General features: G+C 68.7%; 98 protein-coding genes, 2 tRNA genes and 1 riboswitch (2 of these 101 cut by a window edge). Of the genes, 44 read left to right on the top strand and 56 right to left on the bottom strand.

Features of this window, described 5'->3' with window-relative positions; all coding sequences use genetic code 11:
• From ABD156_RS38010 to ABD156_RS37980, 7 genes are all read left to right on the top strand, one after another.
• Positions 1 to 547, top strand: the 3' portion of a protein-coding gene (locus tag ABD156_RS38010) for an MCE family protein (protein WP_377926057.1). Its footprint begins 461 nt before the window's first position; the window shows 547 of its 1,008 coding nt (coding positions 462–1,008); its start codon lies off the left edge, out of view; its stop codon occupies positions 545 to 547.
• Entirely contained in the window at positions 544 to 1,596 is a 1,053-nt protein-coding gene (locus ABD156_RS38005; protein WP_344285792.1) for an MCE family protein, read from the top strand. The genes ABD156_RS38010 and ABD156_RS38005 overlap by 4 nt, the downstream gene beginning before the upstream one ends.
• Positions 1,596 to 2,804, top strand: a complete 1,209-nt coding sequence (locus ABD156_RS38000; RefSeq protein WP_344285789.1) for an MlaD family protein — start codon at positions 1,596 to 1,598, stop codon at positions 2,802 to 2,804. Before ABD156_RS38005 ends, ABD156_RS38000 begins: the two co-directional genes overlap by 1 nt.
• Positions 2,783 to 3,427 (top strand): hypothetical protein, encoded by a 645-nt coding sequence (locus ABD156_RS37995; RefSeq protein WP_344285786.1) that lies wholly within the window; start codon positions 2,783 to 2,785, stop codon positions 3,425 to 3,427. Before ABD156_RS38000 ends, ABD156_RS37995 begins: the two co-directional genes overlap by 22 nt.
• A 905-nt stretch (positions 3,428 to 4,332) precedes the next feature.
• On the top strand, positions 4,333 to 4,800 hold the full coding sequence (locus ABD156_RS37990; protein ID WP_344285784.1) for a hypothetical protein: 468 nt from the start codon (positions 4,333 to 4,335) through the stop codon (positions 4,798 to 4,800).
• Positions 4,801 to 4,834: 34 nt separating this feature from the next.
• Entirely contained in the window at positions 4,835 to 5,470 is a 636-nt protein-coding gene (locus ABD156_RS37985; RefSeq protein WP_344285781.1) for a hypothetical protein, read from the top strand.
• 330 nt (positions 5,471 to 5,800) lie between these two features.
• Positions 5,801 to 6,412 carry a DUF6801 domain-containing protein gene (locus tag ABD156_RS37980; protein WP_344285778.1) on the top strand — a complete coding sequence of 204 codons (612 nt, stop codon included), beginning with the start codon at positions 5,801 to 5,803 and terminating at the stop codon, positions 6,410 to 6,412.
• A gap of 47 nt (positions 6,413 to 6,459) precedes the next feature.
• On the opposite strand, the gene ABD156_RS37975 is transcribed toward ABD156_RS37980, so the two are convergent.
• Positions 6,460 to 7,410 (bottom strand): RCC1 domain-containing protein, encoded by a 951-nt coding sequence (locus ABD156_RS37975; RefSeq protein ID WP_344285775.1) that lies wholly within the window; start codon positions 7,408 to 7,410, stop codon positions 6,460 to 6,462.
• Positions 7,411 to 7,639: 229 nt separating this feature from the next.
• On the opposite strand from ABD156_RS37975, the gene ABD156_RS37970 reads away from it, so the two are divergent.
• A complete protein-coding gene (locus tag ABD156_RS37970; RefSeq protein WP_344285772.1) occupies positions 7,640 to 9,184 on the top strand; it encodes a DUF6801 domain-containing protein in 1,545 nt (514 codons plus the stop codon).
• A 348-nt stretch (positions 9,185 to 9,532) separates the two neighbouring features.
• Here the strand turns inward: ABD156_RS37970 and ABD156_RS37965 are convergent, their stop codons facing one another.
• Positions 9,533 to 10,831: a PucR family transcriptional regulator gene (locus ABD156_RS37965; protein ID WP_344285769.1), complete on the bottom strand. Its 1,299-nt coding sequence runs from the start codon at positions 10,829 to 10,831 to the stop codon at positions 9,533 to 9,535.
• A gap of 350 nt (positions 10,832 to 11,181) precedes the next feature.
• Between ABD156_RS37965 and ABD156_RS37960 the strand changes: the two genes are divergently transcribed.
• Together ABD156_RS37960 and ABD156_RS37955 are read left to right on the top strand one after the other, a co-directional pair.
• On the top strand, positions 11,182 to 11,910 hold the full coding sequence (locus ABD156_RS37960; RefSeq protein ID WP_344285766.1) for a hypothetical protein: 729 nt from the start codon (positions 11,182 to 11,184) through the stop codon (positions 11,908 to 11,910).
• Positions 11,911 to 12,297: a GntR family transcriptional regulator gene (locus ABD156_RS37955; RefSeq protein WP_344285763.1), complete on the top strand. Its 387-nt coding sequence runs from the start codon at positions 11,911 to 11,913 to the stop codon at positions 12,295 to 12,297. It abuts the gene before it with no gap.
• A gap of 144 nt (positions 12,298 to 12,441) precedes the next feature.
• Here ABD156_RS37955 and ABD156_RS37950 read toward each other — a convergent pair whose 3' ends face one another.
• From ABD156_RS37950 to ABD156_RS37935, 4 genes are all read right to left on the bottom strand, one after another.
• Positions 12,442 to 13,239, bottom strand: coding sequence for an arginase family protein (locus ABD156_RS37950; RefSeq protein ID WP_344285760.1), 798 nt, complete (start codon positions 13,237 to 13,239; stop codon positions 12,442 to 12,444).
• Positions 13,240 to 13,358: 119 nt separating this feature from the next.
• Positions 13,359 to 16,736, bottom strand: a complete 3,378-nt coding sequence (locus ABD156_RS37945; protein WP_344285757.1) for a pyruvate carboxylase — start codon at positions 16,734 to 16,736, stop codon at positions 13,359 to 13,361.
• A 142-nt stretch (positions 16,737 to 16,878) separates the two neighbouring features.
• The gene (locus tag ABD156_RS37940; protein WP_344285754.1) at positions 16,879 to 17,811 is read right to left on the bottom strand and encodes a S8 family peptidase; all 933 of its coding nucleotides are present in this window, start codon (positions 17,809 to 17,811) and stop codon (positions 16,879 to 16,881) included.
• Positions 17,812 to 18,413: 602 nt separating this feature from the next.
• Positions 18,414 to 19,631 carry an erythromycin esterase family protein gene (locus ABD156_RS37935; protein WP_344285751.1) on the bottom strand — a complete coding sequence of 406 codons (1,218 nt, stop codon included), beginning with the start codon at positions 19,629 to 19,631 and terminating at the stop codon, positions 18,414 to 18,416.
• Positions 19,632 to 19,662: 31 nt separating this feature from the next.
• Here ABD156_RS37935 and ABD156_RS37930 point away from each other — a divergent pair, with 31 nt between their 5' ends.
• Positions 19,663 to 20,295 (top strand): TetR/AcrR family transcriptional regulator, encoded by a 633-nt coding sequence (locus ABD156_RS37930; RefSeq protein ID WP_344285748.1) that lies wholly within the window; start codon positions 19,663 to 19,665, stop codon positions 20,293 to 20,295.
• A gap of 44 nt (positions 20,296 to 20,339) precedes the next feature.
• Entirely contained in the window at positions 20,340 to 20,678 is a 339-nt protein-coding gene (locus tag ABD156_RS37925) for a hypothetical protein (RefSeq protein WP_344285745.1), read from the top strand.
• Between the two features lie 211 nt (positions 20,679 to 20,889).
• Here ABD156_RS37925 and ABD156_RS37920 read toward each other — a convergent pair whose 3' ends face one another.
• Positions 20,890 to 21,417: a GNAT family N-acetyltransferase gene (locus ABD156_RS37920; RefSeq protein ID WP_344285743.1), complete on the bottom strand. Its 528-nt coding sequence runs from the start codon at positions 21,415 to 21,417 to the stop codon at positions 20,890 to 20,892.
• Positions 21,418 to 21,716: 299 nt separating this feature from the next.
• Here ABD156_RS37920 and ABD156_RS37915 point away from each other — a divergent pair, with 299 nt between their 5' ends.
• A complete protein-coding gene (locus ABD156_RS37915) occupies positions 21,717 to 27,089 on the top strand; it encodes an RHS repeat-associated core domain-containing protein (RefSeq protein ID WP_344285740.1) in 5,373 nt (1,790 codons plus the stop codon).
• 107 nt (positions 27,090 to 27,196) lie between these two features.
• On the opposite strand, the gene recG is transcribed toward ABD156_RS37915, so the two are convergent.
• Both recG and ABD156_RS37905 read right to left on the bottom strand, forming a co-directional pair.
• Positions 27,197 to 29,350 (bottom strand): ATP-dependent DNA helicase RecG, encoded by a 2,154-nt coding sequence (gene recG, locus ABD156_RS37910; protein ID WP_344285738.1) that lies wholly within the window; start codon positions 29,348 to 29,350, stop codon positions 27,197 to 27,199.
• A gap of 2 nt (positions 29,351 to 29,352) precedes the next feature.
• Positions 29,353 to 30,939: a DAK2 domain-containing protein gene (locus ABD156_RS37905; RefSeq protein WP_344285735.1), complete on the bottom strand. Its 1,587-nt coding sequence runs from the start codon at positions 30,937 to 30,939 to the stop codon at positions 29,353 to 29,355.
• A gap of 134 nt (positions 30,940 to 31,073) precedes the next feature.
• On the opposite strand from ABD156_RS37905, the gene rpmB reads away from it, so the two are divergent.
• Positions 31,074 to 31,265 carry a 50S ribosomal protein L28 gene (gene rpmB / locus ABD156_RS37900; RefSeq protein ID WP_009074135.1) on the top strand — a complete coding sequence of 64 codons (192 nt, stop codon included), beginning with the start codon at positions 31,074 to 31,076 and terminating at the stop codon, positions 31,263 to 31,265.
• 52 nt (positions 31,266 to 31,317) lie between these two features.
• Here the strand turns inward: rpmB and ABD156_RS37895 are convergent, their stop codons facing one another.
• The 5 genes from ABD156_RS37895 to ABD156_RS37875 form a co-directional block, all read right to left on the bottom strand.
• Positions 31,318 to 32,106, bottom strand: a complete 789-nt coding sequence (locus tag ABD156_RS37895; RefSeq protein WP_344285732.1) for an alpha/beta fold hydrolase — start codon at positions 32,104 to 32,106, stop codon at positions 31,318 to 31,320.
• 73 nt (positions 32,107 to 32,179) lie between these two features.
• Entirely contained in the window at positions 32,180 to 32,857 is a 678-nt protein-coding gene (locus ABD156_RS37890; RefSeq protein WP_344285729.1) for a uracil-DNA glycosylase, read from the bottom strand.
• Positions 32,858 to 32,888: 31 nt separating this feature from the next.
• Positions 32,889 to 33,419: a gamma carbonic anhydrase family protein gene (locus tag ABD156_RS37885; RefSeq protein WP_344285727.1), complete on the bottom strand. Its 531-nt coding sequence runs from the start codon at positions 33,417 to 33,419 to the stop codon at positions 32,889 to 32,891.
• Positions 33,420 to 33,441: 22 nt separating this feature from the next.
• Positions 33,442 to 33,930: a GNAT family N-acetyltransferase gene (locus tag ABD156_RS37880; protein WP_344285725.1), complete on the bottom strand. Its 489-nt coding sequence runs from the start codon at positions 33,928 to 33,930 to the stop codon at positions 33,442 to 33,444.
• Positions 33,931 to 33,950: 20 nt separating this feature from the next.
• Positions 33,951 to 34,910, bottom strand: coding sequence for a thiamine-phosphate kinase (locus ABD156_RS37875; RefSeq protein ID WP_344285723.1), 960 nt, complete (start codon positions 34,908 to 34,910; stop codon positions 33,951 to 33,953).
• A 146-nt stretch (positions 34,911 to 35,056) separates the two neighbouring features.
• Between ABD156_RS37875 and ABD156_RS37870 the strand changes: the two genes are divergently transcribed.
• Complete coding sequence (locus tag ABD156_RS37870) at positions 35,057 to 35,290, top strand: Lrp/AsnC ligand binding domain-containing protein (protein ID WP_009074118.1); 234 nt, start codon at positions 35,057 to 35,059, stop codon at positions 35,288 to 35,290.
• 19 nt (positions 35,291 to 35,309) lie between these two features.
• Positions 35,310 to 35,849 (top strand): DUF3515 domain-containing protein, encoded by a 540-nt coding sequence (locus tag ABD156_RS37865; protein ID WP_344285715.1) that lies wholly within the window; start codon positions 35,310 to 35,312, stop codon positions 35,847 to 35,849.
• Here ABD156_RS37865 and ABD156_RS37860 read toward each other — a convergent pair.
• Positions 35,830 to 37,170, bottom strand: coding sequence for an MFS transporter (locus tag ABD156_RS37860; RefSeq protein WP_344285712.1), 1,341 nt, complete (start codon positions 37,168 to 37,170; stop codon positions 35,830 to 35,832). The two genes, ABD156_RS37865 and ABD156_RS37860, sit on opposite strands and share 20 nt — an antisense overlap.
• Before the next feature lie 93 nt (positions 37,171 to 37,263).
• On the opposite strand from ABD156_RS37860, the gene ABD156_RS37855 reads away from it, so the two are divergent.
• The 3 genes from ABD156_RS37855 to ABD156_RS37845 are packed head-to-tail and all read left to right on the top strand — an operon-like array spanning position 37,264 to position 39,312.
• On the top strand, positions 37,264 to 38,142 hold the full coding sequence (locus ABD156_RS37855) for an RNA polymerase sigma-70 factor (RefSeq protein ID WP_344285709.1): 879 nt from the start codon (positions 37,264 to 37,266) through the stop codon (positions 38,140 to 38,142).
• A 34-nt stretch (positions 38,143 to 38,176) separates the two neighbouring features.
• Positions 38,177 to 38,917 carry an SDR family oxidoreductase gene (locus ABD156_RS37850; RefSeq protein WP_344285706.1) on the top strand — a complete coding sequence of 247 codons (741 nt, stop codon included), beginning with the start codon at positions 38,177 to 38,179 and terminating at the stop codon, positions 38,915 to 38,917.
• Positions 38,914 to 39,312: a hypothetical protein gene (locus ABD156_RS37845; protein WP_344285703.1), complete on the top strand. Its 399-nt coding sequence runs from the start codon at positions 38,914 to 38,916 to the stop codon at positions 39,310 to 39,312. Before ABD156_RS37850 ends, ABD156_RS37845 begins: the two co-directional genes overlap by 4 nt.
• A 9-nt stretch (positions 39,313 to 39,321) precedes the next feature.
• Here the strand turns inward: ABD156_RS37845 and ABD156_RS37840 are convergent, their stop codons facing one another.
• From ABD156_RS37840 to pdxR, 3 genes are all read right to left on the bottom strand, one after another.
• Entirely contained in the window at positions 39,322 to 40,419 is a 1,098-nt protein-coding gene (locus ABD156_RS37840) for a D-alanine--D-alanine ligase family protein (RefSeq protein ID WP_344285700.1), read from the bottom strand.
• 6 nt (positions 40,420 to 40,425) lie between these two features.
• Positions 40,426 to 41,958 (bottom strand): serine hydrolase domain-containing protein, encoded by a 1,533-nt coding sequence (locus ABD156_RS37835; RefSeq protein WP_344285697.1) that lies wholly within the window; start codon positions 41,956 to 41,958, stop codon positions 40,426 to 40,428.
• A gap of 117 nt (positions 41,959 to 42,075) precedes the next feature.
• Positions 42,076 to 43,446, bottom strand: a complete 1,371-nt coding sequence (gene pdxR / locus ABD156_RS37830) for a MocR-like pyridoxine biosynthesis transcription factor PdxR (RefSeq protein ID WP_344285695.1) — start codon at positions 43,444 to 43,446, stop codon at positions 42,076 to 42,078.
• Between the two features lie 88 nt (positions 43,447 to 43,534).
• Between pdxR and ABD156_RS37825 the strand changes: the two genes are divergently transcribed.
• Positions 43,535 to 44,209, top strand: coding sequence for a pyridoxamine 5'-phosphate oxidase family protein (locus ABD156_RS37825; RefSeq protein WP_344285693.1), 675 nt, complete (start codon positions 43,535 to 43,537; stop codon positions 44,207 to 44,209).
• Here the strand turns inward: ABD156_RS37825 and ABD156_RS37820 are convergent.
• Positions 44,181 to 45,632 carry a sensor histidine kinase gene (locus ABD156_RS37820; protein WP_344285690.1) on the bottom strand — a complete coding sequence of 484 codons (1,452 nt, stop codon included), beginning with the start codon at positions 45,630 to 45,632 and terminating at the stop codon, positions 44,181 to 44,183. The genes ABD156_RS37825 and ABD156_RS37820 overlap by 29 nt on opposite strands.
• Positions 45,629 to 46,330 (bottom strand): response regulator transcription factor, encoded by a 702-nt coding sequence (locus ABD156_RS37815; protein WP_344285687.1) that lies wholly within the window; start codon positions 46,328 to 46,330, stop codon positions 45,629 to 45,631. Before ABD156_RS37815 ends, ABD156_RS37820 begins: the two co-directional genes overlap by 4 nt.
• A gap of 138 nt (positions 46,331 to 46,468) precedes the next feature.
• On the opposite strand from ABD156_RS37815, the gene ABD156_RS37810 reads away from it, so the two are divergent.
• Genes ABD156_RS37810 through ABD156_RS37800 form a run of 3 tightly spaced genes read left to right on the top strand, consistent with a single transcriptional unit; the run spans position 46,469 to position 48,655 of the window.
• The gene (locus ABD156_RS37810; protein WP_344285685.1) at positions 46,469 to 46,840 is read left to right on the top strand and encodes a VOC family protein; all 372 of its coding nucleotides are present in this window, start codon (positions 46,469 to 46,471) and stop codon (positions 46,838 to 46,840) included.
• Complete coding sequence (locus ABD156_RS37805; protein ID WP_344285682.1) at positions 46,837 to 47,658, top strand: class I SAM-dependent methyltransferase; 822 nt, start codon at positions 46,837 to 46,839, stop codon at positions 47,656 to 47,658. Before ABD156_RS37810 ends, ABD156_RS37805 begins: the two co-directional genes overlap by 4 nt.
• A 10-nt stretch (positions 47,659 to 47,668) precedes the next feature.
• The gene (locus tag ABD156_RS37800; protein ID WP_344285679.1) at positions 47,669 to 48,655 is read left to right on the top strand and encodes an asparaginase; all 987 of its coding nucleotides are present in this window, start codon (positions 47,669 to 47,671) and stop codon (positions 48,653 to 48,655) included.
• Here the strand turns inward: ABD156_RS37800 and ABD156_RS37795 are convergent, their stop codons facing one another.
• The 3 genes from ABD156_RS37795 to ABD156_RS37785 form a co-directional block, all read right to left on the bottom strand.
• Entirely contained in the window at positions 48,656 to 49,135 is a 480-nt protein-coding gene (locus tag ABD156_RS37795) for a cysteine dioxygenase (RefSeq protein WP_344285676.1), read from the bottom strand.
• 275 nt (positions 49,136 to 49,410) lie between these two features.
• On the bottom strand, positions 49,411 to 50,436 hold the full coding sequence (locus tag ABD156_RS37790; protein ID WP_344285673.1) for an NAD(P)H-dependent glycerol-3-phosphate dehydrogenase: 1,026 nt from the start codon (positions 50,434 to 50,436) through the stop codon (positions 49,411 to 49,413).
• Entirely contained in the window at positions 50,436 to 51,185 is a 750-nt protein-coding gene (locus ABD156_RS37785; RefSeq protein ID WP_344285670.1) for a lysophospholipid acyltransferase family protein, read from the bottom strand. The genes ABD156_RS37790 and ABD156_RS37785 overlap by 1 nt, the downstream gene beginning before the upstream one ends.
• Positions 51,186 to 51,300: 115 nt before the next feature.
• Here ABD156_RS37785 and cofC point away from each other — a divergent pair, with 115 nt between their 5' ends.
• From cofC to ABD156_RS37770, 3 genes are read left to right on the top strand one after another with little or no spacing between them, the layout of a single operon-like run.
• The gene (gene cofC, locus ABD156_RS37780; protein WP_344285667.1) at positions 51,301 to 51,933 is read left to right on the top strand and encodes a 2-phospho-L-lactate guanylyltransferase; all 633 of its coding nucleotides are present in this window, start codon (positions 51,301 to 51,303) and stop codon (positions 51,931 to 51,933) included.
• 55 nt (positions 51,934 to 51,988) lie between these two features.
• Positions 51,989 to 54,415 carry an RNA degradosome polyphosphate kinase gene (locus ABD156_RS37775; RefSeq protein ID WP_344285665.1) on the top strand — a complete coding sequence of 809 codons (2,427 nt, stop codon included), beginning with the start codon at positions 51,989 to 51,991 and terminating at the stop codon, positions 54,413 to 54,415.
• A complete protein-coding gene (locus ABD156_RS37770) occupies positions 54,412 to 55,359 on the top strand; it encodes an NUDIX hydrolase (protein WP_344285662.1) in 948 nt (315 codons plus the stop codon). The genes ABD156_RS37775 and ABD156_RS37770 overlap by 4 nt, the downstream gene beginning before the upstream one ends.
• A gap of 661 nt (positions 55,360 to 56,020) precedes the next feature.
• On the opposite strand, the gene ABD156_RS37765 is transcribed toward ABD156_RS37770, so the two are convergent.
• The 3 genes from ABD156_RS37765 to leuC form a co-directional block, all read right to left on the bottom strand.
• On the bottom strand, positions 56,021 to 56,659 hold the full coding sequence (locus ABD156_RS37765) for an HU family DNA-binding protein (protein WP_344285659.1): 639 nt from the start codon (positions 56,657 to 56,659) through the stop codon (positions 56,021 to 56,023).
• 241 nt (positions 56,660 to 56,900) lie between these two features.
• Complete coding sequence (leuD, locus tag ABD156_RS37760; protein WP_344285657.1) at positions 56,901 to 57,503, bottom strand: 3-isopropylmalate dehydratase small subunit; 603 nt, start codon at positions 57,501 to 57,503, stop codon at positions 56,901 to 56,903.
• A 23-nt stretch (positions 57,504 to 57,526) separates the two neighbouring features.
• Positions 57,527 to 58,951, bottom strand: a complete 1,425-nt coding sequence (gene leuC / locus ABD156_RS37755) for a 3-isopropylmalate dehydratase large subunit (RefSeq protein ID WP_344285654.1) — start codon at positions 58,949 to 58,951, stop codon at positions 57,527 to 57,529.
• 145 nt (positions 58,952 to 59,096) lie between these two features.
• Here leuC and ABD156_RS37750 point away from each other — a divergent pair, with 145 nt between their 5' ends.
• The 6 genes from ABD156_RS37750 (at position 59,097) to ABD156_RS37725 (ending at position 65,864) form a co-directional block, all read left to right on the top strand.
• The gene (locus ABD156_RS37750) at positions 59,097 to 59,798 is read left to right on the top strand and encodes an IclR family transcriptional regulator (protein WP_009074079.1); all 702 of its coding nucleotides are present in this window, start codon (positions 59,097 to 59,099) and stop codon (positions 59,796 to 59,798) included.
• A gap of 959 nt (positions 59,799 to 60,757) precedes the next feature.
• Entirely contained in the window at positions 60,758 to 61,381 is a 624-nt protein-coding gene (locus tag ABD156_RS37745) for an HU family DNA-binding protein (RefSeq protein ID WP_116206583.1), read from the top strand.
• A 780-nt stretch (positions 61,382 to 62,161) separates the two neighbouring features.
• The gene (locus ABD156_RS37740; RefSeq protein WP_344285649.1) at positions 62,162 to 63,388 is read left to right on the top strand and encodes a quaternary amine ABC transporter ATP-binding protein; all 1,227 of its coding nucleotides are present in this window, start codon (positions 62,162 to 62,164) and stop codon (positions 63,386 to 63,388) included.
• Positions 63,381 to 64,265, top strand: a complete 885-nt coding sequence (locus tag ABD156_RS37735) for an ABC transporter permease (RefSeq protein WP_344285646.1) — start codon at positions 63,381 to 63,383, stop codon at positions 64,263 to 64,265. Before ABD156_RS37740 ends, ABD156_RS37735 begins: the two co-directional genes overlap by 8 nt.
• 33 nt (positions 64,266 to 64,298) lie before the next feature.
• Positions 64,299 to 65,207, top strand: coding sequence for a glycine betaine ABC transporter substrate-binding protein (locus ABD156_RS37730; protein ID WP_344285643.1), 909 nt, complete (start codon positions 64,299 to 64,301; stop codon positions 65,205 to 65,207).
• Positions 65,208 to 65,363: 156 nt separating this feature from the next.
• Positions 65,364 to 65,864, top strand: coding sequence for a MarR family winged helix-turn-helix transcriptional regulator (locus ABD156_RS37725; protein ID WP_344285640.1), 501 nt, complete (start codon positions 65,364 to 65,366; stop codon positions 65,862 to 65,864).
• Here the strand turns inward: ABD156_RS37725 and ABD156_RS37720 are convergent.
• Complete coding sequence (locus tag ABD156_RS37720; RefSeq protein WP_344285637.1) at positions 65,861 to 66,349, bottom strand: TetR family transcriptional regulator; 489 nt, start codon at positions 66,347 to 66,349, stop codon at positions 65,861 to 65,863. The genes ABD156_RS37725 and ABD156_RS37720 overlap by 4 nt on opposite strands.
• A 76-nt stretch (positions 66,350 to 66,425) precedes the next feature.
• On the opposite strand from ABD156_RS37720, the gene ABD156_RS37715 reads away from it, so the two are divergent.
• Complete coding sequence (locus ABD156_RS37715; protein WP_344285635.1) at positions 66,426 to 67,478, top strand: FAD-dependent monooxygenase; 1,053 nt, start codon at positions 66,426 to 66,428, stop codon at positions 67,476 to 67,478.
• Between the two features lie 1,080 nt (positions 67,479 to 68,558).
• On the opposite strand, the gene ABD156_RS37710 is transcribed toward ABD156_RS37715, so the two are convergent.
• The 3 genes from ABD156_RS37710 to ABD156_RS37700 all read right to left on the bottom strand — a co-directional run bounded on the left by ABD156_RS37710 (position 68,559) and on the right by ABD156_RS37700 (position 69,679).
• Positions 68,559 to 68,631: transfer RNA gene (locus ABD156_RS37710), tRNA-Glu, on the bottom strand.
• 90 nt (positions 68,632 to 68,721) lie between these two features.
• A tRNA-Gln gene (locus ABD156_RS37705) sits at positions 68,722 to 68,793 on the bottom strand.
• A gap of 49 nt (positions 68,794 to 68,842) precedes the next feature.
• Positions 68,843 to 69,679, bottom strand: coding sequence for an HAD family hydrolase (locus ABD156_RS37700; protein WP_344285632.1), 837 nt, complete (start codon positions 69,677 to 69,679; stop codon positions 68,843 to 68,845).
• A gap of 866 nt (positions 69,680 to 70,545) precedes the next feature.
• Here ABD156_RS37700 and ABD156_RS37695 point away from each other — a divergent pair.
• Entirely contained in the window at positions 70,546 to 71,784 is a 1,239-nt protein-coding gene (locus ABD156_RS37695) for an FAD-dependent oxidoreductase (protein WP_344285629.1), read from the top strand.
• A 759-nt stretch (positions 71,785 to 72,543) separates the two neighbouring features.
• Here ABD156_RS37695 and ABD156_RS37690 read toward each other — a convergent pair.
• From ABD156_RS37690 to ABD156_RS37650, 9 genes are all read right to left on the bottom strand, one after another.
• The gene (locus ABD156_RS37690) at positions 72,544 to 73,314 is read right to left on the bottom strand and encodes a fumarylacetoacetate hydrolase family protein (RefSeq protein WP_344285626.1); all 771 of its coding nucleotides are present in this window, start codon (positions 73,312 to 73,314) and stop codon (positions 72,544 to 72,546) included.
• A 260-nt stretch (positions 73,315 to 73,574) separates the two neighbouring features.
• Complete coding sequence (gene cimA / locus ABD156_RS37685) at positions 73,575 to 75,245, bottom strand: citramalate synthase (RefSeq protein WP_344285623.1); 1,671 nt, start codon at positions 75,243 to 75,245, stop codon at positions 73,575 to 73,577.
• A gap of 210 nt (positions 75,246 to 75,455) precedes the next feature.
• A complete protein-coding gene (locus ABD156_RS37680) occupies positions 75,456 to 76,460 on the bottom strand; it encodes an ABC transporter substrate-binding protein (protein ID WP_344285620.1) in 1,005 nt (334 codons plus the stop codon).
• Positions 76,453 to 77,241 carry an ABC transporter ATP-binding protein gene (locus ABD156_RS37675; RefSeq protein ID WP_344285617.1) on the bottom strand — a complete coding sequence of 263 codons (789 nt, stop codon included), beginning with the start codon at positions 77,239 to 77,241 and terminating at the stop codon, positions 76,453 to 76,455. Before ABD156_RS37675 ends, ABD156_RS37680 begins: the two co-directional genes overlap by 8 nt.
• On the bottom strand, positions 77,242 to 78,264 hold the full coding sequence (locus tag ABD156_RS37670) for a FecCD family ABC transporter permease (RefSeq protein WP_344285615.1): 1,023 nt from the start codon (positions 78,262 to 78,264) through the stop codon (positions 77,242 to 77,244).
• Positions 78,265 to 79,272: 1,008 nt separating this feature from the next.
• A riboswitch (cobalamin riboswitch) is annotated at positions 79,273 to 79,422 on the bottom strand.
• Positions 79,409 to 80,449, bottom strand: a complete 1,041-nt coding sequence (locus ABD156_RS37665; RefSeq protein WP_037811756.1) for a 3-isopropylmalate dehydrogenase — start codon at positions 80,447 to 80,449, stop codon at positions 79,409 to 79,411. Its footprint overlaps the riboswitch before it by 14 nt.
• Before the next feature lie 262 nt (positions 80,450 to 80,711).
• Complete coding sequence (locus ABD156_RS37660) at positions 80,712 to 84,044, bottom strand: S8 family peptidase (protein ID WP_344285608.1); 3,333 nt, start codon at positions 84,042 to 84,044, stop codon at positions 80,712 to 80,714.
• Between the two features lie 261 nt (positions 84,045 to 84,305).
• On the bottom strand, positions 84,306 to 85,904 hold the full coding sequence (gene serA / locus ABD156_RS37655) for a phosphoglycerate dehydrogenase (protein ID WP_344285605.1): 1,599 nt from the start codon (positions 85,902 to 85,904) through the stop codon (positions 84,306 to 84,308).
• A gap of 80 nt (positions 85,905 to 85,984) precedes the next feature.
• Positions 85,985 to 86,584: a TetR/AcrR family transcriptional regulator gene (locus tag ABD156_RS37650; RefSeq protein ID WP_344285602.1), complete on the bottom strand. Its 600-nt coding sequence runs from the start codon at positions 86,582 to 86,584 to the stop codon at positions 85,985 to 85,987.
• A gap of 203 nt (positions 86,585 to 86,787) precedes the next feature.
• Between ABD156_RS37650 and ABD156_RS37645 the strand changes: the two genes are divergently transcribed.
• From ABD156_RS37645 to ABD156_RS37630, 4 genes are all read left to right on the top strand, one after another.
• Entirely contained in the window at positions 86,788 to 87,633 is an 846-nt protein-coding gene (locus ABD156_RS37645) for a TIGR03620 family F420-dependent LLM class oxidoreductase (protein ID WP_344285599.1), read from the top strand.
• 363 nt (positions 87,634 to 87,996) lie between these two features.
• Positions 87,997 to 88,623 carry a DUF1345 domain-containing protein gene (locus ABD156_RS37640; RefSeq protein ID WP_344285596.1) on the top strand — a complete coding sequence of 209 codons (627 nt, stop codon included), beginning with the start codon at positions 87,997 to 87,999 and terminating at the stop codon, positions 88,621 to 88,623.
• Between the two features lie 158 nt (positions 88,624 to 88,781).
• A complete protein-coding gene (locus ABD156_RS37635; RefSeq protein ID WP_344285593.1) occupies positions 88,782 to 90,128 on the top strand; it encodes an ankyrin repeat domain-containing protein in 1,347 nt (448 codons plus the stop codon).
• A gap of 93 nt (positions 90,129 to 90,221) precedes the next feature.
• Positions 90,222 to 91,118, top strand: coding sequence for a nuclear transport factor 2 family protein (locus tag ABD156_RS37630; protein ID WP_344285590.1), 897 nt, complete (start codon positions 90,222 to 90,224; stop codon positions 91,116 to 91,118).
• Between the two features lie 608 nt (positions 91,119 to 91,726).
• Here ABD156_RS37630 and ABD156_RS37625 read toward each other — a convergent pair.
• From ABD156_RS37625 to ABD156_RS37615, 3 genes are all read right to left on the bottom strand, one after another.
• Entirely contained in the window at positions 91,727 to 92,755 is a 1,029-nt protein-coding gene (locus ABD156_RS37625) for a HEAT repeat domain-containing protein (protein WP_344285588.1), read from the bottom strand.
• Positions 92,749 to 93,429 carry a HEAT repeat domain-containing protein gene (locus tag ABD156_RS37620; RefSeq protein ID WP_344285586.1) on the bottom strand — a complete coding sequence of 227 codons (681 nt, stop codon included), beginning with the start codon at positions 93,427 to 93,429 and terminating at the stop codon, positions 92,749 to 92,751. The genes ABD156_RS37625 and ABD156_RS37620 overlap by 7 nt, the downstream gene beginning before the upstream one ends.
• A 109-nt stretch (positions 93,430 to 93,538) precedes the next feature.
• Entirely contained in the window at positions 93,539 to 94,078 is a 540-nt protein-coding gene (locus ABD156_RS37615; protein ID WP_344285583.1) for a cupin domain-containing protein, read from the bottom strand.
• Between the two features lie 105 nt (positions 94,079 to 94,183).
• Between ABD156_RS37615 and ABD156_RS37610 the strand changes: the two genes are divergently transcribed.
• Entirely contained in the window at positions 94,184 to 94,744 is a 561-nt protein-coding gene (locus ABD156_RS37610) for a TetR/AcrR family transcriptional regulator (RefSeq protein WP_344285580.1), read from the top strand.
• A gap of 240 nt (positions 94,745 to 94,984) precedes the next feature.
• Entirely contained in the window at positions 94,985 to 95,809 is an 825-nt protein-coding gene (locus ABD156_RS37605) for a M55 family metallopeptidase (RefSeq protein ID WP_344285577.1), read from the top strand.
• 169 nt (positions 95,810 to 95,978) lie between these two features.
• On the opposite strand, the gene ABD156_RS37600 is transcribed toward ABD156_RS37605, so the two are convergent.
• The 4 genes from ABD156_RS37600 to ABD156_RS37585 form a co-directional block, all read right to left on the bottom strand.
• Positions 95,979 to 96,245, bottom strand: coding sequence for a DUF397 domain-containing protein (locus ABD156_RS37600; protein WP_009074021.1), 267 nt, complete (start codon positions 96,243 to 96,245; stop codon positions 95,979 to 95,981).
• 100 nt (positions 96,246 to 96,345) lie between these two features.
• Positions 96,346 to 97,359, bottom strand: coding sequence for a ketol-acid reductoisomerase (ilvC, locus tag ABD156_RS37595; RefSeq protein WP_344285574.1), 1,014 nt, complete (start codon positions 97,357 to 97,359; stop codon positions 96,346 to 96,348).
• Between the two features lie 42 nt (positions 97,360 to 97,401).
• Positions 97,402 to 97,908 (bottom strand): acetolactate synthase small subunit, encoded by a 507-nt coding sequence (gene ilvN / locus ABD156_RS37590; protein ID WP_009074017.1) that lies wholly within the window; start codon positions 97,906 to 97,908, stop codon positions 97,402 to 97,404.
• Positions 97,905 to 99,800: an acetolactate synthase large subunit gene (locus ABD156_RS37585; RefSeq protein ID WP_344285570.1), complete on the bottom strand. Its 1,896-nt coding sequence runs from the start codon at positions 99,798 to 99,800 to the stop codon at positions 97,905 to 97,907. The genes ilvN and ABD156_RS37585 overlap by 4 nt, the downstream gene beginning before the upstream one ends.
• Before the next feature lie 324 nt (positions 99,801 to 100,124).
• On the opposite strand from ABD156_RS37585, the gene ABD156_RS37580 reads away from it, so the two are divergent.
• Complete coding sequence (locus ABD156_RS37580; RefSeq protein ID WP_344285567.1) at positions 100,125 to 100,763, top strand: PH domain-containing protein; 639 nt, start codon at positions 100,125 to 100,127, stop codon at positions 100,761 to 100,763.
• 72 nt (positions 100,764 to 100,835) lie between these two features.
• Positions 100,836 to 102,680 (top strand): dihydroxy-acid dehydratase, encoded by a 1,845-nt coding sequence (ilvD, locus tag ABD156_RS37575; RefSeq protein ID WP_344285564.1) that lies wholly within the window; start codon positions 100,836 to 100,838, stop codon positions 102,678 to 102,680.
• Between the two features lie 692 nt (positions 102,681 to 103,372).
• Here ilvD and ABD156_RS37570 read toward each other — a convergent pair.
• Complete coding sequence (locus tag ABD156_RS37570) at positions 103,373 to 103,948, bottom strand: DoxX family protein (protein ID WP_344285563.1); 576 nt, start codon at positions 103,946 to 103,948, stop codon at positions 103,373 to 103,375.
• Between the two features lie 105 nt (positions 103,949 to 104,053).
• Positions 104,054 to 104,962: a 2-hydroxyacid dehydrogenase gene (locus tag ABD156_RS37565; protein WP_344285561.1), complete on the bottom strand. Its 909-nt coding sequence runs from the start codon at positions 104,960 to 104,962 to the stop codon at positions 104,054 to 104,056.
• A gap of 58 nt (positions 104,963 to 105,020) precedes the next feature.
• Here ABD156_RS37565 and ABD156_RS37560 point away from each other — a divergent pair, with 58 nt between their 5' ends.
• Positions 105,021 to 106,229: a PQQ-dependent sugar dehydrogenase gene (locus tag ABD156_RS37560; RefSeq protein ID WP_344286103.1), complete on the top strand. Its 1,209-nt coding sequence runs from the start codon at positions 105,021 to 105,023 to the stop codon at positions 106,227 to 106,229.
• A 766-nt stretch (positions 106,230 to 106,995) separates the two neighbouring features.
• Here the strand turns inward: ABD156_RS37560 and ABD156_RS37555 are convergent.
• The 4 genes from ABD156_RS37555 to gatC are packed head-to-tail and all read right to left on the bottom strand — an operon-like array spanning position 106,996 to position 110,830.
• A complete protein-coding gene (locus ABD156_RS37555) occupies positions 106,996 to 107,514 on the bottom strand; it encodes a hypothetical protein (protein WP_344285559.1) in 519 nt (172 codons plus the stop codon).
• Positions 107,515 to 109,020 carry an Asp-tRNA(Asn)/Glu-tRNA(Gln) amidotransferase subunit GatB gene (gatB, locus tag ABD156_RS37550; protein WP_344285556.1) on the bottom strand — a complete coding sequence of 502 codons (1,506 nt, stop codon included), beginning with the start codon at positions 109,018 to 109,020 and terminating at the stop codon, positions 107,515 to 107,517.
• A complete protein-coding gene (gene gatA / locus ABD156_RS37545) occupies positions 109,017 to 110,534 on the bottom strand; it encodes an Asp-tRNA(Asn)/Glu-tRNA(Gln) amidotransferase subunit GatA (RefSeq protein WP_344285553.1) in 1,518 nt (505 codons plus the stop codon). Before gatA ends, gatB begins: the two co-directional genes overlap by 4 nt.
• Positions 110,531 to 110,830, bottom strand: coding sequence for an Asp-tRNA(Asn)/Glu-tRNA(Gln) amidotransferase subunit GatC (gene gatC, locus ABD156_RS37540; protein ID WP_009073996.1), 300 nt, complete (start codon positions 110,828 to 110,830; stop codon positions 110,531 to 110,533). The genes gatA and gatC overlap by 4 nt, the downstream gene beginning before the upstream one ends.
• A gap of 221 nt (positions 110,831 to 111,051) precedes the next feature.
• On the opposite strand from gatC, the gene ABD156_RS37535 reads away from it, so the two are divergent.
• Entirely contained in the window at positions 111,052 to 111,705 is a 654-nt protein-coding gene (locus ABD156_RS37535; RefSeq protein WP_037716711.1) for an ACT domain-containing protein, read from the top strand.
• Between the two features lie 89 nt (positions 111,706 to 111,794).
• On the opposite strand, the gene ABD156_RS37530 is transcribed toward ABD156_RS37535, so the two are convergent.
• From ABD156_RS37530 to ABD156_RS37515, 4 genes are all read right to left on the bottom strand, one after another.
• A complete protein-coding gene (locus tag ABD156_RS37530; protein WP_344285544.1) occupies positions 111,795 to 112,340 on the bottom strand; it encodes a hypothetical protein in 546 nt (181 codons plus the stop codon).
• A 319-nt stretch (positions 112,341 to 112,659) separates the two neighbouring features.
• Positions 112,660 to 113,154, bottom strand: a complete 495-nt coding sequence (locus ABD156_RS37525) for a GNAT family N-acetyltransferase (RefSeq protein ID WP_344285539.1) — start codon at positions 113,152 to 113,154, stop codon at positions 112,660 to 112,662.
• Complete coding sequence (gene ligA, locus ABD156_RS37520) at positions 113,147 to 115,306, bottom strand: NAD-dependent DNA ligase LigA (RefSeq protein WP_344285536.1); 2,160 nt, start codon at positions 115,304 to 115,306, stop codon at positions 113,147 to 113,149. The genes ABD156_RS37525 and ligA overlap by 8 nt, the downstream gene beginning before the upstream one ends.
• Positions 115,307 to 115,317: 11 nt before the next feature.
• On the bottom strand, positions 115,318 to 115,343 hold the end of the coding sequence (locus ABD156_RS37515) for a hypothetical protein (protein WP_344285533.1). It continues 685 nt past the right edge of the window; the window shows 26 of its 711 coding nt (coding positions 686–711); its start codon lies beyond the right edge, outside the window — the gene reads right to left on this strand; its stop codon occupies positions 115,318 to 115,320.

Raw genomic sequence — 115,343 nt, 5'->3', positions numbered from 1 at the left:
CTCCAACGGCGCGCTGTCGGATCTTCTGCGGACAGGCGCGGCGAACCTGGACGGCAACGGCAAGGCGTTCAACACCTCCGTCCGCGACTTCGCCCGCCTCGCCCGCACGCTGGCGGGCAACTCCTCGGACCTGTTCGGAACGGTCGACGAGCTGCAGAAGTTCACCACCATGCTCGCCACGAACGACCATCAAGTCGCGGACGTCAACCAGCAGCTGGCCAAGGTGTCCGACACTCTCGCCGCGAACCGCTTCGAGCTCTCCGACGCGCTGCGCTCGCTCGCCAGCGCACTCGCCTCTGTCCAGGGTTTCATCCGGGACAACAGGGCTGCGATCAAGTCCAATGTAGACAAGCTGGCCAAGACGACGCAGATCCTGGTCGACCAGCGCGCCTCGCTGGCCGAAGCGCTGGACGTCGCCCCGCTGGCCGCCCAGAACGTGCTGAACGCGGTCGATCCGGCCACCGGACGTCTGCAGGGCCGCTCGAACCTGCTCGAGTACCTGCCGCTGCCGGCAACGGACGTGGCCGTGACGGGAGGCGGCCGATGAAGGCACGACGGCTTTTCCTCGCACTGGCGGTGAGCACGCTCGCCGGCTGCGCCGCACCCGGCGGCTTCCGAGGCGTCTACGACCTCCCGCTGCCCGGCGGCGCGGACCTCGGCGCGCATCCGTACGAGATCACCGTGCAGTTCGCCGATGTCCTGGACCTGGTCCCGCAGGCCGCGGTGAAGGTGGACGACGTCCCCGTCGGCCGCGTCCAGTCGATCCGGCTGGGTTCCGACGGCTGGACCGCCGAAACCGTCCTGGCCGTCAACGGCGACGTCCATCTCCCCGCGAACGCCGTCGCCCGCCTGCGGCAATCGTCGCTGCTGGGCGAAAAGTTCGTCGAACTGGCCGCGCCGGTCGCGTCCCCGTCCGGGCAGTTGGGCGACAAAGCCGTCATTCCGGTGTCGCGAACCAACCGCAACCCTGAGTTCGAGGAGATCTTCGGCGCACTGTCCCTGCTGCTCAACGGCGGCGGAATCGGTCAGCTGCAGACGATCAACCGCGAACTGACGAAGGCGATGGACGGCAATGAAGAGGAGATCCGCAGCTTCCTCGGCGGGGTCAACCAGCTGATGACCAACCTCGACGCCCACCGCCGCGACATCACCGCCGCCCTGGACGGCCTCAACCGCCTGTCCGCAACGCTCGCCGACCGCAACTCGCAGATCGCCGACGCCCTCACCGACCTGACGCCAGGCTTGAAAACCCTCACCGACCAGCGACCGCAGCTGGTGACGATGCTGCAATCGCTAGACCAACTGTCCACAGTGGCCACCGACGTCACGAACAGAAGCCGCGACGACCTGGCTGCCGACCTGCGCGCGCTCGCCCCCATCCTGCGCCGCCTGGCCGATGCCGGGCAAAACCTGCCCAAGGCGTTGGAAATCCTCCCGTCGTTCCCGTTCACCGACCCCGTGCTGGACGCGATCAAGGGCGACTACGTAAACGTCTACGCCTCGATGGTCCCCGGCCCCGGCGTTCCGCTGCCTCCGCCTGGCCAAGGCGTCCCGCCAGGCCTCCCGACTCTGCCGCTCACCTCTGGGGGCCACTGATGCTCACCAGACGGATCCGGATCCAGGTCATCGCCTTCGTGATCGTCGCCTTGGCCGCGACTTCCTTCGTCGGCGCGAAATACGCCGGAATCGCGCGCCTTCTCGGTGCCGGCACCTACACCGTCCGCCTGGAACTTTCCGAAGGCGGCGGCATTTTCACCAACGGCGAGGTCACCTACCGAGGCGTGGCGGTCGGCCGGATCGGCCCCCTGCGCCTGACCGACCGCGGCATGGAAGCGGACCTGCTGCTGGACGCCTCAGCCCCGCCGATCCCCGTGAACTCCCGCGCGATCGTCGCGAACCGTTCGGCGGTGGGCGAGCAATACGTCGACCTGCAACCGTCGACGGACCAGGGACCTTTCCTGGAGGACGGCAGCGTAATCCCCCGCAGCGCGACCGCTCTGCCGCTCCCCGTGCAGACCTTCCTGTCCGATGTGGACTCCCTGACCGCGTCGGTCCCGACAGAAGACCTGCGCACGGTGGTCAACGAACTGGACAACGCGTTGCAAGGCAGCGGCCCAGACCTGCAACTGCTGATGGACACCGCGAGATCCTTCACGAACTCCGCCTCCACCCACCTGCCGCAGACAGTAAACCTCATCAACGACGGCTCGACGGTGCTGAAAACCCAAGCCGCCTCCTCGACAGCGTGGCGAGACTTCAGCCGAAACGCCCGCCTGTTCGCCTCGCAACTGGCCTCCTCGGACGGCGACCTGCGAAAGTTGATCGCGACTGCCCCGCCCGCCGCTTCCCAGGTGACGGGTTTGCTGCGGGACACCAGCCCAGGCCTGCCGATCCTGATGGCCAACCTGCTCACGACGGCCGACGTCTTCAGCGCCCGAACCGACGGCCTGGAGCAGTTGCTGGTGACACTGCCGAAAACCGTGGCCGCGACGTCGTCGGCCATCACCCCCGACGGCGGAAAGTTGTCGCTGGCCTTGACGTTCTTCGACCCACCGCCGTGCCGGAAGGGGTACGAGAGCACGAAGTACCGCAGCAGCAAGGAACTGCCGGTGCTCCCGTTCAACACCTCCGCCGCCTGCACCCTGCCCGCCGGGGATCCGTCTTCCGTGCGCGGTTCGCAGAACGCTCCGCATCCCGGAGTGCCGGAACCGGCCAAGCCCGGGGGCCTTGCCGGAGGTCTTGCCGGGGGTCTTCCGACGTCGACTGATCTGGAGGAGATGCTGTGGCTGCGCCGGGGAAACTGAGCTTGTCGCCGGAAGTCGCTTCTTCCGATGAGGCCGCCCTGCCCTCTGCCGAGGTTGATGTTTCGGCCCCCACCGACGACTCCGCAACCTCGGCCCGACCCGTCGACGCAGACAACTCGGCCGTCTTCACCGCATCCTCGCCCGCCAAATCCCGCCTGACGTGGGCCGCCGGAATCGCCCTGACCGCGGCCGCCGCTTTCGCCGCCTGGTCAGCCTGGTCGTGGCACGCCGCCGCGACCGCCCCCACCTCAACCGCAGGCGCGACGAGAGACGAGGCCGTCGCCGCCGGCCGCGCCTTGATCACCACCGTCACCACCTTCGACCCGCAACACCCGGATCTAGCCCGCTGGCAAGCCGCGACGACCGGCGCACTCCAGACAACCCTGCCCAGCAACGTCCCACCCGAGGGATCCGCGACCACCGGCCACGTCCTAGACGCCGGACTCGCCGACCTGGACGCCGAAGCCGGTACCGCGAAACTCCTGGCGTCAGTGGAAATCACGGTGACCAAGGACGGCACCGCCCAGCCCATCCGCCGGACTCGCCTGGCCGCGACCCTGACCCGGACAGCGTCGGGCTGGAAACTCAGCGCGCTGGAGCAGTTGGGGGTAGCCGGATCATGAGACGCACTCTGCACTGGTCGAAGTCACGCACTCGGCCCGCTGATTCCTCAACGGGTGCGGCTGAATCCGAACGTCCTTCTGTCGCTGCTGCTTCTGCCGCCTCCGCCTCCGCCTCTACCTCTGCCGCTCGACTGCGGGCAGCCAATACCGGCGAGACACCTACCGCAACCAGTGCCGCCCAGCCGAGCGCAGCGGAACTCACCACAACTTCGGCCGCCGAGACACCCGCAGCAACCGGCACCGCCCAGCCGAGCGCCGCGGAACTCACCCCTACCTCCGCCGATGAGCCTGCCCCAGCCGGCGCGTCCCAACAAAGCGCCGCGGATCTCACCGGAACCTCCGCCGCCGAGACACCTGCTCCAACCGGTGCCGCCCAGCCGAGCACCACAGACCTCACCCCAACCTCCGCCGATGAGCCCGCCCCAGCCACCGCCCAGCCGAGCGCCGCAGCTCCCACCCCAACCTCTGCCGAGGAACCTGCCCCAGCCGGTGCGTCCCAACAGAGCGCCGCGGATCTCACCCGAACCTCCGCCGCCAAGACACCCGCCGCAACCGGCACCGCCCAGCCGAGCGCCGCAGACCTCACCCCAATCTCCGCCGCCAGCCAGCAAACCACCGCGGAAGCCAACGCTGCCCACCCAGCCAGCACAGCCGCTCACCCGTCCACCACCTCGGACCCCACCCAGCACCCCACCGACTCAACTCCCCGGCAGTGCGCAACAACCTCCGATCCAGCTCAACCACCCACCGCCGAACCCGTCCAATCCCCCCTCTCCGAACCCAAACCCGCCCAGCCCTCAGCCGCCGACCCGCCCGACGCCGAGCCAACTCCCTCCCCACCTCACGCAAATCCCGCCCTCTCCACCCCGGCCAACACCCGCCGCCTCCCCGCACTCCTCCTGACCTTGACTACTCTCCTCACCGCCGCCGGCGTCTGGTGCACCGTCGAAGCCCGCTCCACCAACGCGTCCGCCGCCGCCTCGAACCACGCGTTGACCGATCAACCGGCCACCGCCGAAGTCACTTCCGCCATCAGCCTCACTCTCAACAAGATCTTCTCCTACACCTACGACAAAACCGACGTCACCGAGAACGCCGCAGCCACCCTGCTCCGCGGCCACGCCCGCGATTCCTACGAAAAGCTCTTCGCCCAAGTCCGCACCATGGCCCCGGGCCAGCGTCTGACCCTCGCCTCTCGCGTCTCCGCCACCTCCGTGCAGCAACTCACGAATGACCACGCACAGTTGCTCGTTTTCCTGGACCAGTCCGCCACGAGAGGGAATGCCACTCCGGAGACAGCCGCCGCACAACTGTCCGTCACCGCGCAGCGCATTGACGGAAACTGGTACGTCACAGATCTCGCGCCCCGATGAAATTCTGTTTCCTCACCGCCGAAAGAGTACCGTCATGCCCATTTCCCGGATCGCCCGAATCGGCGTGCTCGCAGCGGCCGCCGCGACCGCGGTCAGCCTCGCCTCCGCCGTTCCCGCGTCGGCGACCGAAATACCCATTCCGATCTCCTACTCGGTAACGGGCAGCACCGTCGTCAAGAAGACCGGCAGCACCCTCGACCTCGGCCCCGGGACTCTCGCCGGAAATCTCCTGGTCGACGATCAAACCGGAGCAGTCGGCCTCAACGCCAATCTGCAATTGCCGCCGTCCACCGCGCACATTTCGCTGCTCGCGGGCGGTTTCAAGATCAAGGCGACGGTCACCGTCACCCCGACCGCGCCCGCCACCGGCAGCCTCGCGAACGGCACCCTCACCACCCACGAGACCGCGAACATGGAGATCAGCGACATCTGGGCGGGCCCGATCGTGCCGGTCTTCCCGGTGCCGACCGTGCCCGGCAGCTGCACGACCGTCAAGCCGATCGACCTGACCCTGGCCGCGGCGAACGTCGACATCACCAAGCCGATCACCCTCACCGGCAATTACACCATTCCAGACTTCAAGAACTGCTTCATCGCCGATCTTGCTCTGGGCGCACTGGTGTCCGGACCGGACAACACGATCTCCCTGACTTTGACCTCCAAGAACTGATCGACTACGCGGAAACGGAGTGCCGAAAACTGTTCCGGCACTCCGTTTCCGCATACCCGTACTTCTCGAAATTGTCACCGGCGAACGAAACGGCGATACTGTTTACGCTGCCGCTGACAAAAGAATCGGTCCAGTGGCCAACCCGCGAAACAGGCGCGGACCAGGGTTGTTGCCGACTGAACTCACGGGTAACCTTGGGCTCGCGGCCGGGATTCCCTACCGAGCCGATCCCCGTTCCCGGCGAATGTCCCGGAACGGAATCCGCGGAAACCTCCGTCCCCACTGCGCAGGATCGCCGCGAGAACTGCAATCCGATCTAAGGAGAATGGTATGCCCCGGCTCAGCAGACTGTCCACGGGCGTGATGACCGGCGTCGCGGTAGGCGCGATCGCGGTCCTGACCGCCGGCACGGCCTCGGCCGCCACCGCGACCTACCAGGCCGGCCCAGCCACCTACAGCTGCACGTTCCCGGCCATCCCGGCCCAGAACGTGGCGGTCACCGCACAGTTCAACGGCCCGGACACGATCCCCGTCAACGGCACCACCACGCCGACCAACGTGTCCGGTACCGCGACCATCACCGCGCTGGTCCACGCGCTGCTCACCGCCGCCGGATACGACGGAATCCGCGGCACCGCCGACGTCCCGATCACCGTCGACAACGGCTCGCTCTCCCCGTCGGACGCCTCCGGCCTGCAGATCCCGGAACAGATTTACCCGGCGGGCGGCCCGATCACGGTGAACATCGCCCAGACGTCGACGTCGTCGATCCCGACCTACACCGCGCCCGCCAGCCCCGGCACGGTGACGTTCGGCCTCGACACGGCGCTGTCGGCGCAGCTCGAGTTCCACAAGGCGTCCGACGGCAGCTGGACTCCTTGGACCATGCAGTGCACCGCCGCGTCGGGCACCAGCTTCAGCCCGTCGGGCACCATTTCCTGACCCGTTCCGGCGGAGGGGCGGCCGAGTGCCGCCCCTCCGTTGCCGGTTCAGTGGCAGGGAATCGACCGATCCGTCACCACCAGGCTGAACTCGTCGCCCGCGGATCCGCTGACGACCGGCCCGCAGATCGGCGGCCGAGGCACGGTCGCCTGGCCGTAGGTGTTGTTGCCCCAGCCGACGACGGACCCGTCCGCCTTGAACGCGAGATTGTGGTTCCATCCCGCGTCGATCGCGACCACCCCGCTCGTCGCCGCCGGCGGCACGTCAGTCTGGCCGACATTGTCGCGCCCCCACGCGAGCACGCCGCCGTTTTTGAGCGCGAGACTGTGCTCGAACCCGGTCGAAATCGCCGTCACCCCGGATTGCGCCGCCGCCGGAACCGTTGCCTGGCCGTACGTGTTGTTGCCCCACGCGAGCACGCCGCCGTTCTTCAGCACGAGGTTGTGGTCCCCGCCCGCCGAGATCGCGGTGACGCCCGACTGCGCGAAGTCCGGCACGTCCGACCGGCTGCCCCAGCTCACGACTTGGCCGTTCCCCAGCAACGCGAGGCTGTGCACCGAACTGGTGGAAATCGCCGTCACGCCGCTGGACACCGTTGCCGGAAGATCAATCTGGCCGTACCAGTCGTTCCCCCACGCGTACACCTTGCCGCCCTTGAGGCCGAGCCCGTGCGTCCAGCCGGCGGCGATCTGACTCGTCCCGGACGCGAGGTCCGCGGGCACCTCAGTCTCGCCGAAGTTGTTGTCTCCCCAGGCGATCACGGCGCCGTTCTTGAGCGCCAGCGCGACCAGTCCCCCAGCCGACACCGCCGACACGCCGGACGACACTGTCGCCGGCGTCCGGAGAATCGCGTTCGTCACCCCCCACGCGTAGACACCGTTCGCCGCCGTCAACTGCGGCTCACTCGCCGCAGCCACGGTCACCTCGCCCGTCCCGAGCGCGACGACCACGGCAACGATTGCCGCGGCCCTGCCCCACCGTCTGTATCCGGTCGCCATCGCAGCCCCTTTCTCCGCACTTTTCCGGCGATACTCGCAGCCGTCGGCGGGCGCGCGGATTCTTTGTCAGATTCCGATGAAAACACCGCTCCGAACTAGCCCGCGAGCATAAGAAAACCCTTCTCCACCAAGGGAAATCCACCCCGGCGGCCGCTCCTCTTGCTCGCCTGGTAAACCCACCGGTAACTTCGCCCTAGAACGATTCCCGGCGGGCGAGGAGGGCGTCTCAATGCCAGCACTCCGCAGACTGACTGCCCGCCGCACGACCTTCGCCGCGCTCGCGATCCTCGCTGTCCTGTCGATCGGAACCGGCGGCCTCACCGGCATCAGCTCCGCCGCGACCGACGCGACGCCCCCGGCCGCCCCACCCTCGTCCGGCGAACAACAAGCATCCGCGGACGTCGCCCTCGACTGCCCGTTCGCCGCCCCCGCCGGCCCTCAGCGGATAACTCTCAAGACGACCGCCACCCTGCCCGCGACGGCGACAGTCGGCTCCGCGGTCAAATTCCGTTCCCTGACCGCGTCGTTCACGCTTCCCCGGACCGTCGCGACCCAACTGGCACCGGCCCCCGCCACCAGCCTCCGCGGCGGCTTGACCTTGGACCTGACCGCACATCAAGGCGACAAAAGCACCGCGATCCCCGCGCCGTTCACGATCGCCCCCACGCCGTTGCCGGAAAACGGCGACGTCCAGTTCACCGCGACCACGGACTTGCCGGACCAGGCGATCACCGTCCCCGGCGAAGTCACCTTCGACGTCGGTGCCCCGGCCATCGCCCTGAAACCGGTGCCCGAAGCCACCAGCGAGACTACGCCAGTCCGGTGCACCCTGGCCCCGAACCAGAAGACCACGCTGGCCTCGATCCTCGTCGCCCCAGCTCCCGCCAAACCAAGCACAGGCAACCCGGACACTCCGCCGCCCGCCGCGCGGCACGATGAAGCGGCCCCGCAGGACAGCGGCGGGTTCACCATCGTGACGCCGCTGAACCTGGTGCAAATCGTCGCCAATTCGTCGATCTACCGGGTGGGCGCGACCGTCACCAGCAAACCGACCGGCCTGCTCAACGGAGTCTGGACGATTGTGCTGGACGACAACGGCATCCAGCACGATCCGAGCACGATCACGGGGTCCGTCGGCTTCAAGCCGGTCACGGCGACCTTCCTGGGTTTCGGCTTCGTGCCGGTGAGCGCCACAGTCGAATTCCTCCCCGCCGACTACCACAACGCCAAGCTGATCGAGCTCAACGCGCAGCTCAGCGCACCGCCCGGCGACACCATCCTGACCACTCACGTCAAGGTCATAGCCAGAATGAGCAACGCCACGGTCAACGGCGTCCCCCTTGACCTCGGCCCGGACTGCGTCTCCGCCTCGCCGATTTCCCTCAACCTCTTCGGCCCGTACAACGCACTGCAAGGCGGCACCGTCGGTACCGACCCCAACGCGCCGGACCCCGACTACCGCGGTTTCACGTTGCCCCCGTTCGTCCACTGCGGCGTCGCCGAACCGCTCAACGCCCTGCTGACCGGCATGGCCTCCACCACGACGAACATCAACCAGGCCAAGGTCGTCGCCGTGAACTTCGGCGAATGCACCAAGCCGAACCACACCCAATGCCCGCCACCCCCGACCCCGCCAGGGTCGACCCCCAAACCGAGCACCGCGCCAAACACCGGACGGACGCTCAATAGCGGGACAGAAACAACCCCGCCCACCCCCGGCTCCACGACGAGCCATCCCGCCACAGCCGGCTCCCCGTCTCCCCGGCCGAACTGACAAACACCGCCTTCAGCCAACGCCGCCACACACAATGACCTGACCGGCTTTGGCCGCAAAACGGCGAATCCTCGCCGCCAACAAACAACACCTCGCACAACCGCCGGTTCGACCGCTCGCCCATCCGACGCTGGACTGCCAAACCAGCGACAACCTCGCCCGGCCTGGCTACTCGCTACCCACCACACCGTCGGCGAACCAGCGACATAACCAGCTGCCGCCAACTCAGCCGCAGCCAGTCCGCATTCCACCAACCTAGCCGCGGCCGGTCCGAAGCACGTCAACTCGGCTTCGAAATGCCCTCGCCGACGTTTCGCCATTTTTCGGCAACAGCCCGGGATCTGCTGGTCAGCGGCGGCTTTTCGCCTCCTCGTACGAGCTGGGCCGTCGACTGGCCGGCACCACGCTCGCGCTCTTGAGCGGTGTTGGCCAAAGCAGTTCTGCCCGCAGGTTCTCGGGCGCGGCCGCGCGCAAGACCAGCTCCATTTCGAACCTCGCAGCCGGATCGCGCAACAACTCGCCAAATGTCGCCTGCAATTGGCGCATGCGGTACCGCACCGTCTGCGGATGGACTTGCAGACGTTCGGCGATCTCGACCACGTTCCCCTGACTGTCGAGCCACGCGCGCAGCGTTTCGAGCAAGCGATCCTGCTGCTTGTCGGTCATGTCCGTCAAGGGAGCGAACAGCCGAGCCCGAAGGAGCTCCGTCAGCGCACCATCCGAATGCACCAGCAGCGCCGCGAGGTGTTCCTCCGCGCGGAGCACCCGCTCGCCCGGGATTCGCCCCCTATCGGCGAGAACCAATGTGCGGCGTGCCCAGCGCAGAGAATCGGCGAGGCTGGCCAGCGGAACACACGGCCCAACCGACAACCGGCAATTCGGCAGTGCGGCCTGGAGAGTCGCCAGCCGCGCACCGTTAACCACACCAGGGACGACAATGCACGGTTCGGCGGAGTCCAGTTCCGCCAGGACGTCGGAGTCCAACGTCGCGTGCCGGCGAGCCCTGCCGTTCAGTGGCGAATGGACGGCAATCGGCGACGCCTGTTCCGGCACGGCCCAGCCGGTGAGCTGTGCCAGTTCCGCAATCGCCTTCGGCGGAGCGGCCGGCACCTCCAGCAAGACGCCGAGCAGCCGTCGCCGCCAAGTGTCCAACGCGCCAGCAGTACGGGCTTTCGCCTCTAAGTAGCCATCCAGCGCGACAGACGCCAATTCGTCCATAAACGCCAACATGGCATCAGCCAGCTGCGACATCACTGCCGAGGAAAGACCTGCCCTCCGTCCGACGCGCATGATCCGGCGCCACGACACGCGCGCGCCTACGCGATAGGCCGACTGCAGGGTGTCGAGGCTCCGTCCTTCCCGCATCTCGTTCTGCCCGAGCCGATGGTGTACCTCGTGCGACTGCTCCTTCGACGCCCGCGGGTCAGCGATCTGCGCGACGAACAGCGTGATCGCATACTCGACACCCGCGCGGATCGATCTCCCGTACGGCCCGTCGAGCGGGCGCGCGTAGGCGGGAATCGTCGCGCGGATTTCGTCGACGATCTCGGCGGACAGGCTCGCCAGCTCAGGCCGAAGGATCTCGGCGAGTTTGCGCGGCAGCGCAGCCGGCGGCACAGCGTGATCGAGTCCCCGCTCCACCGACATCGCAGCTCCTTCGCTCCGCCCCGGTTCCCCGGCGGTGCCGCAGCGCCGCCGGAAGCCCCCGCATCCATTGAGGGGTGACACCCGGCACATCGAAAAACCAACGCCAAATGTGTCACGAACCGCCGAAGAAACCGATTTCTTGTCACGTTCGTGACAAGTTCACGAGGTCAGAGCGGCACATCGCGACAACACACCGCCAGGCGCGCTACGCCGTGCGTACGAACGGGCGAACCAGAGTGCCTGCCTTCAGCGGCGACCCAGCGGGCAACGAAAACGACCACGGAGCGTCACACGGCAGAGCGGAGCGCCCTCTTGTAGCATGTACTTGATACAAGAGGGAGGGGTCCACGATGCAACTCGACTCGGCGCTCGCCGTCGCGGGCATCACCGGCCTGTTCGGCCTGCTCATCCTCGTCGCGTTGTGGCCAGGCGAGAAGCAGGGCGCTCGGCTGCTCGCGAAATGGGGCGTGCGGAACCCGGCCGCCGACCAGGTGTCGGTGGCCGTGCGCTACCTGCGCCGTCGGCGATTCTGGTATCCGTGGCTGTTCCTCGGCCTCCCGCTCATCCCGGGCGCGACGGATCTCGTCGGCGAACGGAACGCGAACTCGCTGGTGTTCGTGGTGCTGCTCGGCGGCCTGGCCGCCGAAATACTCGCGCAGCGACCCACGAGGGGACCCCGCAGGGAAGCCGTGCTCGCACCGCGCGGCGTGCTCGATTTCGCTCCGTTGTGGACGGTCATCGTCTCCGGGCTGGCCACCGTCGCCGCCGTCGTGCATCTCGCCGTTTTGCGGCAATGGGGCCCGCTCGCGGTGACCGTCGGCGCGGCCGCGGTGTCGTGGATCATCGTGCTCCTCGCAGTGCGGCGTCCGGCCGCCGGCGACCCGGAAGTCGACCTGGCACTGCGCGTTCGCAGCGCCCGTGTCGCTCTCGGGCTCGGCACCGGAACAGCTGCCACACTCGGCTGGACGACGATCGGGAACCTCGCCACGTTGCTCGCGTTCGTGGTCACCGTTGCCGCGTTCCTCGCGATCGTCGGCCCGCCGCCGAAGCAGCGCGCGACAACCACGGCAGCGCGGTAGATGCCGCTGCGAGTAGTCGTCGACGCCGAAAGCGGAGTTCCGCCCTGGCGTCAGGTGCACGACCAAATCGTCCGCGCGATCACGACCGGCTCCCTGGCCAGGGACGCCCGCCTGCCGCCGATCCGTCAGCTCTCGAGGGACCTCGGGCTCGCCTCCGGGACCGTCGCCCGCGTGTACCGCGAGCTTGAGGCCACCGGTTGGGTCACCACCGCACGAGCACGCGGAACCGTCGTGACCGGCCCGGCCGAACGACCGGATCCCGGCACGCTGCTTCGCAACGCGGCCGCCGAATACGCCCGGCACAGCCGGGAACTCGGGGTCGCGCCGGACGAAGCCGTCAACGCCGTGCGCGTGGCTTTGGCGAGCCTGGACGCACCGTCGCAGTGAATCCGGGCATTCGTCCGGCCGGCGCGGTTTTCGCCGTTCTGTGAACCGTCTTCCGCACGGTCTCGGGCACCTCCTTCTTGCCCGTGCGTTCCCGTGGTCCACTCACCGGACGAGGCGCGGATCTCACCGCCTCGATGCGGAGGTTCAGCCCTCCATCAGCACCCTCCCCACCGCGGCCAGCACGGGTTCCAGCGCGGCGACTTCCGTGCCGACGCATTCCGTGATGCCCGCACCGACGACCTCCATTCCGGAAAGTCCGTCGATCGCTTCCGCCAATTCGGCAATCGTGATCCCTCCGGGCTCCGGATAATTCACTCCGGGGAACTCTTCGGGATCGAGAATGTCCAAATCCACATGCAGATAAACGCGCTCGGCTCCTGCGGCGCTCAGCGCCCCGGCGACATCGTCGGAGCGCACTGCGAGGCCGCGGGCAATGGCTTCCTCTTCCGCGGAATCGAGCGAACGGGTGCCGAACAGCACCGCCCGCCCGCGTTCGAGCGCCGGGCTCGCGGCGAAATCCTTGTCGCCCTCGCCGAGCAGCGACCGCAGCACCATGCCGTGGTACGCGCCCGACGGCGAGGACTCCGCCGTGTTCAAGTCCGCGTGCGCGTCGAACCACGCGACGCCAAGCGTTGCGCCGTAACGGAAACGCGCGACGCCGACCGGGACCAGCTCGACCCCGCAGTCGCCGCCGATCGTGAGCACCGGGCCTTCCGGAGCTTCGAGCGCAGCGAGCTGCAGCTGCCGGTTCGTGCCCGTGAGCACGGCCCGGTTGGCTATTCCGGTCACGACGTCGGATGTCGCTGCTTCCTGGCGCACGTGGTGGACCGGTTTGCCGAGCACGTGCCCGGCCAATTCGGAAAGTGCCCGGCAGCCCTCGATCAGCCCCCTTGCCCGGGGACTGGTCGCGCCCTGCCATTGCGGCACCGCGTTGATCAGCATGCATCGACGCTAGCGCGAACACCCCGGAAAAGGCGAGCCACAAATGGTGCGAGGGGTCCCCTCGCTCCGTTTTGGAGCGAGGGGACCCCTCGTGCGGTAAAAAGTGGCGCGAGAGCGGGCTATTCGAGCACGATGAGAAGGTCTCCGCCCTCGACCTGCTGAACGGAGGTGATTGCCAGTCGACCGACTTTGCCCGCCGCCGAAGCGGTGATCGACGCTTCCATCTTCATGGCCTCGATCGTCGCCACGGTCGCTCCCGCCGCCACCTGGTCGCCCTCGGCCACCTGCAGCGTCACCACGCCCGCGAACGGCGCGGCGATCTGCTTCGGGTTGCCCTTCTCGGCCTTTTCGGTGGCCGGGATGTCCGAGGCGATGGAACGGTCCCGGATCTGGATCGGCCGGAGCTGTCCGTTGAGTGTCGACATGACGGTCCGCATGCCGCGTTCGTCGGCCTCGCCGATGGCTTCCAGCTCGATGAGCAGCCGGACGCCGGGTTCGAGGTCGACCGAGTACTCCTCGCCCGGGCGCAGACCGTAGAAGAAGTCCTTGCTCGGGAGCACGCTGGTGTCGCCGTACGCGTCGCGGTGCGAGAGGAATTCCTTGGTGGGCCCGGGGAACAGCAGCCGGTTCAACGCGCCGCGGCGGTTGTCGGCGAGTTCCTTGTGGTCCTCTTCGGACAGTTCGGCGACCGGTTTGGCCGCCGAACGGCCTTCGAGCGCCTTGGTGCGGAACGGTTCCGGCCAGCCGCCGGGCGGGTCGCCCAGTTCGCCGCGCAGGAACCCGATCACCGAGTCGGGGATGTCGAACTTGTTCGGCTCCGCCTCGAAGTCCGCCGGGGAGACGCCGGCGCCGACGAGGTGCAGCGCGAGGTCGCCGACCACTTTGGACGAAGGCGTCACCTTCACGAGGTGGCCGAGGATCTTGTCCGCCGCGGCGTACATGGCCTCGATGTCCTCGAACCGGTCGCCGAGACCCAGCGCGATCGCCTGCGTGCGCAGGTTGGAGAGCTGGCCGCCGGGAATCTCGTGGTCGTAGACGCGACCGGTGGGCGAAGCGAGACCGGCCTCGAACGGGGCGTAAATCTTGCGGACGCTCTCCCAGTACGGCTCCAGGTCACCGATCGCGTGCAGGTCGAGGCCGGTGCTGCGATCCGAGTGGTCGGTCGCCGCGACGATCGACCCGAGCGACGGCTGCGAAGTGGTGCCCGCCATCGAGGACACGGCACCGTCCACGGCGTCGGCGCCGGCCTGGATGGCGGCCAGGTAGGTGGCAAGCTGACCGCCGGCGGTGTCGTGCGTGTGGATGTGCACCGGAAGGTCGAATTCCTTGCGCAGCGCGGTCACCAGCCGAGCCGCGGCCGGTGCGCGGAGCAGGCCGGCCATGTCCTTGATCGCCAGGATGTGCGCCCCGGCTCCGACGATCTGCTCGGCGAGCTTGAGGTAGTAGTCGAGCGTGTAGAGCTTTTCGTTCGGATCGGACAGATCGGAGGTGTAGCAGAGCGCGACCTCGGCGACGGCGGTGCCGGTGGCACGGACGGCTTCGATGGCCGGCCGCATCTGCTCGACGTCGTTGAGCGCGTCGAAAATGCGGAAGATGTCGATGCCGGTGGCGGTGGCCTCTTCAACGAAAGCCGTGGTGACCTCGGTCGGGTAAGGCGTGTAGCCCACGGTGTTGCGGCCTCGCAGGAGCATCTGCAGACAGATGTTCGGCACGGCCTTGCGCAGCCGCTCCAGCCGTTCCCACGGATCCTCGGCGAGGAAGCGCAGGGCGACGTCGTACGTCGCGCCGCCCCAGCACTCCAGGGACAGGAGCTGCGGCACAGTCGCGGCGACGACCGGGGCGACGGCGAGCAGGTCCTTCGTCCGGACACGCGTCGCGAGGAGCGACTGGTGTGCGTCGCGGAAGGTGGTGTCCGTGACGCCGAGCTGCGGCGTTTCCCTCAGCCAGCGCGCGAATCCCTCGGGGCCGAGTTCGGTCAGCCGCTGCTTGGAGCCGTCCGGAGGAGTGAGGTCCGCGGGCAGTTTCGGCAGCTTGGCCGCGGCCTCGGGCGTGCGCGGACGCTCGCCGTTCGGCCGGTTCACCGTCTGGTCGGCGAGGTAGGTGAGCAGGCGCGTGCCGCGGTCGGCGGAGTGGCGCGCGGTCAGCAGATGCGGCCGTTCCTCGATGAACGACGTGGTGACGTTGCCCTCGCGGAAGTCCGGGTCGTCCAGCACCGCCTGGAGGAACGGGATGTTCGTCGCCACTCCGCGGATACGGAATTCGGCGACCGCGCGGCGGGCCCGGCCGACCGCGGTGCGGAAATCGCGGCCGCGGCAGGTGAGCTTCACCAGCAGCGAATCGAAGTGGGCGCTGATCTCGGTGCCGGAGAACGCGGTCCCGCCGTCGAGCCGGATGCCCGAACCGCCCGGCGAGCGGTAGGCGCTGATCATGCCGATGTCCGGGCGGAAACCGTTGGCCGGATCCTCGGTCGTGATGCGGCACTGGAGCGCGGCGCCGCGCAGGTAGATCTTGTCCTGTGACAGGCCGAGGTCGTCGAGAGTTTCCCCGGAGGCGATCCGCAGCTGGGACTGCACGAGGTCGACGTCGGTGACCTCTTCGGTGACCGTGTGCTCGACCTGGATGCGCGGGTTCATCTCGATGAACACGTGCTTGCCCTGGCGGTCCAGCAGGAATTCGACAGTGCCCGCGTTGCGGTAGCCGATCTGCCGGGCGAATTTCACGGCGTCGGCGCAGATGCGGTCGCGCAGGTCGGGGTCGAGGTTCGGCGCGGGGGCCAACTCGACGACCTTCTGGTGGCGACGCTGCACGGAACAGTCGCGCTCGAAGAGGTGGATCACGTTGCCCGCGCCGTCGGCGAGGATCTGGACCTCGATGTGCCGCGGTTCGACCACGGCCTTCTCCAGGAACACGGTCGGGTCGCCGAACGCGGACTCGGCCTCGCGCGCGGCGGCCTCGATCGACTCGCGCAGCAAAGCCGGGTCCTCGACGCGGCGCATGCCTCGACCGCCGCCGCCGGCGACCGCCTTGACGAACACCGGGAAGCCGAGTTCGTCGGCCGCCGCGACCAGTTCGTCGACGTTGCTGGACGGCTGCGACGAACCGAGCACCGGCACGCCGGCCTCGCGCGCCGCCTTGACCGCGCGCGCCTTGTTGCCGGTCAGTTCGAGGATGTCAGCGCTCGGGCCGACGAAGGTGATCCCCGCTTCTTCGCAGGCCCTGGCCAGGTCGGGGTTCTCCGACAGGAAGCCATAGCCCGGATAGACCGCGTCCGCGCCCGCCTTCTTGGCGGCCTTGACGATCTCCTCGACCGAGAGGTAGGCGCGGACCGGATGGCCCGGTTCGCCGATCTCGTAAGCCTCGTCGGCCTTCAGCCGGTGCAGCGAGTTGCGGTCTTCGTGCGGAAACACAGCCACTGTGCCCGCGCCCAGTTCGTAGCCTGCGCGGAACGCCCGGATCGCGATTTCGCCGCGATTGGCCACCAGCACTTTGCGGAACATGCCCGGTCCTTCCCTTTTCGGATCGGTATCGAAGGCACGTTACCCGGTTCGTCCCGCGGTGCGGGAGCCGTAGTCCAGGTGATGGACATCATGCACGCCGACCTGCATGCATGATGCTGGCCGAACCGTCGTCCCGCAACCGTCAGGGTGTTCCCGCAGGCAGTGTGCACAGGAGCCGATTCGCAGTTCCGGAGGGCGCATTCTTGACCACGTTCTGCGTTGCGTCCTGCACAATTGCTTCGCTGACCGCATGGGGCGCGGCATCCGGGTGCGACGATCGGTAGAGGGCCACCGCGCCGGCGGTCACCGCGGCTGCCATCGAGGTGCCGGACAGGGTCCCGACATCGGCGGTTCCGGCGATCGGCGCGGGGATGTCGACGCCCGGTGCGTACAGGTCGAGAGACGTGCCGAAGTTCGAGAAGGGCGCGACCTGGTCCTGGACGTCAGTCGCGCCCACGGTGAGCGCGTCGGGCACTCGGGCAGGCGAGGTCTGGCTGGCATCGGTGCTGCCCTCCCCCGCCGGAACCACGATCGGCATCACCGCGGCGACGCCCTTGACCGCGTTGTCGAGCTGCTCGTTCGGCACTCCGCCGATGCCCAGCACCGCGACCGCCGGCTGGTGCGCGTTCTGGGCGACCCAGTTCAGGCCGGCGATGATCGTGTCGGTCGCGCCGCCGCCGGCCTTGTCGAGCACGCGGACCGGGAAGATCTGCGCGCCTTTGGCGACGCCGTAGCTGTGTCCCGCAACGATTCCCGCGACCCGGGTGCCGTGGCCGTTGGTGTCCGACGTGTCCGTGCCGGTGGTGAGGAAATCCTTGCCAGGCATGACTCGGCCCTGCAGATCCGGGTGTTTGGCGTCGACGCCGCTGTCGATCACATAGACGGTGACACCGGAGCCGTCCGAGTCGTAGCGGTACTTCTGGTCGAGGCCGGTTCGCTGGTCGATCCGGTCGAGCGCCCAGCTCGGCGGGTTGGCCTGAGTCCCGCTCGCCGCCAGCGCCGCCGGTTGCACACCGGCGACCAGCAGGAATGTCAGTGTTGCCGAAAAAAGGCCACGAGCCGCTCGGTTCCGCATGCCTGCGGTCGTATCCCGGCCGCCATCCAGCGGCAACTCGACGTCACACGATGGGCTGGTCCCTGTCCAGTGCCCGCCCGACCGGACGCACTGATAAGCGACCGGTGAGGGGACGATGGACAGGGCTTATCGATGTTTCGCCGATTGGCGGCTAGAGGGTGGCCGACCGGCAGGGTTCGCCGATGCGTGGCCACCCGTTGGCCGGCTGGCAGGTTTCGCCGCTGGGCGGCTAACGGGTGCGCGACCGACAGGGTTCGCCATTGCGCGGCCATCCGTTGAGCGGTTGGCAGGTTTGGCCGCTGGATGGCCAACCGCTGACAGACCGACGGGTTTCACCGCCAGGCGGCCAACTGTTGGCAGAACGACAGGCTTCGCCATTGCGCGGCCAAGCGTTGGCAGACCGACGGATTTCGCCACTGGATGGCTAGTCGCTGACCGAGCAGCGGGTTTCGCCGTTCAGTGGCGAGCCGCTGACCGACCAGCGGGTTTCGCCGCTCAGTGGCGAGCCGCCGATCGACCAGCGAGTTTCGCCACTGGGCGGCGAGCCGCCGATCGACCAGCGAGATTCGCCGCTGGGTGGCGAGCCGCTGACCGACCGGCGGCTACTTCGCGGCTGGGACGTGCGCGCTCACCGACATCGTCGGCAGGTAGACCAGCGCGTCGAAGGCTTGCGCGACGTCAACCTTCGTGAACATGTGCGCGTGCCGCAGGCTCGACGGTCCGGTCAGGCCCTGTGCTCGGTCTTGCCGCAAATCGACCACGCACGGATCCGAACCGGCCAAAGCCGCTTCGACGCTGCCCTCGGCTGGTGGCTCAAGTTTCTGCTCGTAGACACGGAACCCGAGACGCTCGGTCTCGTCCGGTTCGAGGCCGGTGGTCGTGCCGGTGCCTGCGGTCAGGCCGAGAGCGAAGTAGTCGTCACCGAACTCTGCGGCGAGGTGCGTGCCGGCGGAAGGGAACGTCATGGTCGGCAGTGCGGCGAAGGGCACTCGCTGCAGGTGTCCGTTGTGGACCATCACCACGATCTTCTCGCCTTCGCCGTGCAGCTGGCGAAGCAGCTTCACGGTGGCGGCCATGTACGTGTCGCGAGACGACCCCTGGAGCGACGGTGCTGTTCCCGCCATCATCGCGCTGAGTTCGCGCAGGTATGTGTCGACGCGAAGTGCGCCGATCGCGTGATGTTCGGCGATGGCGTAGCGGGTCGGCTCGCTCCGTTGCCGATAAACTGGCGACAGGGAACGAAGGTGCGCTACGAGAGTCGTCAATGCAGCCGTCGCTGCGTCCCGGTCGGCAGGGGTCAGTGCCGCATACTGGCCAGGCGCGGCCGCGCTGCTGACCGCCGAGTACGGCTCGGACGCGGTGATCGCGGCGTCGACCAGCGGGAGCACCTCCGGATCGACTTCCGCCACGAAGGTGCGGACAATCCGCAACGCGGGTTGCGGCGAACCGGCCGAGCTGGGCAGGTCGAGTCCGGAGAAGCGGACGCCGCCGTGGCTGCGCATCCAGGTCAGCATTTCGTGCACTTCGGCCGACTCGCCGAGGGAGAAGGTGAATCCCTCTCGCCCGATATCGGCGACATCGCCGGGACCATCGCTCAGCCACTGCTGCACCAGATCGCCCTCGGCGAATCCCGATTCGAAGCCGAGCACCGTGAACCCGTGGTCCTCGACGAGCCGGCGGAGCAACCGGGCGCGGAGTTCGCCGAACTCGCGGATGTGGTGGTTGTTCTCGCCGATCGCGACGATGCGCGCGTCGCCGATCAGGTCGGTGATCGAGGCGACGTCGCCGTCCAGCGGCGAACGGGTGCTCAGCGGTGTCATACTGAGAACACTAATGCAACAGGGGTAGCGATTGGCAACCGAGTTACCGGGGACCAGCCGGCCGGGCGGGCGTACCGAACGCACGCGCGTCGCCGTTTTGCGGGCAACGCTCGATCTGCTGGCGGAGGTCGGGTTCACCGAGCTGACGGTCGAGGCGGTCGCCGAGCGGTCGGGCGTGCACAAGACGACGGTTTATCGGCGATGGGAATCGCGCGAAGGACTGGTCGCCGCGGCGTTGAGGTTCGGCGCGGACGAACCGTGGAGCCCGGCGGACACCGGTTCGCTTGTCGCCGATTTGCGGCAAATGGCGTTGGAGGTGGTGCGCGCGTTGACCGCTCCGGGGCAACGGGAGCTGCCGACGGCCGCGGTGCTGGCGGCATTCCACTCCGAACAGGCGGCTGGAGCGCTGCGCGAGTTTTACCAGGACCGGCACGCCCGAGCAGCGGTGATCGTGGAGCGGGCGGTCGCGCGCGGGGAGGTGCCGGCTAACACCGATCCGGATGAGGTGACGCGGACGGTGTGCGGGCCGGTGTTCTACCGGTTGTTCGTGTCGCGGGAGCCGGTGTCGGAGGAGACGGCTGGGGTCGCGGCGGAGGCGGGGGCTGCGGCGGCTCGGGCGGGGGTGTTGGGCAGGCGGTTGCCGGGGAGTGGCGACGGGGGTTGATTCACGGCTGGGGCGAGGGGCTTGTTGCCGGAAAATGGCGATGGGTGGAGCGGGGGTGGTCAAGTGAGCTGGCTTGGCCCTCGCCGCGCCACGGCGACGGCGACGGCAACGGCGACGGCAACGGCAACGGCGACGGCGACGGCGACGGCGACGGCGACGGCGACGGCGACGGCGACGGCGACGGCGACGGCGACGAAGCGAGGCTGGCAGATGAGCTGGCCGGGACCTCGCCGCCAAGACGGTGGCAATGGAACAAAACCGCAGACGAGCTGGCCTGGTGTTCGCCATCAAACGGCGACAGCAGTGCAGAACTGGAGGACGAGTCAGCTTGGCCCTCGCCGCAAAACGGCGAATGCCCGGACGGGGCTAGGTTGAGCAGGTAGTCGCCGCTCAGCGGCAAACTGCGGGTCTAAGAGCGCAATGACGGCAGCGGCGGGAACCGGTCCCGGGCCGTCTGCCAGTGGCCGATGCGAGCGATCGGCGGTGGACGGCGCTGACGTGGCAGCAATTTGGTGACGGAGAGAAGCTATCGGGGCGGGCTAGGGCGAGCAGTAGCGAACGAGAGAAAGCAGGGACGAACGGAAGCCACGAAGCCTAACCCTCCAACGGCAACCGGTACCGGACCTCCTCCAAGGTCACCGCGCCGTCGGACATCGTCTCTACCTTGGTCTTTCCGTCCATGACCCACCCGGCTCGTTCATAGAACGTCCGCGCCCGGGTGTTCGTCGACAGCACCCACAGCGTCGCCGTCTCGAATTGGGTCGACAGGCCCCGTACGCACTCCTCGTGCAGCGCTCGTCCCAGCCCCCGGCCCCACTCTGACGGCAGGAGGTAGATCGACGACAGCTCGCCGGTCTGCGGAGTGGCGTCGTCGTCGCGGCTGGGGCCGAAGACCGCGAAACCGGTGATCGACTCGGCGGTGCTGGCCGTCAGGACGGTGTGCCGGCGGGAGGTGTCCGCCAGGTTCGAAGCCCAGAACTGTTCCCGCGGCTCGATCGACAGGCCGGACAGGAACTCGTCCGGCAGCAAGCCCGCGTAGGCCGCTTGCCAGGAGCCTACGTGGACCGCCGCTATGCCGGACGCGTCTTCCGGGGTCGCGGGGCGGATCACGAGTTCGGGCACCATTCCTCCAGCGGCTCGGCGACGAAATCAAACCGCTGGCAGTTCAGCACACCAGCCCGCGGGGGCGCATGCGGTTTACCGAAGTGGCCACAAAGGACAGTCGACGGCGCGGAGACGGGCAAAAGTGCCGAAAGGCGACCCGGAGCAGGCGAGTGTGTTCGGGCAAGGGTTCCGGGACTTCAGGCATCACCGCCGCGGCCCGCCAGCACCGGGGGCGCCCAGCCGATAGCCTCGGCGGATTGGCGGATCAGGCTCCGCTCGTTCGTCATGCCCGTGCGTACCAGGAAATGGGACAACCGATGACCAACCCGTTGATCGCGCCGGTGAAGGACTCCACGACCGCGATGTCCGGGATTCCTCTGCTGGAGGACGCGACCGGCCTCAAGACCGCGATCGAGAGCAAGAACTGGGCGGCTGTCGCGATCGGAGCGGTGGGGACCGCGCTCGATGTGCTCACCGCGGTGATGGATCCGTTCGGCGCGATTTTCGCCGCGGGGGTCGGGTGGCTGATGGAGCATGTCGGGCCGCTCAAGGAGGCCCTCGACGCGCTCACCGGCAAGGCGGACGAGATCCATTCGCAGGCGGAGACCTGGACCAATGTCGCCAAAGAACTCGAGAGCGTTTCGGCCGAGCTGACCGAGCTGGTCAAGAAGGATCTCCAAGACTGGCAAGGCGAAGCGGCCGACACGTACCGCAAAAAGGCCGAGGACACCTCCGCGCTGATCGGCAGTGCGCAGAAGGGCAGCGAGGGCGCGGCGAGCGGGGTCAAGACCGCGGGTGAGATCGTGGCGGCGGTCCGCTCGTTGGTGCGCGACACGATCGCGGACCTGGTCGGGCACCTGATCTCGTGGGCGTTGCAGGTGCTGTTCACGCTCGGGATCGGGATGGCCTGGGTGGTGCCGCAGGTCGTGTCGGCGGTGGCGAAGACCGCTTCGAAGATCACGCAGGTGACGACGAAGCTGGTCAAGGCGCTCAAGGCGCTGATCCCGCTGCTGAAGAAGGCCGGGACGCTGTTCGGCGACGCGGGCAAGGCGTTGAAGGGGCTCAAGAGCGGCAAAGGCGCGCCGACGCACACGCCCAAGGACATCAACGTCAAGTCCGAGAAACCCAAGTCCAGCACCAAAGACGAGAGCACCACGACGTCCGGCGACCACAGCGGGAACACTCACCCGTCCGGCGAGCACGGCGGCGGCCAGCACCAGACGGACAAGCCTGAGCCGGGACCCGACGGGCCGAACGGGGTCAGGGGCGGACTGGACGGCCACACGTCGGCGTCCGGGGCCCGCGGCGGACAGGGCAACACCAGGTCGCTGGACAAACAGGGCGAGAACTCGCGCACTGTCGAAAACATCTGCACCACCGGCGACCCGATCGACGTCGCGAGCGGGCAGATGGTGATGACCGAGACCGACGCGGTGTTCCGCAGCGCGCTGCCGATGGTCTTCGAGCGCGCGCACTTCTCCGCGTTCCGCGCGGGCGGCTGGCTCGGCGGGGCCTGGGTGTCCACTTTGGACGAACGCGTCGAGGTGTACGACGACCAGGTGTGGTTCGCCGGTTCCGACGGGATCGTCCAGGTCTTCCCGCGTCCGCACGGCGACGAGTGGGTGGCCGCCGAGCACGGGCCGGCGCGGTTTCTCGCCCAGGAGCCCGGCGGCGGGTTCGTCCTCGAAGACCGGGAGCGGCAGCGGATCCTCACCTTCGAGCGCGGCAGCCAGCAGATCCGGCCGATCCGCTCGATCGCCGACCGCAACGACGAGCACATCTACTTCGAGCGCGACCCGCGCGGCACGCCGGTCGCGATCCGGCACAGCGGCGGCTACCGGATCAACATCGCCACCGAGGACGGGCTCGTCACCGGGCTCTCGACGGTCACCGGCGACGGCACCGAGGTGCAACTGGTCCGCTACGGCTACGTCGACGGCAATCTCACCGAGGTCACCAACGAATCCGGGCTCCCGTTCCGGTACGGCTACGACCGGTCAGGCCGGATCGAGACGTGGTCCGACCGCAACGGCGAGTGGTACCGCTTCCACTACGACGAAACCGGCCGGGTGGTGCGCACCGAGGGCTCCGGCGACTGTCTCACCGTCACGATGGAGTACGACCTGGTCAACCTGGTCACCCACGTCGTCGATTCGCTCGGCCACCGCACCGCCTTCCACCTCAACGAATCCGGCCAGCTGCTGCGCGAGGTCAACGCGCTCGGCGCCTCGCGCAGCTACGAATGGGACGCCAACGACCGGCTGCTCAGCGAGACCGACGAACTCGGCCGGACCCAGCGCTACCGCTACGACGAGCTGAACAACCTGATCGGCATGCACCGGCCCGACGGCACAGAATGGTCCGTCGAACGCAACGAATTCGGCCAACCAGTGCATCTGGTCGAGGCTCCGGGCGTCGAAACCCGTTGGGAATACGACGAACGCGGCAACGTGACCCGGTTCGTCGAACCCGGCGGCGGCGCCACCGTCTACACCTACGACGAGTGGGGCCACCTCGCGTCGGTCACCGATCCGGCGGGCGTGAAGCTGACCGTGGTGTCCGACGACGCGGGCAACCCGATCACGGTGACCGACCCGCACGGCGCGACGACCGCGTACCGCTACGACTGTTTCGGCAGGCTCTCCTCCACCGTCGACCCGACCGGCGCGGTCGAGGAATTCGGCTACACCGTCAACGGTTCGCTCGCCTGGCACCGCCGCGCGGACGGGTCGACCGACGAATGGCATTACGACGGCGAGGGCAACAACCGCCTGCACGCCGACGCCTCGTCCGCGATCACCCAGCAGGAAGTGACCCACTTCGACCTGATCTCCGCCGAGATCCGGCCCGACGGCACCCGGCTCGAATACTCCTACGACACCGAACTGCGGCTGACCGGCGTCACCAACGAACACGGCCAGGTCTGGCGCTACGAGTACGACCCGGCCGGAAACCTCGTCCGCGAGACCGATTTCGGCGGCGCGTCCTCGACCTACCGCTACAACGCGGCCGGCGAGCTCACCGAGATCCGCAGCCAGTCCGGCGACGTCGTGACCATGAGCCGCGACCTGCGCGGCAACCTCGTGGAGGAGGTCGTCGAAGGGCCGTCCGGGACCGTGCGCACCCGGTTCGAGCACGACGTCCTCGGCCAGCTCGCCGCCGTCGACGACGGCACCACCCGCGTCGAGTACACGCGGGACGCGGCCGGTCGCGTGATCGCCGAGACAGTCAACGGGCGCACTCTCCGTTCCGAATACGACAGCGCGGGCAACCTGGTCCGGCGGCGGACTCCGTCCGGGGCGGAAAGCGTTTGGGAGTACAGCGAAGCAGGCGAACTCGCCGCGATGCACACCTCGGGCCGGACCACGCGCTTCGAGTACGACCCGGCAGGCCGCGAGGTCCGCCGCACGTTCGGCAAGGGCGCGGCGATCCTGCGCTCCTGGGACCCGGCCGGGCAGCTTTCCGGCCAGGCCGTGCAGGGCGCGTCCGGCGAACTGGGCCGCGACCGGCGCTACCACTACCGCCCCGACGGGCTGCCCGCCCGGATCGACGACCAGACGTCCGGCTCGCGCTGGTTCGCCCTCGACGTCCGCGGCCGGGTCACGTCGGTCCGCGCGGAGGGCTGGAGCGAGCAGTACGCCTACGACGCGACCGGGCGGCTCGTCGACGCCGCCTGGCCCGCGCCGGAAGAGGAGGACCGGCTCGGCAGGCGCGCGGGCCCGGCTTCGGTGATCACCGAGGCGGGCGGCGTCCGCTACACCTACGACGACGCCGGCCGGATGCTCACCCGCCAGCACGAGGACGGGCGGACCTGGGAGTACGCCTGGGGTCCGCTGGAGCGGCTGGTCGCGGTCAAGGTCCCGGACGGCACCTCGTGGCGCTACACCTACGACCCGATCGGCCGCCGGACCCGCAAGGAGCACTTCGCCGCGGACGGGAACACTTCGCTCGAACGCGTCGACTTCGTCTGGGACGGCGACACTCTGGTCGAGGAAACCCGTTCCGTCGACGGCGCTTCCGAAACGACGGTGTGGGACTACGAACTCGACAGCTTCCGGCCGCTGCTGCAGCGCCGCCGCCCGGTCTCGAAAGACGCGCAGGACAAAATCGACGCGCAGTTCTTCGCCATCGTCGCCGAACCGTCCGGAACGCCGACCGAACTGCTCGACGACCAGGGCGAGATCGTCTGGCACGCCCGCACCAGCCTGTTCGGCCTGGTGGTCGACGCGGCCGGGGAAATCGGCATCCCGCTGCGCTTTCAAGGCCAGTACTTCGACGCGGAAACCGGCCTGCACTACAACCTGCACCGCTACTACGACCCGGCGCTCGCCCGCTACGTCAGCCCCGACCCGATCGGGCTGGCCGGCGGACCGGACCCGCACGCCTACGTCAGCAACCCGCACGTCCTGGTCGACCCGCTCGGCCTCGCGGGCAGCAACTGCACGAGCCGCAGCCCCAGCCCCGATCCCTACGACCGCGGGCCGAGCCTCACTCCGGATCCGCAGGGCCGTTCCCGGAAGCAGTCGCCGGGCGGGACGGTTTACGTGGAGCACAAGAAATCCGGGAAGAAGAACCGGCGGAAGGACTACGGGTACACCAACCTGTCGCACAGCAGCGGGAAGATGCGGCCGATCTTCCAGCGCAACGCGGTGTCGCCGCCGCCCTCGTTCAAGAAGCGGGGCGAGGACACCAAGTGGTACATGGACTCGAACCGGCGCTATTACACCCGGGACTACCAGGGAAAGCCGACCGGCATCGTCAAGGGCCACAGCAACCTCGTCATGGGGCACAACCCCTCGGCCAGCGCGCACTGGAACAAAACGGGCTACAAGAACACCTACCCGCAGAACAAGGCGCACAACGAAGACCCCAATTCCTTCGGCTGGCTCGAGAAGCGCGCTGATTCCGACAAGAGCGGCGGCAAGGAGCAAAAGTACCGGGACGCGACCCCGAGCAACGGCGCCAACCGGCAATGGTGGGACCCGAAGGCCCCCAACTACCGCGGCAACCCGGTCGCGGAATACCGGCCGGAGGTCAAGAAGGTCCAGCCGAGCAGCGGGAGCGGCGGTTACGGCGGCGGAGGTTATTCCGGCGGCAGCGGGCACACGAGCTACTCCAGCGGGCATGCCGGGCCATCGTCGAGTTCGGCGCCTTATGTCCAAACTGTTCATCCGCCGGGTTATTCAAGCGGAGGCCACTACACCAGCGGTGGCGCCTACGGCAGCAGCGGCCATTACAGCAGCGGCGGGTACGGCGGCAGCAGCAGCCATTATTCCGGCGGCGGCAGCCATTCCGGCGGTTATGGCGGCAGCAGTCATTCCGGCGGATCCAGCGGCGCCTATGGCAGCAGCGGGAGAAACGGCACCCAATACGTCTACGGACCCAGCACCGGCGGCCATTCCAGCAGCGGCGGCTACGGCCATTCCGGAGGCGGCGGTTACCCCAGCGGTGGCCATTCCGGCGGGAGCTACGGCACTTACGGCGGCAGCAGCCACTCCGGCGGATCCAGCGGCGTCTATGGCAGCAGCGGGAGAAACGGCACCCAATACGTCTACGGACCCAGCAGTGGCGGCCATTCCAGTGGCAGTTACGGCGGCGGCGGCAGCTACACCGGCGGCGGTTACAGCGGCGGCCACTCCGGCGGAAACCGGCACGGCTACGACTCGGACGACGACCTCTACGACGCCTGAGCGACCAGCCTGACCAGACACAACCGCCAGCACGGCGAAGGGGCCGGGACAAGAAGTCCCGGCCCCTTCCCCGTCAGCACGCGCCGTCCGAAGCAGACGACAGCGCGTCAGCTCTTCTCCAGGTACTCCGCCCGCTCCAGGTCGACCACGTCGGCCACCATCTGCGCCAACCCCGGCAGCGAAGCCAGCTCCGGATCGGCCGTCACGATCTCCTGAGCCTGCTCCCGCGCCTCGGTGATCACGTCCTCGTCGCGCAGCAGCGACAACAACTTCAGCCCAGACCGCTTGCCCGACTGCGCCGCACCGAGAATGTCGCCTTCGCGGCGCAGCTCCAAGTCCAACCGGGACAGTTCGAAACCGTCCGTTGTGGACTCGACGGCGGCCAGTCGCTCACGAGTGGAAGTCCCGTCCAGGGTTTCCGTTACCAGCAAGCACAATCCGGGCACGCTCCCTCGCCCGACGCGGCCACGCAGCTGGTGCAGCTGGCTCACGCCGAACCGGTCGGCGTCGAGGATGACCATCGCCGTCGCGTTGGGGACGTTCACGCCGACCTCGACCACGGTCGTCGCGACCAGCACCTCGACCTTCCCCGCGCCGAACGCCTGCATGACGGCGTCCTTCTCGTCAGTCGGCATCCGGCCGTGCAGCGCGGCGATCTTCAAGCCCTTCAACGCGCCGTTGGCGAGATCCGGCGCGACGTCCAGCACCGCGAGTGGCGGCCGCTTGTCGCTCTTGTCCGACGGCGGTTCGTCGCCGATCCGCGGGCACACGACGTACGCCTGATGCCCCTTGCCGACTTCCTCGCTGACCCGCTGCCACACCCGGTCGAACCAGGCGGGCTTCTCCGCGACCGGCACGACCGTCGTCTTGATCGGCGACCGGCCGACCGGCATTTCGCGCAGCGCCGAGATTTCCAGGTCGCCGTAGACCGTCATGGCGACCGTGCGCGGGATCGGCGTCGCCGTCATGACCAGCACGTGCGGGCTCGTCGAATCGGCGCCGCGGGACCGCAAAGCATCCCGTTGCTCCACGCCGAACCGGTGCTGCTCGTCCACGACCACGAGCCCGAGATCGGCGAACTGCACGGTGTCCTGGATCAGCGCGTGCGTGCCGACAACGATGCCCGCCTCGCCGCTTACCGTCTCCAGCAACGCTTTCTTGCGTTCCTTCGCGCCCATCGACCCGGTGAGCAGCGTGATCCGGGTGGCGTTCTCGGCCGCGCCAAGCTCACCCGCCATCCCGATGTCGCCGAGCATTTCGCGCAGCGAACGCGCGTGCTGCGCGGCCAAAACCTCGGTCGGCGCGAGCATCGCCGCCTGCCGCCCGGAATCGACGGCCTGCAGCATCGCCCGCAGCGCGACCACGGTCTTGCCGGAACCGACTTCACCTTGCAGCAGCCGGTTCATCGGGTGCTCGGACGACATGTCGGCGGCGATCTCGTCGCCGATCGCGCGCTGGCCCGCGGTGAGATCGAAGGGCAGCCGCTTGTCGAACGCGTCGAGGAGGCCGCCGTCGACATGCGGGCTCGCCTTCGCCGGACGCGACACCGCGGAATGCCGTCGCTGCGCGAAAATCAGCTGTACGGCCATCGCTTCGTCCCACTTGAGCCGGTGCCGCGACGACTCCAGGTGCGCCCAGTCCTCCGGCCGGTGGATGCCGCGCAACGCCCGCTCCAGGCCGGGCAGCCCGTGCCGCTTGAGCAGTTCGTCGGGCATCGGGTCCTCGCCGACCTCCAGCACGTCCAGCACCTGCCGGACGCATTTGGCGATCGACCAGGTCGGCATGCCTTGCGCCGCCGGGTAAACGGGGATGATCTCGGCGAGGAAGTTGTCGACCGCCTCGGCCTCGCGTTCGGCGTCGAGCAGCTCGTACTCCGGGTTGGCCAGCTGCAGCGTGTCCCGGAACGCGGTGACCTTGCCCGCGAACAGCCCGGTCTTGCCCGGTGCCAGATCCTTCTCGCGCCACGCCTGGTTGAAGAACGCGCACGCGAGCCGCCGCTTGCCGTCGGTGATCACCATGTCGAGGATGGTGCCGTTGCGGGATTTCATCCGGCGCTTGCTGATCTTCTCGATCCGCGCCAGCACGGTCGCGTGCTCGCCGAGCTCCAGCCCGGCGATGTCGGTCAGCTCGCCGCGTTCGGCGTAGCGGCGCGGATAGTGGCGCAGCAGATCGGAAACCGTCTCGATGTCGAGCGAGCTCGAGAGCGCTTTCGCCGTTTTCGCGCCCAGCAGCAGCGGGAGTTTGTCGCGAAGACCGGCCATGATTATTCGACCCCCATCAGCAGCACGGCGTCGCTTTGACCGCCGGCGTAACTCGTCAACTCCACCTCGGGGTGCTCCAGCCTCAGTTGCTCGGCGAGCTCCGCGGCCACCCTCGGCGGAGCGTCCGCCCCGCTCAGGACGGTGACCAGCTCGCCGCCGAGCGCCAGCATCCGGTTGAGCACGCTGACCGCGGCCGCGACGAGATTCGTCGCCGACGCCGGGGCGGGTTCGATCAGCACCACCTCGTCGTCGACCAGACCGATCACGTCGCCGGACTGGGCCCGGCCCACCCAGGTTAGCGACTCTTCGCGGGCGATCCGCAGCTCGCCACGCCTGGTCGCGCCCGCGGCCTCGGCCATCGCGACGACGTCGTCGTTGACCCGCCGGTCGCCGTCGTGCACCGCGAGCGCGGCCAGCACCTGCACCGGCGACGAGCAGGGGATCACCACGACGTCGCGTTCGCCCGCCATCGGATGCCCGGCGGCGGTGTCGGCGGCCGCGGTGAGGTCCGGCCCGCCCGGCAGCACGCTCAGATGCTGCCCGGCCGCCTCGTTGAACAGCCCGATCATGTCCTCGACGCTGGGAAGCTCGCCCTCCGGCACCGCCAGCACCGCGACGCCCTCGGCCCGCAGCAGCTCGGCGAGCCCGCCGCCGCGCACCACCGCGACCACCGACCGGTCGATTCCGCCACCCGGTTCGATCGGCGTCGGGGTGAGCAGCGGCTCGACCCTGATCTTTCGCGGCCTGCCCAGCTGCAGACCGGCTTCGATGGCCGCGCCGATGTCCGCGCAATGGACGTGCACCGCGTGGCTGCCCGAGCCGTCGCCGGCCACGGTGACGCTGTCGCCGAACCCGCTCAGTTCCTTCCGCAACGCCGGCAGCCGGGCCTCGTCGACCTCGTCCAGCAAGTACATGACCTCCCACGCGTACGGCACCTGCTCCGGCAGCGAAGCGACGGCCCGCAGGTCGTGCCCGGGTTCCTCGGTTTCGCCGGTGATCACGCCCGCCAGCGCGTCGAGCACCGCGACCAGTCCGCGGCCCCCGGCGTCGACGACCCCGGCCTTGGCCAGCGCGGGCAGCTGCTTGGGCGTCTCCTCCAACGCCGCCGCAGCCACGGTGACGACCTCACGCGCGACCTCGGGCAACGTCCGCGTCGTCCCTCGGACGGCGGCGGCCACGGCGTGCAGGACAGTCAGCATCGTCCCGGCGACCGGCCTGCTGACCGCGCCCGTGGCGGCTTGGTCCGCGTGCCCGAGCGCGGCGGCGAGACCGGCGCCGTCGAGGTCCTCGCCGTTCGCCGCCCACTCGGCCATCCCGCGCACGACCTGGGACAGGATCACGCCCGAATTGCCTCGCGCGTGTGCGACCGCCCCGCGCGCCAGGACAGCCAGCGCTTCAGCGGCGTCGGCCGGTTCCGCGCTGGTGAGCGCCTCGTGCGCGCCGGTCATCGTGTACAGCAGGTTGGAGCCGGTGTCGGAGTCCGCGACCGGGTAGACGTTGATGCCGTCGATGGCCGTGCGCAGCCTGTCCAAGCTGCGCACAGAGGCCGCCGCCCAGCCCGACACCGCCGCCGCGTCCAGCACCCGCACCCCGTAACCTCCTAGCCGGTCCCCGCGAGGGTAACGACCCCGCGGCAAGGCCCCCGAGACCACTCGTTACTATGGTCGAGTTGCCTGGCAAGTTCAGGCGCGCATTCTTTGTCCCATATCCAGAGGAGTTCGACGTGGCTGCCGTGTGCGACGTCTGTGGCAAGGGACCCGGCTTCGGCAAGTCGGTCTCGCACTCCCACCGGCGTACCAACCGCCGGTGGAACCCGAACATCCAGGTTGTGCACGCGAAGGTCGGCGTGTCCCAGCGCAAGCGCCTGAACGCCTGCACCTCGTGCATCAAGGCCGGCAAGGTCGTTCGCGGCTGAGTTCAGCAGCTTTCGAAAAGGGGCGAGTGCTTCGGCACCCGCCCCTTTTTCGTCACCTCAGGAAGCCCGCCAGAACCTCCCGCAGGGACTCCGGCGCGTTCAGCACCCCGTGGTCCTGCCCCGGGACCTCCTCGTAGCGTCCGTGCGCAACGGCGGCAGCGACAGCCTTGGCGGACGACGCCATCCACGCCTCCCCCGCGCCGCCCGACAGCGACAGCACCGGCACCGTGATCGCGGCCAGCCGGTCGGCTGGCAGGTGGTTGCCGCGGCCGCAGACTGCCAGGTCATAGGGCAGCGTGTGCGCCAGGCCGACGAACCAGCCCCACACCGGCGCGGCCTTCATCGAGTCCACCATCGCGGCCGGGGTCCCGGTCCCCTCGACCAGGAACAACTCGACCGCGGTGTCCCGGTCGCCGTCGGCGAGGGCGGCACTCACCCGGTCGACCAGGTCTTCGGCGGGACGCGGGCGGTCGTCGCCGATGAACGGCGGTTCGTACACCGCGACCTTCGTGATCGGCAGGCCGCGCGCCGCCGCTTCCAGTGCCAGGATCGCGCCGGACGAGTGGCCGAACACCGCGGCCGACCCGCCGACGGCCTCGATCAGCACCTCGAGGTCGTCGATCTCGCGCTCGACCGCGTAGACCTGGGCGTCGCCGCTGTCGCCGCGGCCTCTCCGGTCGTAGGCGACCGCGGTGAATCCCGCGTCGGCAAGCACCGCGGCCAGCGCGGCGACGGTCGTCCGGTCGTTCACCGCGCCGCCGACCAGCAGCACCGGCGAACCCGAGCCGTAGGTGTCGAAGGCGATCGGGGTGCCGTCGGCGGACGTGACGGTGGCGGTCATGGCTTTCCTCCAGGGTTTCAGTCGTTCCTTACCCTGGTGGTCGGCGCCGGACGCCGGAACTGGACACGCCGCGTCAGGGAAGTTTCCAGTCGAGCGGTTCCGCGCCCTGCTGGGTCAGCAGCTGGTTCGCCCGGCTGAACGGACGCGACCCGAAGAAGCCGTTGCGCGCCGAGAGCGGGCTCGGGTGCGCCGATTCGATGCACGGGACGTCGCCGAGCATCGGCCGCAGGTTCCGCGCGTTGCGGCCCCACAGAATCGCCACCAGCGGTCCGCCGCGCGCGGCGAGCGCCTTGATCGCCTGCTCGGTGACCTGTTCCCAGCCCTTGCCCTGGTGCGAGTTGGACTTGTGCGGCTGCACGGTGAGCGACCGGTTGAGCAGCAGCACGCCCTGCTCGGCCCACGGAGTCAGGTCGCCGTTGGCGGGCGTCGGATGGCCCAGGTCCTCGCAGTACTCCTGGTAGATGTTGATCAGGCTCTTCGGGATCGGCCGCACGTCCGGAGCCACCGAGAAGCTCAGGCCGACCGCGTGCCCGGGCGTCGGGTACGGGTCCTGGCCCACGATCAGCACGCGGACGTCGTCGAACGGCTGCTTGAACGCGCGCAGCACGTGCTCGCCCGCGGGAAGATAGGTGCGGCCCGCGGCGATCTCGGCGCGGAGGAACTCCCCCATCGCGGCTACCTGCGGGGCCACTGGTTCAAGGGCTTTCGCCCAGCCGGCTTCGACGATTTCGTCCAGCGGTCGTCCAGTCACGGCCCGCGAGCCTAGCGGCACGTGCCCGAGGTCACTGTGGCGGGTCCAGCCTGCGCAACTCGGCGCGGAACCGCGCTCCGCGCCGGACATAGGAATCCACCACCGCGGCGATCTGGTCTTCGGAAAACGACTTGTTCGGCCGCGTTTTCGCCGGAACCCCCAGCGCGATCTCGCCGGTGCCGACCGTCGATTCGTACGACAGCACCGCGCCCGCGCCGACCATCCCGCCGTCCTCGATCACGCTTCCGTTCAGCACCACCGAACCCGACGCGATCAGGCAGCCGGTGCCGATCGTCGCGCCCTCGATGTGCACCGCGTGCCCGACCGCCGACGACGGGCCGATGATCGTCGGATGCCGCGCGGTGCAGTGGACGACGCAGCCGTCCTGCACGTTCGAACGTTCGCCGATCTCGATGTACCCGTGGTCGCCGCGCAGCACCGTCTGCGGCCAGACCGACGCGCGCGGTCCGATCCGGACATCGCCGATCACCGTGGCGTCGGGATGGACGTAGGCGTCCGGGTGGATGGTCGGGACCAGGTCGCCGAGCGCGTAGATGGCCAAAGCCGCCTCCGGGTCAAAGTCGTCAGAGTGGTCGGTCGCGGTCGAGATCCTTGCCGTAGTACCGGCTTTCGGGCATGTCGCCGTAATAGCCGAAAGCCGGGATCTCGACGTAACCCGACGAACGGTAGAGGGCGATCGCCTCCGGTTGCTCGGTGCCCGTCTCCAGCACGACGCGGCGACGTCCGGCGGCCACCGCGGTGCGTTCCAGTTCGGCGAGCATCGCGCGGGCGAAACCGCGTCCTCGTGCCGATTCGACCACGTACATCCGCTTGATCTCGACATCGCCGGGCCGGAACGTCGGCGCGGGACCGTCGTGCGCGCGCCACGCGCCGGACGCCACCGGCGAGTTGTCCAGGTACCCGACCAGAAACAGGCCCCGCGGCGGCGCGAACTCCGCGGGGTCCATCGGGGTCTCGTCCTCGGAGCCGTAGCGGCGCACGTACTCCAGCTGCACCTCGGCCATCAGCTTGGCGGCGTCGGGATGGTCGAAGGCGACGACACGGATGTCCACGCGATCAGCCTAATGAAGGATCACTGCTGCCAGTGCTCCCAGCCGCCTTGCTGGTCGTACTCCTTGCCGTCCACGGTGACCCCGGAGCCGGGCATGGTGACCACGCCGATCTTGCGCCAGCCCTCGGGCAGGTCGTCGAACGGCGGGAACGTCGCGACCAGCGCGTGGTCCTCGCCGCCGGTCAGCACCCACTGCAGCGGGTCCGCGCCCAGCGCGCTGCCGACCTCCTTCAGCCGCGTCGAAACCTCGAGCAACGCGGTCTGCACGTCGAGCCCGACCTCGGAAGCCGCGGCCAGATGCGCGAGATCGGCGAGCAGGCCGTCGGAGACGTCCATCATCGCCGTCGCGCCGGCGAGCGCGGCCTGCGGACCGGCCGCGTACGGCGGTTCCGGGCAGCGCTGCGCGTTCACCACGCCGACCGGCGACCGGAATCCGCGCCGCAGCACCGCGAGCCCAGCCGCGGCCCAGCCGAGCCGTCCGCACACCGCGAGCACGTCGCCGGGGCGCGCGCCGGAGCGGGTCACCGGTTCGCGGTCTTCGAGGTCGCCCAATGCGGTGACGCTGATCACGAGCTGGTCCGCGCTCACGAGATCGCCGCCGGACACCCCGATGCCCGCCGTTTTCGCCTCGGCCCACATCCCGTCCATGATCTCGGTCACGACCTGCGCCGGGGTGTCCGCCGGACACGCGAGCCCGACGACCACCGACGTGGGCTTCGCTCCCATCGCCGCGATGTCGGACAGATTCACCGCGACCGCCTTGCGCCCGGCCTGCTCCGGGCTCGACCAGTCGAGCCGGAAATGCACGCCGTGCACCAGGACGTCGGTCGTCACGACCACGCGGCCGTCCGGCGCGGCGAGAACCGCCGCGTCGTCGCCGGGGCCCAGCAATGTCGACGCGGGCTGCTCGCGTCCTTCGGTGACCCGCCGGATCAGGCCGAACTCGCCTGTCGCGGCCACCGAGTGCTCGTCCGGTGACACCGGTCACCTCCTGTTTCCCTCGCCTGTGTCGGATCGGCCACCGACAATCGGATCCCCTAGGTTTTTCCCAGGGCTGGCGCTACGTTCCCTACACCGTCTACACCGTTCCTACCTCGACTCGACCGCCACCGACGAAAGGGCACGCCGTGGTCCACGCATACATCCTCATCCAGACCGAGGTCGGCAAAGCGGCCGCGGTGGCTGCGGAGATCGCCGGGGTCCCGGGCGTGACCAGCTCCGAGGACGTCACCGGCCCGTACGACGTGATCGTGCGCGCCGCCGCGGACACAGTGGACCAGCTCGGCCAGCTCGTCGTCGCCCGCGTGCAGAACGTGGAAGGGATCACGCGCACGCTGACCTGCCCGGTCGTCCACCTCTGACGCGTGGTCCACTGATGCGGTGGCAGACACCGACACCGGGGCTCCGCCGAAGGTCGTCCTCGTCACCGCGTCGTTGCTCGTGGCCGCTTTGGCGGTCGCGGTCGCGGTCGTCGCGCTGACGAAGAGCTCCTCCGGGCAGCCCGACCCGAACCAGCCCCTCGCGCTCGTTTCCGTTCCCGCGCCGCAGGCCGGGTCGCCGGACTGCGCGAAGCTGATCGCCGGGGTCCCGGCCACGCTCACCTCGAACGGCAAGGAACTGTCGCCGCGCACGCTCGCCGAGCCCGCGCCGAAGGCCACCGTCGCGTGGGGCGAGCCGGATCCGGTCGTGCTGCGCTGCGGCCTCGAACGTCCGCCGGACCTCACCCAGACCTCGCCGCTGCGCGTGGTCAACAAGGTGCAGTGGCTGCAGGTCGAGCAGGGCGATTCGGCCACCTGGTACGCCGTCGACCGGCCGGTCTATCTGGCGCTGACCGTGCCGAAGAGCGCGGGAACGGGTCCGCTGCAGACCATTTCGGACGCGGTCGCGGCGAAGCTGCCGGTCAAGCCCCTGAAGTTCTAGCCGCGATCGTCTCCAGCGATTCGCCGGTGGTGCGCGGCCCGAGCACCGCCACGTCGATCATCAGCAGCACCATCGCGCCCGCGACCACGGCGAACATCGTCGTCGCGCCCGCCGAATGCAGGATCGGCAGCAGCACGAACGGCATCGCGGCCGTCGCCAGCCGGGACAGCGCGTAGGCCGAACCGGCGGCGGTTCCGCGCAGCGACGTCGGGAACAGTTCGCCCTGGTAGGTGTGGAAGGCGTTGGAGAACACGTTGCTGACGGCGGTGTAGCAGAACCCGAACACCGCGATCAGCACGCCAGAGGTGGCGTAGCCGAAGGCCAGCCCGAACACCGCCATCGCCGCCGCGCTCGCGACGATCAGCCATTTGCGTTCCAGCCGTTCGATGATCGGGATGGACAGCGCGGAGCCGATCGGATAGCCGAGGAAGGTGAGCGCGGCGAAGGTCAGCGAGCTGACTAGGCCGAAACCCTTGGCCGCCAGCACAATCGGAACCAGCGAGCCGAAACCGTAGTAGCCGAACGACTGCAGCAACTGGAACACGTACAGCATCGCCGTGCGGCGGAACCACGGCGGACGCAGCAGCGCCGACGCGCGCACCGGTTCGGGCGCGGGCGGTTCCGGCTCCGGTTCGGGCAATGGCTGCGGCGCGCTCGCTTCGAGCTTGCGTACGATCTCGTCCGCTTCGCCGATTCTGCCTTGTGCGGCAAGCCAACGCGGTGATTCCGGCAACGTGAACCGCAGCGCCCACACAACCGCCGCGCCCAAGGCACCGATCACGAACAGCCAGCGCCAGCCGTCGATGCCGAGCGGCGCGTGGCCGACGAGCGCGCGGGCGAGGAATCCGGCGGCCGGGACGCCGCAGAAACCGATCGTGTAAGCCCAGGCTGTCGCGCGACCGCGGGCGCGGGCGGGCAGCAGGTCAGCGAGATAAGCGTCGGCGACCGGCAACTCCGCTCCGATGCCGATCCCGGCGATGAAGCGGCAGATCACCAGCATCCACACGTCGGTGCTGAACGCGCCGAGCAGCGTGAACACCGAGTACAGGCCCAGTGTGAGCAGGAACGCGCGCCGCCTGCCGAAGCGGTCGGCCAGCCTGCCGAGGAACACCGCGCCCACGAACGCGCCGACGAACGCCGACGCCAGGACGTACTTCAGCGTCGTCGGGGTGACGCCGAATTCCTTGGTGAGGACGGTGCTGATGGTGGCGGCGAGGAACAGGTCGTAGAGGTCGAAGAAAGTGGCGATGCCGACCACTGCCACGAAGTACCGGTGCCGCCGGGTGACCGGGAGCCGGTCGAGACGGGAAGCGATCTGCACGCGCTGTTTTCCTTACCGGGCCGGGGGTGTGCGGGGATCATCGTAAATCGCCGCGCCCGAGGTCGCGGCGCGGCTTCTGAGAGGCTGGCGGGCGTGACGGTTGAGGAGTTCGAGCGGCACCGTTCGAAACTGTTCGGGCTGGCGTACCGGATGACGGGTTCCGCCGAGGAGGCCGAAGACGTCGTCCAGGACACCTTCCTGCGCTGGCACCGGGCCGACGCGGTCGCGTCGCCGTGGGCGTGGCTGGCCAAAGTCGCCACCAACCTGTGTGTGAACCGGTTGACGTCGGCGCGGGCGCGGCGGGAGAACTACGTCGGTTTCTGGCTGCCGGAGCCAGTCCTGACCGAGAACGGCGCTCTCGGCCCGCTGGACCGCGTCGAGCAGCGGGAGATCGTCTCGCTGGCCTTCCTGGTGCTGCTGGAAAACCTGAACCCCGTGGAACGCGCGGTGTTCGTCCTGCGCGAAGCTTTCGGCTACAGCCATCGGGAGACGGCCGAGGTCATCAATTCCACCGAGGCGAACTCCCGGCAACTGTACGCCCGAGCGCGCCGGCGCCTGGCCGAGGCCCGCGACGGTTCCGCTCGCCGGACGTCCCCTCGCCGCGACCTGGTGGAGAGGTTCCTGGCCGCGGCGGAACAGGGTGACGTGCCAGGGCTGGAGAAGGTGCTGGCCGAGGACGTGACCGTGTGGGTGGACGGCGGCGGCAAGGTCGGCGCGGCCCGGCGGCCCATCTCCGGCATCGACAAGGTGGCGCGCTACTTGGCGGGATCGTTCCGCCTCGCCGGTCCGGAGACGACCTTGTCGGCCGCGGAAGTGAACGGCTCGCCGGGGCTGCTGGCCCGTGCGGGCGGGACGCTGGTGGGCGTGCTGGTGCCCGAGACGTCGGACAGCCGGGTCACCGGGATTCGCGTCGTCGCCAATCCGGACAAACTCCGGGCGTTGTCACGTTCGGAAGGCCTGTCCGGTTCTTAACGGGGACACTCGCTCTCCCCGGAGGAATCGACTCGTGACGAACTTGATCCTGGTGACGGGCGGCACCGGCCGGCTCGGCCGCGCGCTCGTTCCGCGTCTCGCCGCGGACGGTCACGCCGTCCGCGTCCTGAGCCGCCGCGCTCCCGCGGACAAGCAAACCCGCCGCGGCGACCTGCTCACCGGCGCAGGCCTCGACGACGCGCTCGACGGCGTCAAGGCGATCGTCCACTGCGCGACCGGAAACGGTCGTTCGGACATCGACGGCACCCGCAATCTCGTCCAAGCGGCGGCGCGAACCGAGCGGCCGCATCTGCTGTACGTGTCGATCGTCGGCGCCGACCGGGTGGAATTGTCGTACTACCGCGCGAAACTGGCTTGCGAGCAGCTGGTGGAACGCTCCGGTCTGCCGTGGACGATCCAGCGGACGACGCAGTTCCACGAACTCGTCGCCTGGATGTGCACGAGCCAGCGATGGCTGCCGATGATCGTGATGCCCCGCGGGGTCAGCTTCCAGCCCGTCGACACCGCAGACGTGGCCGCCCGCCTGGCCGCGCTGGTCGGTGCGCCTGCCGGGCGGGCACCCGACCTGGGCGGACCCGAGGTGCGCCCCGCCGCCGATCTGGCCCGCGCTTACGCGCGCTCGCGCGCCCTCCGGCGGCCGGTGCTGTCGGTGCCGATGCCCGGGGCGGCCATCCGCGGCTACCGCGAAGGGGGCCATCTGAGCCCCGGCCACGCCGACGGCCGGATCACCTTCGACCAGTTCCTCGCCGCATGAACGCCCGTGCCTGGCTGCGCGCGGGCTTGGCCTTCCTCGCGGCAGTGCAGTTCGCGGTGGGGAACTGGGCGCTGTGGTCGCCGCGCTCGTTCTTCGACATTCCCTGGGTGGGCATGCGCATGCCCTACAACGCGCATCTGATGATGGACTACGGCGCGATGAGCCTGGCCACCTCGGTGGTGCTGGGCGTGAGCTTCTTCGCCGCACGCCGGAGCCTGGCCCGCACCGCGCTCGCGGTGTACCTGACGTTCGCCGCGCCGCATCTGGTGATCCATCTCCAGCTGCTGCACCATCTCACGCCCGGCGAACGCGTGCCGTTGATGGCCGCGCTCACCGCGGCTGTCGTGCTCCCGCTGGTGTTGCTTCCGCTCACTGGACGGCTGGAGAAAACCTAGCCCCGCACCTCAGCGCAGGCCGGTGCCCCGGGCGAGCGCGGTGTCGATCAGCGTCGACAGCAAGGTCGGGTAGTCCACCCCGGTCACCTCCCACATCTTCGGGTAGGCGGACTTCGTGGTGAAGCCGGGCATCGTGTTGACCTCGTTGATCACCAGGTCGCCCTCCTCGGTCACGAAGAAGTCGACGCGGGCGAGGCCCTGGCAGTCGAGCGCGCGGAAGGCCTCGACGGCCATCGCGCGCAGCCGGTCGGTGAGCGCGTCGTCCAGTTTGGCCGGAATGTCCAGCTCGGCGTCCTCGCCGAGGTACTTGGTTTCGAAGTCGTACCAGGCGTCCTCGCCCTCGGCGAGGACGCGGATCTCGGCCGGGAGCGACGCCTCGACGCGGCCGTCCGGGAATTCCAGCACGCCGCATTCGACCTCGCGCCCGCGCACCGCCGCCTCGACGAGCACCTTCGGGTCGGTGCGCCGGGCCAGGTCGATCGCGGCGTCCAGGTCGGCCCAGTCGGCGACGCGGGAGATGCCGACCGACGAACCGGCGCGCGAGGGCTTCACGAACACCGGCAGGCCAAGGCGTTCGCGGTCCTGTTCGGCCAAAGTGGACTGTCCGCGGCGCAGCGCGGCGTAGGTGCCGACCGGCAGCCCTTCCGCGGCGAGCAGCTTCTTCGCGTATTCCTTGTCCATCGCCGCCGCGCTGGCGAGCACGCCGGGGCCGACGTACGGGAGGTCGGCGAGTTCGAGCAGGCCCTGGATGGTGCCGTCCTCGCCGAAGGCGCCGTGCAGCACCGGGAAGACGACGTCGACGGTGCCGAGCACCTCGGTGGCCTGGCCCGGGTCGACCGTGCGCAGTTCGCGGCTGGTCGGGTCGCCGGCCAGCACGAGCGCGCGGCCGGACTCGACCGTCGGCAGCTCGCGGCCCTGGATGCTGAGCTGCTCCGGGTCGCCGGTGCCGAGCACCCAGCCGCCGGTCGGCGTGACGCCGACCGGGAGCACCTCGAAGCGGTCCGGATCCAGGTTCGAGATCACACTGCCCGCGGACAGGCACGAGATGGTGTGCTCGCTGCTGCGGCCACCGAACACGACCGCGACCCGGATCTTTTCAGCGCTCATAGCCGGTCACCGTACCGGGTGAGCATCGCCAACAGCGCGTGCCGGGGGTGTCTGCGCTGGTCGCGAGGGTCGAGCCGCTGGTCGGCGAGTACGCGAGGAAGCCAGCGCGAACCACACCACTCCGCGGACCGCGAGGAACGCCATCCCGGCCAGCACCAGGACGGTGAAGTCCGGCAGCGTCTGGAACGCCACGTCCACCGGCAGCCAGCCGCCGTAGCTGAGCATGCCGACTCCGACGAACACCGCCGCGTACAGCGCTGCTGCCGCCACCAGATGTCCGATCAGGGGGCGCACTGCTACCCGGCGGAAACCCTTGTCCCGCAAGAGCTCCGGCAGCTTCCGGGCGCGCCGGAGTTGTCGGCGGGTGGCCAAGACCATCGCGATGAGGACCAGGAGGGCGACGCCGTCGATGATGCCGTAGGTCAGCAGGAAACCGTTGCCGATTTCCGGAGCCGGCACGCCCGCGAGCATCGCGAGCGTGTGGTGGAACGGCGCGCCGTTGTCCAGCAGGACCGGATTGCGCGAGGTCAGCACCACCAGGCCGACGTGGCGGTCCGGCAGATATCCCAGGTTGGCGTGGTAGCGGGTCAGGTCGCCGTCGTGCTGGACGACCGGCTGGCCGTTGAGGGTTCCGGTACCCCAGCCGAATCCGTAGTGGTCGATGCCGTCGATCGCGTGGTCTTCACCGGTGGGAACCGCCGCGCTGTGCATCAGCCGCAGGCTTTCGGCGGACAGCGGCCGGGCGCCGCGGTAGGCGCCGGTCATCTGGAAGGTCAGGTAGTGGCTGAGGTCCTCGGCGGTGGAAACCAGGTAGCCGTCCGGCCGGGCACCGGGGAAATCCGGCGTTTCCATGGGCACGTTCAGCCCGAACAGCACCGACGAGCCCTCGATCAGACCTTCTCGGCGGGCGTCGGCGAGATTGGTGAAGGTCCGGTGCATGCCGAGCGGGGCGAGGACGTGCGCCTTGAGGTAGTCGGCGTAGCTCTGGCCGGAGACCTGCTCGACCATCAGGCCCAGCGTCGCGTAGTTCTTGTTGCAGTAGTGGAAAGTCGCGCCGGGGCGGGACACCGGGACGACGTCGGCGAGCGCGCGGACACGCTGCTCCAGCGTGGTTTCCGGCTCGTAGAGGTCGACGGTGCCCGCTTCGGTCGGCAGACCGCTGGTCTGGTTCAGCAACTGCCGCACGGTAATCGGGTTGTTCTCTCCGGCAGTGCGGAACCACGGCAGGTAGGCGGTGATCGGGGTGTCCAGGCCGACTTTGCCCGCTTCGACGAGCTGCATGACGGCCGTGGCGGTGAACGATTTGCTCAGCGAGCCAAGGAGAAACGGCGACTGCGGAGTCACGTCGGAGCCGACCGCGCCGGTCGTCACGGTGCCGTCCGCGGAGACCAACGCGTAGGACGACGGCGGTCCTCCGGCCAGTTCTTCCCGCAGGTGCGCTACTGCCGTGTCTTGTGTTTGTGCCGAGGCTGGTGCGGCGAACACCGCCAACGTCACGGCCGCGATCGCTGCCGCCGCCCACCGAATCCGCCGAGTCATCCCGCGCTCCTCCGTGCTCCGAACTGATCGGCAAAAGCCTCGCCGAGCAGCGGATCCGGCACCATGAAGCTCACCGGCGGACCGGAGGTAGGGCTGGCCCCCGGACTCGGCTCCAGCTCAGCGGAGAAGATCGACCAGCGTCGGCACCGCGGCCATCAACGCCTCCCGCGAGCACCCCGCGTACCCCAGCGCGATGCCGTGCATCGTCGGCGTCCCGGCGAAATGGCGCGCCAATCCGTCGAGCCGGATCGAATGCTTTTCCGCCGCGGCGATCAACTGCGCCTCCGCCTCGGCGCTTTCCGTCGGCACCACCAGGTGCGCACCGGCGTCGTCGCCGACGAACGGGATCCCGGCGTTCGATAGCGCGGCCACCAGCACCGTCCGGCGTTCGGCCATTTCGCGGCGCAGCTTCCGCAGGTGCCGTCCCAAATCGCCGGTGCGCGCCAGCTCGACCAGCACCCGCTGCCCCGCCGGAGACGGACGAGTGCCGGTGAGATCTCGGTACGCCAGCACGGAATCCGCGACCGCGGCGGGCGCGACGAGCCAGCCCGCGCCGAGCGTCGGGGTGAGGATTTTGCTGGTGGTCCCGAGGTGCACGACGACGTCCGGGGCGAGCGCGGCCAGCATCGGCAGCGGGGCGACATCGAAGCGCAACTCGCCGTCGTAGTCGTCCTCGATGACCAGCATGCCTTCCGCACGAGCGCGTTCCACGAGCTGCACGCGCCGGGCCGCGCTCATCCGGCTGCCCATCGGGTACTGATGCGCGGGCGAGCAGTAAACCGCGCGCGCCCCGGCGGGAATCGCGTCCGGGCGCAGGCCTTCCTCGTCCACCGGCACGCCCACGACGGTGAGCCCGGCCTGCCGGAACGCTTGCACCGCACGCTGATAGCCCGGTTCCTCGAAGGCAACGACCGCACCTCGGCGCAACACCGCGGCGGCGAGTTCCACGACCGCCGCGGTGGTACCGCCGGTCGCCAGCACCGAGCCCGCCGCCAGACCGCGGTGGCGCAGCAGGTGTTCCGACACAGTCGCGCGATATTCCGGCAGCCCGGCGCGATGCGCGCGCGTGAGCGGCTCAGGGTCGGCGGCTGCGCGCCACGCCCGCCGCCACGCCGCGCGGTCAAGTCCGCCAGCCCACGGCGCGCCCGGCGTGAGGTCGAGCACCGGGCTCGATTCCGGCTCGGCGAGGAGCGAACCGGGCACCGTGACGGACGCCGCGGCGCGAGTCGGCGGAGTAGTCACGTAGGTGCCGGAGCCGTGCCGTCCGGCGATCCAGCCCTCCGCGTGGAGTTGCTCGTACGCAGCGGAAGTGACCGTGCGCGAGACACCGAGCCGTTCGGCCAGCGCGCGCGTGGACGGCAGCCGGTCTCCGCCGCGGAGGTGTCCGCCGGCCGCGGCTTCGCGCAGCGCGTCGGCCAGCTGCACAGCCAGCGGGGTGGCTGCGTCGCGGTCGAGGCTCACCGGCAGGGCGGTGTCGGCGTAGGACACGGCGGACCTCCGTTACAGCGAAGTGGACTTCTCAAGTGTAGAAGAAGTGGACATTCAACATAGCCACTTGCCGCCGCACACTGGACGCATGAGCAGCCTTTCGCCCACCGAACGCACCACGCTCGGCCGCAAACGCCACCGCGCCGCCAGCGAGCGCGCCGCGCTGCACGCCGTGCTCGACGAGGCGCTGATCTGCCACCTCGGCGTGGTCCGCGACGGCGTCCCGCTGGTGCTGCCCACCGGATACGGCCGCGACGGCGACACCCTGTACTTGCATGGTTCCACGGGCGCGGCCAGTCTGCGAGCCGCCGCCGGGGAAACCGACGTTTGCGTGACGGTGACGCTGCTCGACGGGATCGTCTATTGCCGCTCCGTGAACAACCACTCGGTCAACTACCGAAGCGCGGTAATCCTCGGCAAGGCCCGGCTGGTGACCGACCCCGAGGAGAAGATGCGCGGCCTGCACGTGCTCACCGACCACCTCTCCCCCGGCTCGTGGGAGCACGCGCGCGCGGTGAACAAGAAGGAATTCGCCGCGGTTTCGGTCATCGCGCTCGATCTGGCCGAGGCGTCGGTGAAGCTCCGCGCCGAAGGGCCGGACGACGAGCCTGAGGACGTCACCGCGAACGCCGCCTGGGCCGGGGTGTTGCCGGTACGCACGATCTTCGGCGAACCCGAACCGTCCGCCGACCTGCCAGCAGACTGGACCGTGCCCGACCACGTCGCCGCGCGCGTCACGAAGACAGCGGCAACCGCACGGTAAACACCGTCCGCCCGGGGCGGCTGTCCAGCGAAACCGTCCCGCCGTGCTCCACCACCAGCGAATGCACCACCGACAACCCCAGCCCGGTCCCGCCGGCGGCCCGGGTCCTGGAGTTGTCGACGCGATAGAACCGGTCGAAAATCCGCTGCTGGTCCTCCGGCGAAATCCCCGGCCCGGCATCGGTGACGGTGGCGACAGCCATCCCGTCCGCCGCCGTCACCGCCAGCTCCACCGGAGTTCCCTCGCCCGTGTGCACGGCCGCGTTCGCGAGCAAATTGTCCAAAACTTGCCGCACCCGCGCCGGATCCGCGTGCAGCGCCACGGGTTCCTCCGGAATCGACACCGTCAGCGGATACCCCGGACGACCGGCCCGGAACGCGTCCGCGGCCGCCGCGGCGACCTCGGTGAGATCCATTCGCCGCGGACGCACCGGCGGTTCCGCGTCCCGCGCGTCAAGACGGGCGAGCAGCAGCAAATCGTCCACCAGCACGCTCATCCGCGCGGTCTCGGCCCGGATCTTCTCCAGGTGCGCCTCGCGCTCCTCCGGCTCATTCGCGGCGGCGTAACGGAAAAGATCGGCATAGCCGCGGATCGACGTCAACGGCGTCCGCAGTTCATGCGAAGCATCAGCGACAAACCGGCGCAGCCGATCGTTCGCCTCAGTCCGAGCGGCCAGCGAAGACTCGATGTGGCTCAACATCAAGTTGAACGCCGTCCGCAACTCCTCCACCTCCGCGCCGCCGCCAGTGCCGGACGCGCGCACCGGCAAATCCGCAGTCGCGGTGAGGTCGTGCGAAGCGATGTCGTGCGCGGTACCGGCCATGTCCGACAACGGCCGCAATCCACGCCGCAGCACCACTCGCCCGGCGACAACGAGAATCGCCAGCGCGATCAGGAACGCGATCACTTCGATCAACATCAGCTGCTGCACGGTGTTGTCGAGGTCAGCCTGCGGCGCGGCGCTCAGCAGCACGGTGCCGGTCCCGTTCTGCGAAGTCTCCACCGGACAGGCCCGCACGCGGTAAGAACCCTGGCCCGGCAAGGCGATCGTGCGGAACTGGTCGCCGCCGGTCGCCTCTTCGGCGACCTGCGCCAGCGGCCGGACATCATTCGGCAACGTGCTGCCCGGCTGGGGGACGGCATGCCCCTCCCGGACGTCGAAAACCGCCGAATACCAGGAGTAGACGACTTCCGGATTGTCCTTCGACTCGCGCAGATGCGGCACCTGCGCGACCTGGCTGGTCTTGAGCTGCTCGTCGAGCCGCCGGTTGAGATAGTCGTGCATCAGCTCGACAGTCAGCGCGCCGACGATCGCGAACACCACCAGCGACAGCGCGCCCAGCCCGAACGCCAGCCGCGTGCCCAGCCTCGAGGCGCGCCAAGCCCGGTACCACCGGCGAGCCCAGCGCCCGATCCGGTTCACCGCTCCGCCTGTCGCACGGAATACCCGACGCCGCGCACGGTGTGGATCAGCGGTTCGGCCTCGGCGTCGAGCTTGCGCCGCAGCCGCGAGATCGCGAGTTCGACCACATTGGACCGCCCGCCGAAGTCGTACTCCCACACGTGATCGAGAATCTGCGCCTTCGTGAGCACCGCCGGCGAGCGCCGCATGAGGTAGCGCAACAGTTCGTACTCGGTCGGCGTCAGTTCGGCGAGCTGACCACCACGGCGGACTTCGTGCGTTTCCTCGTCCAGCGTGAGATCGCCCACCTGCAACGCGACCGTGCGGGTGTCCGGCTTCTCGGACGTCCGCCGCAGCACCGCGCGCAGCCGCGCCATCAACTCTTCGACGGAGAACGGCTTGACGAGGTAATCGTCACCCCCGCGGGTGAGGCCGGCGATACGGTCGGCGGTCGCGTCCTTCGCGGTCAGGAAAACCACCGGGACCTCGTTGTGCTTCTCGCGCAGCTTGTCGAGCACGGTGAACCCGTCGAAATCAGGCAGCATGAGGTCGAGCACGACGATGTCGGGAGCGAACTCCGCGGCGCGCGCGAGCGCGTCGGCGCCGCACCCGGCCGTCACGGCCTGCCAGCCCTCGTAACGGGCGACGGTCGCGACCAGGTCGGCGATGTGCGGCTCGTCGTCCACGACGAGCAGCCGCACCGGGTTCGGGTTCTCCACCCTGCCATCCTCCGCGACGTCCGCGCGGGCGCGCGAGCCGAAGCCCCGGCTGACAGCGACTCGACAGGAAACCTGTCGCGCGCATCGGGCATTCCGGGCAGACTCCGGACCGGAATCCACCCCGATCCGAGGAGCTCGATGACTTCCGTAGTGGACAACATCACCGTTGACTGCGCCGACCCGTGGAAGCTGGCCCAGTTCTGGACCCAGGTGACCGGCCGCCCGGTCGGCGAGGACGACAAACCGGGCGAGGAGGAGATCGGCATCACGCTCGACTCCGGCGTCACGCTGTTGTTCATCGCGGTGCCGGAGCCCAAGACGACCAAGAACCGGCTGCACCTGTGCCTGACGCCGGACGTGCCCCGCGAAGAGGAGGTGGACCGGTTGCTCAAGCTGGGCGCGACGCTGCATTCCGATCACCGTCGCGAGGACGGCAGCGGCTGGGCTGTCCTGCGGGATCCAGAGGGCAACGAGTTCTGTGTCCTGCGCAGCGCGGCGGAGAAGGCGTGACCGATTCGTTCGAGATCAACCGCGCCAACTGGGACGACCGGGCGCCGATCCACGCGCGCTCGGCGTACTACGAGTTCGACAAGTTCAAGGCCGATCCCGCGCACCTGAGCCAGATCGTGCTCTTCGACCAGCCGCGCCTCGGCGACGTTTCCGGGCTGCGCGCCATGCACCTGCAGTGCCACATCGGCACGGACACGCTGTCGCTGCACCGGCTCGGAGCCAAGGTTTCTGGTCTGGACCTTTCCCCGGCGTCGCTCGCCGAGGCGCGCAAGCTCGCGGACGCCACCGGCGCGGACATCGACTACCACGAGGCGAACGTCTACGACGCGGTGAAAGTGTTCGGCGAGAACGCGTTCGACCTGGTGTACACCGGAATCGGCGCGCTCTGCTGGCTGCCGAAGATCGCGCCGTGGGCGGAGGTCGTCGCGCGCTTGCTGCGGCCGGGCGGACGGCTTTTCCTGCGCGAAGGTCACCCGATGCTGTGGACGCTCGACGAGGAATCCGAACGCGCGTGGCCGAAGTACGACTACTTCGAGCACGACGAACCGCTCGTGTTCAGCGACGACACCACTTACGTCGACACGGACGAACCGGTGCGCGAAACGACCACGCACAGCTGGAACCATTCGCTCGGCGAGATCGTCACCGCGCTGCTCGACCAGGGCCTGATCCTGACCGGGCTGACCGAGCACGACACCGCGGCGTGGAACGCGCTGCCGAACGAGATGGAAGAGGCCGGGGGCGGCGAATGGCGGCTGCGCGACAACCCGCGCCGGATCGCCGCGAGCTACACCCTGCAGGCGCGGCGTCCCGCATAGAGTGCAAGGCATGACTCGCATCGCCGTCGCCGCGCTCGGCGGCACCATCTCGATGGCTCCCGGACGTTCGATCGAAGACGGCGTCGTGCCGCGGCTGAGCGCCGAGGACCTGCTGGGAGACCTCGGTTCCCGGCTGCCGATGGAAGTCACCGCGGCGACGCTCGCCGGGGTCTCGAGTTCGTCGATGGACTACGCGACGCTCGCCCGGACGCGGCAGTGGGGCATCGAGCAGATCGAGGCGGGCGCGGACGGTCTCGTGGTGGTGCAGGGCACGGACACGCTGGAGGAAACGGCGTACCTGTTCGACCTCACGTGGCCGTCCGACGCGCCGGTGGTGATCACCGGCGCGATGCGGAATCCGAGCCTGCCCAGCCCGGACGGACAGGCCAACATCCTCGCCGCGCTCACCGTCGCCGCCGATCCGCGCAGCCGCGGCCGGGGCGCGCTGGTCGCGTTCAACGACGACGTGCACGCGGCGCGGTGGGTGCGGAAGACGCATTCCAGCCACGTCGAAACGTTCTCGTCGCGGCCCGCGGGCCCGCTCGGCATGGTCGCCGAGGGAGCGGTGCATTACTTCCACCCGTCGCCGCCGCGCCTGCCGGTGCTGCCGGGAGCCGAGCACGTCGATCTCGTTCCGCTGCTGGAATCAGGTCTCGACGATTCGGGCGAACTGCTTTCGCTGGTGCTCAAGGGAGGCGCGCGCGGCGTGGTGGTCGCCGCCAACGGCGTCGGACATGTGTCGACCTCGACGGCGGACGTGATCGCGGCGGCGGAGGTGCCGGTCGTCGTCGCGTCCCGGACCGGCGCGGGCCCGACTTTCCGCAGCACGTACGGGTTTCACGGGTCCGAATCGAGCCTGATCCGGATGGGCGCGACGATGGCAGGCTGGCTGTGCCCGCGGAAATCGCGGATCCTGCTGCAGGTTCTGCTGGCCGCGGGCGTCGGCCGGGAAGAGATCGAACGGCAGTTCAGGCTGCGCGGCGACCTCGACCGCTGATCACGCCCGGGACGGGCCGTCCACAGGATTCGCCTGGTACGACCGCATCTGCCGGCCGCCCTGGCGGTAGACGTGCACGCTGATCGCCGGGTCCGGGCCGTCGTTGCGCACCTCGTGCACGTAGCCCGGCCCGAACACCCGCGACTGCCCGGCGCTCAATCCGTGCACCTCGGTCACCGCGCGCCCGCCCGGGGCGCGCCGCGCGACGGTTTCGGTCAGCCGCCCGGACACGACGGTGAACGCGCCGGTCGCGAAGGCGTGGTCGTGCAGGTCGGTGTACTGGCCGGGAAGCCAGCTGAGCAGCCAGATCTCCTGGTCCTCAGTGCGCTCGACCAGCGCGGAGAACCGCTCGTCGGGGTCGTAGCGCAGCAGGCTGCCCCAGCGCTCCCGGTCGGCGGCCACGTCGACGGCGACGCGGACCGGGTGGCGCAGGGCGGGGTTCTCGGGACGCAGCAGGGTGTTGTCCGGAACGGCGAACATGAAAGAAAGTCCTCACGGGAAGAAAGAGCGGGTGTCGAGCTGGGCCGGGCTGGGTTCACCGACAACAGCGACACGACATGCCCATGACGGGGCGGAGGTCGGCAGACCCCGGCCGCATCGTCATCTGGCACGTCAGCATGCCGCACAGAGAACCAGCCCCGGACCGCCCGGTCAACCCGTCTCACCCCCTGGACCGCGCCTGGTGAGGGCGGGTTCACACCCCGGACCTCGTGAGCGGCGACGCCGGTTCTCACCGGCGCGAGCACTCACGAGGCTCAGCTCCACTCCGGCTTCCGCGACCGCCCGAGCAGCTCCGCGCCCGCCTGCCGCGGGTCGACGCCCTCGTGGCACACCCGGAACATCGCGTCCGTGATCGGCATGTCGACCCCGGCCCGCTGTGCCAGTTCGCGGATCGACGAACACGACGCGACACCCTCCGCGACCTGCCCGCCGGCCGCCGCCTGCGCTTCGGCCAGCGTCTCGCCGCGGCCGAGCCGTTCGCCGAAGGTGCGGTTGCGCGACAACGGCGACGAGCACGTCGCCACCAGGTCGCCGAGCCCGGCGAGACCGGCGAAGGTCAGCGGGTCCGCGCCGAGTTTCGCGCCGAGCCGCGCCATTTCGGCGAGACCGCGCGTGATGAGCGTCGCCGTCGTGTTCGCGCCGAGTCCCATTCCGGCGGCCATCCCGCAGCTGAGCGCGATCACGTTCTTGCACGCGCCGCCCAGCTCGCAGCCCACCACGTCGGTGTTGGTGTAGGGCCGGAAATACGGGTTCGACGTCGCCTGCTGCACCGCTTTCGCCCGCTCGTGATCGACGCACGCGACCACCGCGGCGGCAGGCTGCCCGTCGGCGATCTCGCGAGCCAGGTTCGGCCCGGACACCACCACGATCTCGCCCGGATCGACGCGCGCGAGTTCGGCGATCACCTCGCTCATCCGCTTGAGCGTGCCCAGTTCCACGCCCTTGGCCAGGCTGACCAGGATCGCTTCCGGCGGCAGCAGCGGCTGCCAGCCGGTGAGGTTCGCGCGCAGGCTCTGGCTCGGCACCCCGAGCACCACCGCCTGCGCGCCGTCCAGAGCCGCGGCGGCGTCGGCGGTCGCGGTGATCCGCTCCGGCAACGACGTTCCCGGCAGATACGACTCGTTGGTGTGCCGCTCCCGGATCTCCTCCGCGACGCTTTCCCGGCGCGCCCACATCGTCACGTCCCGGCCCGCGTCGCCGAGCACCTTCGCGAACGCGGTGCCCCACGAACCCGCGCCGAGCACGGTGACCCGTTGCACGTCGGCGGCGAAACCCGCCATCAGGCACCGTCCTCCGGCTTCTCGGTCTCCGCCTTGGTTTCCGAAACCGCGTCCGTTTCCGGCTTCTTCACCGGCGGTTCCTCCTGCCGGATCTCCACCAGCAGGCGGGTCACCTCGTCCATCAGCACCGCGGTGACCTCGCGCAGCATCGAGGCGCTGCGCGGGTTCCCGCCCCGGTACGCGGACAGGTCGATCGGGTCGCCGACCAGGTGCGTCACCGTCTTGCGCGGGAGCGGCGTGAACTTCTTGGTGTAGCCGTTGAAGATCTTGTTCGTGCCCCAGCGCGCGATCGGGATCACCGGCACGTCGTTCTGCAGCGCCAGCCGCGCCGCGCCGCTGTAGGCCTCCTTCGGCCAGCCCAGCGGGTCCTTCGTGATGGTGCCCTCGGGGTAGATCACGATGACCTTGCCCTCCTCGAGCGCCTGGTGCGCGGCCTTGAGGCTGTCGCCGGCCGCGCTCGACCCGCGCGCCACCGGGATCTGCCCGGACCCGGTCACGATCCGGCCGAAGACCGGCACGTCCTTCAGGCTCGCCTTGAGGAAGAACCGCGGCACCCGCTTCTGCCGGTGCACGAACACCGCGTCGACCGCCGGGTCCAGGTGCGAGATGTGGTTCATCACCAGGATCGCGGGCCCTTGCCGGGGGATTTTCTCCGCGCCGAGGTACACCCGCTTGCCGATCGCGGTCAGCGGGTAGAACGCGGCGGCGGCCAGCCCCACCCAGAATCCGCCCTTCTCACGCCGTGCCACAGTCTCCTCCTCGGGTCGCCTCTGCTCCGGGTGATCCTGCCGCCCGCCGGTTCGCGCAGTCCAGGGAGGGTGCGCTCATGCACGCGTCCGGCGGGTTTCGGGTAAAGATGGACAGGTGGACGCAGACCTGGTCATGCCGCTGAAACCGCCGCGCACGGGCAAGTCCCGGCTGCGCGGGGCGGTCGCCGAGCACCGGCACGCGGAGCTGGTGCTGGCGCTGGCCTGCGACACGCTGGCCGCGGTCACCTCGGTCGCCGGGGTCCGGCGCGTGCTCGTCGTCACCGCCGATCCGGCCGCGCTGTCCGAATTGGCCGGTCTCGGCGTCGAACTGGTCGCCGAGCCCGCGGGCGGCGGGCTCAACGAAGCGCTGCGCCATGGTGCGGAGCTGCTGCGCGCGGACGCGCCGGACGGAGTAGTCGGCGCGCTCCAAGCGGATCTTCCGGCGTTGCGCGCGGTGGATCTGGAGCAGGCGCTGACCGAAGCCGCCGGCCGCCGCGCGGTGGTGTTCGACCGGCAGGGCACCGGGACCACGCTGTTGCTGTCCGCTCCGGGGAAACCTCTCGACCCGCGGTTCGGCGCCGGCTCCGCGGAACTGCATCGCGCGTCCGGTGCGATTCCGCTCACCCAAGCGCTGCCTTCGCTGCGCAGCGACGTCGACACCGAAGATGATCTCCGCCACGCCGCGAAACTCGGTCTCGGCAAGCGCACGGCAGCATTGCTCCCGGCCGAACGGGCGCAATTGCGCTGACGTGTTCACTCGACCTTCATCGCGGCCTGCGCAAACCGCGGCTTCGTAGTGAACAATGGGCAGCGTGAGCACAGAAGACGGCAGCACTCCGGCCCGGCGGCGCGTGAAAAGCGGCAGCAGCGCGACCCCCTCGTCCCCGGCCCCGCGCTCCGCGGGCAGGAAGACGACCTCGCGCGGGAACGCCGACTCCGCCGCAGCCCGTCAGGCGAAACCCAAGGCGGCTCCGGCGGAAGACGCCGCCAAACCGGCCAAGCGCAAGACCGCCGCGTCGAGCGCGCTGCGCACCACGGCGAAGAAGCCCTCCGCGCCGCCCGCCGTCTCCAAGGCCGCCGTGCGGCCGCGCCGGACCACGACCGAGAGCGGCGAGGAATTCCGCTCCGTTCCGTCGGCCCCGCCCGCCGTCACGTCCGCGCCCACCGCCGTCGAGTCGCTTCCCGACGACCGTTATTTCAACCGCGAGCTGTCCTGGCTCGACTTCAACGCCCGCGTGCTCGCGCTGGCCGAGGACGAATCGCAGCCGCTGCTCGAACGAGCGAAGTTCCTCGCCATTTTCGCGTCCAATTTGGACGAGTTCTACATGGTCCGGGTCGCCGGGCTGAAACGGCGCGACGGCACCGGCCTGTCGGTGCGCAGCGCGGACGGGCTCACGCCGCGCGAACAGCTGGACTACATCGCCAAGCGCAACCAGGACCTGGTCGAGCGGCACACCGCCGCATTCAAGGAGCATCTGCGCCCGCAGCTGGCCGAGCAGGACATCCGGATCGTCGGCTGGGCCGACCTGTCCGGGGCCGAGCAGCTCCGGCTGTCGAGCTACTTCTCCGAGCAGATCTTCCCGGTGCTCACGCCGCTCGCGGTCGACCCGGCGCACCCGTTCCCGTACATCTCGGGGCTGTCGCTCAACCTCGCGGTCACCGTGCGGGATCCGCAGGGCGGCCTCGAACGGTTCGCGCGCGTGAAGGTGCCGAGCAACGTGCCGCGGCTGATGCGCGTGGAAACCGAACGCGGCAGCCGCACCGCCACGTTCCTGCCGCTCGAGGAACTGATCTCCGCGCACCTGAGCGATCTGTTCACCGGCATGGAGGTGACCGAGCACCACGTCTTCCGCGTCACCCGCAACGCCGACTTCGAGGTCGAGGAAGACCGCGACGAGGACCTGTTGCAGGCGCTGGAACGCGAGCTGGCGCAGCGCCGGTTCGGCCCGCCGGTGCGGCTCGAGGTCGCGCAGGACATGAGCGAGCACATGCTCGAACTGCTGCTGCGCGAGCTGGAAGTCGACCCCGAGGACGTCGTCGAGGTGCCCGGGCTGCTCGACCTCACCTGCCTGTTCCAGCTGTCCGCGGTCGACCGCAAGGAGTTGAAGGACCGGCCGTTCGTGCCCGCGACGCATCCGGCGTTCGGCGAACGCGAGACGCCCAAGAGCGTTTTCGCGACGCTGCGCGAGGGCGACGTCCTGGTGCACCACCCGTACGATTCGTTCTCCACGAGCGTGCAGCGGTTCATCGAACAGGCCGCGGCCGATTCGAAGGTGCTGGCGATCAAGCAGACGCTGTACCGGACGTCCGGCGATTCGCCGATCGTGGACGCGCTGATCGACGCCGCCGAGGCGGGCAAGCAGGTCGTGGCGCTGGTCGAGATCAAGGCGCGGTTCGACGAGCAGGCCAACATCACCTGGGCGCGCACGCTGGAACGCGCGGGCGTGCACGTGGTGTACGGCTTGGTGGGTCTCAAAACGCACTGCAAGGTGTCGATGGTGGTGCGGCAGGAGGGTTCGACCATCCGCCGCTACTGCCACATCGGCACCGGCAACTACAACCCGAAGACCGCGCGGCTGTACGAAGACCTCGGCCTGCTCACCGCGGACCCGAGCATCGGCGCGGACATCACGGACCTGTTCAACGTCCTCACCGGCTACTCGCGCCAGGACACCTACCGCACGATCCTCACGTCGCCGCACGGCATCCGGCGCGGCATCGTGCGCGCGATCGGCGAGGAGATCGAACTCGCGCGCGCCGGGCTCGACGCGGGCATCCGGATCAAGTGCAACTCGCTCGTTGACGAGCAGGTGATCGACGCGCTGTACCACGCGTCGCAGGCCGGGGTTCCGGTCGACGTGGTGGTGCGCGGGATCTGCTCGCTGAAGCCGGGCGTCGAAGGCTTGAGCGAGAACATCCGCGTCCGCTCGATCCTCGGCCGGTTCCTGGAACACTCGCGGGTGTTCAACTTCCGCGCGGGCGGCACGCACTGGATCGGCAGCGCGGACATGATGCACCGCAACCTCGACCGCCGGATCGAGGCGCTGGTGCGGGTCAAGGACCCGCGGCTGACGCGGCAGCTGGACGACGTGTTCGATTCGGCGCTCGACCCGCACACTCGCTGCTGGGTGCTCAGTTCCTCGGGCGAATGGCAGCCGTTCCCGGCCGCCGGTTCGCAGGTGCGCGACCACCAGCTCGAACTCGCGAAGCGGCACGGGGCCGTCGGATGAGCGTGGACGTCCGGGCCGCCGGCGCGGTGCTCTGGCGCCGCGCCGAGGACGGGTTCGAGGTCGCCCTCGTGCACCGGCCCCGCTACGACGATTGGTCGCTGCCGAAGGGAAAGGTCGACCCCGGCGAGACGATCGCGGCCACCGCGGTGCGCGAGATCGCCGAGGAGACCGGATTCCGCGCGGTGCTGGGCCGCTACGTCGCGCAGACGAGGTACGAGGTCCCCGCGAAGAACAACGGACGGCTGCTGCGCAAGAGCGTCGACTACTTCAGCGGCGAAGCCGTTTCCGGGGCCTTCGAGCCCAACGAAGAGGTCGACGAACTGCGCTGGCTGGACCCGGTCACCGCCGAGCAGTTGCTCACGCGACCGGCGGATGTCCGGGTGCTGCGCGAGTTCTGCGCCCTCCCGCCCGCGCCGACGACGGTGTTGCTGGTGCGCCACGCCAAGGCAGGCAAACGCGAGGACTGGACCGGCGACGACGACCTCCGCCCGCTGTCGGAAGCCGGTCAGCGCCAGGCGGCCGCGCTGCGGGAGCTGCTGCCGCTCTTCGGCCCCGACCGGGTGTTCTCCGCGCCGCGGCTGCGGTGCGTGCAGACCGTCGGCGGAGTCGCGGACGCGCTCGGCGTCGAGGTGGCGCACGAGCCGCTGCTGTCGGAGGAGGGCTACTGGCCCGACCCGCTGCTGGGAATCCGCCGCCTGCTGGCGATCGCGGCCGAGGGAGGCACTCCCGTCATCAGCAGCCAGGGCGGCGTGATCCCGGACCTGGTGAGCGCACTGGCGGACCGGGACGGCCTGGAGCTGCCCGCCGCCCGCGACGGAGTGGTGCCGAGCAAGAAGGGCTCGCTGTGGGTCCTGTCGTTCCATCCCGGCGACGACGGACCGGTTCTGGTGGGCGCGGATTATTACCCGAGTCCCCTTCCCGCTCCGGTGCCTTCGGCGAGCTGATCTTTTCGCGGGCCCGGCGTCGCTTCGGCCGCGCCGGGCCCTTCTCGTAAGCGCGACAGCCCGCCATTCGCCGGGCCGCGGATTCTATAGAGACCGTATTGCTGAGCGACGCTCAGGACTTATCCCCGGTCCCGGCATAAGCGACGTCCGAGACAGCCGCCGAGGGGTTTAATTACCCCCGGCGGGGATTTATCTCCGGGCGTCGGATTAGCCAATCCGATTGCCTTCCCGCCGGGTTCGGCAAGCGGCCGGGACCGCGTGGAACTGTTGTCTTATCAGCATCCGGCCGGTTCTTTTCGCGGGCTTCGCAGCTCTCCGACCTCGGGAAACGCTGTCTTCCCGCTGCCGCGCCACCCCCTGCGGTACAGCGAATTCTCAGGTCTCCGCACGCCTGCCCCGCCGGGCAACCCGGCAGCCGCGACAGCTCCGCGCCCCGCTGGCTCCCCCGCCCGCCAACCCCGAGCCGCCGCACCCCAACCGGGTCCTGAAACCCCAGCCCCGCAACACCTCAGTCGCCCCCGCCTCCTCCTCGCAACTCCCCCGCGAAACCCTTCCCGCCACACCGTTTCACCCGATCAAGCCCCGCCAGCCCCCGAAAACGCGGCAGGGCCCCGACCTCACCCGAGGTCGGGGCCCTGCCGCGAAGCAACGAATACCGAGGCTACTTCTTCTTGGCCGCCGAAGTCCGCTTCGCCGGGGCCTTCTTGGCCGCGGCCGTGGTCTTCGCCGCCGCGGTGGTCTTCGCGGCCGGCTTGGCGGCTGCCTTCGCCCGCGTGGTGGTGGCCTTAGGGGCCGCCTTCGCGCGCGTCGTGGTCGACTTCGCGGCCGTCGCGCGCGTCGTCGTCTTGGCGGCGGCGGCCTTGGCGGGAGCCTTGGCCGCGGTGGCGCGGGTGCGCGTGGCAGCGGGCTTCGCCGCCGTGGCACGGGTGCTGCGCGTGGCGGTCGTCGACGCGGCACGGGTGGTGGTGGCGCGCGCGGTGGTGCCGGTGGCGCGCTTCGCCGCCGTGGCCTTCGGCAGCTTCTTCGAACCGGAAATGACGTCCTTGAACGTGGTGCCCGCGCGGAACGCCGGAACGTTCGTCTTCTTCACTCGCACGGTTTCGCCGGTGCGCGGGTTCCGCGCGGTGCGGGCGGCCCGAGCGCGCTTCTCGAACACCCCGAAGCCGGTGATGTTCACCTTTTCGCCCTTGTTGACCGTCCGGATGATGATGTCGACGAGACCGTCGACGGCCTCCGAAGCAACCTTTTTGTCGCCCAGACGCTCCGACAGCGCCTCGATCAGCTGGGCCTTGTTGGCCATTCCAGTCCCTCCAAGAAGAACTCTTCGTCCACGGCCAGGTCGGCCGACTAACGCACACGGTATTACCAAGACAGCACAAATTCCAAACGGCACGCGAAATTTTCCCTTGCGGCGGGAACGGTTCCGCCCTCCCGAAGGACCCGATTCCGGTCTTGGGAGGTGCCGTTTGGCGCGGGCGAAGAGCGGGTCCGCCGGGGCCGGATTCCCTTTCTGAGCAGGGAATCCAGCCCGGCGGAGCGGATCAGGAGGTGGCGGCGGGAAGCGTCGCGGGCTTCCAGGAAGGCCGCTGGGACTCGAAGGCGTCGATGTCCCCCGCGTGGCGCAGAGTCAGGGCGATGTCGTCGAGCCCTTCGAGCAGCCGCCAGCGGACGTAGTCGTCGATCTGGAACGGCGCGGTGAAGTCCTTGGCCCGCACGGTCTTGGCTTCGAGGTCCACCGACACCTCGGTGCCGGGCTCGTTCTCCAGCAGCTTCCAGAGCAGTTCGACATCCGACTGCTCGCACTGCGCGGCGACGAGGCCGCCCTTGCCGGAGTTGCCGCGGAAGATGTCGGCGAAGCGCGACGAGATGACGACCCGGAAGCCGTAGTCCATCAACGCCCACACGGCGTGCTCGCGCGACGAACCGGTGCCGAAGTCCGGTCCCGCGACGAGCACGGACCCGCCGGAGAACGGTTCCTGGTTGAGGATGAAGTCGTCCTGGGCGCGCCAGGCGGCGAACAGCCCGTCCTCGAATCCGGTGCGGGTCACGCGCTTGAGGTAGACGGCCGGGATGATCTGGTCAGTGTCCACGTTGGACCTGCGCAGCGGGACCCCGATCCCGGTGTGCTGGGTGAACGGTTCCATGGTGGGAGCTCCTCTCGGGGAAGTCAGGCGGGCAGGTCGGCGGGCGAGGACAGCGTCCCGCGCACGGCGGTGGCGGCGGCCACGAGCGGCGAGACGAGGTGCGTGCGCCCGCCCTTGCCCTGCCGTCCCTCGAAGTTGCGGTTGGAGGTGGACGCGCTGCGCTCGCCGGGGGCGAGCTGGTCCGGGTTCATCCCGAGACACATGGAGCAGCCCGCCTGCCGCCATTCGGCTCCCGCCTCGGAGAAGATCTTGTCCAGGCCTTCCTCCTCGGCGGTCTTGCGCACCCGCATCGAACCGGGCACCACGAGCATCCGGACCGAATCGGCCACCTTCCGCCCGCGCAGCACCTCCGCCGCGGCGCGCAGGTCCTCGATCCGGCCGTTGGTGCAGGAGCCGAGGAAGACCGTGTCCACCGCGATCTCGCGCAGCGGGGTGCCCGGCTCCAGATCCATATAGGACAGCGCCTTCTCGGCGGCGAAGCGCGCGTTCTCGTCGGCGATCGCGGCCGGGTCCGGCACCGAATCGCCCAGCGGCAGGCCTTGTCCGGGGTTGGTGCCCCACGTCACGAACGGCGTCAGCTGGTCCGCGTCGAGGTGGACCTCGGCGTCGAATTCCGCGCCCTCGTCGGTGCGCAGCTCGCGCCAGTTCGCGACGGCGGCGTCCCAGTCCTCGCCCTTCGGCGCGTGCGGACGGCCCTGCAGGTAGGCGAAGGTCGTTTCGTCCGGCGCGATCATGCCGGCGCGCGCGCCCGCCTCGATCGACATGTTGCAGATGGTCATCCGGGCTTCCATCGACAGCTCTTCGATGGCCTTGCCGCGGTACTCCAGCACGTAGCCCTGACCGCCGCCGGTGCCGATTTTGGCGATCACCGCGAGGATCACGTCCTTCGCGGTGACGCCCGGCTGCAGCGAGCCGTCGACGTTGATCGCCATCGTCTTGAACGGCCGCAGCGGCAGCGTCTGAGTGGCGAGCACGTGCTCGACCTCGGAAGTGCCGATGCCGAACGCCATCGCGCCGAACGCGCCGTGCGTCGAGGTGTGACTGTCGCCGCACACCACCGTGGTGCCGGGCTGGGTCAGCCCGAGCTGCGGCCCGATCACGTGCACGATGCCCTGTTCGGCGTCGCCCATCGGGTGCAGCCGGACACCGAACTCCTTGCAGTTGCGGCGAAGCGTGTCGACCTGGGTGCGGGACACCGGGTCGGCGATCGGGAGGTCGATGTCCACCGTGGGGACGTTGTGGTCCTCGGTGGCGATGGTGAGGTCGGGGCGGCGCACCGGCCGCCCGGCCAGCCGCAGTCCGTCGAACGCCTGCGGGCTGGTCACTTCGTGCACCAGGTGGAGGTCGATGTAGAGCAGATCCGGTTCGGCGCCTTCGCCTCGGCGCACGAGGTGGCTGTCCCACACCTTCTCCGCCAGCGTACGAGCCTTGCCGGTGGGGCTGGTCATCTCCGGCTCCTTCCTCGGGATCGGCCGGGAGCACGGAACCCGGACGGTGCCGGTGAGGAGGGGGCAGCCGCGGCTGTCCGCGGCTCCGGGTTTCGTTTTTCCCAGATTCTGGACTTCCCACAGTGCGGGAAGATAGTATCGCGTCGTGGGACAGCATAGCGGTATCGGAGTACTGGACAAAGCCGTGGCCGTGCTGCAGGCGGTCGCCGAGGACCCGTGCGGGCTGGCGGAACTCTGCACGCGCACCGGGCTTCCTCGCGCGACCGCGCACCGGCTCGCGGTCGGGCTCGAAGTGCATCGCCTGTTGCGGCGAGGGCCGGACGGGCGCTGGCGGCCGGGCACGGCGCTCGCCGAACTCGCGGGCGGGTCGACCGACCCGTTGCTCGACGCGGCGAGTTCGGTGCTGCCGAAGCTTCGCGACATCACCGGCGAAAGCGTTCAGCTTTACCGGCGCGACGGAGTGCAGCGCGTGTGCGTTTCGACCGCGGAACCGCCGAGCGGTTTGCGCGACACGGTTCCGATCGGTTCGCGCCTGCCGATGACGGCCGGCTCGGGCGCGAAGGTCCTTGCCGCGTGGTCGGATCCGCACACGCAGCGGACCATCCTCGCCGACGCGGTTTACGGCGAACGCACTCTGCTCGAAGTGCGCCGCCGCGGCTGGGCGCAAAGCGTCGCCGAACGCGAGCCGGGCGTCGCGAGCGTTTCGGCCCCCGTGCGCGATTCCTCCGGCACCGTCGTGGCGGCGGTGTCGGTCTCCGGGCCGATCGAACGCATAGGGCGCAAGCCCGGCGCCCGGTGGGCGGCCGACCTCCTCGCCGCCGCCGACGCGCTTCAGGAACGCCTCTGACGCCCCGCTCCCACCGCGCCCAACCTCAGGCCGCCTCTCCGCCGTCCCGGCGGGAGGCGGCCTTTTTTCGCACCGCAATCCGCACCCGACGCGGCGAACGCACTCCGCACCGCGACCGTCTCCCACGCGCCGCCGAACGCGGTGTCGCGAACGTTTCCGCTCCCCGTGCGCGATTCCCCCGGCGCACTCCTCGCCGCAATCATGGTCTCCGGCCGATCAAACGCACCGGCCGCAAACCAGGCGCCCGACCTCCTCGCCGCCGACGCGGTCCAGCAACGCCTCCGCCGCCCCGGCCTCACCACAACCCCGGCGGGAGGCGGCCCTTTCGCACAAACGATCCTCACCCGACACGGCGAACCCGCTCCGCCCGAAGCACGCCACCGCCGTCCCCCGCGACGCCGCCGAACCCGGCACCGCGCACGTTTCCGCCCCCGGCACGCGATTCCCCGGCACACCCGCCGCCGCCGTTAGCCGCCAGCCCGATCGAACCCATCCGCCGCAAACCCGGCGCGCGATCGGCGGCCGCCCGCTGCCCGCCGGCCCGCTCCGCGAAGCCCCAACGCCCCGCTCCCGTCACGCCCCGACCCCGGTCCGCGTCTCCGCCACGCCCGTGGGGGGCAGTCTTTTTCGCGCGGTTTTCGATCGTCCTCAGTAGACCGTCCGGCCGCTTCGCGGGTCGTCCGAGCGGCCGCGCGCGACTCCGCCGTCGCAGCTCAAGAAAAGACAAAACCGCAGGACAGCGGGTGTCTACATGCGACTTTGCCGACGCCGCAAGCACTCTCGCGGGTCTTCCGGCCAGTGAAAGAATCCGGACCCGCGAGCCTCGCGAGGGTCGCCAGTAACCCGGACGCGGCAACGAAAAAGGCAGGTCCCGATTGGACTTGCGAAGTCTATGGGTGATAATGACTGCGTTCGGCCTGTATGGCCGTATAAAACAAGTTCTGGTTGGAGGAACTGGAATGGCCAACAAGGCCCAGCTGATCGAAGCTCTGTCGGAGCGCATCGGCGACAAGAAGGCAGCCGCGGAAGCCGTCGACGGTCTCGTCGACATCATCATCCGCACCGTCCACAAGGGCGAAAAGGTCACCATCACCGGCTTCGGTGTCTTCGAGAAGCGCGCGCGTGCCGCCCGCACCGCTCGCAACCCGCGCACCGGCGAAGCCGTGCGGGTCAAGAAGACCAACGTTCCGGCGTTCCGCGCGGGCACCACGTTCAAGGACGTCATCTCCGGCTCGAAGAAGCTGCCGAAGGCGACTGCCGTGAAGCGTGCGACCGCCAGCACCGCGAAGGCGACCGCGACCCGTGCCACGGCGACGACCACCACTCGCGCCAAGGCCGCCGCCGCCAAGCCGGCCGCCACCCGCACCCGCGCCACCGCGGCCAAGGCTCCCGCCAAGGCCACCGCCGCGAAGGCCACCACCACCCGCGCCAAGGCGACCGCCACCAAGGCCACCGCGGCCAAGGCGGCTCCGAAGGCCACCACCACGCGGGCGAAGGCCGCCGCCAAGCCGGCCGCCAAGAAGACCACGGCGACCGCGAAGAAGGCTCCGGCCAAGCGCACCTCGGCCGCGAAGAAGAAGTAACTCCGGCTTTCCGGAAGCAGACGACAAGCCCCGCCCGGCTTCTCCCCGGGCGGGGTTTGTCGCGTCTCTGCCCTTTTTTCCCGCCCTGAAGGCACTCCCGGCAGCCGGGTCGCCGAACCCGGCCGCCCGCACGCGTCACCGCCGCCGGTTTCGAAGCCGCAGAAGAGCGTTGCGACGACCGGTCTCAAGATCCGTTGGCACGCTTGCCCGTCCGGGTCGCGAAGCCGCACTCAGTACCTTGAGCCGGGCCTGAAGCCCCCTCCGCTGTCCCGGCCGCGGGCATTGTCCCCGCCGGACCAGATCCGCGCAGCGCGAAGGAAAACGAGAGAAGCCCGCGGCGTTTTCCCGATCACACCGGCCATCTCGCGCGCGCCTCCAGTCGATCACCTGTTCCCCCAAGCAACTGCGAACGTCCGCTCGGGGCGGCCTCCGGGGTTTCCTTGCTGTGCTTGGTTCGCCACCAAGCGTGGCCGTCGGGTGTCCGCGATCACCCAGGCCACGCAAGGTCCACAACAGACTTTCGGGTTGTTATGCGAACGTGACAACCACACGCTGTGGCAACCCGTAATCCAGTCGGGCGAACGGGCGAATCCGGACTGGTTTCGCCAGCGCACACCGTCTTTTCCCCGCTGCCGCGGCGGTGTCTCGCCGGCGGGCGCGCCGCGCCGGCGAAAGTGGGTGCCGGGCCACGAAAACCGGCCGTCGTCGGTGAACCGGTCGCGCGATCGGCTCCGATCAGTGTTGGTCTATGCAATCATGTCGCCCGGCAAAGGACCCCGAATGCGAGAACATGAGACGACTGTGCCGATAGTTCGTGTGGAGAAGCTGTACAAAGTGTTCGGCCGCCGGGCGGAAGAGGCGGTCGGCAAGCTGGAGAACGGCGCCGATCGCGCCGAATTGGAGCTGCCCGGCGTGACCGCGGCGGTGATCGACGCCTCCTTCACCGTGGAGCGCGGCGAGATTTTCGTGGTGATGGGACTGTCCGGTTCGGGCAAGTCGACCCTGCTGCGCACGCTGAACGGATTGCTCCCGGCCACTTCGGGCCGGGTTCTGGTGGACGACATCGACCTCACCGACAAGTCCGCCTCGGAGGTGCGCGAACTGCGCCAGCGGCGGATGAGCATGGTGTTCCAGCACTTCGCGCTGTTCCCGCACCGCACGGTGGCGGAGAACGTCGCCTACGGGCTGAGCGTGCAGAACGCGCCCCGCGAGCGGCAGCGCGAACGCACCGCCGAAGCGCTCGAGATGGTCGGGCTCACCGGATGGGAGGACCGGTTGCCCGGTCAGCTGTCCGGCGGGATGCGCCAGCGCGTCGGCCTCGCCCGCGCGCTGGCCGCGGACACCGAGATCCTGCTGATGGACGAGGCGTTCAGCGCGCTGGACCCGTTGATCCGCAAGGAGATGCAGGACCAGCTCCTGATCCTGCAGCGGCAGCTGGGCAAGACGATCGTGTTCATCACGCACGACCTCAACGAGGCGATGCGCCTCGGCGACCGGATCGCGATGATGCGCGACGGCCGGATCGTGCAGGTGTCGACCGCGCAGGAAATGCTCACCGAACCGGCCGACGACTACGTCGCGAAGTTCGTGCGCGACGTCGACCGCAGCCGGGTGCTCACCGCGGCCGCGGTGATGCGGCCCGCGGAAATCTCGTTCACCCCGGCGACAACGCCCGCCGAAGCGCTGGAAACGATGCGCCGGAACGAACTCGCCGGCGTGCTGGTGACCGAGGACGGCAAGTTCGCCGGCGCGGTCGACCGGCGCGCGGTGAGCGAAGCCGCGGACCAGGGCACGGAAACGATCGCCGGAATCGTCGACCGTTCCGCCGCGCGCACCGCTCCGGAAACGCAGATGGCCGACCTGTTCGGCCACGCCGCGTCCGCGCCCGCGCCGCTCGCGGTCGTCGACGCCGAGGGCGCGCTGCTCGGCATGGTGACCCGCGAGGCGCTGCTGAACGCGCTGGGCGCAGGAGAAAACGACGACCAGGAGGTGAACGCCCGTGTCTGACAACGTCCTCGTCGGCGACCTGCCGCAGATTCCCGTCGGCACCTGGTTCAAGGCGATCATCGACTGGCTGCAGGGCAACATCGGCCCGTTCTTCGATTTCGTCGACAAAATCGTCAACGGCGCGGTCACCGGGCTCGCCTCGGGGCTGACCTGGCTTCCGTGGCCGGTGCTGGTCGTGGTGTTCGCCGGGCTCGGCTGGTGGCTGCGCGGCTGGAAGTTCGGCCTCGGCTCGGCGATCGGGTTCGCGCTCATCGACAGCCTGCGCGAATTCCCGTCCGCGATGCAGACGCTGTCGCAGGTGCTGATTTCCGGCGTGGTCGCGGTGGCGATCGCGGTGCCGGTCGGGATCGCGGCCGCGCGCAACGAAACGGTGAGCCGGATCGTGAAGCCGATCCTGGACTTCATGCAGACGCTGCCCGCGTTCGTCTACCTGATCCCGGTCATTTTCTTCTTCTCGATCGGCCCGGTGCCGGGCGTGGTGGCGACCGTCGTGTTCTCGCTGCCGCCGGGCGTGCGGCTGACCGAACTCGGCATCCGCCAGGTCGACCCGGAAATGGTCGAGGCGGGCGAGGCGTTCGGCTCGCCGCCGCGGCGGATCCTGCGGGAGATCCAGATCCCGCTCGCGATGCCGTCGATCATGGCGGGCATCAACCAGATCATCATGCTGTCGCTGTCCATGGTCGTGATCTCCGGCATGGTCGGCGCGCCCGGGCTCGGCGCCGAGGTGTACGCGGCGGTCACGAGCCTGAAGCTGGACCTGGGTTTCAACGCCGGTCTCGGCGTCGTCGTGCTGGCCATCTACCTCGACCGGCTCACTTCCTCGCTGGGGGCGCGCTCCGCGGTGGGCCGCGCCCTTCGCCGGGCCGACGCGGCCTGATCCACCTCCACCGCAACGAGAAAGGACGAACGAGTGCGCACTTCGAAACGGCTCAGCCGGATCTTCGCCGTGGGCGCCGCCGTGACGGCCCTGGTCGGCCTCACCGCGGCGTGCGGCGGCCGGGAGTCCCAGTCGGGCAACAGCCAGGAAGCCAAGAGCGTCACCATCGGCTACATCAACTGGGACGAGGACGTCGCCCTCACCAACCTGTACCAGGCGGTGCTGGAGGAAAAGGGCTACAAGGTCAAGACGCAGATGCTCGACGTCGGCCCGATCTACGCGGGCCTCGCGAAGGGCGACGTCGACCTGTTCCTCGACTCGTGGCTGCCCGCGACGCACAAGCAGTACTGGGACCAGTACAAGGACAAGCTCGAAGACCTCGGCGTCTGGTACGACAACGCGACCCTCAACCTCGCGGTGCCGGACTACGTGAACGACGTCAACAGCATCGCCGACCTCAAGGACAAGGCGAGCATGTTCGGCGGCAAGATCACCGGCATCGAGGCGAGCGCGGGCGAGACCGGCATCGTGCAGAAGGACGCGATCCCGCAGTACGGCCTCGACGGCGCGATGACCCTGCAGAACTCGTCGACCACCGCGATGCTGGCCGCGCTCGACAGCTCGATCAAGGCGAAGAAGCCGATCGTCGTGACGCTGTGGCACCCGCACTGGGCGTACTCGCGCTACCAGCTCAAGGATCTCAAGGACCCGAAGGGCGCCATGGGCAAGGGCGAGCAGATCCACGCACTGGGCCGCAAGGGCTTCGACAAGGACTTCCCGGCGCTCGCCGGCGTGGCCAAGAAGCTGAAGATGTCGGACGAGGACCTCGGTTCGCTCGAGGACGCGATCCAGAAGGCCCCGAAGGGCCAGGAAAAGACCGCCGCCAAGCAGTGGGCGGATCAGCACAAGCAGTTCGTGGACCAGGCTTTCGCCGGTCTCTGAGCCGGCTCTGGACGACCCCGCCTCCCGTTCTCCGGGACGGCGGGGTCGTTTCTTTTTCAACCGCGCGGGGCAGTTGATGAGGCCCGATTCCCCCTGATTCGTTGCCCAGCCCCGTTATCGAGCGGAATCCGCCGCGCGATACGGCACACTGGTCGCATGTCTCGCGCGCCGATTCCTGCCCGCACCGACGTACCCGACGACGTCGACGCGGTCACCGAAGCCGTGCTCACCGCTTCCCGCCTGCTCGTCGCCGTGTCCGCGCGGTCCATCGCGTCGGCGGGCGATCTCATCACGGTGCCGCAATTCCGGCTGCTGGTGGTGCTGCATTCCCGCGGCCCGCTGAAACAGGCCGCGCTCGCCGAGCATCTCGGCGTCACGCCTTCCACCGCGAGCCGGATGATCGACCGCCTGGTCGCGGTCGCGCTGGTCGCCAGGCTGGGCAATCCGTCGTCCCGGCGCGAGGTCGTCATCGAACTCACCCAGGAGGGCGACCGGATCGTCCGCGTCGTCACTCATCGACGACGTCGCGAAATCGCCGCCATCGTGGAAAAAATGCCCGACTCGGCCCGCCGCGGCCTGGTCGACGCCCTGACCGCCTTCGCCGAAGCCGGCGGCGAACCCCCGGCCGGAAACCCAGCCGACGCCGTCTGGGTCTAGATTTCCGCCGCCACCGCGCGAATCCCGTCGGCCACCTCTTTCGCCGACGGCGCCTCCTCCGGGTCGAGCAGCCACTGCACCATCAGCCCGATCACCAACGCGCTCTGCACCGCCCCGCCGACTCCTTGGCGAGCCTCCCGCAGCCCCTGCACGAGATGCTCGCGCACCTCCGGCGACCGCTCTGCCTGCACGAGCGCCTCAAGCTGCGCGACCCACAACGCCCGATCCTCGCCGAAGCTACCGATCATCCGCTTCAGCCCCTGCTCGGACAGGTCGAAAGACGAATCCGCGACTTCCCCGCCGAGCTCGTCGACCGCCGCCACAAGCGCCTGCGTCAGCAACGCGTCCCGCGACCCGAAGTGATACCCGATCGCCGCGTGACTGACCCCCGCCGCGGCCGCGATGTCGCGCACCGTCGTGTTGCCCCAGCCCCGCTCGATCAAGCACCGCTTCGCCCCGGCCAGCAGATCCTCGCGATTACCCATGAGAGCACCCTATCTTGCCCACCTGGTTTATCCAAATGGTTTGACCAAATGGATAAGACCGCGCTACGTTTCTGCCATGACCTCCTCGAACGTCCTCATCTCCGGCGCCGGCGTAGCTGGCACGACCCTCGCCGAGTTCCTCACCCGCGCCGGCCACCGAGTGACCCTCGTCGAACGCGCCCCCGCCCTCCGGCACACCGGCTACGCCGTGGATTTCCGCGGCGCCGCCTTCGATGTCCTGTCCGAGCTGGGCATCCTCGATGCAGTCCGCCGCCACGACACCAAAATGACCGGAACCACCATCGTCGACCGCGACGGCGCGCAGGTAGACCAGCTCCCCGCCGAGGCTTTCGCCGGTGAACTTGAGGTCCCGAAACACGTCCTGAACGAGCTGCTGTACGCCTTGACTGTCGATCATGTCGAGTACCGCTTCGGCACCTCGATCACGTCGCTGGCGCAAACTGAGACCGGCGTAACCGCCGAACTGACCGATGGCTCTGTGGAGACCTACGATCTGGTCTTCGGCGCCGACGGCGTGTACTCGAAAGTCCGCCAACTGGCCTTCGCCCCGCACTCCGCGGCCCTGCGACACCTAGGCCTCTCCGGTGCGGGCTTCACCATGCCCAACTTCCTGGGCCTGGACCACAACGGACTCCTCCGTGCGGTAGATGGCATCGCGGTCTACCTGTTCAACTCAGGGGATCCGGATCGCCTGACCGTGAGCCTTTCCTTCGGAACCCCTTCCGGAGCCCTGGACCGCCTCCCCCGAGCCGACCAGGAAGCCGCGACGCGCACCGCTTTCGCCGGTGACACCTGGCACACCCCGTTGTTGCTGGAAGCGATGTCGGAGGCTTCGGACTTCTACTTCAGCTCGAACGCACAGGTGCATTTGGACAACTGGTCAACGGGCCGAATCGCCCTGCTGGGAGACGCCGGATACTGCGCCGCGCCCGCCGCAGGCATGGGCACATCCCAAGCCCTGCTCGGCGCCCGCTCACTGGCCCGCCACTTGACGGCCGCGGATCACCCCGAGGCTTTCGCCCGGTACGAGGCCGAACTCCGCCCCTATGTCACCGAAAACCAGGCCAACGGCCGCTCCACAGCCGCAATGTTCGGCGGCGAGGGCTGACCTTTCCTATGCACGGCCGGTGGTTTCTTTGACCGCTTCCTTTGCGGGTTTCTTTCGCCGCTTCATTTGCGCCCGCCGTCCTCCGGCAGTCGCTGGCCCGCAACTCTCGGCTTTTGCTGGCCCACAGCCCTTTTCGCCCGCAGTTCCCCTCAACGCGCTGGCCGCAGTACGCCGTCTTGCAGCTTCCGCACGGCCCACTCAACGTCCACCCGGCAGTTCCCGATCACCCCGCCCGCCACCGTTCCTCTCCAGTGGCTCCCCTCGCCCCGCTGGCCGCAGTACCCTGCCCGCAGCTCCCGCCCCCTGCACGGGTGCAACATCCTCATCCCCCAGCTCTCCCCCGTGCTGGCACGCAATCCCGACTTCCCCGAGCTCGTCACGCAGTTCCCGCTCATTGCGCTTGCCCTCAGCCCCTCATGGGCAGCGCGCCTTTGCCAGCCCACCGCTGCAAGCACTTTCACCCGCCGACGGCACCGAAGCCCTGTCTGCCCGTCCGCAGCTCCAGCACCGTTGCCCATCCGCGGCGCCCAAGGTCTGTCTGGCCAGCCCACAGCTGCAGGCACCTTCGCCCGCCCGCAGTGCCCAAGCCCTATCTGCCGGCCCGCATTTCCATCACCTTCGCCCACCAACGGCACCCAAGCTCTGCCTGCCAGCCCGCAATTCCAACACCTTCACCCACCCACGGCACCCAAGCCCTGCCTGCCAGCCCGCAATTCCAACACCCTCGCCCACCGGCGGCACCCAAGCCCTATCTGCCAGCCCGCAGTTCCAACACCCTCGCCCACCCGCAGCGCCCAAGCCCTGTCCGCCCGCCCGCAGTTACCAACACCCGCCCACGGCACCCAAGCCTTGCCTGTCAGCCCACAGTTCCCTCAGCCCGCCGACGGCCACCGACCCCACACACCCAGGTCCACTCCCCCGCAGCCTGCACACCACTCGCACCCAACAACCCGCGTCACGCACCGCAACCCGCGCCGCACTCGGCTCAAATCCCCACCAGCCCCGCCCACCCCACGAGCCCCGGGCTTTCCCCTAAACGCAACAAAGCCCGGTTGATCACATGATCAACCGGACTGGTTGTACCCCCGATGGGATTCGAACCCACGCTACCGGCGTGAGAGGCCGGCGTCCTAGGCCGCTAGACGACGGGGGCTTAGGAACTTCCCCGTTTCCGGGGCTTTTCTTGCGAGAGAGAACTTACCAGAAGCGATTTCGCACTTCCGAGAGGGGGTCCTCTCTGCAGCTGGGGTACCAGGACTCGAACCTAGACTAACTGGACCAGAACCAGTCGTGCTGCCAATTACACCATACCCCAGTGAGGTACTTTCCCGGTTGCCCAGGTCAGTGCCGCACGAGAAGAAATACTAGAACATCCCGCCGCTGACCGTCGCAGCGGGGGTCCCCGCCGCGCGCGGAGCGGGGACGCCGACCGTCGCGTACTCCGAAACCAGCAGCTCAGGCAGCTCGTCGAGGCCCGTCACCGTGCGTACTCCCTCCGGCGCGCGCTCGCCAGTGCGACTGGTCCCGTCGCGATCGAGCCAGACCGCGCCGAGCCCGGCGTCGAACGCGCCGATCGCGTCGGTGTCGAGCTTGTCCCCGACGTGCACCGTGCGCTCCGGCGGGCAGTCCAGCGCCAAGCACACCGAGTGGAACATCACCGGATCGGGTTTCGCGACCCCGACCTCCCCCGCAATCGCGACATGGTCGAAAAACGGCGCGAGCCCGAGTTCCGCGATTTTCTGCCGCTGATGAACCCCTGAGGCGTTCGTCACGGCCGCGAGTCGCAGCCCCGCGGCGCGCAACCATTCAAGGCAGGGAACAACATCATCGAATAGCCGCCAGGACCGCGCCAAAATCTCCCGCCGGCGCGCCTCGAACGCGCTCACTTGCGCGGAGTCCCCGAAGATCCCCAACTCGGCGAGGAAACATTCGGTGCGCCGGTGATGCATCACGTCGTAGCCGAGCTTCCCGGCGACAACGAGCGCGACATGCTCCTCGGTGATCAAGTCCCACAACGGCCAGAGGTCGTCGCGCCCCGTGAGCGCGTGCAGCGTACGGCGGATCGCGGCGGTGCAATCGATCAACGTGTCGTCGATGTCGAGGCAAACCAGACTCAGCTCAGGAGGCGCCCACGGTTCGCGACCGGCAGCGGCCGGCGGGGCAGTACGAGCACGCGACAGAGCGGCCGGGGCGAAATCCACCCCGTGAGGCTAGGGCACTCGCCGCGTTCGCAACGCGGCCAAAAAGGTGATTACCCCGGTGCTGTTGCCGCTGACCGGCTCTACTGCCGGTGCACAAAGTGTCCGCCCGGTGACGTTCACCACCACCCCAAGGGGCCGAGCGGGTGAAAGACGCTTACTCCATGCTCCCCGAGAACTGACAAATTCCGAACGATCTCCTCAACCGCTCACACCCGCCCCCGGCCGTGCTCCCGCCCGAAAACCCTGTCACCCCAACCGTTTCCCACCACTGAGCGCACCCTTCTGGACACCGCCACCCCCAAAGCGACGCCAACCACGCATAAGTTCCGCCGCCGAACTAACCGCCCGAAATCTTTTCCCGGAAAATATCGGTACTCCGCTCTTTCCGATCCGGACTCTCCCGAGATCCACATACGCGAACCACACACCATTACGCAAACTCCCCACATTCCGGCCCCTCGCGCGGCAACATCAACTCCTCCGCGAACACCGACCAGTCGCACTTGCCGCCTCCGCGACCCCGCCCCTCGACAGCACCCCTCGACGGCACCACTTCTCCAACTCCCACGGCCCCTTCTCCAACTCGCACTTCACGACTTCGCCGCCCGCACGCCACCAACCGCCCTCGCCCACCGCGCCCGACCGCCGCAACCACCTCCGGCTCCGCACCCGCAGCCGCCACCCTTGGGACACCACGCACCAGCCCGCCCCTTGCCGGCTTCGCCGCCCCGACCACGGCACCCACGCGCATCTCCCAGCCCTCCGCGGCCACGAACACACCCCATCGGCCGACTTGACGCAACGTCCGCCCCGGGTGCATCCTCAAGTTATTCAACAGATGATGAATAAGAGGGGAGCTGGGGAAGATGACCGAACACACGGGGTGCGTCATCGTCGGCGGCGGACCGGCCGGCATGGTCGCGGGCTTGCTCCTGGCCCGAGCGGGCGTCGAAGTCACAGTGCTGGAGAAGCACGCGGATTTCCTCCGCGATTTCCGCGGCGACACCGTCCATCCGTCCTCCCTCGCGCTCCTGGACGAACTGGGCCTCGGCGAAAAGTTCGAAGCTCTGCCCCACACCAAAGTGACCACCGTCGGACTCCCGACCCCCGACGGCGACCCGCTGACCCTCGCCGACATGTCGCTGCTGAAGGTCCCCCGGCCGTACGTCGCGATGGTCCCCCAATGGGATTTCCTCGACCTGCTCGCCGAGACAGCGCAGAAGGAACCGACCTTCACCCTGCGCCTGGAAACCGAAATGACCGGCCTCCTCCGCTCCGGCCGCCGAGTCACCGGCGTCCGCTACCGCACCGCCGACGGCGCCGAAGGCGAACTGACGGCCAACCTGGTAATCGCCGCCGACGGCCGCTGGTCATTGGCCCGCCGCTCAGCCGGCCTCACCCCGCGGGAGTACTTCACCCCGTTCGACGCCTGGTGGTTCCGCCTTTCCCGCAAGGCCGAAGAGCGGGAAGCCACGTTGATGCCGAGGATGAGCAAGCGCCACTTCGCAGTGCCGTTGCCGCGCAAGGGCTACTACCAGGTCGCCTACCTCGCGCCGAAGGGCAAAGACCTGAACGAGGCAGGCATCGAAAGCTTCCGCCGCGACGTCGCCGAGGTCTGCCCGGAATTCGCTGACCGGGTGCACGAGCTGAAGTCCATGGACGACGTCAAGTTCCTCAACGTCCGCCTCGACCGCCTCAACCGCTGGCACGTCGACGGCCTGCTCTGCATCGGCGACGCCGCTCACGCGATGTCACCGATAGGCGGCGTCGGAATCAACCTGGCGGTGCAAGACGCCGTCGCCGCCGCGAGGCTACTGGCCGACCCGCTCCTGCGAGGCAAGCCGACCGAAAAGGATCTCGCCGCTGTCCGGAGCCGTCGCCTCCTCCCGACCGTCGCCGTCCAGGGCATGCAACGCCTTCTCCACCGCCGCGTGATGGGCCCCGTAATGACCGGCCGCGCCGACGGACCCCCGCCGCAATTGATCGCGCTGCTCAAGCGCTTCCCGAAACTCGCCCGAGTCCCGGCATTCCTCATCGGCGTAGGCATCCGCCGGGAATCCGCACCAGCCTTCGCCCGCCGCCCGGCAGAACCGGCACGCCGCTAGCCCAACCACCGATTCGCCACCAAACGGCAACGCCTCTTGCCCGCCGACATGCCACCCGCCACCCACCGGCAAGCACCAGCCGGTGGGCCAGGCCATGGCCAAACAACGGCAACTCGTCTCGCCACCACGCGGCAACAACGACACCGCCTACCCGGCCCAGCCGCCCTCGCCATCAAACGGCAACCGCGGGTCACGCATTCAGCAGCTGACCTCCCTAGCCGCTGAACGGCAAAAGCTCCCACCGCTCGGCAACCAAGCGCCGCACAGATCTGTCGCCACTCAACGGCAACGGCACCCGCTGCTTCGCCGACGCGAGCACCAACTCACCTCACGCCACTCAACGGCAACAGCGCCCGCTGCCTCGCCGACGCGAGCACCAACTCACCTCACGCCACTCAACGGCAACAGCGCCCGCTGCCTCGCCGACGCGAGCACCAACTCACCTCACGCCACTCAACGGCAACAGCGCCCGCTGCCTCGCCAACGCGAGCACCAACTCACCTCACGCCACTCAACGACGACAGCCCCAATCGCTCACCAACCGGAGCGCCACCGCCATTCGCCACTCAGCGGCAACGGCACCGTCTCCCCGCCAACCCCGGCATCAGCCACCCGCCTCGCCGCTGAGAGGCAAGCGCCGGAGCCACCGCCCCGCCCCCCAGCGGCCAGAAAACCAGCCCCGACCAGGGATTCGCCGCTAAACGGCAACACCCGAAACCACCCGTTGAACCCTGTCGCCGAAAAACGGCGACAGCCAGCTCAGAGGTCCTGCACCGGGTTCGTCAGAGTCCCGAGTCCGTCGATCGTGATGGACACCGACTGCCCGTCGACGATCGGGCCGACTCCCTCCGGCGTGCCGGTGAGGATCACGTCGCCGGGCAGGAGCGTCATCACCCGCGACACGAACTCCACCAACTCGGGCACCTTGTGCACGAGATCCGAAGTCCGGCCGTCCTGCTTCAGCTCTCCGTCGACCTCGCTGCGGAGCGCCAGGTCGGACGGGTCGATCGACGTGTCGATCCACGGACCGAGCGGGCAGAAGGTGTCGAACCCCTTCGCGCGGCCCCACTGGCCGTCGGACTTCTGCAGGTCGCGCGCGCTCACGTCGTTCGCGACCGTGTAGCCGAGGATCGCACTGGCCGCGCGGGCCGCGGGCACGTTCTTGACCGGCTGTCCGATGACGACCGCGAGTTCGCCCTCGAAGTCGACGCGGCCGACGTCCGACGGACGCCGGATCGGAGCGTTCGGCCCGACCACCGTCGTGGACGGCTTGATGAACAGCATCGGCGCGGACGGCACCTCGTTGCCAAGCTCCGCCGCGTGCTTCGCGTAGTTCCGGCCGACGGCGATCACCTTCGACGGCAGGATCGGCGCGAGCAGCCGGACGTCGGCGAGCGGCCAGCGCTTGCCGGTGAAGTTCGGCTGGCCGAACGGATGTTCCGCGATCTCCAGGACCTGGGCATCGTCGCCGTCCCCCTCGATCGAAGCGAACGCGACACCACTGGGATGAGCAATACGAGCTAGACGCACCGCACCAGTCTACGTATACCCACCGACTGTCGCGCACCCCGAGCATGCGCGACAGTCCCCTTCGCGTGAGGGGCACCTCTCACCGGCTAACCGGCCGTGACCGCACTGGTGTGAAAGGACCCTTCGCTCCAGCAAGAAACGACCACTCCTCGCGGCACCACCACGAACGGTCGCCAATAGACCCAACTGTGAGCCGCAATACCCACCACACGAAGGACACCAAGTGCGCAAAGGGTCCCAACGAGACCCTCAGGCCGGACTCACCCGCCCACAGCGGCCACCCCCAGCTCAGCCACCGCTTGCTCCCGCCCCGACGCGACCGTCAGGCTCTTGTGCACCAACGCGTCGCACAACGCCAGCCAGCTCGCCTCGACGATGCTGCCGTGCACCCCCACCGTCGTCCATTCGTGTTCGCGGTCACTAGTTTCGAGAAGCACCCGCGTGACAGCGTCCGTACCGGGGTTCGACGGCAGGATCCGCACCTTGTAATCGGCCAGCTCCATGCTGTCCAACCAGGACAGATACGGCGTCAACGCCTGGCGCAGCGCCGCGTCGAGCGCATGCACCGGGCCGTTCCCTTCCGCCGTGGCGATCACCCGCTCCCCCGCGACGTGCACCTTTACCGTCGCCTCGGAAACAACCTCGCCGTCCGGACGGTGGTCCAGCACGACCCGATACGACTCCAGCTCGAACGGCGGCGGATCCGACTTCTCGCCGGAAACCTCCTCGACCTCGCGGCGCAGCAACAACCCCAGCGAGGCGTCGGCCGCCTCGAACGACCAGCCTTCCGATTCGAGCGCCTTCACCTTCCGCACCGCGTTCGTGAGTGCGTCAGGCCGGCCGGCAAGGTCGACCCCGAGTTCACGTCCCTTGAGCTCGAGACTGGCCCTGCCGGCCATCTCCGTGACCAGTACTCGCATGCCGTTGCCGACAGAAGACGGATCGATGTGGTTGTACAACAACGGATCCACCTTGATCGCGCTCGCGTGCAGCCCCGCCTTGTGGGCGAAAGCGGACGACCCGACGTAAGCCTGGTGGGTGTCGGGTGCGAGGTTGGCGATTTCGGCCAAAGCATGGGAGACGCGAGTGAGCTCGGCGGCGCCTCCGGTCGGGAGGACCTCCATTCCGAGCTTGGTCACGAGGTTTCCCGTTACGGCGAACAGGTCGGCGTTGCCTGCCCGTTCGCCGTAGCCGTTCGCGGTGCACTGCACGTGCGTCGCGCCGGCCTGTACCGCGGCGACAGAGTTCGCCACAGCACAGGAAGTGTCATCCTGGCAATGGATTCCGAGCCGGAATCCGGTCTTTTCCTTGATCTTGCCTACAGTTTCAGCAAGCCCTAACGGCAGCTGGCCGCCGTTGGTGTCGCACAGCACGAGAACGTCCGCGCCCGCGTGCGCCGCCGCGTCGAGCACCCGCAGCGAAGTTTCGGGAGAGAAGGCGTAGCCGTCGAAAAAGTGTTCCGCGTCAAGGAAAACTCGACGTCCTTCGCCGACGAGGAACGCGACCGTGTCCCGCACCATCGCGCACGCCTCGTCGACGTCGACTCGCAGCGCCCGCTCGATGTGCCGAAGGTCCGATTTAGCCACCAATGTGATGACCGGAGCCTCCGAATCCAGAAGCGCACGGACCTGCGGGTCTTTGTCGGCCGTCGTTCCCGCCTTGCGCGTGGATCCGAACGCGACGAGCGCAGCGTGCTTGAGCGGCAATTCTCCCTTTGCCGCACGGGAAAAGAACTCCGTGTCCTTCGGCAGCGCACCCGGCCAGCCGCCCTCGATGAACCCGACACCCAGCTCGTCCAACAGCCGCGCAACGGCCAGCTTGTCCGTGACGGAGTAGGTGATTCCCTCGCGCTGAGCACCGTCGCGCAAGGTGGTGTCGTAGAGGTGGAAGGCATCGCCGAGCGGCGTGCCGGCGGGTTCCGTGCGGGTCACGGTGTTCTCCTTGTGGCGGGGCAGAACCTGGTCCAGGCAACAAAAAAACCTCCCGCATGGGTGCGAGAGGTTGCGCGCCGGTAGCTCTTGTGGAGCGTCTATCCGGCGCGCAAGGCAATAATGATGGAGAGGGCGGTCATGTCGGCCATCATGCCACAGCTTCGCCCGGCTTCCAAACGCCGGGCGAAGCTTCCCACCTTCTGAGAGCCGTCAGCCGGGCAGCTTCGCCAGGTAGCGACCGAATTCTTCGACGGCGGCCGCATTTCGCGGCCCCTCCACCAAAGCCGCGTACGGCAGCGCGAAGAAGCGCCCTTCCTTGACCGCCGGGATGTCGCGCAGGCCGGGGCGCGAACGGAGGAAGTTCTCCTTGTCGGCCACGCTGCCGACCTCGCCGCCGTAGTCGTTGATGAGGATGACGTCCGGCGCACGCTGGATCACGGCTTCCCAGCTGACGCTCGTCCAGCTGTCGTTGAGGTCCGCGAAGATGTTGGCACCACCCGATTTGGTGATGATTTCGTCCGGGCCCGCGTTGCGCCCGGAGGTGAATGGCTGGTCACGGCCGTCGTCGTAGAGGAAAACCTTGGGCTTCGGCCGTCCGGCCGGCACCGCGTTCGTGACAGCGGCGACCCGAGCGCGGTACTCTTCGATCAAACGTTCTGCACGATCACTGATTCCGAACATTTTCCCCACATTGCGCACATCTGTGTACAGCGCGTCGAGCGGTCGCATGATGCCTCGCTGCTTGCCATTGCCGTTGCGGCAGGACTCGGTGAGCAAGTAGCTGGAGATGCCCAGCTTCCCCAAGGAATCCGGGGTGAACCCGGTTGCTTCCGAGAAGCCGTAGTTCCAGCCCGCGAACACGAGGTCCGCTCCCGCGCCCTGCACCACCTCGCGGTTGATCTTCTCGGCGAGCTTGGGCACCTTGGCGAAATCGGCTTTCCAGGGCGACGATGCCACCCCGCTGGACTGTCCTTTGTCGACCACGTAGCCGGCCATCCGGTCGCCCAGGCCGAGCGCGAACATCAGCTCGGTGATGCCGATGTCATTCGTCACGACCCGAGAAGGAGGTTTGGACACGGTCAACGACGAACCGCAGTTGGTCACCGTCACGGGAAACCCGGCCGGGGGCGCGCCACCGTCCCCTTCGGACACTTGAGCGCCGCACCCGGTGGCGACGAGGGCGACCGTCACGATCATCGCGACTGTCCTACGCATGACTGTCCTCCTGGGACTCGAGCCGGTCGAACAACAACTGCGGACGCCCCGTAGCGGGATGCGGCACCACATGGCCGCGCACCCCGAACACGTCGGCGAGCAAAGCAGGCGTGAGCACCTCGGCCGGGGTTCCGCTCGCGACGAGGCGGCCGTGGTTCAGCACGTGCACCACGTCGCACATAGCTGCGGCCAGGTTCAAGTCGTGGAGCGCGGCCAGCACGGTCGGCCCGCTGGCACGGGCGAGTGCCAGGACCTCGAGCTGGTGCCGGATGTCGAGATGGTTGGTCGGCTCGTCGAGCACCAGGAGCCGTGGCTGCTGCGCGAGGGCGCGCGCGATCAGCACGCGTTGCCGTTCGCCGCCGGACAAGGTGAGCACGCCGCGGTCGGCCAGGTGCGCCAAGCCGACCTGATCCAGCGCGGCGGCGCACAGCTGATGGTCGGCCGCGCTCATGCGGTCGAGCAGGCCGTGATGCGGCATTCGCCCCATCGCGACCACTTCGGCGACGGTGAAGTCGAACTCCGCGTGCGATTCCTGCGCGACCGCGGCGATCGCGCGTGCCCGCTTTCGGGGTGCCATGCCGTCCACCGGCTGGCCGTCGACAAGGACCGCTCCGGCGGACGGCTTGAGCACTTGGCAGACGGCCCGCAGAGTCGTCGACTTTCCGCTGCCGTTCGGACCGAGCAGTCCGACGAAGTGGCCTTGCCGAGCTTCGAGGGTCACGTCGTCGACCAGCTTGCGACCGGCCGCGGTCACGCTGACGCCATTGAGCGAGAGGTCCATTCACGCACCTCCGAACACGTATGCGCGACGGCGCATCAAGAGCAGAAAGGCCGGTACCCCGACCGCCGCGGTAAGCACCCCGATCGGCAACTCCTCGGGTGCGGCGAGCACCCGCGCCGCGACGTCCACCCACACCAGGAAAACCGCACCGGCGAGCGGCGCGACCGCAAGGACCCGACGATGATCAGCGCCGACGACCAGCCGCACCAGGTGCGGAAGGATCAGCCCGACGAATCCGATCGCTCCGCTCACCGCGACCAAAACCCCAGTCATGGCAGCGCAAACAATGAAGAGGAGGATCCGCAGCTTCCCGACATCGACGCCGAGTGTCGTCGCCGCTTCGTCGCCCATCGCGAGTGCGTTGAGCCGACCCGCCAGTGCCAGCAGCAACAAAACCCCGCCGACCACCACGATCGCGGCGATCGGCAAGGTGCCCCAGTTCGCGCCGGCGAGACTGCCGAGAAGCCAGAACAGCGCCGACCGCGCCGCCTCTCCGTTCGGCGCTTGGAAGACGATCACCGTGGTGATCGCGAAAAACCCGTAGGACAACGTCGTTCCGGTGAGCACCAGACGCAGCGGGGTGAGCCCTTGCCGCGTACGGGCGACGAGATAGACGATCAAAGTCGCGGCGAGCGCTGCCACGAACGCCCCGACCGACAACGCATAGATCCCGAGTGACGCGAAAACTCCGAACAACGTCACCGCTGTCGCCCCGACGGAGGCACCAGAGGAAATCCCCAGCACATACGGCTCGGCGAGCGCGTTGCGCACCATGGCTTGAATCGCGACGCCGACCGTCGACAACCCAGCGCCGACGACCACCGCGAGTAGAACTCGAGGAAGCCGAAGATCCCAGATGATCCGGTACTGCCCGACCTCTTCCGGACTGATCGTCCCGCCGAACAACCCCGCGCGGAGAAAGGCCCACGTGTGCGTGACCGGCACCGCCACCGTCCCGATCCCGACAGCGATGACAATCGACCCGAGCAACACCACGCCGAGCCCGAGAAGCACCGGCGTCAACGGCCGTCGCCGTTGAAGGGCAACTGCCCCGACCTGGGATTCGCCACTCAACGGCGACGCGACCCGCTGGCTGTTGGATTTGCCGGCCCGCGGCGAAACGGTACTTTCACGCGCGGCTTGGTCGTTCAGCGGCGAGATGACGCGAGCGCCGGAACCCGTCGGCCCAGGCCCGACCGAATCGTCGACCCGCGGCTGGTCGATCGACACCTCGCCGCTGCGGTACGCCGCGTTGCCGCGAAATGGCGAATCCTCCCCTGCCGCCGCGCCGTCAGCTCGGCTTAGGTCGGACGCACCGCCATTGCCGCTGGATGGCGAAACGCTTGAACCGCTTTCGCCGTTCAGCGGCGAAACGTCTGCGGCACCGTCACCGCGCGGACCTGAACCGTCCAAGGCACCGTCGCCGCCAGACGGAGAACCATCCGTGCCACCACTGCTTGAACTCGAATCATCCGACGCACCGTCGCCACGAGGCGGCGAAACACTCGACGCACTACCAGCCCGCGAACCGGACCTGGCCGACCAGCCATCACCGCTAGACAGCGAATGGTCCGCGGCATCGCCGTCACGCGAACTCGAACGGGCCGACGCACCGTCGCCGTTCAGCGGCAAAACATCCGGAACGCCGTCGCCGCGAGATGGCGAACGGCCGAAAGCGTCCTCCCCACCACCGGGAGAAGAACCTGAACCATTGGAACCATCCGTCCGAGGACCATCGCCAGACGGAACCGAAACACCCTCGCCGCTCAACGGCGAAAGAGGGTCACCCCCGAAAACCGCCGAAGAATCCCCACCGGCGGCAGGAGGCGAAACCTCACCAGAACCACCGTCGCCACAAACTGGCGAATCCCCAGCCCCTCCAAGCACAGGACCAGGACCAGCTGAACGTTCATCAGACGAAGGCGAAGAAGAAGACACCGGCGACGACCCAATCGAGACATTGGGCCCGCAAAAGACGGCAGCCGCCGGCGGCGGGAGTGTCGTCTCCCGCAGACCACGACGGGAGGGGACGAGGTTCGAGGAACCTCCGCCGGTATCGGGCTCGCCTTCGGCTCCTGAAAAACAGGAGCCGAAGGCCTACCGTTGCGGGTCAGCGCCGGATTTCGACCGGCTTCCGCGGCGGGGTCCGAAAAACTCAGGACGGGGTCTAGCCTGCCTGACGGGCGTTCGACGAGACCAGCGCCGCGAGGCGGTCGCCGATCGCCTGGGTCGCGCCGGGCGACGACTGGTCGCGCGTGGCGAGATCGAAGGCCACCGAAGCCTCGATGCGCCGAGCCGCTTCCTTCTGGCCAAGGTGGTCCAGCAGGAGCGACACCGACAGCACCGCGGCGGTCGGGTCGGCGAGACCCTGGCCGGCGATGTCCGGCGCGCTGCCGTGCACCGGCTCGAACATGCTCGGGTTCCGGCGCGTGATGTCGAGGTTGCCGCTGGCCGCGAGGCCGATGCCACCGGTCACCGCGGCCGCGAGGTCGGTGATGATGTCGCCGAAGAGGTTGTCGGTGACCATCACGTCGAACCGCGACGGGTCGGTGACCAGGTGGATCGTGGCGGCGTCCACGTGCGAGTACGCGACGGTGACGTCCGGGTGCTCCAGCGAAACCTCTTCGACGATCCGCGACCACAATGAACCCGCGTGCTCCAGCACGTTGGTCTTGTGGACGAGCGTGAGGTGCTTGCGCGGACGCTCTTCGGCGCGGTTGAACGCGTCCGCGACCACGCGCCGCACGCCGAAGGCCGTGTTGACGCTGACCTCGGTGGCGATCTCGTGCTCGGTGTCCTTGCGCAGCAGACCGCCGTTGCCCGCGTACGGGCCTTCGGTGCCTTCGCGCACCACGACCATGTCGACGTCCCCGGCGTCGGCCAGCGGGCCGCGCACCCCGGGGTACAGCCGCGCCGGGCGCAGGTTCACGTGGTGGTCGAGTTCGAACCGCAGCCGCAACAGCAGGCCGCGCTCGAGGATTCCGCTGGGCACTGTCGGGTCGCCGACCGCGCCGAGCAGGATCGCGTCGTGCTGGCGCAGTTCGCCCAGCACCGACTCCGGGAGCAGCTCCCCGGTGGCGTGCCACCGCGAGGCGCCGAGGTCGTAGTTCGTGATCTCCGCCGCCGGTGCTACCTCACCGAGCACCTTGAGCGCCTCGGAGACCACCTCGGGCCCGATCCCGTCCCCTGGGATCACCGCGAGCCGCATCCACACACCTCCGTAGCCCAGGCCACCGGGCGCACCGATGGCCCATTCGCACAAAAACGCCAGCAGCGGAAGGTTACCGGCCGTAGACAAGGTGCCGTAGCCGCACCACCCTTATGCCGCATCCTCCCACAGGGTGAGACACCCGTTCGGGCGAACGGAAACGGGGGCTTGCCCAGGCCGGACAGCCTTGGCAAGCCCCCGCGTCCCGCGATGCGGCCGCTTCCGCGCCTCACCTCAAGTTCCCCTCAAAGGGTGAACCAGGTCAGCCGCGCGGCAGCTCCGATTCGATCCGCACGACCGAGGCGCGCTGCCCGGTCGCGTTGTGGTGCTCGATCGCCAGCAGGCCCTTCGCCTTGTCCCCGGCGACGGAGTCCTTGTCGCGGTTGACCACCAGAGCCGTGCCCGGCTTGGCGACGTAGCCCAGCGCCGCGTCGCCGCCGCCCTGGACCGAGTACGCCGGCGCGAGCGCGTCGAACGACAGCGGAGTGCTGACCTGGTCGATCAACCCGTTCGAGGTACCCGGCGCGACGTAGTACCCGGCGGTGCCGACCGTGTAGCTGATCCGGTGCGACGCCTCGTTCGGGTCGATGCCGAGCGCGGCGATGCGGACCGGCAGCACCATCACGTTCGAGTCGAACACGTTGGTGTCGACGTCTCCGAGCTGCCCGTTGATCGCCTGCAGGTCCACCGACGGGTTGCCCGGCTTGGTCAGCGACACCGTGTTGACGAGCAGCACGTCCGACCCCGTCGCCTTCGTCACGAAGGTTTCGAAGTCCGGCTTGCCGTCGCCGTTGGTGTCGATGTCCACGAACGGCACCGTGTTGCTGCCGAGGTTCGCGAAATCGCTCCAGGTCGTGATCCCGAACGCCAGCGTCGCGTTCTCCGGCTCCCCCTGCGCCTTGGCGAGCGGGGCCGTCGACGCCGCGCCGATGTAGCGCAAGTCGCCGCCCTTCGCGGTGCGGTTGAGGGTGCAGTCGGACGTGACGTGCGAGTCGCATTCCGGCAGCTGCGGCGATTCGGCCTGCAGTTCGAGCACGCTGATCAGCGAGCGGTACCGCTGGGAACCGCTGCCCTGGTCGATGCCCTTGCCCGCGAGGTTCAGCACGGCCTGGTCGGCGTTCGCGCCGAAACGAACGCCGCCCGGGGTGGTGATCGCCGAAACCGGCTTCGGCGACGAGTACACGGCCACCCGCAGCGGAACGGTCGCGCCGTTCTTCGGGGTGAACGCGACCCGGCCCGACGCGTCGGCCACGAACTGGCGGGCGAGCCCGGCCTGCGAAGCCGCCATGGTCGGGTCGAGAACCTTGCGCAGCGCCTTCGGGTCGGTGATCTTCAGCGTCACCTTCACCGTCGCGACGCCGCGCGGGTTCAGCTTCACCGAGCTCTTGTCCACTGTGTACTCGACACCGGGCAGGTTGTTGACCGCCTCGTAGCCCACCGAGTACTCAGCGGCCTTGACGCCCTTGTTGACCACCTTGATCGTCTTGCTCAAGGTGACCGGACCAGCCGCCTCGACCGTGCCGAACGTGACGCTGACCGCGCCCGGGTCGTCCTGCACGTACGCGAGAACCTGGTTGTCCAGCGCGGCTTTCGCGTCGATCCGGCCGGCACCGACGCGCTGCGGGCCGTACGTATGGCCGGCTCCGTCAGTGATGTCGTGCACCGCGGTGCCCACGACGTCGGCCTTGACCTCCTCGACGCTCCAGTCCGGATGCGCCTGGCGGACCAGCGCCGTGATGCCCGACGTGTGCGGCGCGGCCATCGACGTGCCCGAGATGACCAGACGCTCGTTGCCGCTGCCGCGGAACGCCGACGTGATCGTGTCGCCAGGCGCGGCGAGGTCCGGCTTCACCGACGGACCGCGTCCGCCGCGCGAGGTGAACGAGCTGGGAGTGTCCACGATGGACTGGTCGTAGGTCTGCAGCGTCGTCCGCCCGGCGCCGTAGAGCCGCACGGTGAGCGTGCCCGCGGTCAAGCCCGCCCGCGCGGCCTGGGTGGCCTTGCCGGTGAGCTGGAACATCGGAACCGCCGCGTTGCCCGCGATACCCGCGCCGAAATGCTCCACAGTGGACGAAAGCAGCACGCCCTTGGCACCGGCGGCCTGCGCGTTGTTGGCCCGCGCCGCGGAACCGCACGGCCGGGTGGCGTCGTTGTCGTCCCACTCCAGCCAGGCGATCTTGCCCGCGACCTTTGCCTTGTCCTCAGCCGAATAGGCGGCGCAGCCGGCGTTGTTGCCCGCCGAAATCGGCACCACCGGCGCGGTGAGGTCGAGCGTGTCGTAGCCGGTGTATTCCTGGCTGTACTGGCCCGGCTGCTGTCCGGCGGTCGGCGTCTTGACCTCGATCGCGTCCCGCAGTTCGCCCGCGTCGCGGCTGCTGGCCACGGTGAGCGCTTCCGGCGTGTTGCCCGGCGAACCGGCGATGTCGTTGATGTCGCCGCCGTTGCCCGCCGAGATCACCGGCAGCACGTTGTTCTGCGCGAGCTTGCGCACGAACAGCGAGTCCGGGTCGTCCGGCGCGCCGAAATCGCTGCCCAGCGACAGGTTCACGACGTCGAGGTGGTCGGTGAAGTCGCCGTCGCCGTCCGGGTCGAGCGCCCAGTCCAGCGCCTGCGACGTGACGTTCGTGGAGCCCTTGCAGCCGAACACCTTGATCGCGTACAGCAACGCCTTCGGCGCGGTGCCCGGCCCGATCCGCATGGCGTCGAGCGTCTTCTTGTTCAGCTTCTTGTAGTCGCCGGTGAACGTGCTGCCGTCGGCGTTCACGCCGAAGCCGCCGATCGTGCCCGCGACGTGCGTGCCGTGCTCGCCGCACGCGATCGGGTTGGGGTCCGGTTTCGGCGTCGGCGATCCGGTCTTGCCCGCCGAGTCGTAGTCGTCGCCGACGAGGTCGGTGCCGCCGACCACCTTGGCACTCGGGAACAACGGCGACGGCTTCGCCCGGTCGACCGCCTTGTACGCCTCAGGCGTGCCGGGGCCGCCGAAGTCGGCGTGGGTGTAGTCGATGCCGTCGTCGATCACGCCGACGCGAATGTTGTCGCCGAACTTGCCGGTTTTCTGCCAGCTGGCAAGCGTGTTGGTGAGCTGTTCGGCGCTGGCGTTGGTGCGGTTCTTCGGCACGACCGTGCGCACCGAGACGACGTCCGGCCGTTCCGCGAGCTCGCGGATCTTGGCCGCGTCCGCGGTGACGACCGCGCCGGGAACCGCGTTGGCCGTCTGCGTGACCAGCTTCGTGCCCGCGTCCGCGGCCCGCAGCTGTCCCACGACGGAGCTGACTGCCGCGGCGACGTCGGCCTTAGCCGCCTTCGCCGCCTGCTTGGCCTTCTCCTTGCCCTTGCCCTGCTCCTCCTTGAACGCGTCCACCGCGGGTTTCTTGGCCAGCTCGACGAACGCGGTGATCTGCCCCTGCGCAGCGCTCAGCCGGGGCGAAAGCTTGCCCTGGACCTTGCTCGCGTCGACCTTCGCTGGAGCGACCGGCTCGGCCAGCGGCGCGCTCTGCGCGGACGCCGCGGGCATGGCGACGGCCGCCGCCAGCACCACCGCGGAACCCACGACCACCGAGCGGGCAGCCCACCCGGGCAACCGGGTTCTGCTCATGTGAGTAACCCCTTCTCGAGGCCCGGATCACGAACCTGCCCGCGCTCCCCATTCGCACCCCCGACGGTGAGCACCGGCGCCGCACCGTGCTCTCACGGCGCGTGGTTCAGCCTCGCGGCAAGAACCTAGCTGTCCGAAACCCCTACTTTCGTGCGGAAAAAGCTCCGTTACCCGAATGTTGCCGGTCCGGCCGAACATACGGAACGGCCCCTCTCCCGGAGTCCGGGAAAGGGGCCGTTGCGCGGAATCGGGACTAGCGGGCTAGCTGAAGTCGACGGCGCGGATGGTGTGCGCGCCGACGGTGGCACCGATCGGCTCGAGCACGTTGGCGTCCACGTGGCGGTCGACGCGCAGCAGCATGATCGAGTCCGAACCGTCGGTGCTCTGGCTGATCTGCGCGGCCTCGATGTTGATGCCCGCCTCGCCGAGCAGCGTGCCGACGCGGCCCATGACGCCGGGACGGTCCGGGTACTCGATGACCAGGACGTCGCCCTCGGCGCGGAGGTCGAAGTGACGGCCCTTGACCTCGACGATCTTCTCGACCTCGTCCTTGCCGGTGACCGAACCGGACACGGTGAGCGTCGCGCCGTCGCCGTGCACCGCGCGAAGGGTGACCAGGCTGCGGAACTTCGGGCTCTCCGACTCGGAAACCAGCTCCGCCTGCACGCCGAGCTCCTCGGCCAGCCGCGGTGCGTTCACGAAGGTGACCTGGTCCTCGACCACGCCCGCGAACAGCCCGCGCAGCGCCGCCAGCTTCAGCACCGCGGTGTCCTCGCTGGAGATCTCGCCCTTGACCTCGACGGTCAGCGACGTCGGGGCCTTCGGGTTCAGCGCGGTCAGCACCTGGCCGAGCTTCTGGGTGAGCGACAGGTACGGCCGCACGTGCTCGCCGACCGCGCCGCCGCCGGACACGTTCACCGCGTCCGGCACGAAGTCGCCGCGCAGCGCCAGCAGCACCGAACGCGCCACGTCCGTGCCCGCGCGGTCCTGCGCCTCGGCGGTGGACGCACCAAGGTGCGGCGTGACGACGACGTTCGGCAGGTTGAACAGCGGGCTCTCGGTGGTCGGCTCGGTGACGAACACGTCGATGCCCGCGCCGCCGACGTGGCCGCTGCGCACCGAATCGGCCAGCGCCTCCTCGACGATGAGACCGCCGCGGGCGGCGTTGACGATGATCACGCCGGGCTTGGTCTTCTTGAGCGCCTCGGCGTCGATGAGGCCCTTGGTCTCCGGCGTCTTCGGCAGGTGGATGGAGATCGCGTCGGCGCGCTCCAGCAGCTCGTCGAGGGTGACCAGTTCGATGCCCAGCTGCGCGGCGCGCGCGGCCGAGACGTAGGGGTCGTACGCGATGAGCTTGGCCCCGAACGCGGCGAGGCGCTGGGCGAACAGCTGGCCGATCTTGCCGAGCCCGACGACGCCGACCGTCTTGCCGTTGATCTCGACGCCGGAGAACGAGCTGCGCTTCCACTCGCCGCCGCGCAGGCTCTGGTCGGCGGCGGGAACGCGGCGGGCGACCGCGAGCAGCAGCGCGACCGCGTGCTCGGCGGCGGAGACGATGTTCGACGTCGGCGCGTTCACCACGAGCACGCCGCGCTCGGTGGCCGCCGGGACCTCGACGTTGTCCAGGCCGACGCCCGCGCGGGCGACGACCTTCAGCTGAGTGGTCGCCCCGAGCACCTCGGCGTCGACCTTGGTGGCGGATCGGACCAAGAGCGCGTCGGCGCTCTTCACCGCCTCGAGCAGAGCGGGACGGTCGGTGCCGTCCACGTGCCGGACCTCTACCTCTTCACCGAACACACTCAGCACGGAGGGCGCGAGCTTCTCCGCGATGAGGACTACGGGTTTGCTGGGCTTGGTCACGATGCGGCTCCCACTATCTGGTCACGAAATCGAGGACGCTCTCTCGCGGCGCACGTCGTTGTGCCCGGACTCGCGGGAGTTTAACGCGGTGCGCTGACAGCCCGCTGCCCCCGCTGTTCACTTGTTTGTAATCCGGTGAAGACAAGCGCCATCAGGCGCTCTGTACCGCCTTCGCCCGGCAGGTGGGATCCGGCCCAGGAAGCGCCGTGCAGCAGCAAAAGCAGCTCTTGGACGGTCACGTCGGTGCGGAAAACGCCGGCCGCCTGCGCCCTGTCCACTAGTTGGGACGCGGCGTCGCGCATCGCGGCACAGGAGGCGTGCAGCCGCGACTCGGGATCGTCGAAGGCGTCGGCCAGCATTTCGGTAAGCCCACGGTAAACGGCGGAGGTTTCGCCGAAGCCGACGAGCCACGCGTACAGAGCTTTGAGCGGATCTTCGGCGAGGAGCAGTTCGCGCGCTTTTTCCGCTTGAGTGTCGAACCGCTCCCGCAGCAGCGTCTCGACCAGGTCTTCCCTGGTCGGGAAGTGGCGGTAGAGAGTGCCGATCCCGACTCCGGCGCTGCGGGCGACGTCCTCCAGCGAGGCGTCGACGCCGCGTTCGGCGAAGGCGCGCCTCGCTTCGGTCAGCAGGCGTTCGTAGTTGCGGCGGGCGTCCGCGCGCATCGGCTTGGCGTCGGTCATCTCGGGTCCGAGCTTATCCCGTGACAAATCGGAGGCTTCCTCCGTATAGTAACCGGAGGCAGCCTCTGGTTGTGGGTGCGTCCTCAGTGGACGACCAGCCGGCTGCGCCGGGATCAACGCCGCGCTGCCGCGGCCAGGAACTTCTTGGAGTCTGTTGTGGATGTGTTCGCAAAGCCGACCACCAGCGTGGAAGGCGGGACGCGATGACCGTGGGGATCTGGACGTTCGCCTTTGACGGCAAGGAAATCGGCGAAGTACGCGCAGCTGCGGGCGAGATCGAGTCGCTGGGTTTCGCCGCGCTGTGGTTCGGCGAGTACCGCGGCCGGGAGGCGTTCACCCAGGCGGCGTTGCTGCTCGAGGCGACGACAACGTTGCCTGTGGCAACCGGAATCGCGCGCTTTTCCGAACGATCGGCAGCTGCCGCGGAAGCTGCTGGACGCACGTTGGCCGAGGCGTATCCGGGTCGGTTCACGCTCGGACTCGGCGGACATCGGCCTGGCGGCGGAGGCAGTGCGATGCAGGACTACCTCGACGCCATGGACGCGGCAGACCTGGACTTCCCCGCCGATGGCACCTCTAATACTCGGCCGCGTCGGCTGCTAGCCGCCCTCGGACCGAAAATGCTGAAACTAGCGGCCACCCAGGCCGACGGCGCCCACACGTATTTCGTCCCTCCGGAGCACACAGCGTCCGCCCGGGAGACGATGGGACCCGACGCCCACCTAGCCGCCGAACAAGCCGTCGTCCTCGACTCGGATCCCGTGCGGGCACGGCAAATCGCCCGCGAACACGTCGCGACCTACGTGCGGCTGGCCCCACACCAACGAGCGAATCTGCGCCGCCTCGGCTACCCCGAGGAAGACCTTGCCGACGGCGGCAGCGACCGCCTCGTCGACGCGATCGTGGCCCACCGCGGCGCGCAGGACGTCGCCGATCGAATCCGCGCGCACCTCGACGCCGGCGCGGACCACGTCTGCGTCCAGGTCCTCGGTGCCGGACCGGAGATTCCGCTCGACGGCTGGCGTCGCCTCGCGTCGCTGGTGCTCTGATTCCCGGTGGGGCTTTCGAGAGGTTTTCACGAAAGCCCCACCCCGACCCCGGCCTGCCCGCCGGCGTCTCGCCGAAATTCGGCAACGGACCGCCCCGCCGTTGCCGACGCCGTCCCGCCAACCGCGGAAAAACCCAGTTCACCACCGATTCGCCACTGAGCGGCGAAACCGCCCACCTCCGCCGTACCGACATCTCCACCTTTACCGGAGCTATCCCCGCCATCTTTACCGGAGACATCCCCCGCGAACACGGAACTTCCCCTGAACAGGCGACCTCGCGAGCACCGTTTCTCCGCCCAGCGGCCACAACCCCGCTGTTATCTTCGCCAGACGCCTCGCCCGCGTTCGCCCCGGGAGCCGCCGGTGTTCACGAAACTCGCCCTCGCCGCGTCCCGGATGGTCGAACTCGTCCTGCTGGCACTGGGGATCGTCACACTCGTCAAGGACGACAACGTCCTCCCTCTTCTCCTCTGGGATTTGCTCGCGCTGATCTACCTCGGCATCCGCATCGCGCGAGTGTCCCGTAGGCGGAAAATCGACCACACCGACGCCCGATGGCTGAAAGGTGTGCTCGGCCGGCGGCTCGGATTGCTGTTCACTCTGTTGACCAGCCTCGTCGGAGTCACCGGCGGACTGTCGATCGTGTTGCCGGAAACGACCGGCATCGACCCGACCGACGCGAAAATCGTCGGCGTCCCGGCAGTCCTGCTGGCCTGGGCGATTCTGCACTTCGGCTACGCGGAACGCTACGCACAGACCTACTACGACAGCCTCCCGACGCAGCACTTCCGCTTCCCCGAAACCGAACGCCCCACACTCGCCGATTTCACCTACTTCGCGTTCACCATCGGAACGAGCTTCGCGGTTTCGGACGTCGAAACGCGGACGACGTCGATCCGTTCCCTGGTGCTCGCGCACAGCGTGCTGTCGTTCATGTACAACACGGCCACACTCGGCATCGCGGTCAGCGTCATCACCGGCGGACATTGACCCTTTTGAGTTACAGTGGTTCTCGCGCGGCAGGGGCCGCGTCCTGTCCGCGGAAAGGGCCGAGCCCACCCCCGTACCACGAGTTGCCGAGCTTTTCCTTACTTCCCTGCCCGGTGCCGGCGGACCACGGGGCGCGCAAGGGAAGGAAGGACTCCCTGATGACGGCCTTGCCCGCCAACCCTGACCTCGGCCAACTCCGCAAACAGGCGAAGGAACTCGCCCGCGCCGACTCGGTCGCACTGTCGGAAGCGCAGTTCCGACTCGCTCGCCGCTACGGATTCCCCAGCTGGCCGCAGCTTCAGGCGTACGTCCGCCGAATCGCCGAGCACGGCCCGGACGTCCAGCACGCGTACCACCAGGACGTCGAGTACTACCGAGGCCGGGCCCTCGGCCTCCTCGCCTCAGCCGAAGACGGCACCCCAGCCGCCCGCGCCGCCTTCGACCGCCACGACCAACCGCTGACCCGCACCGGCGCACTCACCGTCATCGCCCAGGAGCACGGCTTCCCAACCTGGCGGGCGTTAAAGGCCCATGTCGAGGATTTGCCGAAAAACGGCGAACCGTTCGCCCGGGCCTATCAGCTGGTAGAAGCCCGAGACCTGGACGGCTTGTCAACGCTGCTCGCCGAAGCACCGCACCTGGCTCACGCCCGAGGCACCAACGGTAACGATCTCCTCGGCATGGCGTCCGCGACCCACGACGAACGCCTCGTCCGCATCCTTCTCGCTCACGGTGCCGACCCCGCGCGAGCCAACGCACATGGATGGACTGCCCTCCACCAAGCCGCCTACAGCAATTTACCACTGATCGCCGACCTCTTGATCAACGCCGGCGCACCCCTGGCCGTTTCAGGCCGCGGCGACGGCGGAACCCCGCTCATTGTGGCCCTATTTTGGGGAAATCGCGCTGTTGCCGAAAAACTGGCAACGCACGAACGGTCCCCTCACAACCTTCGCGTCGCAGCCGGTCTCGGCGACGACGCACTACTGGATGAACTCGTCAGTCCACAGGGGACTCTTTCCCCAGCCGCCGGCGCGCACCGTGAGTTCTACCGCCCCCACAGCGGTTTTCCCTTCTGGCAGCCAACAAACGACCCGACAGAAATCCTCGATGAGTCGCTGTCCTGGGCCGCCCGCAGCAACCAAGTAGCCGCACTACGCACCCTGACCTCACGCGGCGCGAACCTGGACGCCGACGTCTACCGCGGCACCGCCCTCACATGGGCAGCGGCATGTGGCCACTCAGCGGCAACTGAGACCCTGCTGTCGCTCGGCGCGAACGTCAACCACGTCGCCACCTTCGGCGGCCCACGCCACGGCGTCGGCGTCACGGCGCTGCACCTGGCCGCCCAGAGCAACCGACTGGATGTCATCGAAATCCTCGCGAGCGCCGGCGCCGACCTCACCGCCCGCGACGCCCTCTGGGACAGCACCCCCGAAGGCTGGGCGGAAGCCTGCGACAGCCCCGCCGCCCAAGAACTGCTGCACCGCCTCCGTCGCCACTAATCGGCAACTCCGCCCCGCTGGACAACCGGAGTCTGCAGTCCGTATCGTAACGGACTGCAGACTCCGGTTAACTCACGCCCCGCGGAGGCCCTCATGCGCACCCCACGCGACCTGTTCGACGAGCTCTCCACCGGAATCACCGACGGCCGCTTCGCCGACCTCGCCCAGCTCTACGCCGAAGACACCCTCGTAGAACACCCCACCGCGGTACCCAGGCCCGGTCGACTGGAAGGCCGCGCCGCCCTACACGACCGTTTCGTCAGCGGCCTTGGCCAAACCCTCCGCCTGAAACGCCACGACGTAACCATCCACGAGACCGCCGACCCCGAGGTCATCGTCGCCGAATACCAGTACACCGCCGAGTCGAGGAAAACCGGCCAGACGACCGAAACGGCCAACATCCAAGTCCTCCGCGCCCGCGACGGACTCCTCACCCACACCCGCGACTACCACGACTACCTACGCCTGGCCGCCATCCAAAACGCGACCACCGGCCTGGCCGAGGCGTATGCCCAAGCGCCCGCTTACGCACCTCGCCCCATCGCACCGCGCCCGGCTGAACTTTTCTCCCCGGACAGCCGCGAAGGCGTATTCCAACGAGTCGTCTTCGGAGTCGCCGACGGACGCTGGTCCGAACTCCCCGACCTCTATGCGGCAAAAACCGATATCCGACACCCGTTCCTGCCAGGCGCGCCCACCCTCCGCACCCGAGACGACCTGCGCGCCCACTTCGCCGCCGGCGCCGCGCTAGCCCTTCACATCGAAGTGACTGACTTGGTACTCCACCTGAGCACCGACCCAGAAGTCATCATCGGCGAGTCGACCTACGTAGGCGAAACCAGCGCCAGGGCGGCGTTCGAGGTGAACAACATCTTCGCCATGCGCGTCCGCGACGGCCAGATCGTCGAATCCCGCGACTACGGCGACCACCTCGCCCTGGCCGCAGCAACCGGCCGTCTACCGGAACTGATCGCCCGCGTCGCCGGATAGCGGCAACGCCTCCACGGTGTCGCCGCTGAACGGCAACGCCTCGGCCGACGCCGGCCACCGTCGCCACTAAACGGCAACACTCCACCGATGCCAGACACCCTGGCCCGCTCCAGCACCCCAGTCGCCACTAAACGGCAACATCCTCACCAGCGCTGGGACACCGCCATCGCACAGCAGCGGTTCACAGCCTCGCCCGTAACCGCCGCTCGGCTTCACGTCGCAGGGCAATAGCCAACCGACCGCGGAAACCACCGTCGCCATTCAGCGGCAGCATCCACCACCGGCTCCCGGCTAAGGCGCAGGAAGAACTCAGCCCAACCCTCGCCGCAAAGCGGCAACGCCCGCCATCGCAGCTCTCGCTACCCAGCCGCGTCCCAGCAACTCTCGCCGCTCAACGGCGAATCCCCGCCCCCGTTGCCTGGCAACAACCCATCCCGACGGCTTTCGCCAACCAACGGCAATTCATCCCGCAAGCCACCGCCCAACCCGGCCACGCCCAGTCGCCGCTGAACGACAACGCGCCCGGCAACAGCTTTCGCCATTAAACGGCAAATGCCTCTGACCAGCACCGACACCCGAAACTTCGCAAGCCAACCGCGCGCAAAGGCCTAGTTGCTTCCGGAGGCCTTACCAGCGCCACCACGCTCCTCAACAACCTTCACAAGCGCCGAAGCCACCAACGCCACCGCCGGATCCCCATCCCCCGCCAACAACCGCAACGACCCCAGCGCAAGAGTCCCCGGCATCTCCGCAAGCGCCTGCGTCAACCGGATCCGCACCGCGGAATCCGCAGGATGCTCCGCTGCCGCATCGGCCAACGCGCCGACAATGCCATCCGCACCTCCATCCGCCAGCGCACCCAGCACCTCAGCCGCCTCGACGTCGTTTCGCCCCTCAACGACCATTTCGACAAGCGTCGACACGGCCTCCTCGGCACCACGCGCTCCCAAAGCGAGCGCCGCATGCCGACGGACCACAGCGTCCGAGCCAGCGAGCGCGTCCATCAACACCGCAGTCGCCTCGTCGCCGGGCAACTCGATGAGCGCCAGGATCGCGCGCCGGCGGATCTCGGCGTTCTCCGAGCGAAGACCGGACGCCACATTCGCCACTATGTCGCCACCGGTCCGAGCAAGAGCCCATCGCAAGGCACCGGCGACGTTCGGATCGGATTCGGCGAGAACTGCTCTGGCCAGGACCTCAGCGGGGACCGGCACGTCGTCGGCGGGAGCCAAAACGGTCTGCTGCCGGCGAGCGGCACCAGGTGAATTGAGCCCGCGCAGCAGCTCGACGATGCGCAAGGCACCCTCCCACCCGGAGGGTGCCGAGGCATCGACCGCACGGAGCCGGTCGAGCAGTTCCTGCTCCCGCTTCAGCCGGTCTTCGGTCCGCCGGATCAGGTCGCCGACCAGCTCCGCGGGCACGAAAGCGGGATCCTCCAGCGCCCGGCCGATCTGCCGCAGCGACATCCCGAGCGACCGGAGGCTCTCCACGTGGAAGATCCGGCGAATGTCGTCCGCGGAGTATTCGCGATAGCCGCCCACAGTGCGGCCCGTCGGCCGCACCAGCCCGAGGGCGTCGTAGTGCCGGAGCATCCGGGTACTCACCCCCGAGCGGCGGGCGACCTCTCCGATCAGCACGCGGTTTCCCGAGCCCGCTCCGGACCGAGCGCGACGATCCGTTTCGCCTCGTCCACGGCCTGGTCGAAACCGGCGTCCGGGTCACGAAGCAGCCGCTCAGTGGCGACGGCGTGTGCCCGAACGGCCTGGTCGGTGCTCTTCAACGCGGCCTCCAATGCCGGCTCGATCACGGTGCCGAGCGCGACCAGCGCCCGGCTGAGGCTGAGCTGCAGTGTCCGGTCACCGCGGCCGAGTTGTGTCGTCAGTTCCGCGGCCAGTCCGGCCTTGTCCTCGTCGGACACGAGGACAACAGCCGCCCGCCAGGCGCTTCTCGCGACCTCGTCGTCGGCGTCGCGCAGCAACGATCGGGTGATCGCTGGCCACACGTTCCGGTCGCCGATCTTGGACAACGTGTGCAGCGACTGGCTCCTGGCCTGCGCGACCGGGGACCGCAGTTCCTCGAGAAGCCGCGGCACCGTGTCCTCCGCCGGGAACCGGGTCAACGCCCAGGTGAGCATGTCGCGCACGAAAAAGTCCGGCTCGATCGAGCACCGCGCGACGAGTGCCTCGACGAGACCAGGGCCGTCCGGGTGCGTTCCGATCTTCAGCGCGACTTGCAGCCGCGTCGACGAGCCCCCGGCGCCCAACGCCTCGATCAGCCGCGTGAACTGGGAATTCATCTGTGTCGAGTTCATCGGGATCACCTCCGTCGACCAGTGAAGACCTTGTCACGATGTCAATGTCAAACCCGGCGGGCAAAAGATCGGCAAAGTGGGCCGTCGCCGCTCAGCGGCGAAACCCGGTCTAAGCCCGATCCGCGCCGACCGCGACGCCGACGATCGTGCACGGTTCGGCACCGTGGTTTCGCCAGGCGTGCCGCGTGCCGTTCTGAACGAGGACATCGCCTGCCCGCAAAACCGTCTGGTCTCCGTCGTCCAGTTCCACCGTGACCTCGCCCGAGACGATCAGGACGTAATCGAGGCTGTCGGTGGTGTGCATGCCCGGCGCCTCGGGTTCCATCGCGGCGGCCGCGCCCGGTGCTTGGCGCTCCAGCTTTTCCCAGGCGGCAGTCAGGTCGGCATCCGGCGACGGTGTCAGCTCGCTGGGCGCGATGGTGTTGATCATGAACCGCGAACCGTCTCGCGGCGGGTAGTACGCCTCGGCGCGACGCGGCGAGCCGTCGTCCGGAAACACCGGCCGTTCGTCCCGGCCCCATAGCCGGTAGACCGCGCAGCCGGGCATCAGATCGGAAGTGATCGGTTCGACGGAACCGTCGGCGACCACCCGGGACTTGCCGTCGGAGTCGTGTCCGGTGACTACCCGGCGAACCTTCGGGTGTGCCATTTCGATCGCCCCTCAGTACGGCAGCGTATGGATACGGATGCGTATTGATACTCCACCGTATCCAGCACGACGCGGGCCGTCAATACGGTGGCGTATCCTCCGCGCATGGTGAACGACTCGCCCCGGCTGTCCGCCCAGGACTGGACGCGGGCCGCGCTGAAGGCGATCGCGGACGGCGGGCTGGCCGCGGTCGGAGTCGAACCGCTCGCGCGGACGCTCGGCGTGACCAAGGGCAGCTTTTACGCGCACTTCCGCAACCGGGATGAGCTCATCACCGCGGCTCTCGCCGATTGGTGGCGAAACCACGGCGAAGCGGGACTCGCCGAATACGCCGCGATCGCCGATCCGGGGCAACGGCTGCGCGAACTGCTCACTGCGGTCGTGCGCTCCGTCCAGCCGTTAGCGCCGTCGGTGCACCTGAGCCTGCTCGGCGACCGCAACGACCCTCGGGTCAAGGAAGCGGTCAGCCGCGTCAACCAAGCTCGGCTGAACTTTCTGACCAGCACTTACCGCGAGCTTGGCCTCCCGCCGGACCAGGCGGCGAACCGGGCGAGAGTCGCTTATGCGGCCATTCTCGGGCTACAGCATCTGGCTCAAACCGAGTCGGATTCGCCGAGCCCTGAAGCACTCGCGGACGCAGCGGCGGCGATCTTCCTGCCGTCCTGACAGCCGACCCGGCCAGCCCGGTCTGCCCGGATGACAGGCCGGCAGCGGCCGCATTGCCTCCTGGTGGCGAATCCGCCGGGACACGCTCTGGACCGGCAGAGGCAGATTCGCCGCGAATCGGCTAATCCCTGGTCAACCCCGGATTCACGGGCGCGAGAACCCACCCCGGCGAGACAAACTGATCACTCCAATCGCTCGATAAGGTGGCATCTCTGGCCGGGTGGCACCGAGGAAGGTGTGATGGAGATGCGGGTGCTCGTCTCGGTCGACATGGAGGGAATCGCCGGAGTCGTCCACGGCGAAGAGGTCATTCCCGGGCAAAGCGAATACGAGCGCAACCGCAAGCTGCTCACCGCGGAGACCAATGCCGCAGTCCGTGGGATCTACGCCTTCGACGCTGCCGCACAGGTACAGGTCACCGAGGCGCACGCGAGCTTCCGGAACCTCCTGCCCGGACTGCTGGACCGACGTGTCGAGTTGCTCCGCGGCACGCCCAAGCCCGGCGGGATGATGGCGGGATTGGCCGAAGAGACGGACGCTGTGCTGTTCATCGGCTATCACGGCAAAGCCGGCACGCCCCGTTCGGTCATGGCGCACGCGATCTCCGGCGGGACCATCGCGGACGTGCGTTGCAATGGCCGTTCCTTGGGCGAACTCGGCCTGAATACCGCGCTCGCAGCGCACTACGGCGCACCGCCCGTGCTGGTAAGCGGCGATGACACCGTCGCGGCTGAGGCGGCTGAGGTAGCGCTGGGCATCCGCTCAGTAGTGGTCAAACGCGCGCTGGGTGCTCTCTCGGCGGCGATGCTGCATCCCGACGAGGCATGCGACCGTATCGAGCACGCCGTGCCCGAGGCGCTGGCCAGTCGCGAGGACGTCCGGCCGCTGCGCTTCGACGGTCTGGTCCAGCTGGAAGTCCAGGTACATCGGCCCCGCATGACCGAACACGCGCTGCTGGTGCCGGGAATGGAACTCGCCGACGGCTGCACTCTGCGCTACCAGGCACCGGATTTCCCCACGGCCTACCAGGTCATCGAACTCATCGCGACGCTCGGAGCCGTCTGATCCTGGCCGGCCGGACCCGTCCACGCTCGCCCGCGAAGATGCGTTCAAACCAAGCCCTTGACCTGGGCAATCGCACCGCGGACTTCGGATTCGCCACTAAACGGCAACAGCCGTCCACCAGCAAATCAGGCCGATACGCCAGTCAGAAAGCCCCGGCAAAAGCGAAGACCTACGACTCCCCCGGCAACTCGAACTCGCCGTCCCGAACCCCGCGCGTGAACGCGTCCCATTCCGACGGCGTGAACACCAGCACCGCCCCGTCCGGATCCGTCGGCTGCCGGATGGCCACGTAGGTCACCCCGTCCGAATGCGGGACGAACGCGTACTCCGCGCAATGCTCCAGGGTCACGCCCGCCGGTTCGGCGCGGATCCAGGTGGCACCGGTCAGGTCGAGTTCGTGCCTGATGTGCGCCTTGTCGTCGGTCGGGCGGCTCATCGGCACAGCGTATCCGCCGTTCGGCGGCACCGCCTCGGAACGAAAAAGAGGCCCCGCCGTCCGGCGAACGGACGACGGGGCCTCCTCCTGAGATACCGGGTCAGGCGGTCTCGGTGATCGGCCGGTCCACCCACGACATCAGGTCGCGCAGCTTCTTGCCGGTCGTCTCGATCGGGTGCTGGTTGCCCTGTTCCTCGAGCTTCGTGAAGTTCGGCCGGCCGGCCTCGTCCTCGGCGACCCATTCGCGGGCGAAGGTGCCGTCCTGGATCTCGCCCAGGATCTTCTTCATCTCCTCCTTGACGGCCGGCGAGATGACGCGCGGACCGCGGGTGAGGTCGCCGTACTCGGCGGTGTCGGAGATGGAGTAGCGCTGGCGCGCGATGCCGCCCTCGTACATGAGGTCGACGATCAGCTTCAGCTCGTGCAGCACCTCGAAGTAGGCGATCTCCGGGGCGTAGCCGGCCTCGGTGAGCACCTCGAAACCGGTCTGCACCAGCGCGGACGCGCCGCCGCACAGCACGGCCTGCTCGCCGAAGAGGTCGGTCTCGGTCTCCTCGGTGAAGGTCGTCTTGATGACTCCGGCCCGCGCGCCGCCGATCGCCGCGGCGTAGGACAGCGCGAGCGCCTGAGCGTTGCCCGAAGCGTCCTGCTCGACCGCGATCAGGCAGGGCACGCCCTTGCCGTCCACGAACTGGCGGCGGACCAGGTGACCAGGGCCCTTCGGGGCGACCATCGCGACGTCGACGCCTCCCGGCGGCTTGATCAGGTCGTACCGGATGTTGAAGCCGTGGCCGAAGAAGAGCGCGTCGCCGTCCTTGAGGTTCGGCGCGATGTGCTCGTCGTAGATGAAGCGCTGCTTCGTGTCCGGCGCGAGGATCATGATCACGTCGGCCTCGGCGGCCGCCTCGGCGACCGACAGCACGCGCAGGCCCTGCTCCTCGGCCTTCGCCCGGGACTTGGACCCCTCCTGCAGGCCGATGCGGACGTCGACGCCCGAGTCGCGCAGGCTGAGCGAGTGCGCGTGGCCCTGGCTGCCGTAGCCGATCACGGCGACCTTGCGACCCTGGATGATCGACAGGTCGGCGTCGTCGTCGTAGAAGATTTCCACTGCCATGGGGGGTACTACTTCCTTCCGTACTTACACGAAATCTTTGGTTCAGCGGGGAGAAGCGGCGGTGATCGAGCGGGCCCCGCGGCCCACCGCGACCATGCCGGACTGGACGAGTTCGCGGATGCCGTACGGCTCCAGCATCCGCAGCAGCGCGCCGATCTTGTCCGACGTCCCGGTCGCCTCGACGGTGAGCGCCTCGGGCGAGACGTCCACCACCTTGGCGCGGAAAAGCTGGACGGTCTCGAGGACCTGGCTGCGCACGGTGGCGTCGGCCCTGACCTTGACGAGGAGCAGTTCGCGCTGCACCGCGCTGCCTGCTTCCAGCTCGACGATCTTGATCACGTTCACCAGCTTGTTGAGCTGTTTGGTCACCTGTTCGAGCGGTAGCTCTTCAACGGCGACCACGATCGTCATCCGGGACACCTCGGGGTTCTCCGTGGGCCCGACAGCAAGGGACTCGATGTTGAAGCCGCGGCGGGAGAACAGTCCGGAGACCCGGGCGAGCACACCGGGCTTGTTCTCGACCAGCACGCTCAGCGTGTGGACAGTCATGCTTGCTCTCCCTCCGCGGCAGCGGCCTCAGCGGCCTCGGCGGCTTCCTGCGAAACCTCGTCGTCGTCGAACAGCGGCCGGATGCCGCGCACGGCCATGATCTCGTCGTTCCCGGTGCCCGCGGCGACCATCGGCCACACCTGGGCATCCTTCCCCACGACGAAATCGATCACGACGGGGCGGTCGTTGATCTCCATCGCGCGCCGGATCGTCGCGTCGACGTCCTCCTTGGCCTCGCAGCGCAGGCCCGCGCAGCCGAGCGCCTCGGCCAGCAGCGTGAAGTCCGGGATGCGGTGCTTGTGCGTGCCGAGGTCGGTGTTCGAGTACCGCTCGGAGTAGAACAGGTTCTGCCACTGGCGGACCATGCCCAGGTTGCCGTTGTTGATCACGGCGACCTTGATCGGCGCGCCCTCGATGGCGCACGTGGCGAGCTCCTGGTTGGTCATCTGGAAGCAGCCGTCGCCGTCGATCGCCCACACCTGCGTGTCCGGCAGGCCGAACTGCGCGCCCATCGCGGCCGGGACGGCGAAGCCCATGGTGCCGAGGCCGCCGGAGTTGATCCAGGTGCGCGGCTTCTCGTACTTCACGAACTGCGCGGCCCACATCTGGTGCTGCCCGACGCCCGCGGCGTACACCGCGTCCGGGCCGACCAGCTCGCCGATCCGCTCGATGACGTACTGCGGCGACAGCGAACCGTCGTCGGGCCATTCGTAGCCCGACGGGTAGTCGTCGCGCCACGAATCGACCTGGGTCCACCAGTCGCTCAGGTCGGGACGGTCGCGCTCGAACTCGGTCTTCACCGCGTCGATCAGCTCGCCGATGATCTCCTTGCAGTCGCCGACGATCGGCACGTCCGCCTTGCGGTTCTTGGAGATCTCGGCCGGGTCGATGTCCGCGTGGACGATCTTCGCGTCCGGCGCGAACGACGACAGCTGGCCGGTGACCCGGTCGTCGAAGCGGGCGCCGAGCGCGACCAGCAGGTCGGCGCGCTGCATCGAAGCGACCGCGGCGACGGACCCGTGCATGCCGGGCATGCCGACGTGCTGGCGGTGCGAGTCGGGGAACGCGCCGCGCGCCATCAGCGTGGTCGCGACCGGGATGCCGGTCAGCTCGGCCAGCTCGAGCAACTGCTCGGACGCCTCGGCCTTGATCACGCCGCCGCCGACGTACAGCACCGGCCGCTGCGCCTGCGCGATCAGCTTCGCGGCTTCGCGGACCTGCTTGCCGTGCGGCCGCAGCGTCGGGCGGTAGCCGGGCAGCCGGAGTTCGGGCGGCCAGGAGAACGAGGTCATCTCCTGCAGCACGTCCTTGGGGATGTCCACCAGGACCGGGCCGGGTCGTCCGGTCGAGGCCAGGTGGAACGCCTCGGCGATCGCCCGCGGGATCTCCGCCGGGTCGGTGACGAGGAAGTTGTGCTTGGTGATCGGCATGGTGATGCCGCAGATGTCGGCTTCCTGGAAAGCGTCGGTGCCGATCAGGCCGCGCGACTGCTGCCCGGTGATGGCGACGACCGGGACCGAGTCCATGTTGGCGTCGGCCAGCGGGGTGACGAGGTTCGTGGCGCCGGGACCCGAGGTCGCCATGCACACGCCGACCTTGCCGGTCGCCTGCGCGTAGCCGGTGGCGGCGTGCCCGGCGCCCTGCTCGTGGCGGACGAGGACGTGCCGGACCTTCGTCGAGTCGAGCAACGGGTCGTAGGCGGGAAGGATGGTGCCACCCGGAATGCCGAACACGACCTCCGCGCCGACCGCCTCGAGAGAGCGGACGAGCGACTGCGCGCCGGTGACGCGCACCGGCGTACCCGCCGGCGGGGCGGGCTTCGGACGTGCTCCTGGGACACCGGGCGCGGTCGGCCCGGGCTTCGCGTCGCTGCGCGACGTGGCACTGGTCATCGGTTCTGCCTCGTGGGTTCTCGGTGTCACTCGTTCGGGTTGTCTGGGCCGTACTTCCGGTCGGGGAACCGGTTTCACGCAACAAAAAACCCCCGCCGACCGTAAGGTCGCACGAGGGTCGCGCGTCGACGCAGAGGACTCTTCCTAAGCGTCGGCGCGCTGAGGAAGTACGAGACCGGTCTGCGTAATCACGGCCCCGACGTTAGTCGCGCGCCCGGGCGAGTGTCAACTCTGCGGGACGGCGATTCCGCATCGTGGACGGCCAGTACTGCTCGCGCGCGACCCGGACGCAGGTCACTCCCGGCACCGGTGCACCATTCCTGCGTGGCCAAGAAACAGCAGGACCAGCGTGCGGACGAGGGCCGGAAGGCCGTGTTCCGGATCCCGACCACGGCGTATCTCGCGATCGGTCTGCTGACCGTCTGTGTGACACCCATCGCACTGGGCGAGATCGGCGGATTCCAGTGGCTGTACGTCTTCCCGCTCGCGCTGCTCGTGTTCGTCGCGCGCACGCGCACCGTTGCGACGCGCGAAGGCCTGCAGATCCGGACGGTTTTCGGACAGCGCGACCTGCCGTGGTCGTCGCTGAAGGGCCTGGCGATCACGAACAAGGCCCGTGTGCGCGCGGTTCTCGGCGACGACACCCAGGTCGGCCTTCCCACGGTGCGGACGCGGCATCTTCCGGTACTGGCACTGGTCAGCGAGGGCAAGATCAAGGACCCGTCGGGTGTGCTGAGCGACGAGGAGCTCACCGGGCGGAAACCGGCCGCTGAGACGTCGTCGGAGGCCGCTCCCGCACCCGCCCCGGAGCCCGCTCCGGAGCCCGCTCCCGAATCTGCTCCGGAGCCCGCTCCCGAATCTGTTCCGGAATCTGTTCCGGAAGCCGCTCCGGAGCCCGTCGAACCGGAGCCCGCCGCCGACGCGGAACGGACCGGCGGAGGCAACGGCAAACCAGCCGAGTAGAATTGGTAGGACCAGTTTGCGGAGCCGTAGTTCCCCTCCGCCTGGTTCAGCCTTCTGACCTGGGAGAATGCCGTGCCGCACCTCCGTTCCCGGACCACCACTCACGGTCGCAACGCGGCGGGCGCACGCTCGCTCTGGCGTGCGACCGGAATGACCGACAGCGATTTCGGCAAGCCGATCGTCGCGATCGCCAACTCCTACACCCAGTTCGTGCCCGGCCACGTGCACCTCAAGGACCTCGGCGAGATCGTCGCCGAGGCGGTCGCCGAAGCCGGCGGCATCGCGCGCGAGTTCCACACGATCGCGGTCGACGACGGCATCGCGATGGGCCACTCGGGCATGCTCTACTCGCTGCCCTCGCGCGAGATCATCGCGGACTCGGTGGAGTACATGGTCAACGCGCATCAGGCCGACGCGCTGGTGTGCATCTCCAACTGCGACAAGATCACGCCGGGCATGCTCAACGCCGCGATGCGGCTCAACATCCCGACCGTGTTCGTCTCCGGCGGTCCGATGGAGGCAGGCAAGGCGGTGGTCGTCGAAGGCGTCGCGCACGCCCCGACCGACCTGATCACCACCATCGCGGCGTCCGCGAACTCGGCGATCGACGAGGCCGGACTGTCCGAGGTCGAACGCTCCGCCTGCCCGACCTGCGGTTCGTGCTCCGGCATGTTCACCGCCAACTCGATGAACTGCCTCACCGAAGCGCTGGGTTTGTCGTTGCCGGGCAACGGTTCCACGCTCGCGACGCACGCCGCCCGGCGAGACCTGTTCTCCAACGCCGGACGCACGGTGGTCGAGCTGTGCAAGCGCTGGTACGGCGATGACGACGAGTCGGCGTTGCCGCGTTCGATCGCCACGAAGGAGGCGTTCGAGAACGCGATGGCGCTTGACATGGCCATGGGCGGGTCGACGAACACCGTGCTGCACATCCTCGCCGCCGCGCAGGAGGGCGAGGTCGACTTCACGATCAGCGACATCGACGCCATCGGGCGGCGGGTGCCGTGCCTGTCGAAGGTCGCGCCGAACTCCGATTACCACATGGAAGACGTCCACCGGGCCGGCGGAATCCCCGCCATCCTGGGCGAGCTTTACCGCGGCGGGCTGCTGAACACCGGCGTGCACGCGGTCCACGCGCCGGACATCGCCACGTGGCTGAACGAGTGGGACGTCCGCGCCGAGTCTCCTTCGGAGAAGGCACTGGAGCTGTTCCACGCCGCGCCGGGCGGGGTCCGGACCACGAAGGCGTTCTCGACGGAAAACCGCTGGTCGTCCCTGGACACCGACGCTGCGGGCGGCTGCATCCGCGACGTCGAACACGCCTACACGAAGGACGGCGGCCTCGCGATCCTGCGCGGCAACCTGGCCGAGAACGGTGCCGTGATCAAGTCCGCGGGAATCGACGAGGACCTGTGGCACTTCCAGGGCCCGGCGCGAGTGTTGGAAAGCCAGGAGGAGGCCGTCTCGGCGATCCTCAAGAAGGAGATCCAGCCGGGCGAGGTACTGGTCATCCGCTACGAGGGCCCGGCAGGCGGTCCCGGCATGCAGGAAATGCTGCACCCGACGGCGTTCCTCAAGGGCTCCGGCCTCGGCAAGAAATGCGCCCTGATCACCGACGGCCGGTTCTCCGGCGGCTCCTCGGGCATCTCGGTCGGCCACATCTCCCCGGAAGCCGCCGCGGGCGGACTGATCGGCCTGGTGGAGAACGGCGACCAGATCGTCCTGGACGTCCACGAGCGCCGGCTTGAGCTGCTGGTCGAACCCGAGGTCCTGGCCGAACGACGGGCGAAGATGGACGCTTCGGAAAGTCCGTGGCAGCCGAAGGACCGACAGCGCCCGATCACCGCGGCGCTGCGGGCCTACGCCCGGATGGCCACGTCAGCCGACACCGGCGCGGTCCGGGACCCGAACCGCTGATCCTGCTGTTCCGGTTTGCTTTCGACGGAAGGGGCTCGCGCGTGGTGCGCGGGCCCCTTTCCTCGTCTCTGCTAGACGGCCTCAACCCATGAAATCTCGGGTCCGCTGCCGTTTGAGCCCTGGTCAACGCGATTCGCCGCTAAACGGCTAACGGTGCCTCGGCTGTGCCAGGACCCGGGCACGAGGCTCCGACCACCGTCTCACGCGCGCCTCGAGGCAAGGCCACCGCCTTATCTGGAGAACCTTTCCACCAGCGACGAGCCCTCCGCACGCTCCGCGTGCAAGAGCCGCCTGTCGAGCCGGCCCCGCCCGCACGCACGGTTCCCGCGCCACCCGAGCCCACTGCCATCGAGCCCCGCCGAACCCTCACCAGTACGCCGCTCGACCTCTTCACCCCAGACTGTCGTGGCCGCGGCTTAGCCTCCAGCCGCCAACGCCCTCGCCGCCCACGAGCCAATCCTGTCGGCGACGACCAACCTGCCACCGTCTGAATTCTGCCCCTGACCAGGCATTCGCCACTAAGCGGCAACACACCCACGGCCCGGCAAGCGGCGAAACGACCCACCAACCTGGCGCTGCCTCCGGACGTCGCCGACGTGTCAGCGACGTCCGTCCGGCCAGTCAGCAACCTCGGCACCGGACGCGTAAGCAACATCGGTGCCGGGGCGTCAGCAACGCTGCCGCCGCACCTGTCAGCGAGTCAAAACGATGACCACCACAGACGCAGCCGCTGCCAACAACAGCGAAATAAGCCCCAGAGGCAACGGGCGCTTCCGCCACGGCGTGTTCCGCTCCAGCGAGATGGTCCCCGCGCCGGTGAAGATCAGCGTCAGCGCACAGAGACCCAGCAGCAGCTCGTACTCCCAGCCCTGACCGTTGCCCTCGAAGAAGCCGCCGTGGAACTTCGCGTAGACGATGTTCGCGGCCACGCCCAGCAGCCCCGCCGCGGCGAGCGGCGTGAACAGGCCGACGATCAGCAGCGCACTGCCCGCGACCTCGGTGATGCCGGTGATCCAGGACAGCAGCGTCGTCTGTTTGTGGTACCCGAACATCTCGAGCACGTGCGCGAACCCGCCGACGCCCGGGCCGCCGAAAGCGCCGAACAAATGCTGCAGGCCATGCGCACCCATGATCACGCCGAGCCCCAGGCGCAAGACGAGCAGGCCGAAGCCGAGACCGCCCTGCCGCGGTTCGTCGTAGTCGTTGCCGGCAGAGTCCTCGACACCGGACAGCACGCTGGTCTGGTAGTCGTCCCCTTGAGTGGTCACGCGGCGAAGATTAGGGGATTCAGCCGTGACCCGCGAGCGAGCACGCCGAGGTCAGGGGCTCTTTCAGGGTTCACCCTGAGTGCCGGGCCGACATCCGGGAAATGATCAGTATTCGCCTCGCACGAGATTGCCAGGTAGCTCGCCGCCAGCGTACCGGGCGATTTCCGCCGCGGCCACCAAATAAGCGCGCCGCCGGACGCCCCGCACCGCGCCCGCCACGTGCGGCGTCAGCACGAAACCGGGTGCTGTCCACAGCGGATGGTCCGCCGGCAACGGCTCCGGATCAGTCACATCGAGCGCGGCGCGAAGCCTTCCCGCGGCGAGTTCCGCAGCAAGCGCGTCAGTGACCACAACAGGCCCCTGAGCAGCATTGATCAGCACCGCGTCATCACGCATCGCCGCGAGGAAGTCGGCGTCGACCATGCCCCGTGTCCGCGAAGTAAGCGGCACCATCATGACCACCACATCGTGGTACGGCAGCAGTTCCGGCAACTCGTCGACACCATGCACGCCTTCGCGCGCCGACATTCCGACCATCGTGCAGCGCACGTCGAACGGCTCCAACCGCCGCCGCAACTGCCGCCCGACGTCCCCAGCCCCGACGATCAACACACGCTGGCCCTGCAGGGTGTCCGACGGCAACTGCTCCCAACGCCTGGCTCGCTGCGCCGCCGCGTAAACGTCCAGATTCCGGTACATCGACAGCAGCACGCCGACCACCCACTCCGCCATGCTCCCGCCGTGCGCACCGCGGCAGGTGGACAACAGGACGCCATCCGGGACGCGGCCGACCCAGTCTTCCGCTCCCGCAGTCAGCAGCTGAACCAGCTTGAGGTTCGGCAGATCTCTCCAGATGTCGTCGCCCGCCGAGTCCATGGCCGGGATGAGCACCTCAGCTTTCGCGGCCTCCGGCGGCAGCGGGCGGCCCCATTCGTAGCGCACCGCGTTAACAAGGGGGATTTCGGACAGCACGGCGACGCCCTCGTCGTCCGGGACCAGCACGGTGACTGTCATGATCACCACGGTAGCCACTTACCAGTGGCTCACGCCGCGCCACCTAGGCTGGGGCATCATGCGTACCCGGTACCGGTGGTCGGCGCCGCTGGCCCTCCTCGCCTGCGGCGGCCTCGTGCTCTCCGGCTGCGCCCGGTTCGACGACACCGCCGCCGGCCAGACATTCACCCCCGCGCCGGTGCCGAGCCCGGAATCTCCGCCGCAGGTCCAGGAGCACGGCGACGGCTCCGGCAACGGTCCGCGCACCGGGCCCGCGCAAGCGCCGCCCTCGCCGGTTCCGCCTCCGCAGGGCTGCAAGGACTTCGACAAGGCGGTCATCGCCACTTGCCTGGACACAGTCGCCGCCGTCGCGGGACTCCCCGGCGAGGGATCCGCGCCCGCCGCTCTCGCCGGCGAACGGAAAACCGGCCGGGTCATGCTGGCCAGCTCCGGACACGACGCGACGTCGTTCGCGCAACTGGACGTCCAAGCCGACGGCGACGGCGGGCTCACCAGCCTGGCGCTGTCGCCCAGCTACGTCGAGGACCAGCTGGTTTTCGCGTACGTGACCACGGCGTCGGACAACCGAGTCGTGCGCTTCGCCAAGGGCCAGGCCCCGAAGCCGGTGCTGACCGGAATCCCGAAGGGCTCGACCGGCAACCGCGGCGCGCTGGCCAGCGACGGAAGCGGCGCGCTGCTGGTCGCGACGGGCGACGCGGGCAATCCTGCCGCGGCCGCGGACCCGAATTCCCTGGCGGGCAAGGTGCTGCGCATCGACGTGTCCGGAAAACCGGCGACCGGAAATCCGACGTCCGGGTCCGCCGTCTACGCCTCGGGCCTGCACTCCCCCGGCGGCATCTGCCGTTCGTCCGACGGGAAGCGCACCTGGGTGACCGACCACCCGGCCAGCGGTCCGGACGCCGTGTACCGGCTCCAGTCCGGACAGCCGCTCAGCACGTCCGCGTGGACCTGGCAGGACAAGCCCTCCCTCGGCGGCTGTGTCGATTTCGTCGACGCGAACGGCATCCTCGGCATCGCGTCGTCCACTGGCATGCAGAACGTGCCGGTCAACAAGGACGGAGCGGTCACCGGCAAGCCGACGGTCACCCTCGACGGAAAAAGCAAGGCCGCCACGACGTACGGCCGGCTCTCCTCCATGAGCATGATCAACCCCCAGCTGGCCGTCGCCGGGACCGTCAACAAGGACGGCGGAAAGCCGGTCTCCAGCGATGACCGCGTGGTTCTGATCGTGGTGAGCGACACGGGCGGCGGTCCGGGCAAGGACTGACGCCCGGGCGCGCCTGGCTACGCGCTTTCTGGGGCTGGTCGGCCGGTTGACCTGCGGTTAGCCGTTTAGTGGCGACAGCCGATCCGCTCGCCCCGGCCAGCGGCGTTCGGCCTGACGCAAGCCTCCCGTCTGCCCTGCCGGGCGCTCCCGGCAGTAATCGGTTCTGGCCGGAGTTCGCCACTGAACGACGACGATCACCGGCCTGCCATCGACGCTGACGGCACCGGCCCAGATCGACGTCGCCCCGACATCACCACCACCGTCGGCATCGGTCTATCGCCGTCGCCCTTCAACGGCCACCTCGCGAGATCCGCCGCTGTCCCTTTCTCCAACCAATGGCGAAACCCGCAGCGACGGCAGCACCCTCCGCGCACCTCGCTACCCGCTTCGCCGCCCAACGGCAAAACGCGGTAGCAACGGCAGCGCACTCCGAGCGCCCCACCAGTCGGAAGCAAGTCCGCGAAGAACTGTCTCTCAACCAAGAGCACCCCGTCGCCGCTCAATGGCGAATCCCTCAACCGCCTGGGCAGCCGAGCGCACCTAACGGCTGTCCGAAGGCAACCCCGCCAGAAGCCGTCTCCCCGCCGAGAGCGTCTCGTCGCCCCGTAATGGCGAATCCGCAAAACGCCGTCTCACGACCCGGAGCACCCGTCGCCACACAACGGCGAATCAGCCAAAGCCCACGTCAACCAGCAGCCATGCTCCGTCGCCATTGAGCGGCGAATCGGCGAGAAGCTCCCTAAGCCAGGCACCACCGCGTCGCCGTTCAGCGGCGACGACGCGAAGCCCGGCTCTCCGCCCGAGCCGCCCGGATGTCCACGATCGCGACCACAACCGACCCGACCGCGAACACCATCCCCAGATACCGCCCGATACCACCAGAGATCGACACCCCGGCAGCGTCCAGGAACGCACGCTGATCGGTGTCGAACACCCAGTCCAGCGTCGTCCAGCCGATCACCATCAGCAAAACCGTCGCCAGTCCGCCGACCAGCCACAGCTGCGGCAACCCGCTCACGCGCGCCTTGCTGACCTGCCCGAACAACACCACCGCAAGCCCGACCACGGCAAGCAGCAGCGGCGGACCCCACGAGAAGAGATCCGAATGCCACGCCGTGCGCACGACGTCGCTGTGCGGCAACGTCCCGAACGCGTCGCGGACGTCTGACGTCGCGGTATCGGCCGACAGCACAGTCCAGGGCAGCGGCGTCGACCCGACCGCGAGCAGCCCGGCCGCCAGGCCGAGCCACTCGCGCCAGGTGACGCGTCGGAGCGAGAAACCCACTCAGGAACCGACGCGCTCGATGATCAGCTCGCGCACGCGCTTGGCGTCGGCCTGGCCCTTGGTCGCCTTCATGACCGCGCCGACGATCGCCCCTGCCGCGGCGACCTTGCCGCCGCGGATCTTGTCGGCGATGTCCGGCTGCGCGGCCAACGCTTCGTCGACGGCGGTGAGCAGCGCCGAATCGTCGGAGACGACCTTCAGACCGCGCTTCTCGACGACCTCGCGCGGCGAACCCTCGCCCGCGAGAACGCCCTGCACGACCTCCTTGGCGAGCTTGTTTGTCAGCTCACCGGAGGACACGAGCCCGATCACCTCGGCGACCTGCGTCGGCGTGATCGCCAGTTCGGTCAGTTCGACCTCGCGCGTGTTCGCTTCCTGCGCCAGCGTGTTGACCCACCAGCCGCGCGCCTCGTCCGGCTTCGCACCGGCCTCGACCGTCGCCGCGACGAGGTCGACGGCACCGACATTCAGCAGGTCGCGCAGCGCTTCGTCGGAGAGCTTCCACTCGTCCTGGATCCGCTTGCGTCGCTCCCACGGCATCTCCGGCAGCGTCGCGCGCAGTTCCTCGACCCATTCGCGCGACGGCGCGATCGGCACGAGGTCGGGCTCCGGGAAGTACCGGTAGTCCTCCGCGGTTTCCTTGGCGCGCCCGGACGACGTGGTGCCGTCGGCCTCCTGGAAGTGCCGCGTCTCCTGCCGGATCGACCCGCCCTCGGCGAGAATCGCCGCCTGGCGCGTCATCTCGTACCGCACCGCGCGCTCGACGCTGCGCAGCGAGTTGACGTTCTTCGTCTCCGTGCGCGTGCCGAATTCCGTGGCGTCCTTGGCCATCAGCGACACGTTCGCGTCGCAGCGCAGCGAGCCCTGGTCCATGCGGACGTCGGACACGTCGAGCGCCCGCAGCAGGTCGCGCAGCGCGGTGACGTACGCGCGCGCCACCTCGGGAGCCCGCTCGCCGGTGCCGGTGATCGGCTTGGTGACGATCTCGATCAGCGGCACGCCGGCGCGGTTGTAGTCGAGCAGCGAGTGCTCGGCACCGTGGATCCGGCCGGTAGCGCCGCCGATGTGCAGCGACTTGCCGGTGTCCTCCTCCATGTGCGCGCGCTCGATCTCGACGCGCACGACCTCGCCGTCGTCCAGCGTCACGTCGAGGTAGCCGTCGAACGCGATCGGCTCGTCGTACTGCGAGGTCTGGAAGTTCTTCGGCATGTCCGGGTAGAAGTAGTTCTTCCGGGCGAACCGGCACCACTCCGCGATCTCGCAGTTGAGCGCGAGACCGATCCGGATCGCGCCCTCGACCGCCTTGCCGTTCACGGCAGGCAGCGAACCGGGCAGGCCGAGGCAGGTCGGGCACGTCTTGGTGTTCGGCTCGCCGCCGAACTCGTTGACGCAGCCGCAGAACATCTTGGTGTTCGTGCTGAGCTCAACGTGGACCTCGAGCCCGAGCACGGGGTCGAACCGCTCGAGGACCTCGGCGTAGTCCATCAACTCGGCCACGGCAGTCACTTCGTTCCTCCCAGCTCCGGAGCCTGGTGCACGAGCGAGCCGCCGGCAGCGGCGTCGCGCGCGGCCTCGTATGCGGCGCCGACGCGGTACAGCCGGTCGTCGGCGAGCGCCGGGGCCATGATCTGCAGGCCGACCGGCATCCCGTCCTCGTCGGACAGTCCGCTCGGGACGCTCATGGCGGCGTTGCCCGCGAGGTTCGACGGGATGGTGCACAGGTCGGCGAGGTACATCGCCATCGGGTCGTCCACGCGCTCGCCGAGCTTGAACGCCGTGGTCGGCGTTGTCGGCGACACGAGCACGTCGACCTTCTCGAAAGCCTGCGTAAAGTCGCGCGTGATGAGCGTGCGCACCTTCTGCGCAGAGCCGTAGTACGCGTCGTAATAGCCGGACGAAAGCGCGTACGTGCCGAGCATGATGCGACGCTTCACTTCAGCGCCGAAGCCCTTTTCGCGCGTCAGCGACATGACTTCTTCGGCACTGTGCTCGCCGTCGTCCGAGACGCGCAGGCCGTACCGCATCGCGTCGAAACGCGCGAGGTTCGACGACGCTTCGCTCGGCGCGATCAGGTAGTACGCAGGCAGCGCGTACGTGAAGTGCGGGCACGACACCTCGACCACTTCGGCACCGAGAGCGCGAAGCTGCTCCACAGCCGTCTCGAACGACCGCAGCACGCCCGGCTGGTAACCGTCGCCGCCGAACTCCTTCACGACGCCGACGCGTACGCCGGTCAGGTCGCCCTTCGCGCCTTCGCGCGCCGCAGCGACAACCGGCGGCACCGGCGCGTTGATGGACGTCGAGTCCATCGGGTCGTAGCCAGCGATCGCTTCGTGCAACAGCGCGGCGTCAAGCACCGTACGCGCGCACGGCCCGGCCTGGTCGAGCGAAGACGAGAACGCCACGAGCCCGTAACGCGACACTCCGCCGTACGTCGGCTTCACGCCCACAGTGCCCGTGACAGAACCGGGCTGACGGATCGAGCCGCCAGTGTCCGTACCGATCGCGAGAGCCGCCTCGAACGCCGAAATCGCCGCCGAGGAGCCACCGCCCGAACCGCCCGGGATGCGCGCGTGGTCCCACGGGTTGTGCGTCGGGCCGTACGCCGAGTTCTCCGTGGAGGAGCCCATCGCGAACTCGTCCATGTTCGTCTTGCCGAGGATCACGACGCCGGCTTCGCGCAGCTTGCGCGTGACAGTCGCGTCGTACGGCGGCAGCCAGCCCTCGAGCGTGCGGGACCCGCAGGTTGTCGGCACGCCCTTCGTGGTCAGCACGTCTTTCAGCGCCAGCGGGACGCCCGCCAGCGGCGACGCAGGCTTCTCTCCCGCGGCAAGCTGCTCGTCGACAGCCTTGGCCGCGCCGAGCGCGCCTTCGGTGTCGACGTGCAGGAACGCGTGCACGTGGTCGTCCACCGCGGCGATGCGGTCCAGGTGCGCCTGCGCGACCTCGACCGCGGACACCTCACGCGTGTGGATCTTCGCCGCCAGCTCGGCGGCGGTCAGCTTGACGAGTTCGCTCACTGTTCTTCTCCCAGGATCCGCGGCACCCGGAACCGGCCGTCCTCGGCGGCCGGCGCGGCGGCCAGCGCGTCCTGCTGCTCGAGGCTGGGCCGGACGGTGTCCTCGCGGAAGACGTTCGTCAGCGGCACGGCGTGCGAGGTCGGCGGGACGTCCTCCGCGGCGACTTCGCTGACCTTCGCCACCGAGTCGAGGATCTGGTCGAGCTGGCCGGCGAAAACGTCCAGCTCGTCGTCGGTCACGGCCAGCCTGGCCAGCCTGGCGAGGTGTGCGACCTCGTCTCGGGAAATGTTGGGCACGCGGGTGACTCCCGGGGTGTGCTGTGCGGGTGCTCTCGGAAGCTGCAAGTCTATGGTGACGGCGTCGGACGGTTCGACCGGGTTATCGGGCCGCGGGCGCCGGGCAGGGCGTCCCGCTTGCCGGACAGCGGGCCCCCGCGGGTACCCGGTCTGTCACAATCGGCGCCCGGCAAGCGCGTCCCACGACAGGGCTGGGACGCCTGAGGCGAGAGGGGCGCGTGGTGTCGTTCCTGATCCGGGTCCAGCTACCGGACTCCCCCGGCACGCTCGGCGCGGTCGCGACCGCGCTCGGCACAGTCGGGGCCGACATCCTGAGCGTGGACGTGGTGGAACGCGGCGGCGGGCTCGCCATCGACGACCTGGTGGTCGAACTCCCGTCGGGCCGGCTCCCGGACGCGCTGATCACCGCGGCCGAGAGCGTGGAAGGCGTCGAGGTCGACGCGGTGCGGCCGTACGCGGGCATCCTCGACACGCATCGCGAACTGGAGCTGGTCGAGGAGATCGCCGCACAGCCGAAAGCCGGTCTGGACTTGCTCGCCGAAGGTGTGCCGAAGATCATCCGGGCCGGGTGGGCGGTAATCGTCGAGCACGCGGAATCGGGGCCGCGACGCCTGGCTTCGTCGAGCGCGGCGCCGGAGAACCCGTTCACAGACTTGCCTTGGCTGCCGCTGGAGCGCGCGACTGTCCTGGACGGCGAGGACTCCTGGGTTCCGGAGACGTGGAAGGAACTCGGCACCGAGCTGGCCGCTACTCCGCTCGGCAAGCCGGGAAAGGCGATGCTCGTCGCGCGGCCTGGCGGGCCTAACTTCCGTGCCGCGGAGGTCGCTCGGCTGGCGCACTTCGCCGGGATCGTCGCGGTGGTTCTGGACGGCTGATCCAAGCGTTGGGCCGGCTGTCCTAAATGGTTCGGGCAGCTGAACTGGACGCGTTTGGCCGGACGTTTCGGACCCTGGCACCCGCCTGTTCAGGCCGTCTCCGGAAGCAACGCGAGGCAGTTCATCGCATGCGGGTTTACTCGCGATCCACTGTCATCAAGTGCAGACAATCTCCCCCGAGAAGGGGAACCTGTCCAGCAACGGGTCCTCGGGCGTGCCAGACGGCGGTAATCAGCACTTGTCGGCATAGAGCGCGACGACCGTGCCAGCGGAACCACAGCACCGGGTTTGGGATCCTGCCCGGTCTGGCACCAGTTCCGGTCGATGATCATCATCCGCTTCTTCCCGGACGAATCGACCTCTCTCAAGTTGTACAGCCCGGCAGCCTGCATGGCGTCCTGCGCGTCCTGATGATTCATGCCAGACACGTCAGGGACTTTGATCGTCGCCGGCTGCGCGGCACTAATCGGCGCACTCACGGTCGCCGTCGCGGACTCGGTTGCCGTCGCGGTCACGGTCGCCGCCGTGACCGTCGTCGTTGAAGTGCCACCTGGTTGTGGTGCTGCGTTACACGCGACGGCAAGAAACGCGGCAACGCCAACGACCGGAACGGCGGCTTGAACGAACTTCGCCATGATCACGCTTCCTCGATACGAGTCGGTACTTCACGCGTGACAGCTTGAGTCGAAGCCAGACATCTACACGTTACAACCCATAGCCGGTTGAAGCTCGCTAATCAGACGCGCCACACTGCCGTCCACCAGCGACGGCCGAGACCGACCGAGCCGGACCAACGCTCACAGCCAGGCGCGCCACCCACTCGACAGCACTGGACGAGAGGCTGGGGCGAGGTCCGCCAAACCGTCGCCACTCAACGGCGAATACCACCGGCGAACCCCGCCCAACGCTTTCGCCAAAAAACGGCAAAAGCCTCTGACCTGCAAGAATGGGACCTCAGAAGCCGTATTCGTACGCGATCAGGTTGACCCCCGGATGCGGATGCCAGTCCCGCCCCGGCAACCGCCGGAACCCGATTCGTTCGTAGAGCCGGTGCGCCTTCCGCATGACATCGAGGCTGCTTAGCACCACCCGGTCGACCCCGAGTTCTCGGCCACGGGCCAGCACCGCCTGGGTGAGCGCCTCCCCGACCCCTCGACCGCGCGCCGCCGACGAGACCGCCAGCATGCGGAACTCCAACTCCCCCGGCTGGGAAATCTCGGACAGCTCGCTCCCCGGCTGGACAATCGCGACCGACCCCACGACCTGCCCGTCCGGATCGACCGCGACCAGCAACTCGGCGTGCTGCGCTCGCCCCGAGACGTCCCGAAGTTTCGCCTCGTACGCTGCATCGGTATCGAAGAACCCCTCGATCCGGTAAGCCTCGACGGTCACCTCGCCGAGCGCATCGAACTCCTCGCGCCGCGCCGGGCGGATCTCCACGTCACTCATCGCCGCCCTCAGCTTCCTCGTCCGCACCAGTGTCGAGCGCCAGTTCCGCAGCCGCCTCCGGACCGCGCTCCAGCAACGCGCGGAACCCGTTCTCGTCCAGCACCGGCACCTTCAACTGCACAGCTTTCTCGTACTTCGACCCCGGCGCGTCGCCCACCACGACGAACGCCGTCTTCTTCGACACCGATCCCGCAGCCTTGCCGCCGCGCGCCATGATGACCTCTTTCGCCTCATCACGGGAAAACCCGTCAAGCGAACCGGTCACCACGATCGACAGGCCCTCGAGATTCCGCGGGATGGACTCGTCGCGCTCCTCCTCCATCCGAACCCCGGACCGTCGCCATTTTTCGACGATTTCCCGGTGCCAGCCGACCTCGAACCATTCCTGCACCGCGTGCGCGATGGTCGGGCCGACACCGTCGACGTCCGCGAGTTCCTCCTCGCTTGCGTCCTCAATCCGTTGCAGCGAACCGAATTCCCGTGCGAGGGCCTGCGCCGCGGTCGGCCCGACATGCCGGATCGACAGCGCGACAATCACCTTCCACAGCGGACGGTCCTTTGCCGAATCGAGGTTTATCAGGAGCTTCCGCGCGTTCGCCGACAGGTCGCCTGCCTTGGTACGGAACAACTCCACCTCGGCGAGCGACTCCTCGCTGAGGTCGAACACGTCGCCCTCGTCGGCGACCACCCTCGCGTCAAGCAACGCGACAGCCGCCTCGTACCCGAGCACCTCGATGTCGAACGCACCGCGCCCAGCGAGATGGAACAGCCGTTCCCTCAGCTGCGCGGGACAGAACCGGGTGTTCGGACACCGGATGTCCTTGTCGCCTTCCTTTTGGTAGGCGAGTTCCGTGCCGCATTCCGGGCATTCGGTCGGCATTACGAATTCACGCTCGTCGCCGGTCCGCGCGTCGACGACGGGACCGAGCACCTCGGGAATCACGTCGCCGGCCTTGCGGATCACGATCCGGTCGCCGATCAGCACACCCTTGCGTTTGACCTCTTCCTGGTTGTGCAGCGTCGCGCGCGCGACCGTCGAGCCCGCGACCTTGACCGGCTCGGTGACGGCGAATGGAGTGACCCGCCCCGTACGCCCGACGCCGACCTGGATGTCGAGCAGCGTCGTGATCGCTTCTTCCGGCGGGTACTTGTAAGCGATCGCCCACCGCGGCGCACGCGACGTAGTGCCAAGTCGGCGCTGCAGCGCGACCTGGTCGACCTTGATCACCACGCCGTCGATCTCGTGCTCGGCGTCGTGCCGATGTTCACCCCAATAAGCGATGTGATCGGTGAGTTCCTTGCTGGTCCGCAGCACTCGCGTGTGCGGCGACACCGGCAACCCCCAGGCCGCCAGCGCGTCGTAGGCATGCGACTGCGTAACCGGCTCGAAGCCGTCCCGCTTGCCGAGACCGTGACAGATCAGCCGGAGCCGGCGTTCCCTCGTGATCTTCGGATCCTTCTGCCGCAGCGACCCGGCAGCCGTATTGCGCGGGTTCGCGTACGGCAGTTTGCCCGCCTCGACCATTTTCGCGTTGAGTTCAAGGAAGTCCTCGACGCGAAAGTAGACCTCGCCGCGCACCTCGACGAGCTTCGGCACGGGGAACTCGTCGGTGCCGGTGAGCTCGTCCGGTACCTGGTCGAGGGTGCGGATGTTGAGCGTGACGTCCTCGCCCGTCCGCCCGTCGCCGCGGGTAAGACCCCGGGTGAGCTTGCCGTTTTCGTAGAGCAGGTTGATGGCCAGGCCGTCGATCTTCAGCTCGGCCAGGTATTCCGTGGACCCGATTTCCTTCTCGACACGCTCGACCCAGGCGAGGAACTCGTCGGTGTCGAACACGTTGTCCAGGCTCAGCATGCGCTCGAGGTGGTCGTGCGCGGTGAACTCGGTGGAGAACGTGCCGCCGACGTTCTGGGTCGGCGAATCAGGCGTGACCAGCGCCGGATACTCGTCCTCGATCTCCTGGAGGTCGCCGAGGAGCGCGTCGAACTGGCCGTCGGAGACGATCGGCGAATCCAGCACGTAGTACCGGAACTGATGGCCGCGGATCTCCTCGGCAAGCGCGCCGTGCCGCTCGCGCACGTCGGCCGGCACGTCGGTCACGTCCTGGGCGGCCTCCACGGCCACCTGGTCTTGGGGAAGGTCGGTGCTGCTCACGGGTGGTGAGCCTAGCCGGAGGCACCGACACTTTCGT

This window comes from Amycolatopsis albidoflavus (genome assembly GCF_039525725.1).
GTDB classification, from domain to species: domain Bacteria; phylum Actinomycetota; class Actinomycetes; order Mycobacteriales; family Pseudonocardiaceae; genus Amycolatopsis; species Amycolatopsis albidoflava.
The sequence above is the reverse complement of the archived record's forward strand: the minus strand, read 5'-3'. Positions and strand labels throughout refer to the sequence as shown.

Coding starts and splice junctions, on each gene's coding strand:
- ABD156_RS38005 (WP_344285792.1), top strand. CDS start 544: ATGAAGGCACGACGGCTTTTCCTCGCACTGGCGGTGAGCACGCTCGCC.
- ABD156_RS38000 (WP_344285789.1), top strand. CDS start 1,596: ATGCTCACCAGACGGATCCGGATCCAGGTCATCGCCTTCGTGATCGTC.
- ABD156_RS37985 (WP_344285781.1), top strand. CDS start 4,835: ATGCCCATTTCCCGGATCGCCCGAATCGGCGTGCTCGCAGCGGCCGCC.
- ABD156_RS37980 (WP_344285778.1), top strand. CDS start 5,801: ATGCCCCGGCTCAGCAGACTGTCCACGGGCGTGATGACCGGCGTCGCG.
- ABD156_RS37975 (WP_344285775.1), bottom strand. CDS start 7,410: ATGGCGACCGGATACAGACGGTGGGGCAGGGCCGCGGCAATCGTTGCC.
- ABD156_RS37970 (WP_344285772.1), top strand. CDS start 7,640: ATGCCAGCACTCCGCAGACTGACTGCCCGCCGCACGACCTTCGCCGCG.
- ABD156_RS37965 (WP_344285769.1), bottom strand. CDS start 10,831: ATGTCGGTGGAGCGGGGACTCGATCACGCTGTGCCGCCGGCTGCGCTG.
- ABD156_RS37960 (WP_344285766.1), top strand. CDS start 11,182: ATGCAACTCGACTCGGCGCTCGCCGTCGCGGGCATCACCGGCCTGTTC.
- ABD156_RS37955 (WP_344285763.1), top strand. CDS start 11,911: ATGCCGCTGCGAGTAGTCGTCGACGCCGAAAGCGGAGTTCCGCCCTGG.
- ABD156_RS37950 (WP_344285760.1), bottom strand. CDS start 13,239: ATGCTGATCAACGCGGTGCCGCAATGGCAGGGCGCGACCAGTCCCCGG.
- ABD156_RS37945 (WP_344285757.1), bottom strand. CDS start 16,736: ATGTTCCGCAAAGTGCTGGTGGCCAATCGCGGCGAAATCGCGATCCGG.
- ABD156_RS37940 (WP_344285754.1), bottom strand. CDS start 17,811: ATGCGGAACCGAGCGGCTCGTGGCCTTTTTTCGGCAACACTGACATTC.
- ABD156_RS37935 (WP_344285751.1), bottom strand. CDS start 19,631: ATGACACCGCTGAGCACCCGTTCGCCGCTGGACGGCGACGTCGCCTCG.
- ABD156_RS37915 (WP_344285740.1), top strand. CDS start 21,717: ATGACCAACCCGTTGATCGCGCCGGTGAAGGACTCCACGACCGCGATG.
- recG (WP_344285738.1), bottom strand. CDS start 29,350: ATGGCCGGTCTTCGCGACAAACTCCCGCTGCTGCTGGGCGCGAAAACG.
- ABD156_RS37895 (WP_344285732.1), bottom strand. CDS start 32,106: ATGACCGCCACCGTCACGTCCGCCGACGGCACCCCGATCGCCTTCGAC.
- ABD156_RS37845 (WP_344285703.1), top strand. CDS start 38,914: ATGAACGCCCGTGCCTGGCTGCGCGCGGGCTTGGCCTTCCTCGCGGCA.
- ABD156_RS37840 (WP_344285700.1), bottom strand. CDS start 40,419: ATGAGCGCTGAAAAGATCCGGGTCGCGGTCGTGTTCGGTGGCCGCAGC.
- ABD156_RS37835 (WP_344285697.1), bottom strand. CDS start 41,958: ATGACTCGGCGGATTCGGTGGGCGGCGGCAGCGATCGCGGCCGTGACG.
- ABD156_RS37825 (WP_344285693.1), top strand. CDS start 43,535: ATGAGCAGCCTTTCGCCCACCGAACGCACCACGCTCGGCCGCAAACGC.
- ABD156_RS37810 (WP_344285685.1), top strand. CDS start 46,469: ATGACTTCCGTAGTGGACAACATCACCGTTGACTGCGCCGACCCGTGG.
- ABD156_RS37800 (WP_344285679.1), top strand. CDS start 47,669: ATGACTCGCATCGCCGTCGCCGCGCTCGGCGGCACCATCTCGATGGCT.
- ABD156_RS37795 (WP_344285676.1), bottom strand. CDS start 49,135: ATGTTCGCCGTTCCGGACAACACCCTGCTGCGTCCCGAGAACCCCGCC.
- ABD156_RS37790 (WP_344285673.1), bottom strand. CDS start 50,436: ATGGCGGGTTTCGCCGCCGACGTGCAACGGGTCACCGTGCTCGGCGCG.
- ABD156_RS37775 (WP_344285665.1), top strand. CDS start 51,989: ATGGGCAGCGTGAGCACAGAAGACGGCAGCACTCCGGCCCGGCGGCGC.
- ABD156_RS37770 (WP_344285662.1), top strand. CDS start 54,412: ATGAGCGTGGACGTCCGGGCCGCCGGCGCGGTGCTCTGGCGCCGCGCC.
- ABD156_RS37765 (WP_344285659.1), bottom strand. CDS start 56,659: ATGGCCAACAAGGCCCAGCTGATCGAGGCGCTGTCGGAGCGTCTGGGC.
- leuD (WP_344285657.1), bottom strand. CDS start 57,503: ATGGAACCGTTCACCCAGCACACCGGGATCGGGGTCCCGCTGCGCAGG.
- leuC (WP_344285654.1), bottom strand. CDS start 58,951: ATGACCAGCCCCACCGGCAAGGCTCGTACGCTGGCGGAGAAGGTGTGG.
- ABD156_RS37745 (WP_116206583.1), top strand. CDS start 60,758: ATGGCCAACAAGGCCCAGCTGATCGAAGCTCTGTCGGAGCGCATCGGC.
- ABD156_RS37740 (WP_344285649.1), top strand. CDS start 62,162: ATGCGAGAACATGAGACGACTGTGCCGATAGTTCGTGTGGAGAAGCTG.
- ABD156_RS37725 (WP_344285640.1), top strand. CDS start 65,364: ATGTCTCGCGCGCCGATTCCTGCCCGCACCGACGTACCCGACGACGTC.
- ABD156_RS37720 (WP_344285637.1), bottom strand. CDS start 66,349: ATGGGTAATCGCGAGGATCTGCTGGCCGGGGCGAAGCGGTGCTTGATC.
- ABD156_RS37715 (WP_344285635.1), top strand. CDS start 66,426: ATGACCTCCTCGAACGTCCTCATCTCCGGCGCCGGCGTAGCTGGCACG.
- ABD156_RS37695 (WP_344285629.1), top strand. CDS start 70,546: ATGACCGAACACACGGGGTGCGTCATCGTCGGCGGCGGACCGGCCGGC.
- ABD156_RS37680 (WP_344285620.1), bottom strand. CDS start 76,460: ATGCGTAGGACAGTCGCGATGATCGTGACGGTCGCCCTCGTCGCCACC.
- ABD156_RS37675 (WP_344285617.1), bottom strand. CDS start 77,241: ATGGACCTCTCGCTCAATGGCGTCAGCGTGACCGCGGCCGGTCGCAAG.
- ABD156_RS37665 (WP_037811756.1), bottom strand. CDS start 80,449: ATGCGGCTCGCGGTGATCCCAGGGGACGGGATCGGGCCCGAGGTGGTC.
- ABD156_RS37660 (WP_344285608.1), bottom strand. CDS start 84,044: ATGAGCAGAACCCGGTTGCCCGGGTGGGCTGCCCGCTCGGTGGTCGTG.
- ABD156_RS37650 (WP_344285602.1), bottom strand. CDS start 86,584: ATGACCGACGCCAAGCCGATGCGCGCGGACGCCCGCCGCAACTACGAA.
- ABD156_RS37645 (WP_344285599.1), top strand. CDS start 86,788: ATGACCGTGGGGATCTGGACGTTCGCCTTTGACGGCAAGGAAATCGGC.
- ABD156_RS37635 (WP_344285593.1), top strand. CDS start 88,782: ATGACGGCCTTGCCCGCCAACCCTGACCTCGGCCAACTCCGCAAACAG.
- ABD156_RS37630 (WP_344285590.1), top strand. CDS start 90,222: ATGCGCACCCCACGCGACCTGTTCGACGAGCTCTCCACCGGAATCACC.
- ABD156_RS37620 (WP_344285586.1), bottom strand. CDS start 93,429: ATGAACTCGACACAGATGAATTCCCAGTTCACGCGGCTGATCGAGGCG.
- ABD156_RS37615 (WP_344285583.1), bottom strand. CDS start 94,078: ATGGCACACCCGAAGGTTCGCCGGGTAGTCACCGGACACGACTCCGAC.
- ABD156_RS37610 (WP_344285580.1), top strand. CDS start 94,184: ATGGTGAACGACTCGCCCCGGCTGTCCGCCCAGGACTGGACGCGGGCC.
- ABD156_RS37605 (WP_344285577.1), top strand. CDS start 94,985: ATGGAGATGCGGGTGCTCGTCTCGGTCGACATGGAGGGAATCGCCGGA.
- ABD156_RS37600 (WP_009074021.1), bottom strand. CDS start 96,245: ATGAGCCGCCCGACCGACGACAAGGCGCACATCAGGCACGAACTCGAC.
- ilvC (WP_344285574.1), bottom strand. CDS start 97,359: ATGGCAGTGGAAATCTTCTACGACGACGACGCCGACCTGTCGATCATC.
- ilvN (WP_009074017.1), bottom strand. CDS start 97,908: ATGACTGTCCACACGCTGAGCGTGCTGGTCGAGAACAAGCCCGGTGTG.
- ABD156_RS37585 (WP_344285570.1), bottom strand. CDS start 99,800: ATGACCAGTGCCACGTCGCGCAGCGACGCGAAGCCCGGGCCGACCGCG.
- ABD156_RS37565 (WP_344285561.1), bottom strand. CDS start 104,962: ATGACAGTCACCGTGCTGGTCCCGGACGACGAGGGCGTCGCCGTGCTG.
- ABD156_RS37560 (WP_344286103.1), top strand. CDS start 105,021: ATGCGTACCCGGTACCGGTGGTCGGCGCCGCTGGCCCTCCTCGCCTGC.
- ABD156_RS37530 (WP_344285544.1), bottom strand. CDS start 112,340: ATGGCGAAGTTCGTTCAAGCCGCCGTTCCGGTCGTTGGCGTTGCCGCG.
- ABD156_RS37525 (WP_344285539.1), bottom strand. CDS start 113,154: ATGAGTGACGTGGAGATCCGCCCGGCGCGGCGCGAGGAGTTCGATGCG.